Consider the following 83,786-nt stretch of genomic DNA (forward strand, 5'->3'; position numbering starts at 1 on the left):
CGGTTGCGTCTTCTTCTTCGGCTTCCGCTTCGAGTTCGGAGGGATCAACCCAACCCAGAACGATGCGTGCGGTCATGACCATGTCCTGCGCTTCTTCAAGCGAGACACCAAAGGGCTCAAGAACACCGTCGTCCTTGACCCTCTCGCCATCGACGGAAGTCCAACCACCCGCGAGTTCCCAATCCGCGCAAGTTGCGAAATCTTCGAGCGTCAGAACGCCATCTTTCGCCAGTGCTTCGATCATCTGGGGTGTAAGGCCTTCGAATTCAACCAGGCTATCTTCGACACCCAATGCACGGGCGCTTTCCATCGCTGCCTTGTTCTGGGCTTCGATATAGTCACGTGCACGCGCTTGAAGCTCGTTTGCGGTGCCTTCATCTACACCGTCGATCACAAGAAGCTCGTCAAGTTCGACATAGGCGACTTCTTCGAGGTTGGTAAACCCTTCGGAAACCAGCAGTTGAGCAAAGAACTCATCAAGGTCCAGAGTTTCCACAAAGAGCTTGGTGCGTACTTCGAACTCTTTCTGACGGCGCTCGGATTCGTCCGACTCGGTCATGATGTCGATATCAAGACCGGTCAGCTGAGACGCGAGGCGTACGTTTTGACCGCGACGACCAATGGCAAGTGAAAGCTGCTCGTCAGGAACAACCACTTCGATTTTGCCAGCTTCGTCGTCCAGAACAACCTTGGAGACTTCAGCAGGTTGCAGAGCGTTCACAAGGAAGGTTGGCTGATCTTCGTTCCACGGAATGATGTCGATCTTTTCGCCCTGAAGCTCGTTCACAACGGCCTGCACACGCGAACCTCTCATACCAACACAGGCGCCGACAGGATCAATCGAACCGTCATAAGAGATCACGGCGATCTTGGCGCGGGAACCGGGATCACGGGCAACCGCTTTGATCTCGATAATGCCGTCATAGATTTCCGGCACTTCCATCTTGAACAGTTCAGCCATGAATTCCGGCGCGGTGCGCGACAGGAAGATCTGCGGGCCGCGGGTCTCGCGGCGCACATCTTTGATGAAGCAGCGCACACGGTCATTCGGGCGATAGCTTTCGCGGCCGATTTTCTCGTTGCGGCGCAGGATTCCTTCACCGCGGCCCACGTCCACGATAACATTGCCGTATTCTTCGCGCTTAACAACACCATTGATGATGGTGCCTGCGCGATCTTTGAATTCGTCATACTGACGGTCGCGTTCGGCTTCGCGCACTTTCTGAAGAATGACCTGCTTTGCGGACTGAGCGGCAATGCGGCCCATTTCGACCGGCGGCACTTCTTCGATGAATTGATCGCCAACCTTGGGATCATCCAGATACTGCTTGGCCTGCTCAACAGTGAACTCAGCTTGGTAGTTTTCAAGCTCTTCTTCTTCGACCACGGTGCGAACACGGGTGAAGGTTGCCTTACCCGTCTTGCGATCGATGCTGACACGGATGTCCATTTCCGCGCCATAACGCGACTTGGCTGCACGCGCGAGGGACTCTTCCATCGCTTCCACAACCAGGCCCGGGTCGATCATCTTCTCGCGAGCGACAGCCTCGGCGGTTTGCAGCAACTCAAGCTGGTTTGCAGAGGTAATTGCCATTGTCAGTCCTCCTCGGAACCGTTTTCGGTTTCAATCTCGTCAAATTGGTCTTCGTTCAGGGTGCCTGCCGCCTTGCGCTGCCGCAGCATCTCCTTGATCAGTTCGTCAGTCATGACCAGTTTGGCATCTGCCAACCAATCAAATTGCAGACCGACAGTTACCGTCTCGCCCTGTGAATCGAGGTTGATGAGCACCTCTTCACCTTCGACGCCAGCCAGAACGCCCTTAAAGCGTTTGCGGCCATCGATCAACTCGGCGGTTTCGATCTTCGCGTCGTAGCCCTCGAAGGTCTCGAAATCCTTGAGGCGGGTAAGGGGCCGGTCGATACCGGGGCTGCCGACTTCGAGCACATACGAATCCGAAAGCGGGTCTTCGACATCCAGAACCGCACTCACTGCATTCGAGATATCGGCACAATCGTCGACCTCGATGCCTCCGGTGGGGCGCTCGGCCATGATCTGCAGAGTATGTGTGCTGCCACCTTGAAGACGCAGGCGTACGAGCTCGAACCCCATGTCTTCAATGACAGGAGATATGATCTCGGCCAGTTTGCGATCTATCGCAGTTTTGGCAATCAGGTCACTCATCGTTGCTTTCCAAACACAAAAAAACGGGCCAGCGGCCCGTCGAACTTTCCGATGGAGCGTTGGGAGTACATCCCCCAGCGCACCGCTGTTGAAAAGGCATATACGCGCGATGCAGCGAGTCTGCAAGGTCTATGTGAAAACGCCCCGCAAATGCGGGGCGTTTCCTAAAAGTTTTGGGCGGAATTAGGCGAACCACCAACGCTCGATCAGACGCGAGCTGTCCATCTGGAACACGTTACCAATCGTTCCCGAGTTGGTCAGCTTGGTGCTGTGCGCATCCACATAGTTCGCGTACATCGGAATTACGGTCCCGCCTTCCGACGACATCAACGCCTGCATCTCGTGATACATCATGCGGCGCTTGCCGCTGTCCAGTTCGGCGCGCGCAGTCAGGAGCAGTTCCTGGAAGCGTGCGTTTTCCCAACCCGAGTCATTCCACGGAACACCGGTTTCGTAGGCGGTCGAGAACATCCAATCCTCAGTTGCACGACCCGACCAGTAGCAGGCACACCAAGGTTTCTTGAGCCAGACGTTTGACCAGTAGCCGTCAGCCGGTTCCTGAACCACGTTGATATCAATACCGGAAGCCTTGGCGGAAGCCTGATACAGTTGCGCTGCATCCACTGCGCCCGGGAAGGCCGCATCCGAAGCCGAGAGATCGACTTTCAGGCCATCAAGGCCAGCCTTCTTGAGGTGGTGCTTGGCTTTATCCGGATCATAGTCGTTCAGCGGAAGATCCGACGCGAAGTACTGGTTCGCAGGACCAATCGGAATATCGTTCGCAACGGCACCGTGACCCAGAAGGATCTTGTCGACCATTTCCTGACGGTTGATCGAGTGCTTCAGAGCTTTGCGCACGTCCACATTGTTGAAGGGCTCCAGTGCGGTCAGCATCGGGAAGGTAAAGTGCTGGTTGCCGGTCACCTCGAAGATGTTGATCATCGGGTTGGCCTTCATGAGCGGCTCGGTCTTGAAGTCAACGCGGTTCACCGCGTCTACCTGACCGGTCATCAGAGCATTCATGCGCGCCGAAGAGTCGTTGATCGCAATCAGTTCAACCGAGTCGAACCAACCTTCTTTGCCATCCTTGTAGTGGCCGTCAACACGGCTCAGCAGGGTACGAACGCCGGGGTTGAAGCTCTCAACCTTGTAGAGGCCGGTGCCGATGCCATTTGCAATGGCTTCGTCCACCTGACCGGCCGGATACATACAGATGTGATAATCGGAAAGAAGGAACGGGAAGTCCGCATTACCCGCTTTCAGAGTCATCTGAACCTGATGGTCTCCCATCTTCTTCATTTCGGTAATAGCCGAAACGATTGGTTTCGCCGCCGATTTCGCGCCCTCGGCCACGTGCATGTTCAGTGATTCGATCACGTCGTCAGCGCCAAACGCCTTGCCGTTGTGGAAAGTCACACCCTTGCGCAGATTGAACGTCCAGGTTTTGGCATCCGGAGTTGCCTCCCAGCTCTCAGCCAATTCGCCGGCCAGTTCGCCACTTGCGGCAACCTGAGTCAGGGTATCAAAAACCGCGCCATGACAGGCCATGATCATATAGCTGTCCGAGTGTGTACGGCTATCCCAGCTATCCGAAGTGTTGGCGCCAGCAAGACCAAGACGCAGGGTACCACCACGCTTGGGCATTGCAGAAACCGGCATACCGGTTGCCGCAAGAACGCCAGCGGCTGCACCGGTCTTAAGCAGGCCACGTCTGCTGATATTCGTCATTAGATTACTCCCATGTTGGTTGTTCGGCTTTTTCACCGATTAGTAAGCCGCCCGTTCACCGGGCGATTCGAATTACATCTTATCAACGGCGGCATCGCCGATGTTATCAACTCCACGTTCATTGAGCAGATTGGTGAGCCAATCCGGATCCATTTCCGGAACCGAGCTGAGCAGAAGATCGGTGTAGGGATGGTGCGGAGGTGTGAACATGTCGTTTTTGAGACCCTGCTCAACAACGCGCCCGTCTTTCATCACGACAACCTCGTCGGCAATTGATTTCACTGTAGCGAGATCGTGTGTGATGAACATGTAGGACAAGTTAAGCTCATCTTGCAGCTTGGCAAGTAGCTTGAGGATACCTTCGGCGACCAATTGGTCGAGCGCGGATGTCACCTCGTCGCAAATGATGAACTTAGGCTCGGCAGCAAGAGCGCGGGCGATACCGATACGCTGTTTTTGCCCACCCGACAGCTCGGACGGCAGACGATTATAGTACTGCGACGGTTCAAGCTCGATTTCTTCCAGGAGATATTCTACGCGCTTGCGTTTTTCCGCACCCGTCAGTCCCATGTAAAACTGAACGGGTCGTCCAATTAGCTCGCCGATCGTTTTGCGTGGGTTCAGAGCCGTATCTGCCATCTGATAGATCATCTGCGCCTGACGCAGCTGCATTTTGCTCCGCTTGCGGTAGTCGAGCGGAAGTGCCTCGCCGTCAAATTCCACATGACCCTGCTTGGGCGGCAGCAAGCCAGTGATACAACGCGCCGTGGTCGATTTGCCCGAACCGGACTCACCAACAACTGCAACTGTCCGACCTTCATGAATGTCGAAGCTGACATCGTGCAGCACCGGAATTTTGCCATAAGCAGCAGTCACGTTCTGCACGGAAATCACGGGGGTTGCCGAAGTGTGCACAGCAGGTTTTTGCGGGCGCTTGAAGCTTCGAACTGCCCAGAGAGATTTCGTGTAATCCTCTTGAGGGTCAGAGAGCATCTTGCGGGTTTCCGCCTCTTCGACCTCATCGCCCTTGAGGAGCACTTTGATCTTGTCAGCCATCTGCGCCACAACCGCAAGATCGTGCGTGATATAGATCGCGGCCGTATCGAATTCCTCGACGATCTCGCGGATCGACGCGAGAACCTCAATCTGGGTCGTTACGTCCAACGCTGTTGTTGGCTCATCAAAGATGATCAGGTCCGGACGGCATGCCATTGCCATTGCAGTCATCGCGCGCTGAAGTTGTCCGCCTGACACCTGGTGCGGATAGCGAAAGCCAATTTCCTCCGGGTTTGGCAGTCGCAACTTACGGTAAAGCTCTACACCATCAGCTTCACTTTCAGCCTTGCCCAGCACCTTGTGCTGAACTGGAGCTTCGGTGTGCTGGTCGATCAAACGGTGAGCCGGGTTGAAACTTGCAGCCGCGGACTGCGCAACATAGGCAATGCGTTTTCCTAGGAGGTCGCGCTTTACTGCAGCCGAAGCATTGACCAAGTCGATCCCGTCAAATTCAACGGTTCCATCTGAAATCCGGCATCCATCTCGAGTAAACCCCATCGAAGCGAGACCAACTGTAGATTTACCAGCGCCGGATTCGCCGATTAGACCCAGCACTTCGCCCTTTTTCAAATCAAGGTCGACGCCATTTACGATCTGGTTCCAGGTTTCATCACTACGGCCTTCAATTTTGAGACCGCGAACTTTGAGCAATTGTTCAGACATTCTCAGCCTCCCTTATTCTTTCAGACCCGAAGATTTGTGCAGCATCCAGTCGACTACGAAGTTCACGGCAACTGTCAGCAGGGCGATGGCACCTGCCGCCAGAAGCGGAGCACTTGCCACCTGCGGCGCGAACGCAGCGAAGTTGATAAACTGCGCGAGATCGCGAACCATCGTCCCCCAATCCGCAAGGGGTGGCTGGATCCCCACACCCAGGAACGAAAGCGATGCGATGGTCAGGAACACAAAGCAGAAGCGCAATCCAAACTCAGCCAGCAATGGCGCGGTCGCATTTGGAAGGATTTCACGGAAAATCAGATACCCCAACCCTTCACCCCGCAGCTTTGCAGCCTCGATATAGTCCATCACCACGATGTTCAGACCAACCGCGCGGGCCAATCGGAAAACGCGCGTCGAGTCGATGACCGCGATGATGAGAACCATGTAGAACGTCAGCAGGCCCTTCTCCGATCCCGCCCAGGCAGCAGCAATCGTCATCAGCAAAAGCGCAAAGATGAGAGACGGAATAGCCATAAGAACATCGACAGCCCTTGAAACGATCTGATCAAGCCAGCCACCGAGAGTGGCCGCCAAGAAACCAAGAGTGCCACCGATGAAAAAGGCGAGGACAGTGGTTGCAAATGCGATACCAACCGTATTTTGCGCACCGTAGATCAAACGAGACAGGATATCCCGCCCGATCTGGTCGGTTCCAAGGGGATAGTCCGGATTGCCACCCATTGCGGGGTTGCCGCCGGGCACAATGTTGGCAGCACCCAGGATTTCTTCCTGACCGTAAGGTGCAAGAATGCCGGCAAAGATAGCCACAAAAGCATAGATCAAGATGGTCAGGACCCCAAAGCTCGCCGTTAGAGGCATAGAGCGAAAGAGCTTTCTAGTTGCGTTCGTTCCAACGGAACGTCCCAGAATCCGGAAGATCCACGCAGCGATGGCAAAGATCACCAAGCCTTCTACCGCTTTCCCGAGGAAGAAGTACTTGTTGGCGACTGTAGGGTCACTCGAGTGCGAGAGCACATAGGACCAAACCAGCCAAACAAGAACTACGGCGCCAAATACAAAGCCAAAGGCGACTCCAAAAGACATATCGCGGAAGTAGGGCTTGTTGCCAGTTATCTTCTGGCCAAGGAAGCGGAATACCCATCCCACAGCCGCCATTCCGACAGCCAAGAGAAGCAAATTCAGAATTGTCATCATTTCGGGTGCCTCAGACGCGGGTTGGACAGGATCGATAGAATGTCAGCCGTCAGATTCAGCAGGATGTATGCCGCTGCAAAAATCAGACAGCACGCCTGTACTACTGGGATGTCACGGATTTTCACGCTGTCCACGAACAGTTGGCCAATGCCTGGATAGACAAACACAACCTCGACAACGACGACGCCCGTGATCAAGTAGGCAAGGTTCAATGCAATCACGTTGATAATCGGAGCAAGCGCATTAGGAAGCGCGTGCTTGACGATCACTCGCATAGGAGAAAGCCCTTTGAGGCGTGCCATTTCGATATAAGGCGAGGCCAAAAGGTTGATAATTGCAGCACGGGTCATTCGCATCATGTGGGCGGTAACAACCAATGTCAGGGTCAAAGCCGGAAGCAGAGTTTTTTCAAAACGCTCTCCGAAGCTCATTCCGTCATAGATGTTGGACAACGACGGAAGCATTGGATTCAAAACCGCAAGGAACAGGATCAGAATGTACGCCAGAAAGAACTCGGGCGACGAGATGGAACTGAGAGTGAGAATGTTCGTTGCGCGATCGAAAATCGAGTTTCGATAGAGGGCGGCCAAAACACCGAGAGTGATCGAGATCGGAACGGCGATCAGTGCGGTGACGCCGGCGAGGAACATGGTGTTCTCAAATCGCGGGCCGATCTGCGCGGCAACCGAGGCCATTCCAGAACCAGCATCGGATCCTACGAAGGACGCAAAGTTCGCTTGGGCAAAGCTATTTCCAAGGTCTCCTTGGACAGCGCCGCCCAGCCAGCTCAGATACCTGGAAACAGGATGCTGATCCAACCCAAGATCCTTGCGGATTGCATTTACGGCTTCTTCTGTTGCGCCCTGTCCTAGGATTGCTTGCGCAAAATCCCCGGGCAGCAAGTTCACCGCGGTGAAAATGACGACTGAAACGACGAACAGCGTCAAAACCCCCAGCGCAAGACGCTGGGCTATGATTTTCAATATCGAGGCCACTTGTCCTCACCTGTTGGCTTTTTTGTGATTAGCTTCAGGTTAACGGGCGACAGAAACCTGTAAACCCTCTAAATCTTAAATGGCCATAAGAATTTCGTTTTCGTGTGTTTTTATGTTGGGTTTCCCCCATTTTTCGATTTTTTGGGGGTAGAGCCAAAGAAAATCTGGACCTATCAATCGCTCAAATTCGTGCCAATTGGTTCATAACACGGACCAATTCCGCGCTGATGCCCGGCTCAGAAAGCGCGTGCCCAGCGTTGTGAACCATCCTGAGTTGTGCGTTTTTCCACCGAGACGTTAGCTCGTAAGCGGACTGAGGTGGGCAGATCATGTCATAGCGCCCCTGCACGACAAAACCGGGGATATGAGCGATCTTGTCCAAATTTCCAAGAATTTGGCTATCTTCGTCGAGAAAGCCCATGTTCTGAAAATAGTGGTTCTCCAGCCGAGAAAATGCCCGTGCATACTCGGCGGGAGGCTCGCCCACTGCACCTACCGAATTCATGGAAGCGAGTGCGTTTTCCCACTTGGCCCAGGCCTGCGCGTAGCGGACTTCGGTCGATCGATCCCCGCTGAACAACCGCGTGTGATAGGCTGCAATCAGGTCACCGCGCTCAGTTTCCGGAATGAGGTTTACGAACTTTTCCCAATGCTCCGGCCAGAAATGACCTGCACCGCCACCATAGAACCAATCTAGTTCCGGGCGCGTCATCAAGAAAACCCCACGGAGAACCAAACAGGCCACCCTGTCAGGATGAGTTTGTCCGTAGATGAGAGCAAGCGTCGCCCCCCAGCTACCGCCGAACACAATCCACGACTCGATATCGAGAGCCTCGCGAATGGCCTCCATATCGCCGACAAGGTGCCATGTCGTGTTGTTTTCAACAGACGCATGAGGTCTGGATTTCCCACATCCCCGCTGATCGAAGAGGACTATTCGATAAACGTTCGGGTCAAAATACCGCCGCATCGCCGGGCTCGAACCACCACCCGGACCGCCATGCACAACAACGACCGGCAAACCATCTGGCCGACCGGACTGTTCGACATAAATTGTATGACCATCACCCCTGTCGAACATCCTCTGGTCAAAGGGTTCAACAGGAGGGTAAAGGTAGCTGACCGCGCGCTTTTGGCCCGAGTTTTTATCCATGTCCGACCTATATAAAGTGAGGCGGCCCAAATGAGCATATGGAGATCAGAATGCAAGGCTCACAATCAACTGTCGACCCCTCAGAAGTCGCAAAGTTTGAAGCCATGGCGGCTGAGTGGTGGGATCCAAACGGAAAATTCAAACCCCTCCATATGCTGAATCCCTGCCGGTTGGACTATATCACCCGCCAGATTGCAGCGGAATTCGACCGCGATCTTTCGCAACCAGAACCCTTCAAGGGGCTCCGTCTGCTGGATATCGGTTGCGGTGGCGGCTTGCTGAGCGAGCCTATGGCGCGTCTCGGCGCGACTGTGGTTGGAGCGGACGCTGCGGGTGGCAATATTCCCGTGGCCAAAGTCCATGCAGAACAGTCCGGCCTGGATATCGACTACAGACACACCACAGCCGAAGCCCTTGCAGAGGCGGGTGAGCAATTCGATGTGGTTCTCAATATGGAAGTGGTCGAACATGTTGCCGATCCGCTTTCCTACCTGACCGCCTGCAAAACGCTTCTGAGACCCGGCGGCCTGCATCTGTGCTCGACGATCAATCGCAATCCCAAAAGCTTTGCTGTTGCCATTGTCGGAGCAGAATACGTGATGCGCTGGCTGCCCAAAGGCACACACGAGTGGCACAAGTTCATCACGCCGGACGAGCTTTTCGGTCTATTGGAGAAATCCGGCGTCAAACCGGTGGATCGCAAGGGGTTTGTGTTCAACCCGATCAGCTGGCAATGGTCGATTTCTGATCGCGACCTCAGCGTGAACTACGTGACGGCAAGTGTGCGGGCTGACTGATCAGAATTAGGTCTGATCAAGCTTGACCCGCAACTCCCGCAGGATTGGCAAGGCTGCGCGCACGCGGTCTTCGCCAAGATCTTCCACGATTTCGGTAATCATTGGAGCGATTCCCGAAAGCGCCTCGTCTCGGGCCTGTCGACCAGCCGGGCTTATCCCCACGATCTTGCGGCGAGCATCATCCCAATCAGGGCGCACGTGAATGTAGCCTGCCACCTCAAGCTTGTTGAGCGTGTTCGTCATTGCGCCGCGCGTGACATGAAAGGTTTTTGCCAACTGTGCCGGGCTGCGCTCAGCCCCTGCTGGTGCCAGATGGTTGAGAACAGAAAAATGGGAAAGCTCCATTCCTTTTGGAAGAACTTTGGACAGGCGCGCGCGTGCCAACTGATCTGCCATCAGGATTTCACCAAACAATGAAATCGCCAACGAATTGTTATCGCTCATTCAGGGGCCTTCGAAATCTCTGTCGTGGGTCAATGACGGGACCTTTCGTCGTGCTTTTGCCACCATAGATAGGTCCAGATCAACACAAGACACGCCGGTTTTCGTTCCGGCGTCCAACAGAACCTCGCCCCATGGCGCAATTGCCATCGAATGCCCATGTGTTTGCCGCTGTTTTCCACGCGATGCAGAATGCAGGCCGGTTTGCGCAGGGGCCAACACGAAACACCCTGTTTCAATCGCACGTGCCCGAAGAAGTGTTTCCCAGTGCGCCTTTCCGGTCAGATGGGAAAAAGCAGCCGGAACAGTCAGTATATCCGCGCCAGCCTTTGCAAGTCGTCTGTGCAAGTCAGGGAAGCGCACGTCATAACAAATCGTCATCCCGACTTTGCCGAACGAAGTCTCAGCAACGACAGCTTTTGTTCCCGGACGATAGCCGTCCGACTCGCGATAGGTTTCCTCAGTTGAAACCTGCACATCAAACATGTGGATCTTGTCATATCTGGCGAGAATCTCGCCATCAGGGCCAATTAGGAAAGATCGGTTGGCGAACCTGCCGTCCTTGTCATCGGTTTTCAGCGCGAGTGATCCGATAAGTAGCCAAATCCCAAGCTCACGTGCCTCAGCCCGCAAGCCGGCCAGCGTTTCGTCATCCTTTTCAAGTGACAGAACACCGGCCTGGTGCGCGCGGCTTGAGGAAACACAGTTGGTCACTTCAGGCGTAAGCACAAATTCGGCGCCCTGCACTGCTGCGTCCTGCATCATGTTGCGGACTGTCTGAAGGTTTTCGACAGGGTCATCCGAACTTGTCATTTGCAGAAGTGCAACGCGCGTCATGGATCAAGCGGCCAAAAGAGGATCAAGTTTACCCGCACGTTCCAGCGCATAGAGATCGTCGCAGCCGCCGACATGAGTTTCACCAACAAAAATCTGAGGGACCGTACGCCCACCATTGGCACGATCAATCATCTCGGCCTTGCGCGAAGGCTCGCGGAAAACGTCAATTTCAGTGAACTCGACACCCTTTTGGTTAAGCAAGCGTTTAGCTGCGTGACAGAAACCGCACAGTGGGCTGGTGTAGATCTCGATGGGTTTAGACATGTTTTCCTCGGTCGATATGTCGTTCGAGAGGAATTTAGGCATCCTTGGCAACGCGCGCCAGTGTAATGACGTTCACGTCCTTGGCACCGTGTGCAATGAGGGCATCGGCTGCAGCTGTCAAAGTCGCACCTGTCGTCATCACATCGTCGACCAACAGTATTTTCGCGTCCGCCACGAGGTTTTCGTGCTTGGGGTTCACCGTGATGGCGCCATGCATGCGGGCAAATCTCTCGTCCATGGAAAGATCCTTCATAGTCCCCCCAACCACTGGGCGCTCCAGCAGATCAAGACACGACTGAAGCGAAAGCTCTTTTGCAAGGGCCTGGGTCAACAAGGCCGCCTGGTTGAACTTCCGCAAGAAAAAGCGCCTTCGATGGAGCGGGATGGGAACAAGAAGCGCATCCTTTTTGACAAGAGGCTTGGCTGCCAGTGCCATCCATCGCGCGGCGGGATATGCAACGTCATGCCGATCGCCGTGCTTGAGAGCCAGAACAAGTTTGCGTGCGTTGTCGCGGTACAAAAGCGCTGCTCGCCCCTTGTTCCAGGGACGTTCGATTTCAAGGCAGTCATCACAAACTTCGGTACCTGTTTCGGCCTCCCCCGGAAGCGACACTCCGCATTTGTCACAAACCAGTCCACCAATGAATGACATGCCGTGCCAGCACGTCCCACACAGACCGAAATCCGTTGCAACCAACGCGCCACAATTCACGCAACGCGGAGGAAAAAGCAGTTGGATGAGCGTTTGAAACTTTTCCTGCATCAACATATGTTCCGCCCATGCAAACCACGCCTGAAATAGTCGACCGAAAGTCGCTTAGCCTGCACCGATCTCGCGCGGATCGCAACAAGGGGATGTTTCTTCAGAAGCTTGCTTTCGATGATGTTCAGGATCGTCTGTCTTTGGTTAACAGAGACTTTACAAACGTTGCGGTTGTGTCGCCCTTCCCCGAAGTTTGGGCAGCGATTTTTCCCAATGCGCGTGTCGTTCCGGATACCGATCTTCTTGATCTGGAGCCAAAGTCATTTGACCTTGTGATCCATGCACTTTGCCTACACTGGGCAAACGATCCCGTTGGCCAGATCATTCAATGTCACCGCGCACTGAAAAGCGACGGGCTTTTCATGTGCGTCACGTTCGGAGGACAAACCCTCACCGAACTACGTGCCGCTCTCGGACAGGCCGAAAGCGAAGAAAGAAACGGCCTTTCCCCACGCGTCGTCCCCATGGGGGAAATTCGGGATCTCGGAGCTTTGCTGCAAAGGGCCGGCCTTGCGCTTCCAGTAGCCGATTCCGTGCCCATGAAGGTGACCTACAAAACTCCCTGGCATCTCATGAAAGACTTGCGCGCGATGGGGGAAACCAATGCGCTTTCCGGACGCCTACGTCATCCAACAGGAAAAACGGTGTTTCTCAAGGCTGCCAGCTTGTACGAATCCGAGTTTGGGGAAGATGGTAGAATACCGGCGACCTTTGAACTGGTGTTCCTGACAGGCTGGGCACCTGATGAAAGCCAACCCAAACCGCTTCGTCCGGGATCGGCTTCGACCCGTCTTGCCGAGGCACTTGGCGCAGTAGAAACGCCACTCAAAGATTGACACGAGCAGGCCAAGCACTAGGTCAGCGATGACGTTGAAGAAAAAGGGACATTTCATGTCGGACACCACCGCAACCCGCCCAGAACACAGTCAGCCGGATCATCCAAAGGTGGCACGCGGTAAGGTTGGTGTTTTGCTTGCAAACTTGGGCACGCCGGATTCCTACACCTACTGGCCAATGCGCAGATATTTGAACCAATTTCTCTCGGATAAACGTGTCATCGATTACCCCGCATGGAAATGGCAACCGATCCTGAAGGCAATCATCCTGACGAAGCGCCCCTTTTCGAGCGGCGAGGCCTATAAGTCGATCTGGAATCATGAGCTTGACGAAAGCCCGCTGATGACCATTACGAAGGATCAGACCGCAAAAATCGCCACTTCAATGCACAAGAGTTTCGGCGAGAATGTCATGGTCGATTTCTGCATGCGCTATGGAAACCCATCTACCGAATCGAAAGTGCGGGAGATGGTTGCCGCGGGATGTGAAAAGATACTCTTTTTCCCACTGTATCCGCAGTACGCTGGCGCTACTACGGCCACTGCCAATGACGAATTTTTCCGCGCCTTGATGAAAGAGAAATGGCAACCGGCGGTCAGGACGGTACCAGCATATTTCGACAACCCAGGATACATTGATGCCTTGGCGCAATCGGTTGAAGCGGCCTATGCTGAAATCGAGCAAAAGCCCGAGCTTCTAGTGGTATCCTATCACGGAATGCCCATCCGCTACTTGATGGAGGGCGATCCCTATCATTGCCAGTGCCAAAAGAACACGCGGCTTTTGCAAGAGCGCTTGGGTTGGGAAAAGACAGATCTCAAGACTACGTTCCAGTCTCAGTTTGGACCGGAAGAATGGTTACAGCCTTATACGGTTGAAGAGGTGGCACGCCTTGCCAAGGAAGACGGCGTCAAGCGCATCGCAGTTATTGCTCCAGCGTTCTCGTCCGACTGCATCGAGACGCTTGAAGAGATCAACGAAGAAATCAAAGAGAGCTTCGAAGAGGCTGGCGGTGAGGAGTTCACCTATATCCCCTGCCTCAACGATCAGGATGCGCACATCGCCGCCCTTTCGGACATCATCAAGGACAATCTGAAAGGTTGGATTGGCTAAAGCCGGCTCAGCCCCTCCAGAATGCGAAAAAGGCGGAGCCATCGGCTCCGCCTTTTTCTTTAGTAGTGTATCGTAAAATTACGATGCAGCTGCAGCAACCAGAGCGATCAGGAGCAGCGGAACCCAGATAGCAGCGCTCGACGAGCTTGCTTCGGCTTCAACTACAGTCGGCTCAACAACCGGATCAGCCATCGAACCAGCGAATGCGGTCGAAGCAGCGGCGGTCAGAGCAGCAGCGAGAACGAGTTTTTTCATGTTATCCTCCAGATAAAAGCTTGCCGCCATAGTGTGAGGGCGACGACAAGCACCCAAGACTTACCTCGTATCTTTGTCTAAACCGCAATTCAGATCAATTGCAAACCCAAGATACGGATTCTCAAGGCCCAACGGCCAAAATGTCGTCAAATAAGCAACACTTGCGTGCCAACTTTGGCCAAACCGAACAACTCCGAAATATGCTCGTTATAGAGCCCGATGCAGCCATTGGACGAACGCCGGCCAATCTTGCGTGTATCGTGTGTTCCGTGAATACGGTAATACGTCCAGCTTAGGTAAAGAGCGTGTGTGCCAAGCGGATTGTCAGGCCCCGGCGGAACATGATCGGGCCATTCAGGATTGCGTTTACGCATCGCAGGAGTCGGCCGCCAGCTTGGACCTTCCACCTTGCGCACCACCTTGGTGCGTCCCCGGCGTGTCAAATCCTCGGTCAACGGGACAGATGATGGGTAAAGCTTGTACGTTTCACCATCTTCAGACCAATAGTGCAGAGCGCGTGATGTAACATCCACCAAGATGGCGCCATTTCTCAGATTGGAGAAATAAGGCGTCCAATCCAGTGCTCGAAAGCTTGAGATGTTGCGTACGACAACCTCGCTGAGATCACGCTCAACTTCGGTCGTGGAGGACTCGGTCTGTGCAAGCGCGGGCGCACCGATAAAGGCGGCACCAGCCGCAAGGAACGAGCGGCGTCCAAATCCTTTTGGGCTATTGTCTTCCATTGTAGCTCTCCAAACCTCTTTGAGTTTTCTGTTCCGCGAAAGAATATTGCCTGAAAGCCGCAGTCGCAAATCAAACACATGTCATTTGGCGAAGTCACGCTGATGTGGGTTTTCAAGGCAACGGACGCTAATGTAGAGGTGAGTCCAAAGGAAAAATGATGGGACGAGCAATGACGCGACTAATTGCGCTTTTCACCGCCGCAGTAATTGTGCTTGCAGGCTGCGACACGACAACCGGCGGATCTGGCAGCACGCGACAGTATAAGATCTCGTCCAACAGCACAGCCAAAATTCAGTATCGCGTTCTCGACTCCATCAATGCGCTGCGTCAGGCTTCAGGTGCCCCTGCTCTCGAATTGAATGCACAGCTAAACGCAGCGGCGGCAACGCACTCTCGAGACATGTCCATCCAGAACCGCCCTTGGCACTTTGGCTCTGACGGCTCTTCGCCTCTGCAGCGCGTGCAACGCGTTGGCTACACTGGTCGTTTTCTTGGCGAAAACATCTCTGAAACCTATGAGACCGACATGCAAACCATCGAAGCATGGCTTGCCGATGAAGGAACACGTACGATTCTGCTTAACCCAGAAGCACGCCACATGGGCTTTGCCTGGTATCAGGAATCAAACGGCAAAATCTGGTGGACACTCGTGACGGGCAGCCCGGTCGATACTCCGCAGGTTCACGGATAGATCGAAATCGGTGTCCCGTTTCGAACCATCGCGTAGATATCTTCCATTTCGCTGTTGGTAACGGCGATACAGCCGGCCGTCCAATCAGGTCCGCCTTTCCGGTTCTTCCAGGGGCGGCCATGGATGAAGATGTCGCCGCCGGGATCTTTTCCCTGTGAAGATGCGTAAGCTCTGTCCGCCGCATTTGGATAGGAAATACCCAGGGACAAATGAAAGGCGCTGTTTGGATTGCGACGGTCGATAATATAGTCGCCTTCGGGCGTACGCCCGTCACCTAGAATCGTCTTGTCACCTTCGGGTGCAAATCCCAGTCCGATGTCATAGGTTTCCAAAACATCGTCTTGATGCATCAGATACATTTTGCGGCTGTCTTTGTAGACGAGAATCCGCGTAACTTCTGGCCCGTTGTAAGTCTTGAACTTCGACGCACACCCGGCAAGGCCAACAAGACTCAAGATCAATAGGGCAACTGCGAACCTGCGCATGGAAACGATCCTTTTGGGTGCTGTCTTACAGTGTTGCTGGTTTCGAGTACAGAAAAGGCTGGGGTTCCACGATATCGTGATGCCTCATCGAGAGAAGCAAGCAGCAAGTTCAATGTGTGTCGACCACCGAAACTGATCAACCACCTGAATCCAATCTAGTTCATAGCCCGCTTCAACCAGTGTCTTGGCGTCTCGGGCAAATGTGACCGGATTACACGATACGAATGCAATGACCGGAACAGCGGACATCGCCAACTGCTTAACCTGAGCGGCGGCACCCGCCCGAGGCGGATCAACCACGGCGAGGTCATAGTCTAGATCTTTAGCCATCACCGGATTCCTGAAGAGATCGCGTGTTTCCGTCGTCACTCTCTTCAAACCTTGTGACTTACGCCAACCCTGATCCAGCGCCTCCATCATCGGGCGCGCACCTTCGACAGCGTGCATCTCATGTCTCAAGGCCAAGGGCAGCGTGAAGGTGCCGCAGCCGGCAAACAAATCGACGCCCTTGCGCCCAGCGCCTTCAATCGCGCTTTCGACCGCGGCCAAAAGCGCCTTTTCACCTTCATCCGTAGCCTGGAGAAATGCTCCTGCCGGAGGAACGACCTGAGCCTGACCGAAATTTTGACTGGCCGCGTGTCTCGCGGCAACAACTTCACCATCCCAGCTCAATCGCGCCAGCTTATGGCGTTCTGTTTCCTGGGCGAGCAGGTTTTGCAGCGGACCATCAAGGGGTTTGCCGCCGGTTACGGCGACGTCCAGCCCATTGGCGGAGACGGCAACCGTCACACTCATCTCGCCCTTGCGACTCCCGCCAACAATGGCAAGCTCTTTCAACGCTGCAATACCGTCGCGAAGTTGCGGCAACAGCAACTGACACTCTGGAATTTCGGTTATCACATCGCTGCTACGGGCATGAAACCCAACGGTTGCGCCCTTTTTCGTACGGCGAGCCGAGAAAACCGCCCTGCGCCGGGACATGGGGGAAGACGTTTGGATTGGATGAAACTCTGCTTCCAGTCCCTGAGCTGCAAGAGCCTGCCTCACCACATCGGTTTTCCAATCGGCAACAAAAGAGTCGCTTGCATGTTGCAGCTGGCACCCTCCGCAGCTGCGAAAATGGCGGCAGGGCGCTTTTACCCGATCAGAGGAGGGCTCAACGACTTTGACGTTTTCCAGACGGCTTCCAACGAGTTCCCCGGAAACGATCTCGCCGGGAAGTGTCAGCGGCGCGTATACAGGACCTTCAGCAATACCATCGCCGTGATGGCCCAGACGTTCGATCTTGTACTCTGTCATTTCATCCGTTTTCGTCTTCTTCACCTTCTATGCTGATAAACCCGCCTGACTGCCGCTCCCAGAAACGTGCATAAAGGCCATTGTTGTTCAGCAACTCGTCGTGTGAGCCTTCTTCAACGATTTGTCCATCGTCCAGCACAAGAATTCTGTCCATTTTGGCGATGGTCGAAAGGCGATGCGCAATCGCAATTACGGTTTTGCCTTCCATCATGCCGTAGAGCGTTTCCTGAATGGCGGCTTCAATTTCGGAATCCAGAGCGCTTGTCGCTTCGTCCAGGATCAGGATTGGTGCGTCTTTCAGGATCACGCGGGCCAATGAAATGCGCTGCCGCTGGCCGCCGGAGAGTTTAACACCACGCTCACCAACCTTGGCCTCATACCCGCCCTGCCCGCCGGGATCACGCAGGTCCATGATAAAGTCATGCGCCTCCGCCTTTTTCGCCGCCTCGATCATCTCGCTTTCTGTTGCATCAGGCCGGCCATAGAGAATGTTCTCCCTTATGGAGCGGTGCAAAAGCGCGCTGTCTTGCTGCACCATGCCAATCTGATCTCGCAAAGAGTTCTGCGAAACGCGCCCGATGTCCTGTCCATCGATGAGAACTCTGCCCTCTTCCGCATCGTAAAACCGTAGGAGCAATTTAACCAAAGTGGATTTTCCGGCTCCGGACCGCCCAATCAATCCAACTTTCTCTCCCGGTTGAACCTTCAAAGAAACCGAATTCAAACCTCCCGCGCCTCGGCCATAGTGATGGGACAGGTTCTCTATTTCGATTTGGCCGTCTTCGACCTTGAGATCAGGGGCACCCGGCACATCAACAAGCGAAATCGGCTGGGCGATGGTTTCCATACCTTCTGCCACAACACCCAATTGGCGGAAGAAACTGGTCAACGCCCACATGATCCAACCCGTCATCGCGTTCAACCGAAGCGTCAGAGCAGTCGCCGCAGCTACAATACCAACACTGGCCGTGCCTTGAGACCACAGCCATATCGCCCATCCAACAACGGCAACAATCAGAACCCCGTTCAGAAGCACGAGAACCACATCCATGACGGTGTAGATACGCATCTCGGCCTGGAACGTTTCGCGGGCGTATTCGATCGACTCCTTGGCATAGTCCATCTCGCGCTCATCATGTGAGAACAGCTTGACCGAATGGATATTCGTGTAGGCGTCAACAACGCGGCCTGTAACCTGCGATCTCGCATCAGAGGCGCGCTGAGACGCAGGCCCAACTCGCTGGATCGTCCAGCGCACAAGAAGCCCGTAAAGAAAGACCCACCCAAGCATCGGCAGAACAAGTCTGGGGTCGCTATCCGCCAACAGGATCGCCGCGCCCACAAAGTAGGCTATCGAGAATGTAATGGCGTCGAACACCTGAAAGACCGCTTCGCCAGCTGCTGGCGGGGTCTGCATGATCCGGTTCGCAATGCGCCCCGCAAAATCACCTTCGAACCAACCAACCGACTGGCGCAGAACATGTTTATGCGCACGGTACCGGATTAACGTGCCAAAGTTCGGCATGACCGCATTGTTGAGAAGCAGAACATCAATTGCCTGAAGCAACGGGCGAAACAGAAGGATCGCCAGGCCAACAACAACAAGTTCGAAGCCGTGAACACTCCAGAACTGCGCCGGATCACCGGACAGCAAATCGACAATACGACCCATATATCCGATCAGGATGATCTCGACCGCGGCAACAATGATCGACATGAGCGTTGCAAGCGCAAAGAGCTTTTTGAAAGGCTGAGAGTATTCCCAGAGAAACGGGAACAGCTTGCGAGAAGGCGTATCACTGTCCTCATAGGCACAGTACGGATCAACGAGGTTCTCGAAAAACCTGAACATGAAACAATCTCTCGATAGTTAAATTTCGAGAAGCGCCTCACGATCCAGTTTAAAATTGGACTCAATCCAGCGACGCTCCAAATCCTTGAGCTTTTGCCCCAAGGTGGGGCCAGAATACGCAGGCATCAAGTCTTTCGGCTTGATCGGAAACACAGCGGCCACACCCTGTTGGATTTCTGCAAGCAATGACGTGTCCAGAGGCATCTCCAACAAAGCGCATCGCAGAACCATAACAGAGGCCGCAAATGACTCGCCAAATCGGTATCCGAGCTCGGCAAGTGAGCGAGCGCTTCCGGTTTCTTCCCGCAATTCCCCAACAAGACGCTGCTGTTTCTTGGAAAGGCGCAGACCGTCGCCAAGATTTTCGCCACCCAAGGCTGCAAGCCGGCGCATCGGGTCGGGTTCAAGCCCGAACAACTCCTCGAAATGCACCAAGGGCGCGATTGGCTTGATCTCGGCGCCGTCGATGACCCTCATCAGCGCACCGCTTGCGTTCATTGCGGCCAAGGCCGGTGCGGGATCCTTTGCGCTCAAGAGTTTTACGCATTCAGCGCCAACTCGCTCCTTTGACAGGCTGTCGATTCCATCAACATTCGCTGCGATCGCTGCGAGGGCTTCGGCGTCCATGCCTTCTTCGGGATTGCCGTACCAAGCGTGAAACCGAAAGAACCGCAGAATTCGTAAATAATCTTCGCGAATGCGCTGATCGGCATCATCAATGAATCGCAGCTTTCGGGCGTCTAGGTCTTTCAATCCCCCCAGGGGATCAAAGACGATCCCGCTGGCATCCGCGTAAAGCGCATTCATGGTGAAATCACGGCGGTGCGCATCGTCTTCTACATGTTTGGAAAACGCGACAACCGCCCGACGACCGTCAGTCTCAACATCTTTGCGGAAAGTGGTAATTTCATGGGGAACGTGGCCGGAAACAACCGTGATCGTACCATGTTCAATCCCGGTTGGAATCGCGTTTAGCCCAGCGCCAGCGGCAAGTTCCATAACGATCTTGGGCAAAGCGTCGGTCGAAATATCGATGTCGTTGACCTCTGCGCCAATCAACGCGTTGCGCACGCAGCCGCCCACAAACAGTGCTTGGTACCCGGCGTTGGTGAGCATCTTGCACACGGCTTGCGTATGCTCGTTCTCCAGCCAGGAACCAGATACCCGGATCACGCTTCCATCCTTTCGGCAAGACCGCGCAGAATGCGCGCCGTCGCCCCCCAGATGTAATAGGGGCCAAAGGGAACCGTAAAGTAATGACGCCTCTGTCCGCGCCATCGCCGCGATTGAATCGAGTACCGACCGGATTGAACAAGGTGGGACAGAGGAACCGAAAACACCTCATCCACTTCGCCCGGTTCTGGAGTGACAACAAACCGGGAAGTCACGTGCGCGACAACGGGAGTCACGGAAAATCCTGTGACTGTCTCGTGGCAGGGAAGTGTACCGAGAACCTCTACGATATCAGGAGGCAGCCCGATTTCTTCATGTGCTTCCCGCAAGGCAGCGGCCGTGACGTCCGCATCTCCCTCATCCTTCTTGCCGCCCGGAAAGGCGATTTGACCCGGATGATGTTTGAGATGAGACGCGCGCTTGGTCAGGATCACGCGCGGCTCGCCCTGTTGCATTTCTATAGGAACAAGCACACCAGCAGGCCGCAGCTTGCGCCCCGCCGGCAAGACAACATCTGGATTGAGATCAAAATCCGAAGACTCGCCGCTTTCACGAGCAAGGGCCCGTTTCAGTGGAATTAGCGGGTCACTCACCCTTGGTCTCTTCCGCCTGGAATCCAACCGTCTTCGGATCAAGCTCGTAGTGCGCCCCGCAGAACTGGCAATCCGCTGTTACCAGACCATCATCGGTGGTCATCTTTTCGATGTCCTTTGCCGAATATATAGAAAGGCTTTGGCGAACGCGTTCCTCGGAGCACGTGCATCCAAACTTAACAGACTGCGTATCGTAGACGCGTGGCTGTTCTTCGTGGAAGAGGCGAATCAGCAGGTCCGTCGGGGAAACGGAGGGGCCGATCATCTCCAGATCTTCAACGCTATCGAGCAGAATGTTAGCGCGATTCCAGTTCTCTCCGTCATCCTCGTTAAGGATGTCAGACGCAGCAAGGAGGCCTCCCTCGGCGCTACCACCTTCTCCGGTCACATGAGGAGATGCCTTTGGCATGTGTTGGAGCATGATACCGCCCGCGCGCCAATGTTCTGGCACACCCGGCTCAATCGACTTGCCAAACCGTAGGGCAAAGCGAGTCGCCAGCTGTTCGGATTGCGCAAAATATGTCTCGGCACAGGCCTTCAATGACCCACCGGCCAATGGTGCAATCCCCTGGTAAGGGGTCATACCATTGCCCTGATCCATGAGAATGGCAAAATACCCGGCGCCGATCTGTTCAAAGGGATCGCCATCCGTCAGGCGGCTCTCATCATAACTCGCGTAAGCACGAATGCGCGCGGGTTCGCCTTCTTCTTGCGGCCCATAGTAATCCGTTGCGATCATCCGCACGGCGCCTTTGGACTGAACTTGCAAAGAAAGCTTCCAACGTAGCTTAATCGATTGACCAATAAGCGCCGTCAAAAGTGCCATCTCGGCAACCAGTGCTTCCACGGCGGGGGGATAGTTGTGTTGCTTCAACACACCATCCAACACGCCATCAAGACGTGCAACGCGACCGCGAATATCCGATTTGTCGAGCTGGAACGGCAGAACTGTGTCGTCCCAGGCGATTTTGTTTCCAAGAGTCATGGGGTTTCCCTAGTGGCCTTCATTTGCCATACCGCGACTATATAGGAGCGGCAAGCCAAACAAAAAGAGGTGCAACGTGATACGACGATTTGGGCAACCTCCAAGAACCGATGTCAAATACCGGGCCCGACCCGGCGTCTATGCCGTCCTGCTTCAAGGATCGGATATGCTTCTGACATTTCAAGAAGAGCCGGATCCGGAATTCCAACTGCCCGGGGGCGGCATCGACCCAGGCGAGTCCCCTGTCTCCGCGCTTCACAGAGAAGTTTACGAGGAAACGGGCTGGACAATTTCCGCACCGAAACGTTTGGGGGCATTTCGGCGCTTCGTGTTCATGCCAGAGTACGATCTCTGGGCGGAAAAGGTCTGTACGATATATGTCGCGAGACCTGCGCTTCGATTGGGCCCTCCGACTGAACCCCTGCATTCAGCTTTTTGGTTGCCAGCAAGTGAGGCGATCGGGGTTCTGGCGAATTCAGGCGATCAGCATTTTGCGGCCACATGTTTGCAATGACGGGCGCAGGGACTGAATTCAAACAAAATTCCGGAGACATCATCAGACATCTTTTCACTTCCTGAAAAGGCGATGAGTCTTTTGTGGAGGTCGGCCAACATCGTTTCGACGGGCTGGTTTCTCAGTTGGTATAACAACTTCGACAAGGCGCTTTCACCTAGCAGGTGACCATCAGGCCCGGAGCATTCCGTGACTCCATCTGACAGGATTAGAAGACGGTCTCCCTCGTTGAGGTCCACTTCAAGTTCCTGATATTCCACGTCTTTAATCAGGCCAATTGGAAACCCTCCCGACCCAAGAAACTCAACCTTCCCTGTTTTACGCAAAATCACTGGATGCGGATGTCCAGCCTGGGTCATTGAAACTCTGCCCAACTTAAGATCCAAAACCGCCAGAAGCATTGTGAAATAGTGCTCCGTTTCGAGTTCAGAAAGCAGGATGTTATTTAGCCTCGCGGCGACCTGCGAAGGCGCGAGATACTTTGTTTCACCGTTCTCATTTGAAACTAGTGCGATGTTCTGATCCGCGGAATTGGACGAAAGATAGCCAGCTAACCTTGCGGTCATAAGTGCGGAACTGACCCCATGTCCTGACACGTCCAGTGCATAAAGGCCGATTTGGTGGGGGCTAATCCTGTAGTGACCAACGAGATCGCCACCTACATGCCCGCTTGGTTGAAGCATGTAGGAAACAGACCCACTATCGAAAACCTGAAAAGTCTCTTTAACCAAAGACTGTTGAAGCTCTTTGGCTTCCAGCAAATCGTTGTCCAACAAGCCATATAACCTTCTCAATTCGCCTAGTGTTTGGGAAATAACTTCATTCTTTTGCGTCAACTCCTTCTGCATCCGGAGGATTCGATCACCAGCGTTGATCCTTGCCCTGAGTTCATGCGCATTGACCGGCTTGGAAATGAAGTCATCTGCTCCGCTCTCCAATCCCTTGGCAACCTCTGCCTTCTCGCTCTTGGAGGTCAGCAAAATAAAGTATCCGTAGCCATCTGACGGAAGTGCCCGAAAAGCCTGACAGAATTCGAGGCCGTCCATTCCCGGCATGACCCAATCGCTGATAATCAGATCTGGCCGCTGGTGAAGGCAGTGTTGGAGCGCTTCCTCGCCAGAAGCGGCTTCATGAACCTCATACCCATCGCGAACCAAGGACGCGGATAGAATCCGACGTTGAAGCTGGCTGTCGTCGACCAAAAGCACACGCTTGATAGCTCTTGGTGGTGATTTGGTTGGTACATCTTGGTGCTTTTGAAGTGACAAAGGTGGATCTACCGGGACAGTCGCTCGAGTTCACAGGACCATTGTTATCATGTTGTGCCTTAACAAGACCTCAACCCAACTGCGCTCGATACTGTTTGTCGTGGCGCTCATTTCTTAAGGATTCCATGTCACAGTCGTCTCGGGCGACTGCGAGGTAAGGAATGATCAATTGGGATCGCGTTGAAGAGTTACACGAAGAAATCGGGCCAGAGGATTTTGACTCTGTCGTCGCGCTATTTCTGGAGGAGGTCGGTCAAGCAATTGGCCGACTTGAGGAAAATTCTTCTCGCTCTAATCTGGGGGCGGATCTGCATTTTCTGAAAGGCTGTGCTCTAAATCTTGGGTTCAACAGTTTCTCGCTGGTCTGCCAAACAGGGGAAACACTGGTTTCCGAGGGCAATGAGGAGCTCGTTAATTTGCCTGGCTTGCTTGCAACCTATGAGGACTCTCTGAATGAGTTTCAATTGGAGCTGGAGACCCGGCTCAAACAACTGAAGCGGTCTATTCCCAAACCTTCCAGCATTGGCTGAAACAGCAGGGTTTCCAGGCTGAAATCCGCAGTAAACAAAGCCAAATTAAGGGATTTCGATCGATTTCTCTTTTATGGTTCTGCCTGCACCTTGCCCTAGTGTGGAAAACCCGTTATCGCGCCCTCGATATACGTATAAGGGGAAGAAAACATGTCCGCGCCCAAGAAAGTTGTTCTGGCCTATTCCGGCGGCCTTGATACCTCGATCATCCTGAAGTGGCTGCAAACCGAATATGGTTGCGAAGTGGTGACCTTCACCGCCGATCTGGGTCAGGGTGAAGAACTCGATCCTGCCCGCAAAAAGGCAGAGCTTCTGGGTATCAAACCCGAGAACATCTATATCGAGGACATCCGCGAAGAATTCGTACGCGACTTCGTGTTCCCCATGTTCCGCGCCAACGCGCAGTACGAAGGCCTGTACCTTCTTGGCACCTCGATCGCGCGTCCTCTGATTTCAAAACGCCTGATTGAAATCGCAGAAGAAACCGGCGCAGACGCCGTCGCGCACGGTGCGACAGGAAAGGGCAACGACCAAGTCCGTTTCGAATTGGCTGCTTATGCGCTGAACCCAGACATCAAGGTAATTGCACCCTGGCGTGAGTGGGATCTGACTTCGCGGACCCGCTTGATCGACTTTGCCGAAAAGAACCAGATTCCGATCGCAAAAGACAAACGCGGCGAGGCTCCTTTCTCGGTGGATGCAAACCTGCTGCACACCTCGTCCGAAGGCAAGGTTCTGGAAGATCCGGCGCAAATGGCGCCTGACTATGTGTTCCAGCGCACTGTTCACCCCGAAGACGCACCCGATACTCCGGAATACATCGAGATCGGCTTTGAAAAGGGCGATCCGGTAAGCATCAATGGCGTCGCCATGTCGCCGGCAACCATTCTGACGGAACTGAATGAATACGGTCGCAAGCACGGCATTGGCCGTCTTGACCTTGTTGAGGGCCGTTTTGTTGGCATGAAATCGCGCGGCATCTACGAAACGCCCGGCGGCACGATCCTGATCGAAGCCCACCGTGGGATCGAGTCGATCACGATGGATCGCGGCGCGATGCACCTCAAAGACCAGCTCATGCCGCAATATGCCGAGCTGATCTACAATGGTTTCTGGTACTCGCCCGAGCGCGAGATGCTGCAGGCTGCCATCGACCTGAGCCAAGAGCACGTCACCGGCACCGTTCGCGTGAAACTGTACAAAGGTCTGGCCTCGACAGTTGGTCGCTGGTCTGAGCATTCGCTCTATTCGGAAGAGCACGTGACTTTCGAAGAGGATGCTGGCGCGTATGACCAGAAGGACGCGGCGGGCTTTATCCAGCTGCAGGCCCTGCGTCTCAAGCTGATCGCGATGCGCAACAAGCGTGTGGGCAAGTAAGCTCCAGCAACGTCAGCATTGCCTGAATATGAACGCCCCCCTAGCACTCTAGGCGGGGCGTTTTCTTTTGGGAGTGAGACATGGCGTTGCAACAAATTGCGGATGGGATTCAATCGGGGTTGGCAGGTAAGTCCTTTGACGGCAGCCTAAAATTCGATTGCGGAGACGATGGCGTGATCGTTCTCAGGGATGCATCAGCCAGCACTGAGGATCAGGAAACCGACTGTACCATCCGGATTTCCAAGGACAACTTGACCAAGCTGTTGACTGGAAAACTCAACCCGATGACCGGCGTAATGATGGGCAAGCTGAAGATTTCCGGCGATATGGGCATTGCGATGAAGCTTGGGAAGCTAATCGGTTAAGTTCCTGATTTCACGCGTTTTCACGCCTTCTCAGACTGCATTTTCCGGTAGTGGATCATAGCCTCGTCCAGCACTTCCTGCAGGTGTTCGGGGACGCTTGGCAAGGGGCCTTCGGGCCCTGCGAAGCCGGTAGAGTTCCAGACCGCGCTGTACCAATGCGGGGCCCAGACGCCATCGTCCCTATGGCCGCCGCGGGGCCATTTGAGCATGGCATCTTCGAAGTCCAGTTCAAGCTTAGTACATATTTTTTTCAATTCTTTCATAGGGTTATCGCGTATGTCGTGACTATCGACAACGATTGGAGTTTGCCCCCACCCCTTAACCAGATCGAACAATTCGGCCTGTTGACGAAAGCCGATGTCGTCCAACGTGGGGTTCTCACGCTTGGCGGCATAGCTGGCTATGACGCGGGCGGGATGACGAATGAGGAAGACGTTTACGCAGTCTTTCATCCACTCCCTTGGTATGCCCGCTATCATGTGCTGCGTCATATGTTTTTGATAGAAAACGGTTTTTCCTTCGGGAACCTCCCCAACCAGAGATCGGGCAACAACCTCGGGATCCTTTGATTGCGATGCCAGAATCTCGTCTCGCATCGGGTGATCAAGACCCGTCCGGGCGAGGTATGCGGCGTAGAAAGGTTCGTCCACGACGGCGCAATCCGGGCGATTTCCAAAGCTGTACATCATGGCTGTCGAGAGGTTTCGTGGGCCGGACCACATGGCGATTTTCATCGATTTTTGCCTGTCTGTATCACGTCGGTATTACGTCGGTATTGCGGAGGTGCGAGATTCACCTTTCGACATTGCGGGCGACCAGATCTTTGTAGAGCGCGCGAATGCGTTTGGTCATCGGCCCCATTTCTCCGTCGCCAATCTGCCGCCCGTCAATGTCGCCCACGGGCGTCTGGGCACCGAATGTTCCGGTGAGGAACGCCTCGTCGGCGCCATAGGTATCCACGAGTGAGTAGTTGCGCTCGAACACCGGAATGCCGTCTGCGCGGCACAGGTCGATCACCTTTTGGCGGGTGATGCCGTTCATGCAGTAATCGCCGGTTGAGGTCCAAACTTCGCCCTTACGCACGATGAAAAAGTTGCAGGCATTGGTCGTATTCACAAAGCCATTCACATCCAGCATGAGGCCTTCATCTGCCCCCGCCTTTTCGGCAGCGATACAGGCGAGGATGCAGTTCAACTTGGAATGCGAATTGAGCTTTGGGTCCTGTGTCATAGGGAGGCCGCGGATATGGGGCACCGTGGCCAGGCGAATCGGGCGTGGGATCGATGGCCTGGAATGTTCCATGATGATGGTGATCGTTGGCCCCTGTCGGGACAGGCCCGGGTGCTGAAACGGGCGGGTTTTGACACCGCGTGTAACCATAAGGCGGGCATGGGCATCGGTGGTCATGCCATTCGCGGCGCGGGTATCTTCCAGCGCCTGTTTCATGGCGTCTTTGGATATGCCGATGTCGAGATCAATTGCCTTGGCGGCTTCGAACAGGCGGTCCATGTGTTCATCAAGGAAGGCCCAGTGCCCCTGATAAAGCCGCAACCCCTCCCAGACACCGTCACCAAGCATGAAACCGGAATCATAGACACTTACCACGGCTTCGGCCTTGGGAACGATTCGACCATTCAAATAGATCAGGATGTTTTCGTTTCGCGCATCGTCTTCGGCCTGGTGCGTCGTGACGTGATCGTCCATTTCGAGCTCTCCCTCTTTCTCGCGAGGCTAGGAGCCTCGGGACAGACTTCCAAGGGGTAAACTGTGGTCACCAACCCGTGACATTCGATTGCATGGGATTGTGCTTCGCGTTGTTGCGCAGCAGGCTACTCCATATCAGGAGGTTTCATCATGCGTCTGGTTCTCAAAGCTAAGCCCATTGTACTGGGAGCACTCATCTCAATTGGTCTTCTTGCACACGGCACCCAAGCGAAAGCCGCCGAAGATACCTTGATCGTAGCAGGAGGGTGTTTTTGGTGCGTCGAGAGCGATTTTGAAAGCGTGAAGGGCGTAAAGGAAGCCGTTTCCGGATACACCGGCGGAAAGACCAAGAACCCCAGCTACAAGGATGTGACTCGTGGAGGCTCGGGCCACTACGAGGCAGTAAAGATCATTTTTGATCCGAACGTGGTGAGCCGGAGAGAGCTGTTGCACAAGTTTTTCCGTTCGGTTGATCCGACGGATGCGGGTGGCCAATTCTGTGACCGTGGAAACAGCTATAGAACTGCGATTTTCGTCTCTAACAAGGCGGAAAAGTCCCTTGCAGAGAAATCCAAGGCCGAAGCACAAAGTGCGCTGGGGCGTAAGATTGTGACGCCGATCCTTGAGGAAGGCCGGTTTTACGATGCCGAAGCGTACCATCAGGATTACTACAAGGGTTCAAAGCTTGTCCTGACGCGGTTCGGGCCGAAACGCCAATCCGAAGCATATAAACGCTATCGCGAAGCCTGTGGCCGCGATGCGCGCGTCGCGCAGCTTTGGGGTGATGCGGCACCTTTTGTCGGTCACTAAGGGCTTAGCGGGCTGCCGCCTTTGTCAAAAACCGGCGGCCCTTACCTCTGCAAGATCAGGAATGACATCTGCAGTGCCCTCGCGAGTCACCATGAGCGCAGAGGCACGGATCGCTAGGTCGATTGCCTGTTCGATCCGCTGACCCCGATCAAGCCCCGCAGCAACATATCCCGCAAAGGTATCACCGGCCCCTGTCGCGTCGACGGGCGTGACCTTGGGCGCGGGGAATTCGTGCTTTTCGCCTGAAATAGTGTCTATCAACACGCATCCACGTGCCCCCAGCGTCACAATTATCTTGAGCGCACGCCCCTGCCCGATCTCTTCACCGGTGGCGGCCTTGTGCTGTTGCAATTCGACTTCGTTCAGGATGACGACGTCGGCAAAGGGAAGCGCGGCCTCCAGGGCTTCGGTTTCATAAGGAGCAGGACAACAGATCACGCGCAGACCGAGGCTCTTGGCTGTTTGCGCGGCAAAGACCTGGGCGTTGGTTTCATTCTGGAAGATCAGCGTGTCACCGGGGGACGCCTCGGACAGAACAAGACCAATCTGATCTTCGGAAATCTGGCGATTGGCACCGGGATAGATGACGATGGCGTTCTCGCCAGAGGGATCAACGTTTATGATGGCGTGGCCCGTGGGTTCTTCGATCCGGGCAATGGCGCGGGTGTCGACGCCATATTCCATCATCCTCTCGACCGCCCAGGCGCCATCAGCTCCAACCGCACCGATATGAGCCACATGCGCGCCGGCACGAGCAGCCGCAACCGACATGTTGGCACCTTTGCCACCAAGCCCACGGCTCATGGCAGATGCCGCCAAAGTTTCCCCCGGCGCGGGAAGGTGCGGGACGCGGTAGAAGTAATCGGCGTTGATCGAACCGAGATTGTAGATCGCCATTGGGTTTGTCCAAGTGTGAGGGCCAAAGAAAACGGGCCGGACAAGTTTGCCCGACCCGTCAAAAACTTCAAGCTGATCCGCGGTTAGCCGACTTTGCAGGCCGCGAGGATCGCCATGTTCAGGATGTCGTTGGCAGTGGAGCCGGTCGAGCAGATCTGAATCGACTTGTCGACGCCCGAGAGGATCGGGCCAATCACGGTTGCGCCGGCCATTTCCTGAAGCAGTTTGGTTGAGATCGACGCCGAGTGGCGGGCGGGTACGACCAGAATGTTGGCGGGACCAGTCAGGCGCTGGAATGGATAACTTTCCTGCGCCTTGGGGTTCAGGGCGACGTCGACCGTCATCTCGCCTTCGTATTCGAAATCGACACCGCGAGCGTCCAGTACACGGGGCGCGATGTGCATCTTTTCGGCACGTTCCGACACCGGGTAGCCGAAAGTCGAGAAGCTGACAAAGGCCACGCGCGGCTCGAGACCCATGTGACGGGCAACGCCTGCTGCGCGTTCGGCGATGTTTGCCAGATCGGTTTCATCCGGCCATTCATGAACAAGCGTGTCGGCCACAAGAACGATGCGGCCGTTGTGAAGAAGCGCGGTCACACCAACAGCGCCATGTTCTGCATCGGCATCAAACACGTGGTTGATGAGACCAAGAACGTGGGCCGATTTACGGGTGGCACCGGTGACGAGGCCGTCGCCATGCCCGTGTTGAAGCATCAGCGACGAGAACACGTGGCGATCACGCGCGGCCAGTTTGAACACGTCGTGACGGTCAAACCCTTTTCGTTGCAAACGTTCGTAGAGGAAGTCGACGTAGGTATCGAGGTGGCGGGTGTTCTTGGCGTTGACCACTTCAATTTCGCGAACGGCATCGCCAAGGCCGGCAGCCTCGAGCTTCTTTTTCACGTCATCTTCACGACCAACAACCAGCGCCTTGCCAAGGCCGGAGCGCTGATAAGTCACCGCGGCGCGCAGAACGCGGGGGTCGTCGCCCTCGGCAAAGATCATGCGGGCCTGCGCGTTGCGGGCGCGGGCGTTCAGGCTGCGCAGGATCGACGCCGTCGGATCCATCCGCGATTTCAGGCTGTCTTCGTAGCCCTGCATGTCGATGATCGGACGGCGGGCAACGCCTGTATCCATACCCGCTTTGGCGACTGCCGGCGGAATGCGGAAGATGAGACGAGGATCAAACGGGGTTGGAATAATATAGTCGCGGCCGAAGGAAAGCTTGCGACCATAGGCCATCGCGACCTCGTCGGGCACGTCTTCGCGGGCCAACTCTGCAAGGGCTTCGGCGCATGCGATTTTCATTTCGTCGTTGATGGCGCGCGCGTGAATGTCGAGAGCACCGCGGAACAGGTAGGGGAAGCCAAGCACGTTGTTCACCTGGTTCGGATAGTCCGAGCGGCCCGTGGCAACAATTGCATCAGCGCGTACTGCGTGCGCTTCTTCCGGTGTGATTTCCGGATCGGGGTTGGCCATGGCAAAGATCACGGGATCATCCGCCATCGACGCGACCATATCCTGGGTCACGGCGCCCTTGACCGAAACGCCAAGGAAGACGTCGGCATCTTTCATGGCATCTTCGAGTGTGCGGAGATCGGTCTTGATCGCGTGGGCCGATTTCCATTGGTTCATACCTTCGGTACGGCCCTGATAGATCACGCCCTTGGTGTCGCAGACGATGCAATTTTCATGTTTCGCACCCATCGATTTGAGCAGTTCGATACATGCAATGCCCGCAGCCCCTGCCCCGTTGAGTACGATTTTGCAGTCTTCGATTTTCTTGCCCGAGATATACAGCGCGTTCAGAAGGCCAGCGGCGCAGATCACGGCGGTGCCGTGCTGGTCGTCGTGGAAAACCGGAATGTCCATCTCTGCCTTGAGCTGCTGCTCGATGATGAAGCACTCGGGCGCCTTGATGTCTTCGAGATTGATGCCGCCAAAGGTGGGGCCCATCAGCTTGACCGCCTTGATGAACTCTTCCGGATCTTCGGTATCCAACTCGATGTCGATCGAGTTCACATCGGCGAAGCGTTTGAAAAGAACTGCCTTGCCTTCCATCACCGGCTTAGAACCAAGCGCGCCAAGGTTGCCAAGACCAAGAACCGCCGTACCGTTCGAAATGACCGCGACAAGGTTGCCCTTGTTGGTATAGTCATACGCAGTGGAGGGATCAGCAGCGATTGCTTCACAAGGAACCGCCACACCAGGGCTATAGGCCAGCGAAAGATCGCGCTGGGTGGTCATCGGGACCGATGCCTTGATCTCGAACTTGCCCGGGGTCGGTTCGAGGTGGAAGGCCAGGGCCTCTTCGGGTGTGACTTTGGTCTTGGTCATCAAATTGCGTCCTTTTTCGGGTCAAAGGCGTCATAGACGAGCCTACGGACTCTCTCAACCTGTTTGCGCCAGTTCTTAACGCGTTTTCGCCTTTCGTCCTCTGCGACGATTTTGCTAAGTCTGTCTGCACTATCTTGGGGGAAACAGCAGTGAACGCAGGCAAACCGGCCGTCACGCCGATGATGGCGCAGTATCTCGAGATCAAGGCCGAGTATCCGGACGCCCTTTTGTTTTATCGAATGGGCGACTTTTACGAGATGTTCTTTGATGATGCCGTTGCGGCGGCCGAGGCGCTGGATATCGCGCTGACCAAGCGCGGCAAACACGACGGTGCCGAGATCCCGATGTGCGGTGTGCCGCATCACGCGGCCGAGGGCTATTTCCTGACCCTGATCCGCAAAGGGTTTCGCGTTGCGGTTTGCGAACAGATGGAAAGCCCGGCCGAGGCCAAGAAACGCGGCTACAAAGCAGTTGTGAAGCGGGAAGTTGTGCGGCTTGTTACTCCGGGCACCCTGACCGAAGATTCCCTTTTGGATGCGCGCAGGCACAACTTCCTTGCGGCCTTTGCAACCGTACGGGACGAGGCCGCGCTGGCCTGGGCCGATATTTCGACCGGTTCGCTTTATGTGATGCCCGTTTCGCCCGTGCGTCTTGGCCCGGAATTGGCGCGGCTGGCCCCGTCGGAACTTCTTGTGGCCGAGGGATCAGAGGCGGAATTGCATGAAACAGTCTCTGATGTTGGGGTTTCCCTTACACCTATGTCGCGTGGGTCTTTTGACTCGACAAGTGCGGAAAAGCGGGTTGCGACGCTGTTCAAGACGTCTTCGCTGGATGCTTTCGGAACCTTTAGTCGCCCTGAAATCGGCGCGCTCGGCGCGATTGTCGACTATCTTGAGCTGACCCAAAAAGGCAAACTGCCGCTTTTGCAACCGCCGGTACGGGAGGCAACGCAGGGCGTGATGCAGATTGATGCCGCGACGCGCCGGAACCTTGAACTGACCCACGCGCTTTCGGGTGGCAAGGCCGGCTCCCTGCTGGCGACGATCGACAAGACGGTGACCCCGAGTGGTGCGCGGCTTCTTGAACAACGCCTGTCCAGCCCGTCGCGGCGGCTTTCGGTGATCCAGGGGCGGCACGATTCAGTCTCTAACATGGTGGAAAACCGCCAGATTGCGCGTGACTTGCGCGACAGCCTCAAGAAGGTCCCGGATCTGGATCGGGCACTTTCGCGCCTGTCTTTGGACCGAGGCGGCCCGCGTGACCTTGCCGCGGTCCGGAATGGCCTGAATCAGGCGGAATCCCTTTATTCGACCCTGAATTCGGCACAATTGTCCGAAGATCTGGCCGATGCGGTGAAGGCCCTGGGGGGGCATGAAGAGCTGCTGGACTTGCTGGATCAGGCGCTTGTGGCCGATCCCCCCCTTCTGGCGCGGGATGGCGGGTTCATCGCGCCGGGATACGATGTGGAGCTGGACGAAAGCCGGACGTTGCGCGACGAAGGGCGCGGCGTGATCGCGGCGATGCAATCCCAGTATTCGGAAATGACAGGAATTGCCTCTCTCAAGATCAAGCACAATAACGTTCTGGGCTATTTCATTGAAACAACGGCAAAACATGCCGATGCGATGATGTCCGCCCCCCTGTCCGAGACCTTCATTCACCGTCAGACAACCGCCAATCAGGTGCGCTTCACGACCGTGGAGCTCTCGGAGATGGAAACCAAGATCCTGAATGCGGGGAATCGGGCGCTTGAGATCGAAAAACGTCTCTATGACACCTTAAAAGGGTCTATTCTGGACGCAGCGGGACAGGTTTCAAGCGCATCAAGGGGGCTCGCGGAACTGGATTTGGCCACTGCGTTGGCCGAACTGGCCATTGAGGAAAGCTGGTGTCGTCCGGACGTGAACGAAAGCCGTGACTTTCACGTGGAAGGCGGACGCCATCCGGTGGTTGAGGCGGCCTTGCGCAAGCAGGGCGGGTCGCCTTTTGTCGCCAATGACTGCGATCTTTCCGGCGGGGATGAAGCGAGCATCTGGCTTTTGACTGGTCCGAACATGGCCGGTAAATCGACCTTTCTGCGTCAGAACGCGTTGATTGCCCTTCTCGCGCAGATGGGGAGTTTTGTGCCGGCAACCGAAGCGCGGATTGGCGTGGTGAGCCAGTTGTTCAGCCGCGTTGGCGCCTCGGATGATCTGGCGCGCGGGCGATCCACTTTCATGGTTGAAATGGTGGAAACCGCCGCGATCCTGAATCAGGCCGATGATCGCGCGCTGGTTATTCTTGACGAGATCGGCCGCGGCACCGCGACCTATGATGGTTTGTCGATCGCATGGGCCACGCTGGAACATCTGCATGACGTGAACAAATCACGCGCCCTGTTTGCCACGCACTATCATGAAATGACGGCGCTTTCCGAAAAGCTTGGCGGTGTTGAAAACGCCACAGTGACGGTGCGGGAGTGGGAAGGCGAGGTCATCTTCCTGCACGAAGTCAAAAAAGGAGCGGCGGATCGCAGTTACGGGGTGCAGGTGGCACAACTCGCCGGATTGCCGCCAGTCGTTGTCGAGCGTGCGCGCGTTGTTCTGGAGGCGCTGGAAAAAGGCGAGCGTGAAGGATCGGGCCAGAAGGCGTTGATTGATGATCTTCCGCTATTTGCAGCCACGCCGGCACCGCAACCGGTCGCGGCCAAGGGCCCCTCGCCGGTTGAGGAAATGCTGGGCGATGTGCATCCCGATGACCTGAGCCCGCGAGAGGCGCTTCAGGTTCTTTATGCTTTGAAGGAAAAGCTGGGCTAGCGCGACACGCGCCAATATCCCAAAGAAAAAGCCCCCGAACTTGCGTCGGGGGCTTTGTTTTTTAGCCAGTGAAGGATGAAACACCCACCTGCGCGGGGCGCAGAAGGCGATCGTGCAGCATGAAGCCTTCGGCCGATACTTGGATGATGTCGCCCGATTTGGTGCCAGGCAGCGGCGCTTCGAACATGGCTTCGTGCATGTTCGGATCGAACCGGTCGCCAACGGCCGGGCTTACGATCTCGACACCGTGCTTTTTGAAAACGTTCAGCAGCTCGCGCATGGTCAGTTCGATCCCTTCGATCAGCGCGGCCGAGGCCTCTTTCTGTTCGTCGGTGATCGCGTCCAGAGCGCGTTTCATGTTGTCGTAGACCGGCAGGATATCGCGGGCCAGCTTGGAACCGCCATATTGCTCGGCGTCGCGGCGTGCTTTGTCGCTGCGTTTGCGGGCGTTTTCGGCATCTGCCAGTGCTCGCATGAACCGGTCTTTGTACTCGTCACGCTCAGCGCGCAGCGAATCCAGTTCAACCGCCTCGTCTTCGAGTTCGTCCAGGCTCTGGGCAAACTCTTCGGCCTCGGCTTGTTCGATGTCGTCCAGAAACTCGTCTTTTTTCGGTTCTGCCATTTCTCAACCTCTAACCGCGATCGGAAATCATTTTTCCAACCAGTTGCGCCGTGTAATCCACAATCGGCACGATACGTCCATAGTTAAGGCGCTTGGGGCCGATTACGCCCACAGCACCCACAATCTTTCGATCCGCGTTCATATATGGAGACACCACCAAAGAGGAACCCGAAAGTGAAAAAAGTTTGTTCTCAGAGCCAATAAAAATGCGCACACCGTCGCCCTCTTCGGCGAGTTCGAGAAATTCGGCAATGTCGCGCTTGCGCTCGAGGTCATCAAACAGGGTACGGATGCGTTCGAGATCTTCCGCTTCCTCTTCCGATCCCAGCAGGTTTGCCCTGCCCCGCACGATCAGGCGCTCGTGGCTGCCTTCATCATCCGCCCAAAGCGCCAGCCCGTTTTCAACCAGATCACGCGCGAGGGTGTCGATCTCTTGTCGGCGCTGGCTGATCTGGTTGCGCACGCTTGTTTGCAATTCGGACAGAGTGAGCCCTTCGACCATGGAATTGAGGAAATTCGCCGCTTCCCTCATCGAACTTGGGGTTTGTCCGGACGGCGGTGTGAAGAGGCGGTTTTCAACGTGTCCATCGGCAAAAACGAGAACAACAAGGGCGCGATCATGCGCAAGGCTCACGAACTCGATATGCTTGATCGGTGCCTCGTGTTTTGGTGCCAGAACCAGAGAAGCGCCCTGTGTTACACCGGAAAGGGCCGCGCCAACCCTGTCGAGCATGCCGCCAACATCGGCGTTGCCTTCGCCAAGGGTCGCGTCAATCTTCTGACGGTCCTGCGCGTCGAGATCGGAGACTTCCAAGAGACCATCGACAAACATCCGCAGCCCCATCTGCGTGGGAACGCGGCCGGCACTGACGTGGGGGCTATCCAGAAGGCCAAGGTACTCCAAATCCTGCATCACGTTGCGCACGGTTGCGGCGGAAACCTTTTCCGACATGCTCCGCGTGAGGGTTCGAGACCCGACGGGATCGCCTGTATCCAGATAGCCCTGGACGACGCGGCGAAATACTTCGCGCGAGCGGTCGTTCATTTCGTTGAAAATGCGGGCGCTGTCGCTCATGGCTCATCCTTGTCCTGAATGTCATTAAAGTGCCCTTGGCAGAAAGGTCAATCGGGGTTGCGTTTCGTTGCTGCGGCCTTGTATCCCCATGCCCAAGCAACAAAGGATTATCGCCATGCGTCCGTCGGGAAGAGAACTTAATGAAATGCGCCCGGTTTCCATTGAAACCGATGTCACGAAACACGCCGAAGGCTCTTGCATGATCAAGATGGGCGATACGCATGTTCTGTGCACCGCCTCGATCGAAGCGCGCGTTCCGCCCTTTATCAAGGGGTCGGGTCTTGGCTGGGTGACGGCAGAATACGGCATGCTGCCGCGTTCGACCTCATCGCGTATGCGTCGCGAGGCTGCCGCAGGTAAGCAAGGCGGAAGAACTGTTGAAATTCAACGACTTATTGGTCGATCTCTGCGTGCTGGTGTGGATCGTGTCGCGTTGGGTGAACGCCAGATCACGGTTGACTGTGACGTTATCCAGGCAGATGGCGGCACGCGCTGCGCGTCGATCACGGGCGGCTGGGTTGCGCTGCGTCTTGCTGTGAACAAGCTGATGAAAGCGGGCGACGTGATCACCGATCCGCTGATTTCGCCGGTTGCCGCGGTATCTTGCGGGATCTACGCGGGCCAGCCGGTGCTGGACCTGGATTATCCGGAAGACTCGGAAGCCGGCGTTGACGGGAATTTCATCATGCTGGGCAACAAACAGATGATCGAAGTCCAGATGTCGGCAGAAGGGTCGACCTATTCGCGCGACCAGATGAACCAACTTCTCGACCTGGCAGACAAGGGCGTTGAGGAACTGGTTGCTGTACAGCTTGCGGCATCGGCATGATCCGGAAATTCGACGGAAAAACCCTGTTGGTGGCAACACATAACAAGGGAAAACTCGAGGAGGTGGCCCACCTTCTCGAGCCCTATGGCGTCAAGGTCGTGGGTGCGGGTGAAATGAACCTGCCCGAACCGGAAGAAACCGAGGATACGTTTGTCGGGAATGCCCGGATCAAGGCGCATGCCGCCGCAAAGGCAACCGGTTTGCCGGCACTTTCGGATGATTCTGGCCTGTCGATTGACGCGCTGGACGGTGCGCCCGGTGTCTATACTGCGGACTGGGCCGAAACCGGAAATGGCCGGGATTTCATGATTGCGATGACGCGCGCGCATGACGAGTTGATGGCGAAGAACGCTCCGGAGCCATGGACGGCACAATTCCGGAGCACGCTTGTTCTGGCCTGGCCTGATGGACATGATGAAGTGTTCGAGGGTGTCGCGCCCGGCACGTTGACCTGGCCGATCCGTGGCAAAGACGGTTTTGGCTATGATCCGATGTTCATTCCCGAAGGCCATACCGTGACATTCGCGGAGATGGATCGCTGGGAGAAAAACAAGATCAGCCACCGTGGTCTCGCGGTTGCCAAGTTCGTAGCAGGCTGTTTTGGCTGAGGATTGGCAAAACGGGGGCTTTGGTCTCTACATTCATTGGCCGTTCTGTCAGGCCAAATGCCCCTATTGCGACTTCAACAGCCATGTTTCGCAAAAAATAGACCAGAAACGCTGGCTTAGAGCCTATCTGTCGGAGATTGACAGAGTCTCACAAGAGACTCCAAATCGCATTCTCAACACGGTTTTCTTTGGTGGCGGCACGCCCAGTTTGATGGATCCCGAGATCGTTTCCGAGATCCTTGATAAGGTGCGCAGGGCCTGGCCGTCTTCCAACAATGTCGAAATCACGCTTGAGGCCAATCCTGGCTCTGTCGAAGCGGGGCGATTTGAGGCCTATCGCCAAGGCGGCGTAAACCGGATTTCGATGGGTATCCAGGCGCTGAATGACCGTGATCTGCAGCGTTTGGGGCGGATTCACTCGGTTTCCGAAGCCAAAGCCGCCTTTGACATCGCCCGCACAACCTTTGATCGGGTTAGTTTTGATCTGATTTACGCTCGACAGGACCAAACGCTGGAAGATTGGCGGGCAGAATTGCGCGAAGCCCTGTCTATGGCGATTGATCATCTGTCTTTGTACCAGTTGACGATCGAGGATGGCACGGCGTTCGGTGACCGCTATGCCCGCGGAAAATTGCGCGGCCTTCCTGAAGACGATCTTTCGGCCGATATGTACGAGGCGACATTCGATATCTGCGGTGAATTCGGTTTTGAGGGCTATGAAGTCTCTAACTATGCCAAAGTTGGCAATGAATCGCGCCACAATCTGATCTACTGGCGCTATGGGGATTATGCCGGGATTGGTCCGGGTGCACATGCACGCCTTACATTAGATGGCCAGAAATACGCCGCTGAAAGCTGGCGCAACCCTACAAAATGGCTGGATTCCGTGCAAACAGGCTCGGGAGAGTCGCTCCGGGAATGCGTTGACCAGGAATCTCAGCTGATCGAGTTCATGTTGATGGGTTTGCGCTTGTCAGAGGGAATTGATCTCCTACGTTACAAACAGTTGGCCGGCCGGGACTTTGGTAGCACCAAAGCGGACGCGTTGAAGGATCTGGGTCTCATTGATTGGGATGATCAGAGATTGCGGGTCCTTCCGAAAGGTCGAATGGTTCTGAATTCCGTCCTTGCGGAGCTTTTGGTGGAGTAGACATGCGGGTACTTTGGGCAGTTCTTGGCTTGCTTTGCGTTGCCCTTGCCGTGATCGGCATCGTTCTTCCGCTTTTGCCAACCGTCCCATTCCTGCTTCTGGCGGCATTCTTCTTTGCGAGATCGTCCGAGCGGCTTCACAACTGGCTAATGGACCACCCTACCCTCGGCCCCCCGATCGAAGACTGGCAATCGCGCGGCGCAATCAATCCGGCGGCAAAACGTCTTGCCACCATCTCGATTGTCGTTGTGTTCGGAATTTCGCTCGCCATCGGCCTACGCCCGATGTTGTTGGGCATTCAGGCCGGTGTTTTGAGCATGGTTCTCTTGTTTATCTGGACGCGGCCTAGCTGGTAGAGCTGAGGATACGGCAGATTTCATCAAGCTGATCGAGCGAGACATATTTGATGGTCAGCTGACCGCTTTCGTCGCCGGTTTTGTGATCAATGATGACCTTCATCCCCAGGTTGGCCGACAAATCCCCTTCGAGGGCAACGGTATCCGCGTCTTTCTTGGGTTTGGGCGCCGCGGGCTTTGGTTCGGACGGCTTGTTTTGCGCGGCTTTTGCCAGAGCTTCGGTCTGGCGCACGGAAAGACCGCCTTTGACCACCTTCTTGGCCAGCGCAGACGCATCTTCCGACGTAATCAAGGCGCGCGCATGGCCAGACGACAAGGCCCCTGTTTTCAGCAGCTCAAGAACATCTTCGGGCAATTGAAGCAGACGCATGACGTTTGCGATGTGGCTGCGGCTTTTGCCGAGAGCTTCGGAAAGCTTTTCCTGCGTATGACCAAACCGATCCATCAGCGCGCGATAGCCCGCCGCCTCTTCGACCGGGTTAAGATCGGCGCGCTGGATGTTTTCAATAATCGCGATCTCGAGAACTTCGGTATCGTTGTATTCGCGCACAACGACGGGAAGTTCATGCAACTGCGCAAGCTGCGAAGCGCGCCAGCGGCGTTCACCGGCGACGATTTCATAGGTTCCGCCTTCACGCTCGCGCACGATAAGGGGCTGAATGACGCCTTTTTCCTTGATCGAGGCGGCCAGTTCATCGAGCTGATCCTGGGTAAAATCGCGACGGGGCTGATCAGGGTTAGGTACGATCTTTTCGATCGGAACGGTCATATCCGCGCGACGCGGTTCACCAGTTTGCTCCTGAACCTTTTCTTCAGTCACATCTGCCATCAACGCAGACAGACCACGCCCCAGACCACGGGCTCTTCCCTTTTTCTCAGCCACAGCGCTCTCCTCTTTTTCTTATTATGCGGCGATTTTCATGTGCTTGGACATAAGTTCGCGCGCCAACTCGCGGTAAGCCTCGGCCCCTTTGGACGTAGGATCGTAGTCGATAACCGGCTGAGCGAAAGACGGGGCCTCGGAAACGCGGACATTCCGCGGAATGCGCGTTTCCATAACCAGTTCGCCGAGGTTGTCGCGGGCGTCCTGTTCAACCTGTTGCGAAAGGTTGTTGCGCGCATCAAACATGGTGAGGACCACGCCTTCGATCCGCAGCTTGGGATTCGCCGTCTGACGCACCTCGCGAACGGTCAGCATGAGCTGCGACAGGCCTTCGAGAGCGAAAAATTCGCTCTGGAGCGGGATCAGCACGGAATCCGAGGCGATCATGGCGTTCACTGTCAGCAGATTGAGCGACGGCGGGCAATCGATCAGGATGTAATCCCAGTCAAACGCATCCATTGCCGGCTGGCGCAGTGCGTCATGAAGAAGAAAGCTTCGTTTTTCGTTGGAAAGCAGTTCGATGTCAGCCGAACTCAGGTCAACGGTTGCCGGGATGATGCCCATCCCCTGAACGCCAGTCTCCTGGATGACGTCGGTCAAATTGATGTCTTCAAGCAACAGATCATAGGTCGTGAGTTTCCGATCTTCGGTTTCAACGCCTAGACCTGTCGATGCGTTGCCCTGCGGATCTAGGTCGACGACCAGAACGCGACAGCCGGCCTCAGCAAGAGCTGCGGAAAGGTTGATAGCGGTTGTTGTCTTGCCAACCCCGCCTTTCTGGTTGGCGACTGAGATAATTTTCGGGCCCCGGGGACGAGTGGGATCAGACACGTCGTATTTCTCCGACCTTGAGAATAACTGCTTCGGCTTCTGTCTTACTTGTAATGACCTCGTGGTTGAATGACCACGATTCCTCTGCCTTGCGCAGTTCTTTTTCCCAAGTGGCGCCTTTCGGGAACAAGGCGGTGCCGGTTTCGCCTAAATGGCGCTCAGCAAAGGAAAACAGGAGATCCAGATCTGCGAGAGCGCGGGCAGAAAGGATCGACGCGTTTTGAGGTTCGGCCTGTTCGATTCGTTTGGTGATGACATTGGCCGTAACACCGGTCTCGCGCAGAACTGTCCGCAAGAAGGCGCATTTACGCTGATCGCTTTCAATCATGGTGAGCTTGGTCGGGGAATTGGCTTCGGCGGCCATGATGGCAATCACCAATCCGGGGAACCCTCCCCCACTGCCGATATCCACCCAATGATCTATGGGGTGATCTGCACAGTGAAAAACCTGTGCGGAATCATAGATGTGGCGCTCCCAGAGATCGGGAAGCGTTGTTTTGGAGACCAGATTGATTTTCGGGTTCCACTTGCAGAGGAGATCAGCGAGCTTATTGAGGCGATCCGATGTTTCACGTGAAACATTCAGGCGTCCCAAAACATCTTCTGCGCTCATACTCACGCGATCTTCCCCTTCTTGGCCTGACGAATGCGTGCAAGGATCAGTGTGAGCGCCGCAGGTGTCATCCCGTCAATCCGTCCTGCCTGACCAAGGTTCGCGGGGCGTGTCGCGTTGAGCTTTGACTTGAGTTCATTGGAGAGGCCCTCGACGATGTCGAAATCGAAGTCGGCGGGTATCTCCTGATTCTCGTCCCGCTGCATGGCTTCAACATCACGCTTTTGCCGTTCGATGTAGTTCGCATAGAGCGCGTCGCGCTCAAGCTGTGCGCGGGTGTCCGGATCAATGGCGGCATATCGCGCGTCCAGTTTTTCCAGATCGCCAAAGCTGACATCAGGGAATGCGAGAACCTGAAAGGCTGTTCGGCGGTTCCCATCCTGATTGACCGAGATGCCCGCGGCGTTGATTTGCTTCGGAGAGAACTTCTCGTCTTCCAGAAGATCCCGGGCCGTGTTCAGGCGATCGAGTTTTTCACCAAAGGCGCGACGACGGGTTTCGCCGACAAGGCCAAGCTCCAGCCCTACCGGGGTGAGACGCTGGTCGGCGTTGTCTGCCCGCAGAGACAGGCGGAATTCGGCTCGGGAGGTGAACATGCGATAAGGTTCAGTGACACCGCGCGTGATGAGGTCGTCGACCATAACCCCGATATAGCTGTCCGAGCGGCTGAAATACTTGGGATCCTTACCCTGTGCTGACAGCGCGGCATTAAGGCCGGCAACAAGCCCTTGGGCGGCGGCTTCCTCATATCCTGTGGTTCCGTTGATCTGACCCGCAAGATATAGACCAGGAACGGTCTTCACCGACAAGGCAGCATCAAGGGCGCGGGGATCAACGTAGTCGTATTCGATGGCATAGCCGGGTTGGAGGATCTCGACTTCCTCAAGACCATAGATCGAACGGACGTAATCTTCCTGGACATCGACAGGTAGAGAAGTCGAGATGCCGTTTGGATAGACCGTGTCGTCATCCAGACCTTCGGGTTCAAGAAACACCTGGTGCGACGTCTTATCGGCAAAGCGGACGATCTTGTCTTCGATCGACGGACAATATCGCGGCCCTACCCCCTCGATGTGACCGCCGTACATAGCCGAGCGATCCAGGTTATCTCGGATGATCTGATGGGTCTTCTCGTTGGTGTGGGTTATCCCACAGGCGACCTGACGGGCTGAAGGTGCCCTATTGAGGAACGAAAACATCGTTGGCTCATCGTCGCCGGGCTGAGAATCCAGAAGATCCCACTTGATGGTCTTGCCGTTCAGGCGCGGTGGCGTACCGGTCTTCAGGCGGCCAAGAGGCCATTGAAAGCTGTCGATTCGCTCGGCCAGACGTACGGAAGGGTCATCCCCCATACGACCACCGGGGCGAGAGACATCGCCGATATGGATCACGCCTCTCAGGAATGTGCCGGTGGTTAGGACAACTGCGTGCGAAGACAGTTCTGATCCGTCGGCCAAGATGACGCCGCGAACAGAGTTTCCCTCCATGCGGAAATCGGTGGCTTCACCTTCGATCACAGTCAGATTCGGGGTAGCCATGATTTCGGCCAGCATCGATTCGCGATAGATTTTGCGATCTGCCTGCGCACGAGGGCCTTGTACGGCGGGGCCCTTGCGGCGGTTCAGAAGGCGAAACTGGATGCCAGCCTTGTCAGCCACGCGCCCCATGACGCCGTCGAGCGCGTCGATCTCACGAACGAGGTGACCCTTGCCCAGCCCACCAATCGCCGGGTTACAGGACATCACACCGATGCCCGAGGTTTTGAGGGTGACCAAGGCGGTCTGCGCACCCATTCGGGCCGCTGCGTGAGCTGCATCCGCACCGGCGTGTCCGCCGCCAACAACGATGACGTCAAAATGTTTCACGTGAAACACTCCTTACTTTCCGATGCAGAAGCTCGAGAAGATTTCATCCAAGAGGTTCTCGACATCTACGCGACCCACAATCGAATCCAAAGCACGAATCGCACTGCGCAGTTCTTCGGCCGCGATCTCATAGTGATCCGGCCCCAGAGCAAGCACCGCGTGCGCAGCCGCGAGGTTATCGCTTGAACGCGTCATGGCAACGCGATGGCGCTCACGTGTGGCAATACCAGAGCGCGCCGCCTGTACGGACAGGGCCTCGGTGATCGCTGTCACGAGCTCGGACACCCCCTGCCCCGTCTTTCCGGAGACGGCATTGTCAGCCTGGGCAAGAGTATCTGCCTTGGCGGCGCGGACAATGTCGCCCGGAAGCGGCTGGAAATCGGGGTGATCCCCCTGCTCAACAAGAAAGACGCGAAGATCGGCAGCCTCGGCGCGCTGGCGGGCGCGCTCGATTCCAATGCCTTCTACGTAGTCTTCGGTTTCCCGGAGGCCGGCGGTATCAAGAAGGGTGACGGGAAGGCCATTCAGCTCCATGCGCACCTCAATCACGTCGCGGGTTGTCCCGGCGAATTCAGAGGTGATGGCCGCCTCACGGCCTGCAAGGGCGTTCAGAAGTGTTGATTTCCCAACGTTAGGTGCGCCCAGAATGGCAACCTCGAACCCCGTCCTGATGCGCTCTGCCGTTTCGACACCGGAGATTTCCTTGGCCAGATCGGTGCGTACGTCCGAAAGCAGACCCTGAACTTCGGGCGTAACATCGACCGGAACCTCTTCATCGGCAAAATCAATGGTTGCCTCAAGCAATGCGGCGGCCCGAATGAGTTTTTCGCGCCAGCCACCAGCGAGATCGCCCAAGTCACCCGACAGAACGCGCAGGGCCTGACGCCTCTGGGCCTCGGTCTCTGCTTCGATCAGATCGGCGAGACCTTCGACCTGGGCAAGGTCGAGACAGCCGTTCTCCAGCGCGCGGCGTGTGAACTCTCCTGCCTCTGCCAGACGCAGGCCTTCAACATCCGAAAGCTCGCGCAGCACGGCGTTCACCACGGCCACAGAGCCATGCAGGTGCAACTCCAGCACTTCTTCGCCGGTAAAGCTGTTCTTTTCGGGGAAATAGATCACCAGCGCCTGATCAAGGCGGCGGCCTTCCTTGTCCTTCAGGAGTTTGAGAGAGGCGTGACGTGGTTCGGGAAGACCAATGCCGAGAGCTTCCCCTGCCCTGCCAATCAAGGGGCCAGACACACGAACGACAGCGACCCCCGCTTTACCGGGGGCCGTTGCCAGAGCGAAAATCGTATCAGGCACATAGGCCATCGCGAAACCCTTAGGTGTTCATCGAGTCAAAGAACTCAGAGTTGGTCTTGGTCTGCTTGAGCTTGGACAACAGGAATTCGATCGCGTCAGTGGTACCCATCGGGTTGAGGATGCGGCGCAGGACAAAGGTCTTGGCCAGATCGCCCTTGTCGACCAGCAGGTCTTCTTTACGGGTGCCCGACTTGAGAATGTCGATGGCCGGAAAGACGCGTTTGTCGGCAATCTTGCGATCCAGCACGACTTCGGAGTTACCGGTGCCTTTGAATTCTTCGAAGATCACCTCGTCCATACGCGAGCCGGTGTCGATGAGGGCGGTCGAGATGATAGTCAGCGAGCCACCCTCTTCGATGTTCCGCGCAGCACCGAAGAAGCGCTTGGGACGTTGCAGGGCGTTGGCATCCACACCACCGGTCAGAACCTTACCAGAAGACGGCACAACGGTGTTGAAGGCGCGACCGAGGCGGGTGATCGAGTCGAGCAGGATGACCACGTCACGCTTGTGCTCAACCAGGCGCTTGGCCTTTTCGATGACCATCTCTGAAACGGCGACGTGGCGGGCGGCCGGTTCGTCAAAGGTCGAGGAGATGACCTCGCCTTTCACGGAGCGCTGCATGTCGGTAACTTCTTCCGGACGTTCGTCGATCAGCAGAACGATCAGATAGCACTCGGGGTGGTTGGCCTCGATGCTATGCGCGATGTTCTGAAGGATAACGGTTTTACCTGTCCGCGGCGGTGCCACGATCAGCGAGCGCTGGCCCTTACCAATCGGCGCAACGAGGTCGATCACGCGGGCGGATTTGTCCTTGATGGTCGGATCTTCGATTTCCATCTTCAGACGCTCGTCCGGATAGAGCGGTGTGAGGTTGTCGAAGGCGATCTTGTGTTTCGCTTTCTCGGGCTCTTCGAAGTTGATCTTCGTGACGCTCATGAGGGCGAAGTAACGCTCGTTTTCTTCCGGCGCTTTCATCACGCCTTCAATCGTATCCCCGGTGCGCAGCGAGAACTGGCGGATCATTTCAGGCGAGACGTAGATGTCGTCCGGACCGGGAAGATAGTTGGCCTCGGGGGACCGCAGGAAGCCAAAACCATCCTGAAGTACCTCAAGCACACCTTCACCGATGATTTCCCAGCCTTCATCCGCGCGTTCGCGGAGAATCTGGAACATCATTTCGCCTTTACGCATTGTCGAGGCGTTTTCGATCTCGAGCTCTTCAGCCATCGCCAAGAGATCCTTGGGGCTTTTCGCCTTGAGATCTGCCAATGCGAGTTTTTCAATTGTCATGGGAAACATCCTTCGCACGACCAAATCGGGCCGTGGATTGCATCAGTCATTCGGAAGACACTTGGCCCGGACGGGCCAGTTGCCGAATTACATAAGGAAACTTGGGAAGGGAGTCAAACCGCGTCAGAATTTTACGACGACGGAAAGAACGATCACGATCATCAACAAAGTCGGGACTTCGTTCATCATTCGGTAAGATCGGCCTTGCAGGGTGTTTTCACCACGACCGAACTGTTTGCGCTTAATCATGAGCCAGTGATCGAACACCGTCATAGCAATAACCGCGGCACCCTTGGTGTATGGCCAGATGGCAGACCAGTCCACGACACCGGGGGTGAAGACCAAAGTCAGCCCAGCCAGCCAAGTGGCAATAGAGGCAGGGGCCATGATGTATCTCTGGAGCTTGTATTCCATGATACGGAGCGTCTCGTCGAGCTGATCTCCAACTGTCGCTTTCTCAGCATGATAGACGAACAGTCGAGGTAGATAGAACAGCCCGGCCATCCAGGACAGAACGGCCATGATATGGAACGATAGAACGTACGGGTAAATATCGACGAGAAAGTAGGCCATCGGGTTTTCCAGACTGAACTCATCCCTCTCTAAATAAATAAATAAAAAGATAAAAGGATGATGATTATGTAGGCTGCTCCAAACCTGTGGATTATGCGTTTTTCACAAGGTTTTTCCACATTGGGATGAATTGCCCGAAGAATCTTAACGAAATTCGTTTTTCGATTTTTAGTTAAATTATTTCAGATACTTAACCTATATCATTCGGGCAGTGCAGAATGTGGAAAACTGTGTGAGCGAATCTGTATCCACGACTTTCTTCACAGGCTGGACGTTTTACAAATTCACCGTGGGGAAAAACTGGGGAACTCGGTGAGATGGGCTGGGTTTTCCCAAGCTTGCATTGCTTTGGGGAATTTCCGAAAAACTGCCCTAGCTTCGTCAACGAGAAACCCACGGATTTATCCACATGTCACAACACATCATCCTCGCGTCTGGTTCCGAGATCCGGGCAACGCTGTTGCGAAATGCCGGCATCGCCTTTGATGTTGAAGTGGCGAAAGTGGACGAAGAAATGTTGCGGATGGCCCTTGAGGCCGAACAGGCGCCGCCACGTGATATTGCCGACGCATTGGCCGAAGCAAAAGCGGCCAAGGTGGCGAGAAAGAACCCCGATGCGCTGGTGATCGGGTGTGACCAGGTGCTTGATTTCGAAGGTCAGGTGTTTTCGAAACCCAAGAACGTGGAAGACGCGCGAGATCAGTTAAAAGCGTTGCGCGGTAAACGGCATACCTTGTTGTCTGCCGTGGTGATTTTTCATGAGGGAGAACCGGTCTGGCGGCATATCGGCATGGTGCGCCTGCAGATGCGGGACTTTTCTGATGCCTATCTGGAAGAGTACCTTGAGCGAAACTGGGAGAGCATTCGCTGGAGTGTTGGGGGCTACAAGCTTGAAGAAGAAGGTGTGAGATTGTTCCATCGCGTTGACGGTGACTATTTCAATGTTCTCGGGATGCCGCTAATCGAAGTATTGAACTATCTCATGGTTCGAGGAGATTTGATGTCATGAGCCTGCCAAAGATCCCACTTGCCGGGGTGATCGGCCACCCGATCGCGCATTCAAGATCGCCCTTGTTGCATGGCCATTGGCTTCGGACCTATGGAATCCAGGGCCACTATATTCCGATGGATGTGGCGCAAGGCGATTTGCAAGCCGTACTGGAAGCAATGCCAAAGATGGGTTTTGTCGGCGCGAACGTCACCATCCCGCACAAAGAGGCGGTGATGGAGCTTGTCGACCACGTGACGGACCGCGCGTCGTTGATCGGGGCTGTGAATACGCTGATTTTCCGCGAAGACGGCAAGACGATTGGTGATAACACGGATGGGTACGGTTTTATCGAAAACCTGCGTCAGGGCGCGCCGGATTGGAAGCCGGATGCGGGGCCAGCCGTTGTTCTTGGCGCCGGCGGCGCAGCGCGGGCTGTTGTTGCTTCTTTGTTGGATGCGGGTGTTCCCGAAATCCTGATCACCAACCGGACTCGTGTACGTGCCGACCAGCTGCGCGCGGACTTTGGTGCGCGGCTTTCTGTGGTGGAATGGGTTCAGGCGGGCAATATCCTTGAGGACGGGGCAACCGTCGTAAACACGACGTCTCTTGGCATGGCTGGCAAACCCGAGCTTAGGGTTCCGTTGGATGGTTTGCGAAAAGATGCCGTTGTGACCGATCTTGTCTACAACCCTCTCAAGACGCATCTTCTTGAAATTGCGGAGGAAAAAGGCTGCACCACCGTCGATGGGCTTGGCATGTTGCTTCATCAGGCCGTTCCTGGCTTTGAACGCTGGTTCGGCCGCAGACCGGTCGTGGACGACGCAACCCGAGAGGCGGCACTGGCATGACGTTTCGCGTTGGATTGACCGGCTCTATCGGCATGGGAAAGTCGACGACGGCAAGGCTTTTCGCTGATGCCGGATGTGCGGTTTGGGATGCGGATGCCGCGGTTCATCGCATGTATTCCAAGGGTGGGGCCGCGGTGGCCCCTATTGAGGCCGTATTGCCGGATGCAGTGGAAGACGGTGCGGTTTCACGTGACCGGCTGAAAGAGCTGATCGGCAAAGACGCCTCGGTTCTAAAGACGCTGGAAGAGATCGTGCATCCTCTGGTCGCCAAGGATCGTGCGGAATTTGCCGAAGTCGCCACGTCGGATATTCTGGTATTCGATATTCCGTTGCTATTCGAAACCGGGGGAAACCTGACGATGGATGCTGTCGTATGTGTCTCTGTTTCACCTGAAATCCAGCAAGAAAGGGTTCTGGCGCGTGGTACGATGACGGAAGATCAGTTTCATCAGATCCGCGAAAAGCAGATGCCCAACGATGAAAAATGCGCGCGATCGGATTTCGTGGTGATCACGGATACACTGGACCATGCGCGTGAACAGGTGGCGCGGATCATCGAGGCCATCAGGGAGAGAATGACCTATGCGTGAGATCGTACTTGATACCGAAACCACAGGCCTTGATCCCAATACCGGCGACAGGATTGTCGAAATCGGTGGTGTGGAGCTGTTCAACCACATGCCGACGGGCAACACCTATCACCAGTACATCAATCCCGAACGCTCGATGCCGATGGAGGCGTTTCAGGTTCACGGAATTGGTCCCGATCTTCTTGAGCCGCCGCAAACCGACAATCCAGCCGCGATCACGCTGCGCGACAAGCCGGTTTTCAAGGAGATTGGCCAGGCGTTTCTGGATTTCGTGGGCGATGCCAAGCTTGTCATTCACAACGCGTCATTCGACATGAAATTCTTGAATGCCGAATTGAAGTGGATGGGATTGCCCCAGATACCCTGGGAACAAGCGCTGGACACTCTGGCAATCGCTCGGAGAAAGTTTCCGGGTTCGCCAGCGTCTCTGGATGCCCTGTGTCGGCGGTTTGGTATCGACAACGCCAACCGGACCTTGCACGGCGCGTTGCTCGACTCTGAAATCCTTGCGGATGTCTATCTTGAGCTGATTGGCGGGCGTCAGCCGGATTTTGCGCTGTCTGCCGTTGCGACGAAGAAGACGGAAACGGTTCAGGATACCAGTTGGCAGCCAAAACCACGCCCTAGCCCCCTGCCCTCGCGGTTGACCGAAGACGAAAAGAAGGCCCACGAAGACTTCGTTGCCAAAATGGGCGACGACGCCTTGTGGGCCAAACTTGGGTAACAGCCCCGCAATACGGGACCATTGAACTTATTGAACTGCGGCCTGGGCCTGTGCTTCTGCCTGACGACGCGCCAGTTCCTGGCGGTACAGCTGCATGAAGTCGATGTTTTCGAGGTTCAGTGGCGGGAAACCACCGTCGCGGGTGACGTCGGAAACGATGCGGCGCAGGAACGGGAACAGCAGACGCGGGCATTCGATCAGCAGGAACGGATGCAGTTGGTCTTCCGGAACGCCTTCGATGTGGAAGATGCCGGCATATTCCAGTTCGAAGATGAACATCTCGTCACCGGTTTCTTTGGTTTTGGCGGTGATGTTCAGCTTGGTCACAACTTCGAACTGGTGTTCGACTTCGCGCTTCTGGGCGTCAAGGTTGACCTGAACCTGAACGTCGGGCTGTGCTTCACCGCTGATGCGTTTCTGGGCGAGGATGTTCTCGAAGGACATGTCCTTGATGAACTGCGCCAGAACATTCATGCGAACCTGGGGTGCCGCCTGTGCCGCGCCGTTGTCGTTTTCCGACATGGTTTTCTCCTGAATAAATCAAATCTCTGGTCTGCTTTATCAGGAAGAAAACCGCGCCTCAATGCTTAGTCCAGCCTGAGGGTTGATGCGTCGGGCGTTTCGTTGGGTCGACTTCGGTAAAGTCGCCATCGATCACGTCATCTTGGGCAGGGCGGGATTGCTGTTGCGCGCTGTGCATGGATCCCATCGTGAAGCTTTGAACCTTCACGCGCGCCTTGATGTAGTTGAACACGGCCACACGCACGGCCGGGACAAGAAGGGCAAAACCAACAGCATCGGTGAAAAAGCCCGGTGTCAGAAGAAGTGCGCCGGAGAACAGGATCATGGCACCGTGTGCCAGAGGTTCGGTGGGATCATTCAGGTTTTCGAAAGACCGCTTCAGGTTGCCGAGGGCCAAAGCGCCCTGATTGCGTACCAGAAATGTGCCGAGCATCGCCGTGACAACAACAACTGCAAGGGTTGGCAATAGGCCGATCGCCCCACCGACTTGGATGAAAAGCGCAATTTCGATCAGGGGAACACCGACAAAGGCCAGGAACAGCCACATATTCTTCAATCTCCAAGTTTGTCACCGAGCCAGTGGACTTGATCTGGCCTGTGACTTACATAAGTGCGGTATACGCCTGTTTCCATGCCCTGTTCGAGGTACTCATGAATTCACCCATTCTTCAGCTGCTTGTGTTGGCTGGTATTGCCGTCTTTCTCATCCTCCGTCTGCGGAGCGTTTTGGGAACGCGAGATGGGTTTGAGCCACCGCGCCAGCAACAGGTTCAAACCGAGCGTCGTGGTCCGGAACTTGAGGTTATTCAGGGCGGTCCAGATCCGGACATCGTGGATCACGTTGCCGAAGATTCGGATGAGTACGCAGCGCTTGCCGCAATGAAGCAGATCGAACCGAGTTTTGGCGTGAGCGATTTTCTTCAAGGCGCGCGTGGCGCTTATGAAATGATCCTGATGGGGTTCGAAAAGGGCGATCTTGGTTCTATCAAGCCTTTCCTGTCGGATGAGGTTTATGATGCCTTTGCCCATGTCGTCGAGGTGCGCGAGAAACAAGGCCTCACGGTCGAGAGCGAATTTGTCGGTGTGCGCGAAATGGCGTTGCACAATGCGACATTCGACACAGATAACCGCGAAGCCGAGATCACCGTTCGGTTTATCGGTGAATTGACCCATGTCGTGCGAGATCGTGCGGGTGACATCATCGAGGGCGACGAACGCCAGGTCAAAAAGCAAAGGGACATCTGGACTTTTGCGCGGGCCATGGGGTCGGATGATCCCAACTGGCAACTTGTCGCAACGGGCGAATGATTTACTGGTTTCGGGCGGCTGTTCTGGCAGGGCTGGCGATGGTCGGGTCTGAGGCAGCATCCGAAACCACGATCAAGATTCTGGATTTCAAAGATCTGGATGGATGGGCCGAGGATGATCATGCCGCGGCCCTTTCCACGTTTCAGAACACCTGCATGGATTTCGATGCCCCGGATTGGCAGGCGCTGTGCAAGGCGGCGGGTGAAATTTCAGATGCGCGCAGTTTCTTTGAGCTGCTGTTCCGACCGGTTCTGGTCGAAGACGGCAAGGATGCGCTGTTCACGGGGTATTTCGAACCTGAGCTGGATGGGTCTTTGGTTCCGACCGAACGCTATCGGTACCCCTTGTATCGGCAACCTCCGGAAGCGCGCCGCAAAACCAGCTGGCTTACCCGCCGTGAGATCGAAACCAGCGGCGCCATGGTGGGGCGTGGACTGGAGGTTGCATGGGTTGATGATCCGGTAGAGCTTTTCTTCCTGCAAATTCAGGGATCTGGCCGCATTCATCTGCCTGATGGAAGCTATCTTAGGGTTGGCTACGGCGGATCGAATGGTCGGCCGTATCGCTCGATCGGTGTCGAGCTTGTGCGACGCGGTGTGTACTCAGCCCATCAGGTCAGTGCGCAGGTAATCAAGAATTGGGTGCGCCGCAATCCGGTGGATGGTGCGGACCTGCTGCGCCACAACGATTCCTATGTTTTCTTCCGCAAGGTGACACGTGTTCCCGCGGACAAAGGCCCGCTTGGGGCCATGAACCGTTCGATCACCACCATGAGAACGGTTGCCGTTGATCCAAAGTTCACACCACTTGGCGCCCCGGTCTGGGTTGAAAAAGAAGGTGAAACGCCCTTGAGGCGACTTATGATCGCGCAGGATACGGGATCGGCGATCAAGGGTGCGCAGCGTGCGGATATCTTCTTTGGTACCGGAGATGATGCCGGCCGTGCGGCGGGACGTCTGAAAGATGGTGGACGAATGATCATTCTTCTGCCAATTCAGCGGGCCTATGCCATGTTGCCCGAGGCCGTGCTGTGAGTAGAAGACGTCTGACCCCTGAAGAAGTAGATCTTTGGCGCAAGGTGGCGGATTCTGCGCATCGGATGCACCCGGAACGCTCTCGGCATGAAGAGCCTAAGCCGAAACCCAAGCCGATCAAACCGGTGCGGCCGCGTGTGCCGGAGTTCGAGGTTGGATCAAGGGCGCAGACCGCCCTGCCCCGCAATGATCTCTTGCCCGGTATTTCCGAGCGTGTCGCGCGACAGCCGCTGCATATGGACAAGAAGGTCTATGGCAAGATGAAGCGCGGGAAGATGTTGCCCGAAGGCAAGATCGACCTGCACGGCATGACCCAGGAACAGGCGCATCCGGCGCTGACCGGCTTCATCATGCGCTCATTTTCCGAGGGAAAGCGACTGGTGCTGGTTGTGACGGGGAAAGGCAAATCCAAGCCGGATGACGGGCCAATCCCGGTGCGACGCGGGATTTTGAAACATCATGTGCCGCAATGGCTCGCGATGCCGCCGCTTGGTGCGATGGTGCTTCAAGTTGCCGAAGCCCATGTGCGTCATGGCGGCGCCGGAGCCTACTATGTGTATCTCCGACGCCACTGAGGTTTACAGGACGTAGCGGCTGACGTCTGCAGACTTGGTCAGTTCACCAAGGTTTTGTTCAACGAACGCAGCGTCGACAGTGATCTCGTCTCCGGAGCGATCGGGGGCCGTGAAACTCAGCTCTTCAAAGACACGCTCCATCACCGTGTAGAGACGCCGTGCCCCAATGTTTTCAATGGTTTGGTTCACGTCTGCCGCGATTTTCGCCAGTGCCGCGATGCCCTCGTCCGTGAAGGTGACCACCACTTCTTCGGTGTTCATCAGAGCGGTGTACTGACGGGTCAGGGCATTGTCAGTTTCCGTCAGGATGCGCACGAAATCATCTTCGGTCAGGGCACGCAGTTCCACGCGGATCGGAAGGCGGCCCTGGAGTTCAGGCAGCAGATCCGAGGGTTTCGCAATGTGGAATGCCCCGGACGCGATGAACAGGATGTGGTCGGTTTTGACCGGACCATGTTTTGTGCTGACGGTTGTGCCTTCGATCAATGGCAACAGATCGCGTTGCACCCCTTCCCGGCTTACATCTCCGCCCCGAGCTTCAGAACGAGCGCAGACCTTGTCGATCTCATCAAGGAAGACGATGCCGTTCTGTTCAACCGCTTCCAGCGCAGCCTTGGTGACGGATTCGTCGTCCAAAAGTTTGTCTGCCTCTTCGGAGATCAGGATTTCATAGCTTTCAGCAACGGTCATGCGACGTTTCACAGTGCGACCGCCAAAGGCTTTGCCGAACAGATCACCGATGTTCATCATACCCATCTGGCTTCCGGGTTGGCCGGGGATGTCGAACATGCCACCCATCGGGTTCGAGGAATCAGCCACTTCCAACTCGATCATAGTGTCATCGAGTTCGCCTGACTTCAGCTTTTTACGGAACATTTCGCGGGTGGCGTCGCGGGCATCTTCGCCGGCGATTGCCTCGATCACGCGGTCTTCCGCACCGCGATGGGCGTTGGCCTTGACGTCTTCACGCATGTGTTCGCGGGTCATGGCAATTGCGCTGTCGACCAGATCGCGCACGATCTGTTCAACATCACGGCCCACGTATCCCACTTCGGTGAATTTCGTGGCTTCGACCTTGATGAAAGGCGCGCGGGCAAGTTTTGCCAGCCGGCGGCTGATTTCGGTTTTGCCGACGCCGGTGGGGCCGATCATCAGGATGTTTTTCGGGTACACCTCTTCCCGCAGATCATCGGAAAGCTGCTTGCGGCGCCAACGATTGCGCAGCGCCACGGCGACGGCGCGTTTTGCATCATTTTGCCCGATGATAAAGCGGTCGAGTTCGGAAACGATTTCGCGCGGGGTCAGATCGGTCATTTGGTGATTTTCTCTACGGTCAGGTTGCCATTGGTGTAGACGCAGATGTCTGCCGCGATGGCCATCGCGCCGCGGGCCACCTCTTCGGCGGATTTGTCGCTGTCCATCATGCCGCGTGCGGCTGCGAGGGCAAAGTTGCCGCCCGATCCGATGGCCGTGACGTCGTGTTCGGGCTCAAGAACGTCCCCTGCCCCGGTGATGACGAAAATGTCGGCACCGTCCGAGACGATCAGCATGGCTTCGAGCTTTTGCAGGTACTTGTCGGTGCGCCAATCCTTGGCAAGTTCAACAGAGGCACGGGCCAATTGGCCGGGGGTGGCTTCGAGTTTGGTTTCCAGACGCTCAAGCAAAGTGAAGGCATCGGCTGTCGAACCGGCGAAACCGGCAACAACGTCGTATCCACCGGGCGACAGGCGGCGCACCTTGCGGGCGGTGCCCTTGATGACAGTCTGGCCAAGGGAAACCTGGCCGTCGCCAGCAATCACCACTTCGCCGTCTTTCTTGACGCCGATGATCGTTGTTCCGTGCCAACCGGGGAATTGGTCTTGCGACATACATTTCTCCTTTTGTTGAAGACCTATATGAGGCCCGCGCGCAAACCGCACAAGGGCAGCCCTTGCCGCAGAACGAAAAAGGGCGCCCCGATTGGAGCGCCCCTTGACCAAATTGATCGTAAGATCAGATGGCTTCTTCGATCCAGCTTTGCAGCGCGGCTTTCGGAGCAGCGCCGGCGCGGTTCGAAACAACCTGACCGTCTTTGAAGATGAACAGCGCCGGGATGCCGCGAACACCCATCGCCGCAGCGGCGTTCGGGTTCGAGTCAACATCGACCTTGGCGATCTTTACCTTGCCTTCGTACTCGGACGACAGCTCTTCGAGAGCCGGGCCGATTTGTTTACAGGGGCCACACCACTCGGCCCAGAAATCCACCACTACGGGGATGTCCGAGTTCTTGACTTCGGCGTCAAATGTGGCGTCGGTGACAGCGACGGTTGCCATGTGATTTCTCCTGAATGGATAGCAGCGTTTGGCAGAACCTAGGTAGAGCCTTGGCTGGCGTCAAGGTATCCAGTGGTCACAAGCGCCTGTGTCACAAGATCGTGGGGCAAGTTCATCAGTTCCGCATGACGTGTCCAGAGGATCGCGGTTTCGATCTTCTGATCAGGATAAATCTGGGACAGCGCGTGAGTATAGGCGCCCATCTGGCGCAAAATCCCCTCGGGAGTGGTCTCTGGCGATGGTGGGACTGTCGCATTGGTTTTGAAATCAACGGCAAGGATGCGATCTGGTTCGATGATCAGCCTGTCGATTATGCCGTGCAGACGATGGTCTCCGATCCTCGCAGTAAGCGGGACTTCGGCAAGTGATTGCGGTGAAAAGACATGCGCCATGGACGGCGCGTCGAGAACGGTCGTGGCCTCTGCCAGCAAGGGGGCAATGTCATCGGCAAGAGGTGGGAGTTCGGACGCCAGAAGGATGTTTGTGCCAACAGCTTGCCATTGGTCTCTTGGATAGTCCGGCAGGTGTTCCAGCAGCAGGTGGATATGGGTTCCCCGCGCCATTGCCGCCTCTTCATCCAATCCGGCGTCTCCCGGAAGGGCCTTGGCACCGCCCAGATCAGATGGGCTGAGGGATTTCTGTGGCTTCTCGGGTTGTCTGGCCGGCGTTTTGAAGAGAGCTGGCAAGTCTGGAAGCACGTCCTGCGCCACTTCTTCAACAGCGGTGACGTGGCCGGTCCAATCGCCGTGCGAATATCGAAGGCCTTCGCCAAAGGGAAACTGCTTTGCTTGCGCGCCAACGGATCCCAGCCCACGACGGATGACGTCGTACCAGGCTTCTCCATCTTTCCCGAGATCCCCGGCCGCAGCGACGATCAGCCACTTCTCGGCGCGTGTCATTGCCACGTACAAAAGGCGCTTTCGCTCGGCCTTGAGAGTATGCGCCGTCGTGTCACGCGCATCGCTCACGAATTGGGGCGACGAGGCAGAAGGTGTTGCCCAAAGCGCGGAGTCTCCGGCCTCGATTATCTGGCTGTCGTTGCGGATCTGTCGCTTACCTGTGTCGGGCAGGATGACAATGGGCGCTTCCAAACCCTTGGAGCCGTGCACCGTCATGACCCGAATACGATTTCCGGCGCTGTCCATCTGGCGTTTGATTTCAAGCTCGTCGGTTTCCATCCAGACAAGGAAACCTGTCAAACTGGGCACGGCGCTGCGTTCGTAGGCCAGAGCCTGGGACAGTAGGGCGTTGATTCCGTCTTCGGCCTCGGTTCCAAGGCGCGCGAGCAGATTGTTGCGGCCACGATGGCGGGTCAGGATACGTTCGATCAGATCATAGGGCCGCAGGAAATCGGTTTGATCCATCAGATCGCGTAAAATGGCGAGCGTTTCGGGAAACTCGTCCTTGCGGTTGCGCAGGGCGTTCCAGAGAACCGAGTTGGGTTTTCTGCGATGGGCGAGGTCAAACAGCTGTTGTTCGGTCCAGCCCAACAGGGGGGATCGCAGGGCCGTTGCCAACGAAAGATCATCCTCTGGCGTTTCGAGGAAGGACAGCAATGCCCCGAGATCGCGCACCGCAAGTTCGGCACCCACCTTGAGGCGGTCGGCTCCGGCAATCGGAAGGTTGCGGGACTTACAGGCGCGAATGATCTCGTGGAACAGATCAGAGCGGCGCTGTACCAAGATCAGGAAATCTCCGGGTTGAACCGGACGCTGATCGTAGAGGTCTGTTTCACCTTTTTTCGCTGGAATAGTCTCTTTTTCGTGGATCATCCGCGCGATTTCATCGGCAACACGATTGGCCAGAACGACGGTGTGGTGCGTTTCGCTTTTCCGGTCGACAGGGATGTACCATTCATCCTTTTCCGCCTTTGGAGCAGGATCGACCACGGGCCACAGATCGACGCGACCGGGAAGATCGGCATTGAAGGCGCGGTGCTTCATGTCTTGCGGGAAACCGGCGCGTAGCTGTTCGTCAAAGCAGTGATCGACAAGATTCAGGATCGCGGCAGAGGAGCGGAAGGAATACTCGAGCTCAAGCGATTGCAGAGGTTTGCCCGTTGCCGCGAGGCGCGTGGCGAAATCCTCTTTCATCCGATCGAATTCGGCGGGATCGGCCCCCTGGAAGCTGTAGATCGACTGTTTTTTGTCGCCCACAACGAAAATCGTGCGCTCGATATCGCTTCTGGCGCCGGTTCCGCTGGTGAATTCCTGCGCGAGACGTTCAATCACCTGCCACTGAACCGGACTTGTGTCCTGGGCCTCGTCGACAAGAATGTGATCAATGCCGCCATCAAGACGATACAGCACCCATTCTGCCACGGCCCGGTCATTCAGCAAGGCACGTGCACGCAGGATGAGATCGTCAAAATCAAGCCAGCCGCGCAGCTGTTTCTGGCGCTCGTATTCCGACAGAAAGGCGTGGCCAAAGGCCGACAACACAGCGGCACGCTCGGCCGCGGCGAGGGCAAGGCGCGATTGTCTGGCGTCTTCGATGCGCAACATCAGGGCATCAATCTTGGCCACGAGATCGGGGTGATCTTTTTGCAGGGCCTTGGTTGGAACAGAGCCTATCTTTGCCGAAAAGGGTGCTTTTGCGGATGCGCCCGTCAGAAAGATGCCTTCGAGGATTCCGAGATCCTCGTATGTTGGCGCACCTATTTTTGACAGCTTGTCGGCGTTGGTGTGGTCGGTCTTACCGCCGGTGCGGAGAACCTCGATGAAAGACTGAAGCAACTCGGCCTCGCCGCCCAGAAAGACTTTAGCGGCGATGTCTTCCCGGCTGAGCGATTTGCTCTGGCCCATCAGGTCGAGGAAAAAGCCCGTGTTCTGTCGTGTTTCAAACCTGTCGCGGTGACGAACGATTTCATCTGTCAGACCTTCCAGTGTCTCGCCGGTGAAATGCCGCGCGAGGTTCTGTACCAAATCGGCCTGCGCGCCCTCTGCCATATCGGCGACGATATCTTCGCGAAGGAGGGCCGCGGCGCGATCTTCCATTTCGGCAAACAGCGGAGACACCCCGGCCTCAAGCGGGAATCGGCGCAGCAGGGAGGAACAGAAAGAGTGGATCGTCTGGATTTTCAAACCACCCGGCGTTTCGATTGCGCGCGCGAAAAGGGTGCGCGCATCGCGCAGAAGCGTGCCATCCAGAGGGATTTCCACGCCCAGTTCATCAAGCTGTTTGCGCAGTTCCGCATCATCCAGCATCGCCCATTCGCCAAGACGCTTGAACAGCCTGTTCTGCATCTCGCTCGCGGCGGCCTTTGTGTAGGTTAGGCAGAGAATGTGCTGGGGCAGAACACCCGAAAGCAGCAAACGGGCAACGCGATCTGTCAGAACGCGGGTCTTGCCCGAGCCGGCATTGGCCGAAAGCCAGGTCGATTCATTGGGGCGCGCGGCCTGAACCTGCCGTTCGGTGGCGTCATCGCGTTGGATCATTTCACATCCTCCGGCATCGGATCGTCGGTGATGTCCCATTCGCCAAAACGGGCAAGTTGATCGAAGTCTCCGACATCCCGATCGCTGTGCATGGCGCGGCGCGAGGTAAACCCGTTCTCGGCATCGGCATAGTGGCCGATCAGCTTAATGAACTCGTCCCAGACCTGCGCTGCTGGCGTTTTTTCGAGGGGGGCGGGTTCATCCTTTTGCTTGCTGCTCAGGTCCAGATAAATCGCAGCGGCCACATCAGCGGGATCAATGTCGGCAAAGCCGCCCTGTTCGGCCATCGCGGCTTCGAGAAGGAGCTGTTTGTCAAAGAAGAGCTGCTCATCCTCAGATGGCGGACGACCTGTCTTGTAATCATAGAGGATCAGCTGGCCATCCTTCGTGGCATCAACCCGATCCGCCTTGGCGGTCAAGGTGAAATCGAGCGCGTCAATCCGGGATTTGGCCTGGCGTTCGTATGCAATCGGGGTCGCTGTTTCGCGGCGGCGCTGTTCGCCCTGCACAAAATGTTCCGCAACCCGTTCGATACGGGCCTGCCACAGGGCGCGCGCTGCGGGCCACGGGACGTTTTGGGCAAGCACGTCGCGTGCGATCTCGGCAAGGCGGGCTTCGGTCAGGTTCGCTGGTGTTTCGGAGACTTCTTTGACAAAGGTTTCCAGAACCTCATGAAAAGCGATCCCCCGCAAGAGAGCATCCGGCGTTTTCATCAGGCTGTTGAGGGGGCGCAGACGCAGGACGTGTTTGGCGTAGATCGCATAGGGGTCGCGGATCAGGCGCTTGATCTCTGTCACCGAAAGCTGTTTCGGTCGCGACACTTCTGGCGGCCGCGGCGATGGGCGCTTGGCCGGTTCGACAGGGTTGATGTCTTCCAGAGCCGCAACCAGACTTAACCAGTTGCTTCCGCGCTGACGCATTCCTTGCAGGGCCGTGTCTCCCCCTTGCCCTGGCAATCCGCTCATCAGGTTTGTCAGACGGTTGATCCAGCGGGACGGCACGGTTTCGGCTTCGTCCGAGCGGATGGAGCGGGTGAGCCAGACCTCGGGCGCGCCAATGGCCTGTTGGAAATCATGCGCCGAGAGGCCGATTCGACGTTCGGGAAGCAAAAGGCCCGCGTCATGGCGCATTTTGCGGTTCAACCAGGGATCGGGCGAAGGCGCTTCGGGCCAGCTGCCCTCGTTCAAACCGCCAAGGATCACGAGATCGGCGCCCTGAACACGGGCCTCGAGCGTGCCCCAGATGAGGATGTTGGGATGGCCTTCGTCGCGATCGCGCACCTCTCCGTTTGCGATGACCGCGCCGAACAGATCGCTGTAGTCGGAAACGGAAATAGGGCCGGCGTATTGGGCGTTTTCCCTGAGCTGCGTCATTAGCTTGGCCGCTTCGCGCCCAGCCGATTTCTCCCAGAGTTCACCACTGCCCTCAGGCACCTGCCCTCGCGCAATCCGTTCGGCGAGCGATATGTGGGCCTCAAGGCGAACCGCGAAATCACACTCGCCCGGCATCTCCTGATCACAGAACACACTGACGAGCCAAGCTGCCCATGTCTGATCTTCCGGATCGCGGGCGGCGGCCCAGGCCTGGAGGATCTCAGGTTGCGGGTACGTCAGGCCCTTTTTGCGAACATAAAGTTCGAGTTCCCGAGTCCGCAACAGGTGGTCACCGCGACCTTCGGCGCTGTGTGTCAGGGGGTGTTTGAGAAGCGTCAAAAGCATTTCCGACGTGAGTTTCTGCTGAAACAGTCTCGAAACATGGCGTAGGAACCGGCCCGGCGGGCTTAGTTGCAAGGGTTGACCGGCACTGTCATCCGGCGTGATGTCCCAGCGATCTAACGCGGCCGTCACTTGTCGCGTGAGCATACGATCAGGCGTGATGAGCGCGGCGGTTTGCCCGACTTCGGCCGCCTGGCGCAGGCGCATCGCGATGGCCATTGCCTCTTCGCGCATGGAGGACGCTTCCAGCAAGGTGACATCTGAAACCGCGTCTTCAATGCCTGTCAGATTTGGCCCCTCGGCCAGCCATTGATCCGTGACGGGCGCGGGGCGCAAGGCAAGCGAGACAAGCCGGTTGCGGGTTTTGCTGGGCACATCGAGGCCGTGCCAGGGCGCGACATCATTCGGGTGCATCCCGAGGATGTCCATCAAGCGCCGGAACCTGAACTGGGGGTGATCTTCACTGCTCAGGGCATCGCCCAGGGCATCCCAGACGTGATCGGGCGTTTCGAAATCAAATCCCGGCAGCACGATGGCCCCTTGGGGAAGGCGGGCGATGGCCTGCATCAAGAGCATCATCGTACCACGCGATCCAGTGGACCCCGCGAGAATGACAGGGTGTTGTGGCGGGTTGAGTGCCCATTCTTCGGTCAGGCGTTCGATCACCAGACGCTGGCGGGTTTCCGCGTCAGGCGTGTCGTCAACGGATTCAAGGAAATCGCGCGCAATGCCGAAAAAGGTTTTCGCACGCTCCCAGTGGCCAGATTGATCGGACACATCCAATGCCTCGATGGTGTCGGGCGTGACGCCTTCGCCGCTCATCTCGGACATCAGGGCTGCAAGGCTGTCGGCGAGATCATAAAGCGACGCGCGCGCCGCCAGATCGGGTTGCGCGTCGAGAAGTTGGGAAATCAGACGGATCAACTCAAACCGCTTGCGAAGCGGCGGGACTGGTGGAGGGATGTCGTGGGCGTGGGTTGCCCGCCCGAAATCCGACAACAGCCGGATGCGTGGCAAGAGTGTAGGCGGCCCTTGGTCAAAAATCTCGCGAATGCGCCGCTCCATCCGGTGCGTGTTCACGATCAGTTCGACGCGCGCGAACTCTTCGGGTGGCCGGTCAGAAAAGCGCGTGCGCAAGCCCTCGGTAAGGTTCTTGGGGAAATCCGCGCCGACGGGAATGCCAAAGACGCGCGGTTTGTCCGAGGGCTCAAACATCGTTTTGCTCCAATAGTGCCTCGGCAAGATCAATGCCTTCGGGCGATCCGACATCACACCATTTGCCGGGATAGGACAGGCCGAACAGACGGCCTTCCGCGAACATCTGATTCCAAAGAATGTTGAGCGAAAACGCCGTTTCGGCCACGCCGTGCAACTTTTCGGTCTTCATGATCTGAATGCCGCCGTAAACGTGGCCCGGTCCTCGGCTAAGGCGGCCTGTTTTGTCGATAACAAAGTCACCCTTTCCTTTGTGGCCCACAGTCGCGTGCCGCGGAACGCAAAGCAGAAGAGCGTCCATCTCTTCAGGGCGCCAAGCCTGTTTCAAAAGTTCAAACGGGTTTGGGCCTTTCCAGATCGCATCGGTATTGGCCGTGAAAACCGGACCCTCCCCCAACAAAGGCAGTGCGGCACGCAGGCCGCCTCCCGTTTCGAGGATTTCGGGCGCTTCAACGGTTGTTGTGACCTCTGTTTCCGCGAGGTGGTCTTCCAGCTGTTCCGGCAGATAATGCAGGTTCGCAACGACACGGCCGGGTGCGATCGCGCGGGCGAGATCAAGAGTGTGATCAATCAGCGCCCTGCCCCCGACCTTGACCAGCGGCTTGGGCTGAGACTTGGTGAGATGCCGCATTCGGGTGCCAAATCCGGCGGCGAACAGCATTACAGCGTCGGGATCGTGGCGCATTTTTCTTTCAGTTTCTTAAGCAGGTCAGGAGTGGGTTCCGGAAGATCGTCAAGTAGCAGGCCCTTTGTCTCGGCCAGCGCCGGATTCGTCAGGTCACGCAGAAGGTATGTCCAAACACGCGGGATCAGATCGATGTAGTGGGGTTTGCCAAAGTGCATCGAGAGGCGTGCGAAAACACCGATGATGCGCAGGTTTCGCTGGGCGCCGAGGACATGGTAGGCGGTTTGGAAATCCTGTTCTACCATGCCAGTCGCGTCGAGATAGCGAGAGATCATCTGCGTTTCGATCTGCGCCGGAACATCGCGCCGCGCGTCCTGAAGGAGCGAAACGAGATCATAGGCGCGGTGCCCCACAAGGGCGTCTTGAAAATCCAGTAGGCCGACGCGGGCCGAGGCAGAGCGATCCGGGAGCCACAGCAGGTTTTCCGCGTGATAGTCGCGCTGAATCAAGACCTCGGCCTCGTTTGCGTGGTTTTCCAGAACAGACCGGAAATGGGTTTGGAAACGTGTGGCCTTGTCTTCGTAGGGCATATCCAGACCGCGCAGATACCAGCGGTAGGCAAGCGCGGCCATTTCGGCCATGAATTCAGGGGTATAGGTCTTCAGGTCGTCGGGCGCGGCGTGTTTGTGCAGATCGACAAGAACGTCTGTTGCGGTCTCGTAAAGGGGTGTTTCCAGCTCTGGCGAGCGTTCCATGACGCGTGCGAACAGGTCATCGCCCAGATCTTCGAGCAGAAGAAAGCCATTGGTGGGATCAGAGGCCAGAACCCTTGGAGCAGATAGGCCCAGATCACACAGATAGGTGTCGATCTTCACGAAGGGGCGTACATCTTCGCCCTTTTCGGGCGGCGCATCCATCAGGACGGCCGTTTCGCCGTTCATTTCAAGACGCAGGTAACGGCGGTTGGAGGCGTCTCCGGCCAGAGGACCAACCTTGGCCGTTTTCCAATCGGTTGTCGCAATGAATTTGTCGATCAGTGTGTCGCGATCAGACATCAAGAATTTCCTTAAGGCGTTGGGGCCAGTGTTCGGATTCAGCCGAGAGTTCGAGAGTTCGTTCACCTTCGGTTGCCGTCATTGCGAACCGCATCGAAAGGGCGTTTTCGGGTGCAAGTTCGGCAAGCCGGTCAGGCCATTCCACGAGGCAAATCGCATCGGTAAAGGCATCGATCAGCCCCAGTTCGACAACTTCGTCTGGTGATGTGAGGCGATAGAGGTCCGCGTGCCAGATCTCGCAGCTTGTACCGTCGTAAATCTGGACAAGCGTGAATGTGGGTGAGGGCACATCCTCTGGTTCCGGAAGCAGGGACTGAATCAGGCTTCGTGCAAAATGGGTTTTTCCGGCACCAATATCGCCCTCTAGCAGAAGGACATCACCACGGTTCAGGAGCCGGCCGATTTCAGCGCCAAGAGCAGCGGTTTGATCAGGAGAGCCAAGGGAGATCGAGTGGGAAAATGCAACCATGATCGCAGATTACACGGGGGCACGACGCCCGCAAGCAGCTTGGTTTCAGACTGTTCGGGTTTTTAATCTCGAGACGTCTGTATCCCCGGAGTCCAGCGGTGAAAAAGAGATGACTTTGAAGCCCGCGCTTAGCGGGGAAAGTTGAAAACTGAAGGACTGGCCGGACTTCATTTCAAATCTGCCAAAGAAAGGTTTGTCCGAGTCGAGGGTTTCGATGTGGTCTTGCGCCTTTTTCCAGAAATCTGTCTCGGCGCTGGCTCGCCTCCATTGGGACAAGGCATCCCCAATCGTATAGTTCGCCAGCGTGGTGTCCGGGTCCGTGGACCACAGGGTGCGATAGGCCCGGTTGCTATTGCTGATAGTTCCGTTGGGCGACATGACCGCAATCGCGTCGGGCAATGCGTCAATGATTGATTGCCCAAGTTCAATGTCAGCCCGAAACCGCCGTGTTAACGAAATTTCCGCACTGATATCCTCGAAGAGCAAAGCAATGGCCCCGTCAGGGTGAGGCCGGCCATTGACCTTGTAGGTCAGTCCGCTGGGCAGTGACCATGTTTCGCTGTAGCGATCATCGGCTGCCGCCACCACGAGTTCGGCGATCCTTTCGCGCCACGAGGAATAGTTCTTTGGCTCCGGCATCATTCGGTTTTCGCGAAGACGATCAAAGAATGCCTGCATGTTGGGCCTAGACGAAAGAAAGTCTGCGGGGAGCGATGTGAGATCAATGAGCGCCGGATTGAAGAGGGAAAGCTGGCGATTTCGATCGAATATCGCCAGGCCAATGGAGAGTTGCGCAAAGGTTTTGGTGAGAGTTTGAACAAACTTCCGTTGCGCGATTTCCGCGCTCACGATCGTATTCGCATCCGAGGCATAATGGATAAACGACCCTTCGGCTTTTACGCTGGTCACGTCGAACCAAAGGACAACATTCTCGTTCGGGTTCCTGACGGCCGTTCGGCGTGGGGTGTCAGATTGCACCGGTGTTTCGAACAATCTGGGAAGGGGTGACATTTTTTCGGCAGGCAGAACCGTTTTGGCCAAAGCGAGGTATGCTGTATTTGCCCAGAGCAGTTTGCCCGAAACGTCGGTCTGCCAGATGGGATAAGGCGTATTGGTCATTGCGACTTCGGCGAAACCGGGAGCTGAGTTCTGGTTTGCGTATGTGCGTGTCTGAATGCGAATGCGGGCGAGATCATCCCATTGATCCAGAATGGCAAAAGTTGGGTCCTGCGGGTTCAGTGCGACAAAACACTCTGTTGATCGGCAGTCTCGAGCGCCTTGTTCGGTTGGAAAATTTGGAAAGCGTTCTTGCAGGATGGAAGCAGCGGAAGCCCAATCGATTCCTTGCGGGGTTTCATTCTTCAACCAAGCGAGGCCGGCTGGATTCGCGTCAACCATTGCCCCGGATTGGAACAGGAGCATTCCTTGTGGGCGGGCGGGATCGGGCACAGGCAATCCGGGTGAGCCAGCCCGTGTCGCGAAGTTGATCAGTGCGAAAGCCAGCATCGCCAAGGCAAATCCAAGCGGAATTGCGATGAGCCATTGAGAACCCAGTACTTCGGTCATTGCGCCCCACCCACAAAGTCTGGGCAATGTTGGGCGCAAATTGGTTAATGAGGGCTTAAACGCAGTGTTTATCCAGTGATTTTCGGATTTTCGCCGAGGGCCGATGTTGTGCGGGACGCCTCTGCATCGATGAGTTCGCGTGGCCAGATGACCTCGACGATGGCGCCGGTTGGGCTGGCGGTGTCGCGTGAGGGGAGATAGCCGTCGGACCCATTGGCAAAGCTAAGCTCGGCCCCGCTGCGTTCCAGCAGGGTTTTGGCGATGAAAAGACCAAGCCCCATGCCCTCGTAACCGGGGCGCTGTTTTCTTTCCCGGTCGCTTCGGCGCTTGCGGACGAAAGGGTCGCCGATCCGGCCGATGAGGTGCGAAGGATAGCCCTTGCCGTCGTCCATGATACGCAGGGTGATCGTTTCATCCGTCCAGGAGGATTCTACCCAGACATTCGCCCGGGCAAACTGAACCGCGTTTTGAATCAGGTTGCGCAGGCCGTGAATGATTTCCGGACGTCGCAGAATGCTGGGGGGTTGGTCGTCGGGGTTCTGGGATTTTGCCCGCTCGAAGTGAATGTCGATTCCGCTTTCCATATGCGGTTCGGCGGCGTCTTCGATCACCGTGGTCAGCGGAGCCTGGCGCACGTGTAGATCATCTTTGCCGGCGCGGCCCATGGAATGAAGGATTTCGCGGCATCTGTTCGCCTGATCGCGGATGAGTTCGGCATCTTCGTAGAGATGCGGCTTGTCCTCGATTTCATCCAGCTCGTCCATCAATTCGGAACTGGTGAGTTTGATGGTGGCAAGCGGGGTGCCAAGTTCATGCGCGGCCGCGGCAACCACGCCACCGAGGTCAGTCAGTTTCTGTTCACGGGCAAGGGCCATCTGGGTTGCGGCGAGGGCCTGGGACATCGAGGCCATTTCGGTAACAACGCGCCTTGAGTAGACCGCGGAAAAAAGGATGGCGATCACGATGGCGACCCAGCTGCCGTAGACAAAGACATCGGGCATCCGGAGAATGAAGCGCTGTTCTGTGCGCAGGGGCATGTGGAACCAGAGCATCAGGGTCACGAGAACAATGGCGATTGTGGCCATGACGATTGTGGATCGGACTGACAGGACAGACGCGGAAATCGTGATGGGGCCAAGCACGAGAATGGAGAACGGATTGTGCAGGCCGCCCGTCAAGAACAACAAGAAACACAACTGCAACAGATCGAACAGGATCATGAATGAGTTCTCGGTCTCGGAGAGCAGCTTGTTCTCCGGGAAAACGAACATCGCGATCAGGTTGCCGATAACAGAGATGCCGATCGCCAGAAAACAAAGGCCGTATTCAAGCTCGAGGGCGAACATGCGCTGGGCGATGATCAGGGCAATCAACTGACCGCAGACGGCAATCCAGCGGACCATGATGATTGTGCGCAGACGAATCCAGTTGCTGCGGCCACTGCCGGAGATCAATTCTGCGGAAAAATCCGTCATCTGTGTGCCTTTGCCACTTGTTCCTGCCGGATCAATTGTTAGGTGTCGCTTGAGCATCATTCAACCAATCAAGGTACCGGGGGTCATCATGGTCCGTAATCTCGCAATTCTCGCAGGAGTCGTCGTGGTGGCAGGTCTTGGGGGGACGTTCTACTTTTCCCAAGGGTCCGGCGATGAGGATCAATTCGCCCAATGTCGTGAAGGCGCGGTTGCCGGGGCGATTGGTGGTCCGTTCGAACTTGTGAGCGAGACGGGCGAGACGGTGACGGACAAGGACGTCATCACCGAGCCCTCGCTGCTCTACTTCGGCTATACCTTCTGCCCTGATGTTTGCCCGCTGGACAACACCCGCAACGTCGAGGCGGTTGAGATTCTGGAGGAGCGTGGGCAGTCGGTGAAGCCTGTTTTCATTTCGATTGACCCGGAGCGCGACACGCCGGAAGTGATGGCGGAATTCACCGACTACATGCATCCGCGCATGGTGGGTCTGACCGGATCGGCCGCGCAGGTGAAGGCCGCGAGCCAGGCCTATCGTACCTACTACAAGAAGCAGGAGAGTGACGATCCGGAGTACTATCTCGTCGATCACTCGACCTTCAGCTATCTCGTGCTGCCAGAGCACGGGTTTGTCGACTATTTCAAACGAGATGTGACGCCGGAACAGATGGCAGATCGCATCGGCTGCTTTGTCGAAAAGATGTAATGTTTCCACACCGTTTGACCCCCACGTATTCGCAAGTTAATACTTGTGGAAATTGGTTGGAGGAATAGGGACGGATGGTGGAAAACAGCCTGCAGGACATTGGCCCCGACAAGTCACTTCTGCTTGTGGACGATGATGAGCCGTTCCTGCGCCGATTGGCAAAAGCCATGGAAAAACGTGGCTTTGAGGTTGAGACAGCCCAGTCGGTTGCGGCGGGCAAGGCCATTGCGACCGCACGTACCCCCGCATATGCAGTGGTTGACCTGCGACTTGAGGATGGTAATGGCCTTGAGGTTGTCGAGGTGCTTCGTGACAAGCGCGAGGACTGTCGGGTGATTGTCCTGACGGGTTATGGTGCGATTGCGACGGCAGTTGCGGCGGTCAAGATCGGGGCCGCGGATTACCTTGCCAAACCTGCGGATGCGCAGGACGTGATGAACGCGCTTCTGGCACCGGAAGGCGAGCTTCCGCCGCCGCCCGAAAACCCCATGTCGGCGGATCGTGTGCGGTGGGAACATATCCAGCGGGTCTATGAACAGTGTGATCGCAATGTGAGTGAAACCGCGCGTCGCCTGAACATGCACCGCCGGACGCTGCAGCGCATTCTGGCCAAGCGTTCGCCGCGGTAAGGTTTTCCGGAATCCTTAAAATCCAACGTCGGTATTGCGTCGGTATTACAGCTGTATTGCGTCGGTGCGACGGGCGTTAACCCTGTTTTCATGGGGTTAATCGGTCGTTCGCCCTGTTAGGCCTTTTGGGCCGCCGTTTCAGTCTTTCAGATCGTATCTTGTCAGCACCTTGTCGACGCGTGTTCCGTCGGACAAGGTGACATTCTCAAGCCTGTTCCAGATGCGGAAACCGCGACTTTGATAATAGGTCAGGCCGCCTTCGTTGTCGGCGCGGATATTGGCGTTGATCCAGTCATAGCCAAGTTCGAGCGCGGCTTGTCGGGTGGCTTCGAACAGTTTCGAGCCGATGCCGTGGCCGGTGCGGCCGGACTTTACGAAAGTGGCAATGTCACAGGCGGCATTGGGAAGGTCGGGCCAGGGGCCGATCCATTGAAAGCCGAGGAGTTCTCCGTCGTCGTCGATCGCCACGTGCCAGGCGGAGCGCGGGGTGTTGGCCTGAAGCCATTCTCCCAATTGGTCGCGGGTCAGTGGTGTGGTGATCGCGGTGGTGCCGCCGATCTTGATGATCTCGTTCAAGAGTTCCGCGGTCTGGCGCAGGTCAGGCGTGCTGCCGGGGCGGACAGAGACGGGTGAGTGCATCAGATTTGCGCCAGCAAGGCGTTGTGCCGCGCGGTATAGTCGTTGCGCACGTCAACAGGGGGGCGGAGCCGGATGTGCAGGCCGTCGATCAGGCCATGATCCGGTTTGCCAAAAATCTTGTTCGCCTCGGCCTGCGTGAAGCCGGCGATTTCGGTGGCCTCCATCCATGCGCTGAGAGTGTCGGCCTTCTTGATCTGGCGCTTGATCTGGACCGGTGTGGCGGCGGGCAGGCCAAAGCGGATGTGGATCGCGGCGGTCAGCCGCTTGTCGAGGTCTTCGTAGCCCGGGCCGACGGCGGCCTTGACCGGCGAGATCATGTCGCCAATCACGTATTCCGGCGCATCGTGCAGAAGGGCCGCAAGGCGCCATTTGGCCGGTGCCTTGGGGTTCATGCGGCCAAAGATCTCTTCGACAAGCAGGGAGTGTTCGGCCACGGAATAGGCGAAATCGCCCTTGGTCTGGCCATTCCAGCGCGCCACGAAAGCGAGGCCGTGGGCGATGTCTTCGATCTCGATGTCGACCGGTGTCGGGTCAAGCAGGTCGAGCCGGCGACCGGAGAGCATACGTTGCCAGGCGCGGGCCATGTCTGTTTCCTGTTCGTTCCAGTTACGCCTCTGGGTAGCCCAGGGTGGACCCCCGAGGCAACAGGGGATGATGGGCTTTCCAAGGATCGGGATAGCGCGCCATGAAGCGCCGGATCTTGGGATAGGTCAGTATCTGGTCGATCTCGCGATCCAGCCGCTTGGGCCAGGGGTGGCGCAGCCATCCTGTTTCCGGTTTGGGAAAATGGTCCGATGGGGCGTGTTCGGCGAAAAACGTCTGGAAGGCCGCAATTGTCGCGTCGCTGTACCAGGTGGCTGTTTGCCCTGCGTGCCAGGGTTTGCACAGGCCGGTGTAGTGCAGCACGCCGGGATCATAGAAGCGGGTGGCACGCGGGAAGGAATGTACGATCTGCCAGTTCCAATGCGGGCTGAGTTCGGCAAATTCACCACACAGGACCAGATTGAGAAGCGATTGATCGTGGAACATGAAGTCCGGGTTCCGATCTTTTTCCGACAGGGTGCGCGCCAACATGTTCTTGGCGTTCCAGCAGTCGACGTCGATCAGGAGGACGCCCGAATTGAGATATTTCACGCAATCAATGCCGCGCTTTTCGAAGTCGAGAACCGGGGTATCCAGCGCAAACAGCTGGGTCTTGTCGAGGGCGGCGGCGACTGGATGATCGCCCATGTGCATCTCGAACAGATGCGAGAGATTGCGACAGTTCGGAAGGGTGTCGGCGTCGAGATAGAGGAGATGCGTGTAGCGATGGCGAAGGGCTTCGGGTAGCCAGAGGCGCAAGTAGGCCTCGATCGGGAGCCATTTGGTTGGCAAGTTCGCCGCTTGCAATGTTGCGCGCAGGTCAAGCACCAGGTTCTCGATGCCGAGTTCGGAGAGTTGTCGGGGGACGGGAAGAGGGGATAGCGAGCAGATCAGGATATCGAAGTCGCGCCTGTCTACCGTGGTTGCCGCTGTGAAAGCCGAGAAAAGCGCAGTCGACAGGCTGGCGCTGTCGACGCAATAGACCAGTGCTTTGGATCGTGGGACGGGCGGTGGTTGAGATGATTTCATAAACAATACCCGGGGCAACTCGTACTGGATGCGAAAATAGCATTCACCGGGCATGGTGCCGAAATCACGTTTTTGTAGGGGGGATGGCGGCTCAAATGGGGCTGCCCCAAAAATGCCACATTTCAGGCGCATCATGATTTCATGTCGGGACCGCGTGCTGCCAACGCGGAGTATTCGCCACGGTGGCGCGATCCCGCATTCCAGGGCTTGGGGGGCACGTTCCTTCCTCCCGCGTGCCCGCCTCCCCTGTAACGAGCAGAAATGGAGACTGGCATGTTCAGGCGAGCAATCGCAGCGTGCGTCCTGTTCGGGATGGCCGTTGCAGCCCCACCGGCGTTGGCCGGAAACTGTGCGATGCGCGACACCGTGGTCGAGCGGTTGAAATCAAAATACTCCGAAGCACTGGCAGCAGGTGGCCTTCAGGGCAACCAGGCGGCCACGTCCGTGATCGAGGTCTGGGCGTCGGATGAAACCGGCACCTTCACCGTTATCGTGACAAACCCGCATGGCATTTCCTGTGTCGTGGCGGCGGGGACCGACTGGTTCCGGGCGCTTCCGGGTAACAGCAAGATCGTGCCCGGCACGGCAAGCTGACCTGACGCGATCATCGGGTCAGTGGACAACGGTTTCGTCAGGAAACCGGCGGCGCAGGCGGCGATAGGCGGGCAGGTGCCGGAGATGGTCGAGCACGACCAGCGCCCGTTTCCAAAGCGGCAACCGGGCCTTGCGCCCCGCGAGCGGCGTGAAGGCAAGATGCGGGAAATGCGTGGCGAAGAACGCGGCATAGCGGGTTTGCAGTTCGGCGGGATAGTAGGGGGTGCCTTCGGGCACCCATGGTTTCGGATAGCCGCAGAAGTGTATGATCTGCGGCTGCGCCTTTTCTGAAAAATACGGAAAATCACGGGTCCACTGCCAATTCCAGTCGGGACCCAGTTCGGCGCGTTCCTCCAGGAGCACCAGGTTGAGCAGGGACTGGTCGTGGTGCAGGATGTTCCGGTCTTGGGCGACAAAGGCCAGCATTCTTTCCAGACACTTCAGGTGATTGAAGCGAGGGACGTCAAACAGGGTGACGCCCGCGTTCAGGTAGGCGTGGCCGTGCATGTTGCGGACGTCAAAGTCGTGAATGCCCCTGTCAGGACGTCGCCATTGCAGCACGTCGCGGGTGCCGGCAACCGGGTTTTCGTGCAAATCAAAGTGGAATAGAGACGAAATTTTCTTTCCCGGCACGGTGGTGTCGGCATCGAGATAAAGCAGGCGTTCGTATCGGTCTGCGAAGTGTTGGCAGAGCCAGAGACGCATGTAGGTTGTCACCGGAAGCCATCCACCAAGGGGCAGGTCGAGGCCTTCGATCGTGTCGCGCAGGGGGAGGTGTTCGAAACGGATATCAAGGGGGCTGAGGCTTTCGGGAAGCTCAAGGGGATCCAGGCTACAGATCACGATATCGAACGCACGGTTTCTGGAATTGTTCAGGGCGTCCTGGGCCGAAAACAGCGCCATCGGCAGCATGGTTTTGTCGACACAGTAGACCAGGGCGAATTTGTTTTCGGGCAAAGGTGTTTGGCTGTGCATTGGAGGAATTCAATCAGGGTCACCCCATTCAATCAGGAATTGTCGGGTTTGGGAACAGGAGGGCGATCACCTGCGGCACGACGGTTTCGTGAACCGATGTGTGTGGGATTGGTTCCCAGCCGACCCCATATTGATAGGGCAGGGAGGTCGGTGAACCTCCGGCGCTCCTTGCGGACCAAGTGTTATGCAAAGGAGAGAAACATGTTCAAACGTCTGTTTACTGCAACTGTCTTGTTTGGAATGGCCGCGACTGCGCCGCCCGCGTTTGCCGCCAACTGTGCGCTGCGCGATGTGGTTGTGGAGCGGCTGGAAAGCCAGTTTAGCGAAAAATTGACCGCGGGTGGGCTTCAGGGAAGCCGCGCGAGTTCGTCGCTCATCGAGGTGTGGACCTCGACAGATACCGGCACCTTCACTGTCATTGTCACCAACCCGCAGGGGATCTCTTGTGTGGTTGCCGCAGGTACAGATTGGTTCCAGCAGGAGCTTGTCAAAGAGCCGGAGGGTGTGAACAGCTGATCCCTTATTCGGGGCCTCAGAACTGTGAAATACCTTGGTTTACGGGGTGCCATTGTCGAAACGCCATTGCGGTGCTATCTGGGGCGGCAAATGACTTGCCTCAGAGGAGCACGGCGCAATGGCGACCGACTATATCGTTAAGGACATCACCCTGGCCGAGTTCGGCCGCAAAGAGCTGGACATTGCCGAAACCGAGATGCCGGGCCTGATGGCGCTGCGCGAAGAATATGGTGAGAGCCAGCCGCTGGCCGGTTCGCGCATCGTGGGCTCGCTGCACATGACCATCCAGACTGCGGTTCTGATTGAAACGCTGGTTGCGCTGGGCGCGGATGTGCGCTGGGCGTCGTGCAATATCTTCTCGACCCAGGACCACGCTGCGGCGGCGATTGCCAAGGCGGGCGTACCGGTCTTTGCGATCAAGGGCCAGACCCTTGAGGAGCACTGGGATTACCTCGACAAATCCTTCCTGTTCGACGAAGGCCCGAACATGATCCTGGATGATGGTGGCGACGCGACCCTCTATATCCTGCTAGGCGCGCGCGCCGAAGCGGGTGAAGATCTTGGCGTTCCGTCTTCGGAAGAGGAAGAGGTGATCCACGCCCAGATCAAGAAGCGCATGGAAGCAAGCCCGGGCTGGTTTACCAAGATGCGTGGCCAGATCAAGGGTGTGTCGGAAGAGACCACCACCGGTGTGAACCGCCTGTATCAACTGGTTCGTGACGGCCAGCTGCCGTTCCCGGCGATCAACGTGAACGACAGTGTCACCAAGTCGAAGTTCGACAACAAATACGGCTGTAAAGAGAGCCTCGTGGACGGTATCCGCCGCGCCACCGACACCATGATGGCCGGCAAGGTTGCCGTGGTCTGTGGTTACGGTGACGTGGGCAAAGGCTCGGCAGCATCTTTGCGCGGAGCAGGCGCCCGTGTGAAAGTGACCGAGATTGACCCGATCTGCGCGCTTCAGGCGGCGATGGATGGTTTCGAGGTTCTGCCGCTGGAAGACGCGGTTTCAGACGCTGACATCTTTATCACCACCACCGGCAACAAGGACGTGATCCGCATCGAGCATATGCGCGAGATGAAGGACATGGCGATTGTCGGCAACATCGGCCACTTCGACAACGAGATCCAGGTTGCAAGCCTGAAGAACCACAAGTGGACCAACATCAAGGAACAGGTGGACATGATCGAGATGCCTTCGGGCAACCGTATCATCCTCTTGTCGGAAGGTCGTCTCTTGAACCTTGGTAACGCAACCGGCCACCCGTCGTTCGTGATGTCGGCTTCCTTCACCAACCAGGTTCTGGCGCAGATCGAGCTGTGGACCCGTGGCGAAGAGTATAACAACGACGTCTACATCCTGCCCAAGCACCTGGACGAGAAGGTTGCCAGCCTGCACCTCGAGCGTATCGGTGTGAAGCTGTCGCAACTGAGCAAGGAACAGGCAGACTATATCGGGGTTTCGGTCGACGGTCCGTTCAAGCCGGAACACTACCGCTACTGATTTCCAGTCGGATATTGGACGAGATAAAAGCGGGGCCAACACGGCCCCGTTTTTTTGTGCGATCAACTGCCAGGCAGCAGGATGTTGGCCGTTATGTCGCTTTCCGAAAGGTGCGAGGTGTTTTCAAGCGTCACGAGGATAATGTCGAATTCGCCGGGAACGTCGTCGACGAGAATGTAATCGCCGTTGGCATTGGTGCGAATGTCGAGTTGTCCGCCGATGTTGCTGCTGTGAATTCGGATTTCTTCGTTTGCCTCGTAGTCGGTGATCACCTTGGGGTCGTCCAGTGTGGACTTCGAGAATGTGAAGGTGTCCTTACCTGCTCCTCCGGTCATCGTATCAAGACCGTTGCCGGACCAGATGAAATCATCGCCGCTCCCGCCAAACAGGATGTCATTGCCGTCTCCTCCGAACAGACGGTCGCTTCCCAGTCCGCCCTTGACGACATCAGAGCCCGCGCCGCCAAACAGGAGGTCATTGCCGCCACCGCCGCTGACGGTATCGTTGCCGCCGCCACCTTCGATGGTGTCCTGGCCGCCATCGCCATTCAGCCTGTCGTTGCCGCCCTGGCCCTTGATCTTGTCATTGCCCTTGCCGCCGCTGGCACGATCCCGGCCTTTGCCGCCGTCGAGGGAGTCAAAGCCGTTGCCTCCGTTCAGGGTGTCGTTGCCCTGCCCGCCGGAGAGCGTATCGAACCCGTCGCCGCCGCTTGCGGAATCCGCGCCGGACCCGAGGTTGATGGCGTTTGCGTTTGAATCGCCCTGAACGCGGTCGTTTCCGTCTCCGGTTTCGACATTTTCAAAGCCGCGGAAGGTTGTGTCGTAGCCGCAGGATTCATCGATCGACGTGGCCGTTCCGGCGGTCATGTCGACGTCCATGTCGCAGGACGGCCCGACCCATGGGGTTGGCATCACAAGCCAGTCATTCCCCTGTCCGCCGTGCACGAAATCATCGCCGGGTGTCAGCCACCAGGTGTCATTGCCTTGGCCCAGCCGCCCTTCGTCGTCGGTGAGCCAGCCCATTGCGGCGTCATCGCCCGTTGAGCCAAGCTCTCTCACCGGATCGCCCTGAACCCATTCGTTGGCAAAGTCGGAAAAGGCGGTGTGCCGCTCTGCGTCGGTGGTGGCATTGCGGAAGTCCTCGCTCGCCGCAATCAGGGTTGTGATGTCGCTGTAGGTTTCGGCGGCGTGGCCGAACTCGCAGGCCCATGTCGAGAATGTCGGGTGCCAGAACTTGCCGTAGTAGATGCTTCCGCCGGTCGGATTGCCGTCACCGTCAAGCGTGAGATCGTTGTTGAAGTAGAGCTCTAGGCTTGGGCCGCTGGGCAGGTCGATAAACAGGAGGGTATCGTTGATGGGGGTCAGTATCGCATCCGAGGCCACGAATTGATCGAAGATGAGTTTCAGGCTGGGTTCGGGAATGGTCGCGTAGTGTCGGTAATACATGGCAATATCCTGATCTGAGAAATTTCCAAAATCCTGCCGCAGGGCCTGTTGCAAATCAAGTAAGAGGGTTGTGATGATGCAGGGGAGGGGCGGTTGCCCCTTGTTTTATTGACCCTAGGTCACCTTGGGCATGGGGGAAACCGGCGGGATTTTTCCCTTTGTGGGTCGGGGTGGAATGTCTAACCTGCTTGCGAACCACGGGGTTCGGGAACTTTTTGCGGGGGCACCCGCCACAAGGGAGAATTTGAAATGGGCAAACGCGACGATCTTATCGCGAAATATGCGGACGACCTGAAGAACAAGTGCGGCATGGAGCCGGACATGGATCTGCTGACCAAGGTGACCATTGGGTGCGGTCCGGCGATCTACAATGATGATGCCTCGACCGTTGCGGCAACGCAGGAAAGCGAGCTTGAGACCGTCAAGAACAACTTCCTTGTGAAGAAGCTGGGCCTTGCGGATGGTCCGGAGCTGATGGATGCGATCAATTCGGTGATCGAGACCTATGGCCGTTCGGAGCGCAACAAGTATCGTGCGGTTGTCTACTACATGCTGACCAAGCATTTCGGCAAGGAAGCCATCTACGGCTGAACCGGCGATCCGGTTTCTTGAAGCAGCGCCCGCTTTGGTTAAGCGGGCGTTACTTATTTGGGAATGTTTCTAGATACTTGGTGTTTGCCGCGAGGGTGGGGAATGCGGTATCAAGGGACAAGTCGCGCCAGGATGGCCAGACCCTGAATATCGGTTCACGTGTGGTGAGTAGGGAGCACGTGGGGGAACGGGGGATCTGGCCGGTGCCGTCGGACGGACCCCCGTTCACAGTTTCAGAGCAGCGTAAGAACCAGCCCCATCAGGGTGCAGCCAATGGTGGCGTAACCGCCGTCGATCAGGATCAGCGCGCGAGGACGGCCGGCAAAGCTGTAGTTGGTCGCGATCCATGGCGTGGCCAGGAACAGGCCGATGCCAAGCCCGCCGATCAGGCCTGCGCCGGGCGAGGCGATACCACCAAGGGCAAAGACGTGGCGCATCATGCCAGCGACAAAGATCGCGCAGATAAAGGCCACGATATAGGGCAGGGCGCCTGAATTGGGCGGGCGGCCGTTTTCGTCGGGGGTGATGCCGGCGGCCTGCATCCACGGGCGGCCAAGGGCCATGTACCAGACAGCCCCAAAGACATAAGAGGCGATGGCCGCCGCGATAACCGAAATGAATTCCATGATCGTCTCCTGCTGCGCATGTTCAGGCACAGTATGGCGGAGGATCAGGGATTTGCCTACAGGCCGCCCATGTCGCAGATGATCTGCCATTCGGCTTCGGTGACGGGTTGCACCGAGAGGCGGGAGTTCCTGACCAGCACCATTTCGGTGAGGCGGGGATCGGCCTTGATCATGTCAAGCGAGACGGGATTGGGCACCGGTTCCACCGCCTTGATGTCCACGCATTCCCAGCGCGGATCGTCGGTCTTGGAGTCCTGATGCGCCTCGGCGATGACCTCGACAATGCCGACCACGGATTTCTCTTTCAGGGAATGATAAAAGAAACCGCGGTCGCCGATCTGCATCTCGCGCATGAAATTGCGGGCCTGATAGTTGCGCACGCCGTCCCATTCTTCGCCGGCGTCCCCGTTGGCAACCTGCTGGTCCCAGCTCCAGGTGTTGGGTTCGGATTTGAACAGCCAGTAGCGCATCAGCCGATCACCTTGTTCCACGGGATCAGTTCGACCGAGGCAAAGAGATCGGCCTGTTTGTAGGGATCGTTGGCGGCCCAGTCCTGCGCCTCTTCCAGCGACATGTTCAGGACGATCAGCGAGCCGCACATCTCGCCGTTCTCATTCAGGAACGGGCCCGCCATTTCAACGGCATCGGTGGATTTGAGATAGGCGACGTGGGCGTCACGGTTGGCCTTGCGGATCTCAAGGGCGCCGGGTTTGTCCTTGGCGATCAGGGCGATTTTCATGGGTGTTCCTCCTTGGGCGGGCGTGAGAGCAGAAGCTCCATCGCCTGTGTAATGGCCAGTTTTCCGTCAATCAGGGCGGTGACGGCCTGAGTGATCGGCATGTCGATTTCAAGATGGGCAGCGCGGGCGGTGACGGCGCGGGCGGTGGCGGCGCCTTCGACGGTGACATTCGGGTCGAAGGCTTCTTTGCGGCCAAGCGACAGGCCGAACCGGTAGTTTCGGGACTGGACCGAGGTGCAGGTGAGCGTGAGGTCCCCAAAGCCCGAGAGACCGGCCAGCGTATCGGGGCGGGCCCCAAGCGCGCGGGCCATGCGCTGCATTTCGGCATAGCCGCGGGTCATCAGGGCGGCGCGGGCGCTTTCGCCAAGGTTTGCGCCCATAGCGGCACCGCAGGCGATGGCGATCACGTTCTTGAGCGCGCCGCCAAGTTCGGCACCGGTGGTATCGGTGGTGCGGTAAATGCGCAGGTTGGGTGTGGTCAGCGCCTGTTGCAACTGTTGGCCAACGGCATCGTCTTCGACTGCGAGGGTGAGGGCGGTGGGCAGGCCGCGCGCGATGTCGGCGGCAAAGCTGGGGCCGGTCAGGATGGCGGGCGTGGCATCGGGGGCGCAATCGCGGATCACCGCGACGGGGCCAAGTTCGGTTTCCAGCTCCACGCCCTTGCAGCACGCCACGAGCGTGTGGTGGTTCAGGGTGGGGTTTTCGAGCAGGAAGCCGCGCAGTTTCTGCATCGGCACGGCAAGCAGGATGGTGTCAGCCAGCGCCGCGCCGATGTCGTGGGTCACGTGCAGTGTTTCGGGAAAGGCGGCATCCGGCAGGCGGCGGGTGTTTTCCCGCGCGGCGGCCATTTCCGCGACGTGATCCCTGTCGCGTGCCCAAAGGGTGACGGGGGTGCCGGTACGGGCAAGCGAAATGGCAAGGGCGGTTCCGAACGCGCCTGCGCCGATCACGCTGATGCTCATGCCTTGGCCCCTTTCTTGCCGCTGCCCAGAAGGGCGGGCGCTTTCTTGTCGAGCGGCCAGCGCGGGCGGGCCACCAGTGTCAAGTCATCTGACAACCCCTGACGCAGACGTTCAAGCCCCGCATAGGCGATCATCGCAGCATTGTCGGTGCAAAGCGCAAGAGGTGGCGCGGTGAAGGTGACGCCGTGTTCGGCGCAAAGCGTCTCTAACCTTGCCCGAATGGCGGTATTTGCGGCCACGCCACCGGCCACGGCCAAGAGCGGCTGGGCAGGGTTTTCGGCAAGGTATTCCACAAGGGCGCGGCGGGTTTTCTCGGCCAGAACATCGACAACGGCGGCCTGGAACCCGGCGCAGAGATCGGCGCGGTCCTGTTCCGTGAGTCCGCCCTTTTCGGCGATCACGGCATCGCGGGCGCGCAGCAGCGCGGTTTTCAGGCCGGAGAAGGACATGTCACATCCGGGTCTGTCCAGCAGGGGACGCGGGAAACGGAACTTTTTGGGATCGCCCTGTTCGGCGGCTTTCTGGACCGAGGGACCACCGGGTTGCGGCAGGCCCAGCAGGCGGGCGGTCTTGTCGAAGGCCTCGCCCGGGGCGTCATCGATGGTGCCGCCAAGGCGCGAGAAATCCTCGGGACCGCGGGCGATCAGGAACTGGCAATGCCCGCCGGAGACCAGAAGCATCAGGTAGGGAAAGGCCACCTGATCGGTCAGGCGCGGGGTCAGGGCATGGCCGGCAAGGTGGTTCACGCCAACCAGCGGCAGGCCAAGACCGGCGGAAAGGCCCTTGGCGCACATGACACCGGAAAGCACACCGCCGATGAGGCCGGGGCCGGCGGTGACGGCAATGGCGGTGACGTCCCTGAGGGCAAGGCCCGAGGCGGCGAGGGCTTCTTCGACACAGATGTCGAGTTTTTCGGCATGGGCGCGGGCGGCGATTTCGGGGACGACACCGCCGAAATCGGCGTGCAGCTCGGTCTGGCCGTGGACGATAGAGGCGAGGATTTCCGGGTTGCCGTCTGCATCGGCGCGGATGATGGCGGCGGCGGTATCGTCGCAGCTGCTTTCCAGACCAAGGATGATTGTCTCGTTGTTCATGACCAATGCCGTTGCGCGGGTGTTCACAGGCAGGTAACACCGAAAGGTGCCCTGAACAATGCTGGCCGTTGCAATGACTTCTGATCTCACCCTTCTGATGACCCGGCCGATGGCGGCGTCCGAAGCCTTTGTCGAGATGTTGCAGCAGGCGGGTGTTGATCTGAAGGTGGTGATGTCCCCCGTGCTTGAGATCGTCCGCCGGGATGTGACCCTGCCTTCGGACCTTGCCGGGGTGGTTTTCACGTCGAAGAACGGGGTGGCCGCGGTGGCGGGGCGGGATTTGCCTTGCTGGTGCGTGGGTGATTCCACTGCTGCGGCTGCGAAAGAGGCCGGATGGCGGGCGGTGTCGGCAGGGGGCGATGCAGAGGCGCTGTACCAGCGGATTTTGGCCGATGCGCCACGGGGGCCGCTGCTGCATGTTCGCGGTGAACACGCGCGTGGAAATCTGGCAGAGCGGCTGAGCGCGGCGGGGATCGAGACGCGGGATGTGGTGGCTTATGCGCAGGAGGCGCGGGCGCTGACAGATGAGGCAAAGCGCCTGTTGATGCGGGAAAACCCCGTTGTTCTTCCCCTTTTTTCGCCGCGAAGTGCCCAGCATGTTGTTTCACAGGGTCCCTACACGGCACCGTTACAGGTGGTTGCCATCAGTGACGCCGTGGCCGAAGAGGCGGCGGGCTTGCGGGGGCAGGGAATAGAGATTGCCAAGACGCCGGATGCGGTGTCGATGGTTGCGGCGATAAAACACTTTGCAGATGCAGCGTGCCGCATTGAGAGTGGAACCGGCAGGGCCTAAGTTCAGACAGGCATTTGCAGAACGAAACCGGATTCGAAAGGGTAAAGGCGCGTGGCCAAGTCAGACGAAACCGACAAGCCGACCGAGGCTCAGACCGAAGAGGGTGCCAAGGCACCGCAAGAGACCGTGGATGCGGAGGTCTCGGAAGAAACGGACGCTCCGGAAGACAATGTAGAAGAGGCCGTTGAAGACGCGGTGGTTCTGGATGAACCCGGGGCAGATGAGGCTTTGTCGGACGACACTGAGGAAGCGGCCGACGAAGACGGGGATGAGGTGGCGGAAGACGCCGAGCCTGAACCCGAGCCCGAGGTCGAGCCGGTGGCAGAGGTTGCCGAGACGCCCGCGCCGGTGATCGAGGAAAAGAAGGTTGGCTTTGTGCCCGTGGTTCTTGGCGGCGTTGTTGCGGCGGCCCTTGGCTTTGGTGGTGCAACCTATCTGAGCACGCAGGGCATTTTGTTCGGCGCACAGGATGATGGCGCAGTCGAGGCGCTGGCGGCGCGCGTTGCCAAGCAGGACGATCTGATCGCCGCGTTGCAAAGCAACCAGGACAAGCTGAGTGCTACGGCAGACCAGGCGCTTTCGACGGCGGCGGGTGCCAATGAGGCAGCGGTGCGCTTGCAGGGGCTTTCGGACCGGATCGAGACCGTGGCCAACAATCTTGTTGTGCTTGAGACCCGTGTGGTGGATGCCGAGAAACGCCCGATGACCGAGGGCCTTTCGGCGGCAGCGGTCGAGGCCTATGAGCGCGAGGTTGAAGACCTGCGGGCGATGGTTGCGGCACAGCTGGAAGAGGCCAAGTCGCTCAAAGCCAATAGCGAGAAGACCGCGCAGGCCACCCTTGGGCAGGCTGCGTTGACGCGAGTTGTGGCGGCGCTGGATGCCGGGGCCGCCTATCGCGGCGCGCTGACCGAGCTGGCAAGTGTCAGCGGTGTCGCCATTCCGGCCGCTTTGACGGATTATGCCGACGAGGGCGTGCCGACCCTGACCAAGCTGGTCGAGGATTTCCCGGATATTGCCCGCGAGGCGCTGGCGGATGCCCGCAAGCAGGAAGAAAAGGCCAGCGGCGCAGGCCGCCTTGGCCAGTTCCTGAAGTCCCAGCTGGGTGCTCGTTCGACCACACCGCAGGAAGGCGAGGATGCCGATGCGATCCTGTCCCGCGCCGAAGCGGCGGTGAAAGAAGGACGTGTTGCAGCGGCGCTTGAGGAGTTGGGCCAGTTGCCCGAAAGCTCGCAGGCGCTGATGGCGGGATGGGCTGAAAAGGCCGCCGCCCGTGTTGCCGCGATGGACGCTGTCGAGACCCTGGCGCAAAGCCTGAATTCGAATTGAAGGACACATGATGCTTTGGTCCCTGATTAAAATCCTGTTGTTCGTGGCCGCAATTGCCGGTCTGACCTATGGTGCCGGATACCTTATGGAGAGCGAAGGCGGTGTGATGATCACCGTGGCTGGCGTGGAATACACGCTTGGCCCGCTTCAGGCGGTGATTGCCTTGGTGGCGCTGGTGGCGTCCTGCTGGGTGCTGTTCAAGCTGGCCTCGTTGCTGGTGGCGGTGCTGCGGTTCCTGAACGGCGATGACACGGCCATCAGCCGCTATTTCGATCGCAATCGCGAAAAGAAGGGCTATCAGGCACTGTCTGATGGTCTTTTGGCGCTGGCCTCGGGGGAAGGGCGCGTGGCGATGGAAAAGGCCCGCAAGGCCGAACGTTTTCTGCAGAAGCCCGAGCTGACCAATCTGCTTACGGCGCAGGCGGCGGAAATGTCGGGTGACAGCCACAAGGCGACCGAGGTCTATAAGAAGCTTCTGGCCGATGACAGCACACGTTTTGTGGGTGTGCGCGGGCTGATGAAACAGCAGCTTGTGGAAGGGAATACCGACAAGGCGCTGAAGCTTGCCGAGACCGCCTTTGCCCTCAAGCCGCGCCACGTGGAAACGCAGGATACGCTGCTCAAGTTGCAGGCCGAAGATGGTGACTGGAAAGGCGCGCGCGAGACGCTGGGTGCCAAGCTGCGCTATGGTTCGGTGCCCCGCGATGTGCACCGTCGCCGCGATGCGGTTCTGGCGCTGTCCGAGGCGCGGGATATCGTGGATGAGGACGCCAGCGTCGAAATGCGTGAAAAGGCGATCGAGGCCAACAAGCTGTCGCCCGATTTGATCCCGGCGGCCGTGATGGCGGCCAAAGGCTATATCGAACAGGGCAAGGGGCGCGCCGCGACCAAGCTGTTGCGCAAGGCCTGGTCGGTGCAACCGCATCCGGATCTGGCTGCCGCCTTTGCCGCGATCGAGCCCGAGGAAACCCCGGCCAAGCGGGTGATCCGCTTCCGCAACCTGATCAAGGGTGACGAAAGCCATGCCGAGGCGATGATGCTGATGGCCGAGTTGCAGATTGCCGCCGAGGATTTCCCCGCTGCGCGTCGTGCGCTGGGCGATCTCTACGAGAGTGATCCGACCACCCGTTCGCTGACCATCATGGCGGCAATCGAGCGTGGTGAAGGGGCGGATGACGCGGTTGTCAAAGGCTGGTTGGCCAAGGCGCTGACCGCGCCGCGCGGCCCGCAGTGGGTGTGTGACAATTGCCATCACATCCATGCCGAATGGACACCGGTCTGTGGCAACTGCAACGCCTTTGACACGCTGACGTGGACGGCACCGCCGGCCTCGGACGTGATGAGCGCGACCGGCGTGGAAATGCTGCCGCTGATCGTGGGGGCTCTGGAAGACAAGAGCGACGAGGCCGAAGACGAGGATCTGATCGACGCCGAGGTTGTCGAAGCAGAGGAAACCCCGGAAGACGACACCCCCGAGGTGCAACCGGGCTACGTGGAAAAATAACGCTTTTCCACCACGTCGCGGGGTGCTATTAGCCCCGCGCAAGTGCCTCAATAGCTCAGCTGGTAGAGCAGGTCCTTCGTAAGGACAAGGTCGGGGGTTCGAGTCCCTCTTGAGGCACCACTTCAAGAAAAAAATCTATATAAAACAATATTTTGACGTTAGATGATTGGCATAGACCACCTTTCTGTCCACCCTTTGATACGCTGTGATTTCTCAGTATCCGAGAGATCTGTCCAAAACGCGCTCCTTCAGACGAACCCAAAAGTTCACGCATGTAGCTCAGTCATCGAAACAAGCTGTACGTTCTCCGAGTACTTCACCCCACTTGAGTGAAGGCACCTGGCCTACGCCGATCGAAG

General features: G+C 57.0%; 85 protein-coding genes and 1 tRNA gene (1 of these 86 cut by a window edge). 31 read left to right on the forward strand and 55 right to left on the reverse strand.

The window, feature by feature from the left end; all coding sequences use genetic code 11:
- The 7 genes from nusA to pip all read right to left on the reverse strand — a co-directional run.
- A protein-coding gene (gene nusA / locus NNA36_RS11430; protein ID WP_255107153.1) for a transcription termination factor NusA crosses the window boundary here: on the reverse strand, positions 1–1,594 show its 5' portion. It extends 20 nt beyond the left edge of the window; 1,594 of the gene's 1,614 nt are visible here — the first part of the coding sequence; its start codon is at positions 1,592–1,594; its stop codon lies off the left edge, out of view.
- Positions 1,595–1,596: 2 nt separating this feature from the next.
- Positions 1,597–2,181, reverse strand: coding sequence for a ribosome maturation factor RimP (gene rimP / locus NNA36_RS11435; RefSeq protein ID WP_255107154.1), 585 nt, complete (start codon positions 2,179–2,181; stop codon positions 1,597–1,599).
- Between the two features lie 183 nt (positions 2,182–2,364).
- The gene (locus NNA36_RS11440; protein WP_255107155.1) at positions 2,365–3,909 is read right to left on the reverse strand and encodes an ABC transporter substrate-binding protein; all 1,545 of its coding nucleotides are present in this window, start codon (positions 3,907–3,909) and stop codon (positions 2,365–2,367) included.
- Positions 3,910–3,981: 72 nt separating this feature from the next.
- The gene (locus NNA36_RS11445) at positions 3,982–5,628 is read right to left on the reverse strand and encodes an ABC transporter ATP-binding protein (RefSeq protein WP_255107156.1); all 1,647 of its coding nucleotides are present in this window, start codon (positions 5,626–5,628) and stop codon (positions 3,982–3,984) included.
- A gap of 12 nt (positions 5,629–5,640) precedes the next feature.
- Positions 5,641–6,837 (reverse strand): ABC transporter permease, encoded by a 1,197-nt coding sequence (locus NNA36_RS11450; RefSeq protein WP_255107245.1) that lies wholly within the window; start codon positions 6,835–6,837, stop codon positions 5,641–5,643.
- On the reverse strand, positions 6,837–7,835 hold the full coding sequence (locus NNA36_RS11455; RefSeq protein ID WP_255107157.1) for an ABC transporter permease: 999 nt from the start codon (positions 7,833–7,835) through the stop codon (positions 6,837–6,839). The genes NNA36_RS11450 and NNA36_RS11455 overlap by 1 nt, the downstream gene beginning before the upstream one ends.
- 181 nt (positions 7,836–8,016) lie before the next feature.
- Complete coding sequence (gene pip / locus NNA36_RS11460) at positions 8,017–8,988, reverse strand: prolyl aminopeptidase (protein ID WP_255107158.1); 972 nt, start codon at positions 8,986–8,988, stop codon at positions 8,017–8,019.
- A gap of 50 nt (positions 8,989–9,038) precedes the next feature.
- On the opposite strand from pip, the gene ubiG reads away from it, so the two are divergent.
- Positions 9,039–9,785, forward strand: coding sequence for a bifunctional 2-polyprenyl-6-hydroxyphenol methylase/3-demethylubiquinol 3-O-methyltransferase UbiG (ubiG, locus tag NNA36_RS11465; RefSeq protein ID WP_255107159.1), 747 nt, complete (start codon positions 9,039–9,041; stop codon positions 9,783–9,785).
- Positions 9,786–9,791: 6 nt separating this feature from the next.
- Here the strand turns inward: ubiG and NNA36_RS11470 are convergent, their stop codons facing one another.
- From NNA36_RS11470 to NNA36_RS11485, 4 genes are read right to left on the reverse strand one after another with little or no spacing between them, the layout of a single operon-like run.
- Positions 9,792–10,229, reverse strand: coding sequence for a MarR family winged helix-turn-helix transcriptional regulator (locus NNA36_RS11470; protein ID WP_255107160.1), 438 nt, complete (start codon positions 10,227–10,229; stop codon positions 9,792–9,794).
- A complete protein-coding gene (locus tag NNA36_RS11475; RefSeq protein ID WP_255107161.1) occupies positions 10,230–11,063 on the reverse strand; it encodes a carbon-nitrogen hydrolase family protein in 834 nt (277 codons plus the stop codon).
- 3 nt (positions 11,064–11,066) lie between these two features.
- Positions 11,067–11,327, reverse strand: coding sequence for a glutaredoxin 3 (gene grxC / locus NNA36_RS11480; RefSeq protein ID WP_255107162.1), 261 nt, complete (start codon positions 11,325–11,327; stop codon positions 11,067–11,069).
- A gap of 34 nt (positions 11,328–11,361) precedes the next feature.
- Positions 11,362–12,096 carry a double zinc ribbon domain-containing protein gene (locus NNA36_RS11485; protein WP_255107163.1) on the reverse strand — a complete coding sequence of 245 codons (735 nt, stop codon included), beginning with the start codon at positions 12,094–12,096 and terminating at the stop codon, positions 11,362–11,364.
- Positions 12,097–12,107: 11 nt separating this feature from the next.
- On the opposite strand from NNA36_RS11485, the gene NNA36_RS11490 reads away from it, so the two are divergent.
- Together NNA36_RS11490 and hemH are read left to right on the forward strand one after the other, a co-directional pair.
- Complete coding sequence (locus tag NNA36_RS11490) at positions 12,108–12,926, forward strand: methyltransferase domain-containing protein (protein ID WP_255107164.1); 819 nt, start codon at positions 12,108–12,110, stop codon at positions 12,924–12,926.
- A gap of 55 nt (positions 12,927–12,981) precedes the next feature.
- Entirely contained in the window at positions 12,982–14,040 is a 1,059-nt protein-coding gene (hemH, locus tag NNA36_RS11495) for a ferrochelatase (RefSeq protein WP_255107165.1), read from the forward strand.
- A 78-nt stretch (positions 14,041–14,118) separates the two neighbouring features.
- Here the strand turns inward: hemH and NNA36_RS11500 are convergent, their stop codons facing one another.
- Positions 14,119–14,295 (reverse strand): hypothetical protein, encoded by a 177-nt coding sequence (locus NNA36_RS11500; protein WP_255107166.1) that lies wholly within the window; start codon positions 14,293–14,295, stop codon positions 14,119–14,121.
- 146 nt (positions 14,296–14,441) lie between these two features.
- Positions 14,442–15,038 carry a L,D-transpeptidase gene (locus tag NNA36_RS11505; RefSeq protein WP_255107167.1) on the reverse strand — a complete coding sequence of 199 codons (597 nt, stop codon included), beginning with the start codon at positions 15,036–15,038 and terminating at the stop codon, positions 14,442–14,444.
- Positions 15,039–15,208: 170 nt separating this feature from the next.
- On the opposite strand from NNA36_RS11505, the gene NNA36_RS11510 reads away from it, so the two are divergent.
- Positions 15,209–15,730 carry a CAP domain-containing protein gene (locus NNA36_RS11510; protein ID WP_255107168.1) on the forward strand — a complete coding sequence of 174 codons (522 nt, stop codon included), beginning with the start codon at positions 15,209–15,211 and terminating at the stop codon, positions 15,728–15,730.
- Here the strand turns inward: NNA36_RS11510 and NNA36_RS11515 are convergent.
- From NNA36_RS11515 to NNA36_RS11540, 6 genes are all read right to left on the reverse strand, one after another.
- Complete coding sequence (locus tag NNA36_RS11515; RefSeq protein WP_255107169.1) at positions 15,721–16,215, reverse strand: murein L,D-transpeptidase family protein; 495 nt, start codon at positions 16,213–16,215, stop codon at positions 15,721–15,723. The two genes, NNA36_RS11510 and NNA36_RS11515, sit on opposite strands and share 10 nt — an antisense overlap.
- An 84-nt stretch (positions 16,216–16,299) precedes the next feature.
- Positions 16,300–17,514 (reverse strand): class I SAM-dependent RNA methyltransferase, encoded by a 1,215-nt coding sequence (locus NNA36_RS11520; RefSeq protein WP_255107246.1) that lies wholly within the window; start codon positions 17,512–17,514, stop codon positions 16,300–16,302.
- A 1-nt stretch (position 17,515) separates the two neighbouring features.
- A complete protein-coding gene (locus NNA36_RS11525; protein ID WP_255107170.1) occupies positions 17,516–19,366 on the reverse strand; it encodes an ABC transporter ATP-binding protein in 1,851 nt (616 codons plus the stop codon).
- An 18-nt stretch (positions 19,367–19,384) separates the two neighbouring features.
- Positions 19,385–20,539 (reverse strand): CCA tRNA nucleotidyltransferase, encoded by a 1,155-nt coding sequence (locus tag NNA36_RS11530; protein WP_369681657.1) that lies wholly within the window; start codon positions 20,537–20,539, stop codon positions 19,385–19,387.
- A complete protein-coding gene (locus NNA36_RS11535) occupies positions 20,536–21,132 on the reverse strand; it encodes a CoA pyrophosphatase (protein ID WP_255107171.1) in 597 nt (198 codons plus the stop codon). The genes NNA36_RS11530 and NNA36_RS11535 overlap by 4 nt, the downstream gene beginning before the upstream one ends.
- On the reverse strand, positions 21,125–22,117 hold the full coding sequence (locus NNA36_RS11540; protein WP_255107172.1) for an Hsp33 family molecular chaperone HslO: 993 nt from the start codon (positions 22,115–22,117) through the stop codon (positions 21,125–21,127). The genes NNA36_RS11535 and NNA36_RS11540 overlap by 8 nt, the downstream gene beginning before the upstream one ends.
- 76 nt (positions 22,118–22,193) lie before the next feature.
- On the opposite strand from NNA36_RS11540, the gene NNA36_RS11545 reads away from it, so the two are divergent.
- Positions 22,194–22,631 carry an NUDIX hydrolase gene (locus NNA36_RS11545; protein WP_255107173.1) on the forward strand — a complete coding sequence of 146 codons (438 nt, stop codon included), beginning with the start codon at positions 22,194–22,196 and terminating at the stop codon, positions 22,629–22,631.
- On the opposite strand, the gene NNA36_RS11550 is transcribed toward NNA36_RS11545, so the two are convergent.
- The gene (locus tag NNA36_RS11550; protein ID WP_255107174.1) at positions 22,601–23,899 is read right to left on the reverse strand and encodes a PP2C family protein-serine/threonine phosphatase; all 1,299 of its coding nucleotides are present in this window, start codon (positions 23,897–23,899) and stop codon (positions 22,601–22,603) included. The two genes, NNA36_RS11545 and NNA36_RS11550, sit on opposite strands and share 31 nt — an antisense overlap.
- Before the next feature lie 161 nt (positions 23,900–24,060).
- Here NNA36_RS11550 and NNA36_RS11555 point away from each other — a divergent pair, with 161 nt between their 5' ends.
- From NNA36_RS11555 to NNA36_RS11565, 3 genes are all read left to right on the forward strand, one after another.
- A complete protein-coding gene (locus NNA36_RS11555; RefSeq protein ID WP_255107175.1) occupies positions 24,061–24,429 on the forward strand; it encodes an Hpt domain-containing protein in 369 nt (122 codons plus the stop codon).
- A 150-nt stretch (positions 24,430–24,579) separates the two neighbouring features.
- The gene (locus NNA36_RS11560; RefSeq protein ID WP_255107176.1) at positions 24,580–25,806 is read left to right on the forward strand and encodes an argininosuccinate synthase; all 1,227 of its coding nucleotides are present in this window, start codon (positions 24,580–24,582) and stop codon (positions 25,804–25,806) included.
- 80 nt (positions 25,807–25,886) lie between these two features.
- Positions 25,887–26,171 (forward strand): SCP2 sterol-binding domain-containing protein, encoded by a 285-nt coding sequence (locus NNA36_RS11565; protein WP_255107177.1) that lies wholly within the window; start codon positions 25,887–25,889, stop codon positions 26,169–26,171.
- A 20-nt stretch (positions 26,172–26,191) separates the two neighbouring features.
- On the opposite strand, the gene NNA36_RS11570 is transcribed toward NNA36_RS11565, so the two are convergent.
- Positions 26,192–26,905: an HAD family hydrolase gene (locus NNA36_RS11570; protein WP_255107178.1), complete on the reverse strand. Its 714-nt coding sequence runs from the start codon at positions 26,903–26,905 to the stop codon at positions 26,192–26,194.
- Positions 26,906–26,963: 58 nt separating this feature from the next.
- A complete protein-coding gene (locus tag NNA36_RS11575; protein ID WP_255107179.1) occupies positions 26,964–27,875 on the reverse strand; it encodes a D-amino acid aminotransferase in 912 nt (303 codons plus the stop codon).
- Between the two features lie 150 nt (positions 27,876–28,025).
- Between NNA36_RS11575 and msrA the strand changes: the two genes are divergently transcribed.
- Positions 28,026–28,685, forward strand: coding sequence for a peptide-methionine (S)-S-oxide reductase MsrA (gene msrA, locus NNA36_RS11580; RefSeq protein WP_255107180.1), 660 nt, complete (start codon positions 28,026–28,028; stop codon positions 28,683–28,685).
- Between the two features lie 24 nt (positions 28,686–28,709).
- On the opposite strand, the gene NNA36_RS11585 is transcribed toward msrA, so the two are convergent.
- Both NNA36_RS11585 and NNA36_RS11590 read right to left on the reverse strand, forming a co-directional pair.
- Positions 28,710–29,582: a ribokinase gene (locus NNA36_RS11585; RefSeq protein ID WP_255107181.1), complete on the reverse strand. Its 873-nt coding sequence runs from the start codon at positions 29,580–29,582 to the stop codon at positions 28,710–28,712.
- A gap of 83 nt (positions 29,583–29,665) precedes the next feature.
- Positions 29,666–31,921, reverse strand: coding sequence for an NADP-dependent malic enzyme (locus NNA36_RS11590; RefSeq protein WP_255107182.1), 2,256 nt, complete (start codon positions 31,919–31,921; stop codon positions 29,666–29,668).
- Positions 31,922–32,100: 179 nt separating this feature from the next.
- Between NNA36_RS11590 and mutS the strand changes: the two genes are divergently transcribed.
- Positions 32,101–34,716 carry a DNA mismatch repair protein MutS gene (gene mutS, locus NNA36_RS11595; protein WP_255107248.1) on the forward strand — a complete coding sequence of 872 codons (2,616 nt, stop codon included), beginning with the start codon at positions 32,101–32,103 and terminating at the stop codon, positions 34,714–34,716.
- Positions 34,717–34,777: 61 nt separating this feature from the next.
- On the opposite strand, the gene NNA36_RS11600 is transcribed toward mutS, so the two are convergent.
- Complete coding sequence (locus NNA36_RS11600; protein WP_255107183.1) at positions 34,778–35,338, reverse strand: nucleotide exchange factor GrpE; 561 nt, start codon at positions 35,336–35,338, stop codon at positions 34,778–34,780.
- Between the two features lie 10 nt (positions 35,339–35,348).
- Positions 35,349–36,413, reverse strand: a complete 1,065-nt coding sequence (hrcA, locus tag NNA36_RS11605) for a heat-inducible transcriptional repressor HrcA (RefSeq protein WP_255107184.1) — start codon at positions 36,411–36,413, stop codon at positions 35,349–35,351.
- Positions 36,414–36,528: 115 nt separating this feature from the next.
- Between hrcA and rph the strand changes: the two genes are divergently transcribed.
- The 4 genes from rph to NNA36_RS11625 are packed head-to-tail and all read left to right on the forward strand — an operon-like array spanning position 36,529 to position 39,356.
- On the forward strand, positions 36,529–37,242 hold the full coding sequence (rph, locus tag NNA36_RS11610; RefSeq protein ID WP_255107185.1) for a ribonuclease PH: 714 nt from the start codon (positions 36,529–36,531) through the stop codon (positions 37,240–37,242).
- Complete coding sequence (rdgB, locus tag NNA36_RS11615; protein ID WP_255107186.1) at positions 37,239–37,850, forward strand: RdgB/HAM1 family non-canonical purine NTP pyrophosphatase; 612 nt, start codon at positions 37,239–37,241, stop codon at positions 37,848–37,850. The genes rph and rdgB overlap by 4 nt, the downstream gene beginning before the upstream one ends.
- A complete protein-coding gene (hemW, locus tag NNA36_RS11620; protein WP_255107187.1) occupies positions 37,843–39,000 on the forward strand; it encodes a radical SAM family heme chaperone HemW in 1,158 nt (385 codons plus the stop codon). The genes rdgB and hemW overlap by 8 nt, the downstream gene beginning before the upstream one ends.
- A gap of 2 nt (positions 39,001–39,002) precedes the next feature.
- Positions 39,003–39,356: a YbaN family protein gene (locus tag NNA36_RS11625; RefSeq protein ID WP_255107188.1), complete on the forward strand. Its 354-nt coding sequence runs from the start codon at positions 39,003–39,005 to the stop codon at positions 39,354–39,356.
- On the opposite strand, the gene NNA36_RS11630 is transcribed toward NNA36_RS11625, so the two are convergent.
- The 7 genes from NNA36_RS11630 to NNA36_RS11660 form a co-directional block, all read right to left on the reverse strand.
- Positions 39,346–40,239 carry a ParB/RepB/Spo0J family partition protein gene (locus tag NNA36_RS11630; protein WP_255107189.1) on the reverse strand — a complete coding sequence of 298 codons (894 nt, stop codon included), beginning with the start codon at positions 40,237–40,239 and terminating at the stop codon, positions 39,346–39,348. The genes NNA36_RS11625 and NNA36_RS11630 overlap by 11 nt on opposite strands.
- Positions 40,240–40,260: 21 nt before the next feature.
- Positions 40,261–41,070, reverse strand: a complete 810-nt coding sequence (locus NNA36_RS11635; protein ID WP_255107190.1) for a ParA family protein — start codon at positions 41,068–41,070, stop codon at positions 40,261–40,263.
- A complete protein-coding gene (gene rsmG / locus NNA36_RS11640; protein ID WP_255107191.1) occupies positions 41,063–41,683 on the reverse strand; it encodes a 16S rRNA (guanine(527)-N(7))-methyltransferase RsmG in 621 nt (206 codons plus the stop codon). Before rsmG ends, NNA36_RS11635 begins: the two co-directional genes overlap by 8 nt.
- Before the next feature lie 2 nt (positions 41,684–41,685).
- Positions 41,686–43,548: a tRNA uridine-5-carboxymethylaminomethyl(34) synthesis enzyme MnmG gene (gene mnmG, locus NNA36_RS11645; RefSeq protein ID WP_255107192.1), complete on the reverse strand. Its 1,863-nt coding sequence runs from the start codon at positions 43,546–43,548 to the stop codon at positions 41,686–41,688.
- Positions 43,549–43,560: 12 nt separating this feature from the next.
- Positions 43,561–44,859: a tRNA uridine-5-carboxymethylaminomethyl(34) synthesis GTPase MnmE gene (mnmE, locus tag NNA36_RS11650; protein ID WP_255107193.1), complete on the reverse strand. Its 1,299-nt coding sequence runs from the start codon at positions 44,857–44,859 to the stop codon at positions 43,561–43,563.
- A 10-nt stretch (positions 44,860–44,869) separates the two neighbouring features.
- Positions 44,870–46,141 carry a transcription termination factor Rho gene (gene rho, locus NNA36_RS11655; RefSeq protein WP_255107194.1) on the reverse strand — a complete coding sequence of 424 codons (1,272 nt, stop codon included), beginning with the start codon at positions 46,139–46,141 and terminating at the stop codon, positions 44,870–44,872.
- A gap of 123 nt (positions 46,142–46,264) precedes the next feature.
- Entirely contained in the window at positions 46,265–46,714 is a 450-nt protein-coding gene (locus NNA36_RS11660; protein ID WP_255107195.1) for a CopD family protein, read from the reverse strand.
- Between the two features lie 409 nt (positions 46,715–47,123).
- Here NNA36_RS11660 and NNA36_RS11665 point away from each other — a divergent pair, with 409 nt between their 5' ends.
- Genes NNA36_RS11665 through dnaQ form a run of 4 tightly spaced genes read left to right on the forward strand, consistent with a single transcriptional unit; the run spans position 47,124 to position 49,867 of the window.
- On the forward strand, positions 47,124–47,723 hold the full coding sequence (locus NNA36_RS11665; protein WP_255107196.1) for a nucleoside triphosphate pyrophosphatase: 600 nt from the start codon (positions 47,124–47,126) through the stop codon (positions 47,721–47,723).
- On the forward strand, positions 47,720–48,553 hold the full coding sequence (locus NNA36_RS11670; RefSeq protein ID WP_255107197.1) for a shikimate dehydrogenase: 834 nt from the start codon (positions 47,720–47,722) through the stop codon (positions 48,551–48,553). Before NNA36_RS11665 ends, NNA36_RS11670 begins: the two co-directional genes overlap by 4 nt.
- Positions 48,550–49,143, forward strand: a complete 594-nt coding sequence (coaE, locus tag NNA36_RS11675) for a dephospho-CoA kinase (protein WP_255107198.1) — start codon at positions 48,550–48,552, stop codon at positions 49,141–49,143. The genes NNA36_RS11670 and coaE overlap by 4 nt, the downstream gene beginning before the upstream one ends.
- Positions 49,136–49,867 (forward strand): DNA polymerase III subunit epsilon, encoded by a 732-nt coding sequence (gene dnaQ / locus NNA36_RS11680; RefSeq protein WP_255107199.1) that lies wholly within the window; start codon positions 49,136–49,138, stop codon positions 49,865–49,867. The genes coaE and dnaQ overlap by 8 nt, the downstream gene beginning before the upstream one ends.
- A 27-nt stretch (positions 49,868–49,894) precedes the next feature.
- Here dnaQ and secB read toward each other — a convergent pair whose 3' ends face one another.
- Positions 49,895–50,389, reverse strand: a complete 495-nt coding sequence (gene secB / locus NNA36_RS11685; protein ID WP_255107200.1) for a protein-export chaperone SecB — start codon at positions 50,387–50,389, stop codon at positions 49,895–49,897.
- Positions 50,390–50,447: 58 nt separating this feature from the next.
- Positions 50,448–50,936 (reverse strand): FxsA family protein, encoded by a 489-nt coding sequence (locus NNA36_RS11690; protein WP_255107201.1) that lies wholly within the window; start codon positions 50,934–50,936, stop codon positions 50,448–50,450.
- A gap of 104 nt (positions 50,937–51,040) precedes the next feature.
- Between NNA36_RS11690 and NNA36_RS11695 the strand changes: the two genes are divergently transcribed.
- The 3 genes from NNA36_RS11695 to NNA36_RS11705 are packed head-to-tail and all read left to right on the forward strand — an operon-like array spanning position 51,041 to position 53,306.
- Positions 51,041–51,697 (forward strand): Tim44/TimA family putative adaptor protein, encoded by a 657-nt coding sequence (locus tag NNA36_RS11695; protein ID WP_255107202.1) that lies wholly within the window; start codon positions 51,041–51,043, stop codon positions 51,695–51,697.
- Positions 51,694–52,731 (forward strand): murein transglycosylase A, encoded by a 1,038-nt coding sequence (locus tag NNA36_RS11700; RefSeq protein ID WP_255107203.1) that lies wholly within the window; start codon positions 51,694–51,696, stop codon positions 52,729–52,731. Before NNA36_RS11695 ends, NNA36_RS11700 begins: the two co-directional genes overlap by 4 nt.
- Positions 52,728–53,306: a Smr/MutS family protein gene (locus NNA36_RS11705; protein WP_255107204.1), complete on the forward strand. Its 579-nt coding sequence runs from the start codon at positions 52,728–52,730 to the stop codon at positions 53,304–53,306. The genes NNA36_RS11700 and NNA36_RS11705 overlap by 4 nt, the downstream gene beginning before the upstream one ends.
- A gap of 3 nt (positions 53,307–53,309) precedes the next feature.
- On the opposite strand, the gene hslU is transcribed toward NNA36_RS11705, so the two are convergent.
- The 10 genes from hslU to regB all read right to left on the reverse strand — a co-directional run bounded on the left by hslU (position 53,310) and on the right by regB (position 67,176).
- On the reverse strand, positions 53,310–54,620 hold the full coding sequence (gene hslU / locus NNA36_RS11710) for an ATP-dependent protease ATPase subunit HslU (protein ID WP_255107205.1): 1,311 nt from the start codon (positions 54,618–54,620) through the stop codon (positions 53,310–53,312).
- Positions 54,617–55,174 (reverse strand): ATP-dependent protease subunit HslV, encoded by a 558-nt coding sequence (gene hslV, locus NNA36_RS11715; protein ID WP_255107206.1) that lies wholly within the window; start codon positions 55,172–55,174, stop codon positions 54,617–54,619. Before hslV ends, hslU begins: the two co-directional genes overlap by 4 nt.
- Positions 55,175–55,298: 124 nt before the next feature.
- Entirely contained in the window at positions 55,299–55,619 is a 321-nt protein-coding gene (gene trxA / locus NNA36_RS11720) for a thioredoxin (RefSeq protein WP_255107207.1), read from the reverse strand.
- Positions 55,620–55,657: 38 nt separating this feature from the next.
- Complete coding sequence (gene addA, locus NNA36_RS11725) at positions 55,658–59,056, reverse strand: double-strand break repair helicase AddA (RefSeq protein ID WP_255107208.1); 3,399 nt, start codon at positions 59,054–59,056, stop codon at positions 55,658–55,660.
- Entirely contained in the window at positions 59,053–61,986 is a 2,934-nt protein-coding gene (addB, locus tag NNA36_RS11730) for a double-strand break repair protein AddB (protein WP_255107209.1), read from the reverse strand. Before addB ends, addA begins: the two co-directional genes overlap by 4 nt.
- Positions 61,979–62,671 carry a nucleotidyltransferase family protein gene (locus tag NNA36_RS11735; RefSeq protein WP_255107210.1) on the reverse strand — a complete coding sequence of 231 codons (693 nt, stop codon included), beginning with the start codon at positions 62,669–62,671 and terminating at the stop codon, positions 61,979–61,981. Before NNA36_RS11735 ends, addB begins: the two co-directional genes overlap by 8 nt.
- The gene (locus NNA36_RS11740) at positions 62,647–63,666 is read right to left on the reverse strand and encodes an aminoglycoside phosphotransferase family protein (protein ID WP_255107211.1); all 1,020 of its coding nucleotides are present in this window, start codon (positions 63,664–63,666) and stop codon (positions 62,647–62,649) included. Before NNA36_RS11740 ends, NNA36_RS11735 begins: the two co-directional genes overlap by 25 nt.
- Positions 63,659–64,135 carry a tRNA (adenosine(37)-N6)-threonylcarbamoyltransferase complex ATPase subunit type 1 TsaE gene (gene tsaE, locus NNA36_RS11745; RefSeq protein WP_255107212.1) on the reverse strand — a complete coding sequence of 159 codons (477 nt, stop codon included), beginning with the start codon at positions 64,133–64,135 and terminating at the stop codon, positions 63,659–63,661. The genes NNA36_RS11740 and tsaE overlap by 8 nt, the downstream gene beginning before the upstream one ends.
- A gap of 45 nt (positions 64,136–64,180) precedes the next feature.
- Entirely contained in the window at positions 64,181–65,701 is a 1,521-nt protein-coding gene (locus tag NNA36_RS11750) for a PAS-domain containing protein (RefSeq protein ID WP_255107213.1), read from the reverse strand.
- A gap of 68 nt (positions 65,702–65,769) precedes the next feature.
- Positions 65,770–67,176 carry a sensor histidine kinase RegB gene (gene regB / locus NNA36_RS11755; protein WP_255107214.1) on the reverse strand — a complete coding sequence of 469 codons (1,407 nt, stop codon included), beginning with the start codon at positions 67,174–67,176 and terminating at the stop codon, positions 65,770–65,772.
- 88 nt (positions 67,177–67,264) lie between these two features.
- On the opposite strand from regB, the gene NNA36_RS11760 reads away from it, so the two are divergent.
- Both NNA36_RS11760 and NNA36_RS11765 read left to right on the forward strand, forming a co-directional pair.
- Positions 67,265–67,879 (forward strand): SCO family protein, encoded by a 615-nt coding sequence (locus NNA36_RS11760; protein ID WP_255107215.1) that lies wholly within the window; start codon positions 67,265–67,267, stop codon positions 67,877–67,879.
- Positions 67,880–67,953: 74 nt separating this feature from the next.
- Positions 67,954–68,508, forward strand: coding sequence for an ActR/PrrA/RegA family redox response regulator transcription factor (locus NNA36_RS11765; RefSeq protein WP_255107216.1), 555 nt, complete (start codon positions 67,954–67,956; stop codon positions 68,506–68,508).
- A gap of 138 nt (positions 68,509–68,646) precedes the next feature.
- Here the strand turns inward: NNA36_RS11765 and NNA36_RS11770 are convergent, their stop codons facing one another.
- The 3 genes from NNA36_RS11770 to NNA36_RS11780 are packed head-to-tail and all read right to left on the reverse strand — an operon-like array spanning position 68,647 to position 70,893.
- A complete protein-coding gene (locus NNA36_RS11770; protein ID WP_255107217.1) occupies positions 68,647–69,147 on the reverse strand; it encodes a GNAT family N-acetyltransferase in 501 nt (166 codons plus the stop codon).
- Positions 69,147–69,731, reverse strand: coding sequence for an HD domain-containing protein (locus NNA36_RS11775; protein WP_255107218.1), 585 nt, complete (start codon positions 69,729–69,731; stop codon positions 69,147–69,149). The genes NNA36_RS11770 and NNA36_RS11775 overlap by 1 nt, the downstream gene beginning before the upstream one ends.
- A gap of 22 nt (positions 69,732–69,753) precedes the next feature.
- On the reverse strand, positions 69,754–70,893 hold the full coding sequence (locus NNA36_RS11780) for a glycosyltransferase (RefSeq protein ID WP_255107219.1): 1,140 nt from the start codon (positions 70,891–70,893) through the stop codon (positions 69,754–69,756).
- 138 nt (positions 70,894–71,031) lie between these two features.
- Between NNA36_RS11780 and NNA36_RS11785 the strand changes: the two genes are divergently transcribed.
- Positions 71,032–71,352 carry a hypothetical protein gene (locus NNA36_RS11785; protein WP_255107220.1) on the forward strand — a complete coding sequence of 107 codons (321 nt, stop codon included), beginning with the start codon at positions 71,032–71,034 and terminating at the stop codon, positions 71,350–71,352.
- Between the two features lie 18 nt (positions 71,353–71,370).
- Here NNA36_RS11785 and NNA36_RS11790 read toward each other — a convergent pair whose 3' ends face one another.
- Positions 71,371–72,327 (reverse strand): glycosyltransferase, encoded by a 957-nt coding sequence (locus NNA36_RS11790; RefSeq protein ID WP_255107221.1) that lies wholly within the window; start codon positions 72,325–72,327, stop codon positions 71,371–71,373.
- A gap of 201 nt (positions 72,328–72,528) precedes the next feature.
- Between NNA36_RS11790 and NNA36_RS11795 the strand changes: the two genes are divergently transcribed.
- Together NNA36_RS11795 and ahcY are read left to right on the forward strand one after the other, a co-directional pair.
- The gene (locus tag NNA36_RS11795; protein WP_255107222.1) at positions 72,529–72,843 is read left to right on the forward strand and encodes a hypothetical protein; all 315 of its coding nucleotides are present in this window, start codon (positions 72,529–72,531) and stop codon (positions 72,841–72,843) included.
- 118 nt (positions 72,844–72,961) lie between these two features.
- Positions 72,962–74,347, forward strand: coding sequence for an adenosylhomocysteinase (gene ahcY, locus NNA36_RS11800; RefSeq protein WP_255107223.1), 1,386 nt, complete (start codon positions 72,962–72,964; stop codon positions 74,345–74,347).
- Positions 74,348–74,409: 62 nt separating this feature from the next.
- Here ahcY and NNA36_RS11805 read toward each other — a convergent pair whose 3' ends face one another.
- Positions 74,410–75,792: a calcium-binding protein gene (locus NNA36_RS11805; protein ID WP_255107224.1), complete on the reverse strand. Its 1,383-nt coding sequence runs from the start codon at positions 75,790–75,792 to the stop codon at positions 74,410–74,412.
- Between the two features lie 249 nt (positions 75,793–76,041).
- Here NNA36_RS11805 and NNA36_RS11810 point away from each other — a divergent pair, with 249 nt between their 5' ends.
- Positions 76,042–76,383, forward strand: coding sequence for a DUF2853 family protein (locus NNA36_RS11810; RefSeq protein WP_255107225.1), 342 nt, complete (start codon positions 76,042–76,044; stop codon positions 76,381–76,383).
- Between the two features lie 233 nt (positions 76,384–76,616).
- Here NNA36_RS11810 and NNA36_RS11815 read toward each other — a convergent pair whose 3' ends face one another.
- The 5 genes from NNA36_RS11815 to tsaD are packed head-to-tail and all read right to left on the reverse strand — an operon-like array spanning position 76,617 to position 79,804.
- Positions 76,617–77,009, reverse strand: a complete 393-nt coding sequence (locus NNA36_RS11815; RefSeq protein ID WP_255107226.1) for a DUF1761 domain-containing protein — start codon at positions 77,007–77,009, stop codon at positions 76,617–76,619.
- A gap of 56 nt (positions 77,010–77,065) precedes the next feature.
- Positions 77,066–77,479 carry an EVE domain-containing protein gene (locus NNA36_RS11820; protein ID WP_255107227.1) on the reverse strand — a complete coding sequence of 138 codons (414 nt, stop codon included), beginning with the start codon at positions 77,477–77,479 and terminating at the stop codon, positions 77,066–77,068.
- Positions 77,479–77,748 carry a YciI family protein gene (locus NNA36_RS11825; RefSeq protein WP_255107228.1) on the reverse strand — a complete coding sequence of 90 codons (270 nt, stop codon included), beginning with the start codon at positions 77,746–77,748 and terminating at the stop codon, positions 77,479–77,481. The genes NNA36_RS11820 and NNA36_RS11825 overlap by 1 nt, the downstream gene beginning before the upstream one ends.
- Entirely contained in the window at positions 77,745–78,710 is a 966-nt protein-coding gene (locus NNA36_RS11830) for an NAD(P)H-dependent glycerol-3-phosphate dehydrogenase (RefSeq protein WP_255107229.1), read from the reverse strand. Before NNA36_RS11830 ends, NNA36_RS11825 begins: the two co-directional genes overlap by 4 nt.
- Positions 78,707–79,804 carry a tRNA (adenosine(37)-N6)-threonylcarbamoyltransferase complex transferase subunit TsaD gene (tsaD, locus tag NNA36_RS11835; RefSeq protein WP_255107230.1) on the reverse strand — a complete coding sequence of 366 codons (1,098 nt, stop codon included), beginning with the start codon at positions 79,802–79,804 and terminating at the stop codon, positions 78,707–78,709. The genes NNA36_RS11830 and tsaD overlap by 4 nt, the downstream gene beginning before the upstream one ends.
- 58 nt (positions 79,805–79,862) lie before the next feature.
- On the opposite strand from tsaD, the gene NNA36_RS11840 reads away from it, so the two are divergent.
- The 4 genes from NNA36_RS11840 to NNA36_RS11855 all read left to right on the forward strand — a co-directional run bounded on the left by NNA36_RS11840 (position 79,863) and on the right by NNA36_RS11855 (position 83,547).
- On the forward strand, positions 79,863–80,597 hold the full coding sequence (locus NNA36_RS11840; RefSeq protein ID WP_255107231.1) for a uroporphyrinogen-III synthase: 735 nt from the start codon (positions 79,863–79,865) through the stop codon (positions 80,595–80,597).
- 51 nt (positions 80,598–80,648) lie between these two features.
- Complete coding sequence (locus tag NNA36_RS11845; RefSeq protein ID WP_255107232.1) at positions 80,649–81,923, forward strand: COG4223 family protein; 1,275 nt, start codon at positions 80,649–80,651, stop codon at positions 81,921–81,923.
- Between the two features lie 10 nt (positions 81,924–81,933).
- Positions 81,934–83,427, forward strand: a complete 1,494-nt coding sequence (locus NNA36_RS11850; RefSeq protein WP_255107249.1) for a heme biosynthesis protein HemY — start codon at positions 81,934–81,936, stop codon at positions 83,425–83,427.
- 44 nt (positions 83,428–83,471) lie between these two features.
- Positions 83,472–83,547: transfer RNA gene (locus NNA36_RS11855), tRNA-Thr, on the forward strand.
- Positions 83,548–83,786 lie beyond the last annotated feature (239 nt).

Source organism: Shimia sp. CNT1-13L.2 (assembly GCF_024331145.1).
GTDB lineage: Bacteria > Pseudomonadota > Alphaproteobacteria > Rhodobacterales > Rhodobacteraceae > Shimia.

Excerpts from the sequence above, each read along its gene's own strand:
- rimP (WP_255107154.1), bottom strand. The coding sequence starts at position 2,181 with ATGAGTGACCTGATTGCCAAAACTGCGATAGATCGCAAACTGGCCGAG.
- NNA36_RS11440 (WP_255107155.1), bottom strand. The coding sequence starts at position 3,909 with ATGACGAATATCAGCAGACGTGGCCTGCTTAAGACCGGTGCAGCCGCT.
- NNA36_RS11445 (WP_255107156.1), bottom strand. The coding sequence starts at position 5,628 with ATGTCTGAACAATTGCTCAAAGTTCGCGGTCTCAAAATTGAAGGCCGT.
- NNA36_RS11450 (WP_255107245.1), bottom strand. The coding sequence starts at position 6,837 with ATGACAATTCTGAATTTGCTTCTCTTGGCTGTCGGAATGGCGGCTGTG.
- pip (WP_255107158.1), bottom strand. The coding sequence starts at position 8,988 with ATGGATAAAAACTCGGGCCAAAAGCGCGCGGTCAGCTACCTTTACCCT.
- ubiG (WP_255107159.1), top strand. The coding sequence starts at position 9,039 with ATGCAAGGCTCACAATCAACTGTCGACCCCTCAGAAGTCGCAAAGTTT.
- NNA36_RS11470 (WP_255107160.1), bottom strand. The coding sequence starts at position 10,229 with ATGAGCGATAACAATTCGTTGGCGATTTCATTGTTTGGTGAAATCCTG.
- NNA36_RS11475 (WP_255107161.1), bottom strand. The coding sequence starts at position 11,063 with ATGACGCGCGTTGCACTTCTGCAAATGACAAGTTCGGATGACCCTGTC.
- grxC (WP_255107162.1), bottom strand. The coding sequence starts at position 11,327 with ATGTCTAAACCCATCGAGATCTACACCAGCCCACTGTGCGGTTTCTGT.
- NNA36_RS11485 (WP_255107163.1), bottom strand. The coding sequence starts at position 12,096 with ATGTTGATGCAGGAAAAGTTTCAAACGCTCATCCAACTGCTTTTTCCT.
- NNA36_RS11490 (WP_255107164.1), top strand. The coding sequence starts at position 12,108 with ATGCAAACCACGCCTGAAATAGTCGACCGAAAGTCGCTTAGCCTGCAC.
- hemH (WP_255107165.1), top strand. The coding sequence starts at position 12,982 with ATGTCGGACACCACCGCAACCCGCCCAGAACACAGTCAGCCGGATCAT.
- NNA36_RS11500 (WP_255107166.1), bottom strand. The coding sequence starts at position 14,295 with ATGAAAAAACTCGTTCTCGCTGCTGCTCTGACCGCCGCTGCTTCGACC.
- NNA36_RS11505 (WP_255107167.1), bottom strand. The coding sequence starts at position 15,038 with ATGGAAGACAATAGCCCAAAAGGATTTGGACGCCGCTCGTTCCTTGCG.
- NNA36_RS11510 (WP_255107168.1), top strand. The coding sequence starts at position 15,209 with ATGACGCGACTAATTGCGCTTTTCACCGCCGCAGTAATTGTGCTTGCA.
- NNA36_RS11515 (WP_255107169.1), bottom strand. The coding sequence starts at position 16,215 with ATGCGCAGGTTCGCAGTTGCCCTATTGATCTTGAGTCTTGTTGGCCTT.
- NNA36_RS11520 (WP_255107246.1), bottom strand. The coding sequence starts at position 17,514 with ATGACAGAGTACAAGATCGAACGTCTGGGCCATCACGGCGATGGTATT.
- NNA36_RS11525 (WP_255107170.1), bottom strand. The coding sequence starts at position 19,366 with ATGTTCAGGTTTTTCGAGAACCTCGTTGATCCGTACTGTGCCTATGAG.
- NNA36_RS11540 (WP_255107172.1), bottom strand. The coding sequence starts at position 22,117 with ATGACTCTTGGAAACAAAATCGCCTGGGACGACACAGTTCTGCCGTTC.
- NNA36_RS11555 (WP_255107175.1), top strand. The coding sequence starts at position 24,061 with ATGATCAATTGGGATCGCGTTGAAGAGTTACACGAAGAAATCGGGCCA.
- NNA36_RS11560 (WP_255107176.1), top strand. The coding sequence starts at position 24,580 with ATGTCCGCGCCCAAGAAAGTTGTTCTGGCCTATTCCGGCGGCCTTGAT.
- NNA36_RS11565 (WP_255107177.1), top strand. The coding sequence starts at position 25,887 with ATGGCGTTGCAACAAATTGCGGATGGGATTCAATCGGGGTTGGCAGGT.
- NNA36_RS11570 (WP_255107178.1), bottom strand. The coding sequence starts at position 26,905 with ATGAAAATCGCCATGTGGTCCGGCCCACGAAACCTCTCGACAGCCATG.
- NNA36_RS11575 (WP_255107179.1), bottom strand. The coding sequence starts at position 27,875 with ATGGACGATCACGTCACGACGCACCAGGCCGAAGACGATGCGCGAAAC.
- msrA (WP_255107180.1), top strand. The coding sequence starts at position 28,026 with ATGCGTCTGGTTCTCAAAGCTAAGCCCATTGTACTGGGAGCACTCATC.
- NNA36_RS11585 (WP_255107181.1), bottom strand. The coding sequence starts at position 29,582 with ATGGCGATCTACAATCTCGGTTCGATCAACGCCGATTACTTCTACCGC.
- NNA36_RS11590 (WP_255107182.1), bottom strand. The coding sequence starts at position 31,921 with ATGACCAAGACCAAAGTCACACCCGAAGAGGCCCTGGCCTTCCACCTC.
- mutS (WP_255107248.1), top strand. The coding sequence starts at position 32,101 with ATGATGGCGCAGTATCTCGAGATCAAGGCCGAGTATCCGGACGCCCTT.
- NNA36_RS11600 (WP_255107183.1), bottom strand. The coding sequence starts at position 35,338 with ATGGCAGAACCGAAAAAAGACGAGTTTCTGGACGACATCGAACAAGCC.
- hrcA (WP_255107184.1), bottom strand. The coding sequence starts at position 36,413 with ATGAGCGACAGCGCCCGCATTTTCAACGAAATGAACGACCGCTCGCGC.
- rph (WP_255107185.1), top strand. The coding sequence starts at position 36,529 with ATGCGTCCGTCGGGAAGAGAACTTAATGAAATGCGCCCGGTTTCCATT.
- rdgB (WP_255107186.1), top strand. The coding sequence starts at position 37,239 with ATGATCCGGAAATTCGACGGAAAAACCCTGTTGGTGGCAACACATAAC.
- NNA36_RS11625 (WP_255107188.1), top strand. The coding sequence starts at position 39,003 with ATGCGGGTACTTTGGGCAGTTCTTGGCTTGCTTTGCGTTGCCCTTGCC.
- rsmG (WP_255107191.1), bottom strand. The coding sequence starts at position 41,683 with ATGAGCGCAGAAGATGTTTTGGGACGCCTGAATGTTTCACGTGAAACA.
- mnmE (WP_255107193.1), bottom strand. The coding sequence starts at position 44,859 with ATGGCCTATGTGCCTGATACGATTTTCGCTCTGGCAACGGCCCCCGGT.
- rho (WP_255107194.1), bottom strand. The coding sequence starts at position 46,141 with ATGACAATTGAAAAACTCGCATTGGCAGATCTCAAGGCGAAAAGCCCC.
- NNA36_RS11660 (WP_255107195.1), bottom strand. The coding sequence starts at position 46,714 with ATGGCCTACTTTCTCGTCGATATTTACCCGTACGTTCTATCGTTCCAT.
- NNA36_RS11665 (WP_255107196.1), top strand. The coding sequence starts at position 47,124 with ATGTCACAACACATCATCCTCGCGTCTGGTTCCGAGATCCGGGCAACG.
- NNA36_RS11670 (WP_255107197.1), top strand. The coding sequence starts at position 47,720 with ATGAGCCTGCCAAAGATCCCACTTGCCGGGGTGATCGGCCACCCGATC.
- coaE (WP_255107198.1), top strand. The coding sequence starts at position 48,550 with ATGACGTTTCGCGTTGGATTGACCGGCTCTATCGGCATGGGAAAGTCG.
- dnaQ (WP_255107199.1), top strand. The coding sequence starts at position 49,136 with ATGCGTGAGATCGTACTTGATACCGAAACCACAGGCCTTGATCCCAAT.
- secB (WP_255107200.1), bottom strand. The coding sequence starts at position 50,389 with ATGTCGGAAAACGACAACGGCGCGGCACAGGCGGCACCCCAGGTTCGC.
- NNA36_RS11690 (WP_255107201.1), bottom strand. The coding sequence starts at position 50,936 with ATGTGGCTGTTCCTGGCCTTTGTCGGTGTTCCCCTGATCGAAATTGCG.
- NNA36_RS11695 (WP_255107202.1), top strand. The coding sequence starts at position 51,041 with ATGAATTCACCCATTCTTCAGCTGCTTGTGTTGGCTGGTATTGCCGTC.
- NNA36_RS11700 (WP_255107203.1), top strand. The coding sequence starts at position 51,694 with ATGATTTACTGGTTTCGGGCGGCTGTTCTGGCAGGGCTGGCGATGGTC.
- hslU (WP_255107205.1), bottom strand. The coding sequence starts at position 54,620 with ATGACCGATCTGACCCCGCGCGAAATCGTTTCCGAACTCGACCGCTTT.
- hslV (WP_255107206.1), bottom strand. The coding sequence starts at position 55,174 with ATGTCGCAAGACCAATTCCCCGGTTGGCACGGAACAACGATCATCGGC.
- trxA (WP_255107207.1), bottom strand. The coding sequence starts at position 55,619 with ATGGCAACCGTCGCTGTCACCGACGCCACATTTGACGCCGAAGTCAAG.
- addA (WP_255107208.1), bottom strand. The coding sequence starts at position 59,056 with ATGATCCAACGCGATGACGCCACCGAACGGCAGGTTCAGGCCGCGCGC.
- addB (WP_255107209.1), bottom strand. The coding sequence starts at position 61,986 with ATGTTTGAGCCCTCGGACAAACCGCGCGTCTTTGGCATTCCCGTCGGC.
- NNA36_RS11735 (WP_255107210.1), bottom strand. The coding sequence starts at position 62,671 with ATGCGCCACGATCCCGACGCTGTAATGCTGTTCGCCGCCGGATTTGGC.
- NNA36_RS11740 (WP_255107211.1), bottom strand. The coding sequence starts at position 63,666 with ATGTCTGATCGCGACACACTGATCGACAAATTCATTGCGACAACCGAT.
- tsaE (WP_255107212.1), bottom strand. The coding sequence starts at position 64,135 with ATGGTTGCATTTTCCCACTCGATCTCCCTTGGCTCTCCTGATCAAACC.
- NNA36_RS11750 (WP_255107213.1), bottom strand. The coding sequence starts at position 65,701 with ATGACCGAAGTACTGGGTTCTCAATGGCTCATCGCAATTCCGCTTGGA.
- regB (WP_255107214.1), bottom strand. The coding sequence starts at position 67,176 with ATGACGGATTTTTCCGCAGAATTGATCTCCGGCAGTGGCCGCAGCAAC.
- NNA36_RS11760 (WP_255107215.1), top strand. The coding sequence starts at position 67,265 with ATGGTCCGTAATCTCGCAATTCTCGCAGGAGTCGTCGTGGTGGCAGGT.
- NNA36_RS11765 (WP_255107216.1), top strand. The coding sequence starts at position 67,954 with ATGGTGGAAAACAGCCTGCAGGACATTGGCCCCGACAAGTCACTTCTG.
- NNA36_RS11770 (WP_255107217.1), bottom strand. The coding sequence starts at position 69,147 with ATGCACTCACCCGTCTCTGTCCGCCCCGGCAGCACGCCTGACCTGCGC.
- NNA36_RS11775 (WP_255107218.1), bottom strand. The coding sequence starts at position 69,731 with ATGGCCCGCGCCTGGCAACGTATGCTCTCCGGTCGCCGGCTCGACCTG.
- NNA36_RS11780 (WP_255107219.1), bottom strand. The coding sequence starts at position 70,893 with ATGATGCGCCTGAAATGTGGCATTTTTGGGGCAGCCCCATTTGAGCCG.
- NNA36_RS11785 (WP_255107220.1), top strand. The coding sequence starts at position 71,032 with ATGTTCAGGCGAGCAATCGCAGCGTGCGTCCTGTTCGGGATGGCCGTT.
- NNA36_RS11790 (WP_255107221.1), bottom strand. The coding sequence starts at position 72,327 with ATGCACAGCCAAACACCTTTGCCCGAAAACAAATTCGCCCTGGTCTAC.
- NNA36_RS11795 (WP_255107222.1), top strand. The coding sequence starts at position 72,529 with ATGTTCAAACGTCTGTTTACTGCAACTGTCTTGTTTGGAATGGCCGCG.
- ahcY (WP_255107223.1), top strand. The coding sequence starts at position 72,962 with ATGGCGACCGACTATATCGTTAAGGACATCACCCTGGCCGAGTTCGGC.
- NNA36_RS11805 (WP_255107224.1), bottom strand. The coding sequence starts at position 75,792 with ATGTATTACCGACACTACGCGACCATTCCCGAACCCAGCCTGAAACTC.
- NNA36_RS11810 (WP_255107225.1), top strand. The coding sequence starts at position 76,042 with ATGGGCAAACGCGACGATCTTATCGCGAAATATGCGGACGACCTGAAG.
- NNA36_RS11815 (WP_255107226.1), bottom strand. The coding sequence starts at position 77,009 with ATGGAATTCATTTCGGTTATCGCGGCGGCCATCGCCTCTTATGTCTTT.
- NNA36_RS11820 (WP_255107227.1), bottom strand. The coding sequence starts at position 77,479 with ATGCGCTACTGGCTGTTCAAATCCGAACCCAACACCTGGAGCTGGGAC.
- NNA36_RS11825 (WP_255107228.1), bottom strand. The coding sequence starts at position 77,748 with ATGAAAATCGCCCTGATCGCCAAGGACAAACCCGGCGCCCTTGAGATC.
- NNA36_RS11830 (WP_255107229.1), bottom strand. The coding sequence starts at position 78,710 with ATGAGCATCAGCGTGATCGGCGCAGGCGCGTTCGGAACCGCCCTTGCC.
- tsaD (WP_255107230.1), bottom strand. The coding sequence starts at position 79,804 with ATGAACAACGAGACAATCATCCTTGGTCTGGAAAGCAGCTGCGACGAT.
- NNA36_RS11840 (WP_255107231.1), top strand. The coding sequence starts at position 79,863 with ATGCTGGCCGTTGCAATGACTTCTGATCTCACCCTTCTGATGACCCGG.
- NNA36_RS11850 (WP_255107249.1), top strand. The coding sequence starts at position 81,934 with ATGCTTTGGTCCCTGATTAAAATCCTGTTGTTCGTGGCCGCAATTGCC.